General features: G+C 61.7%; 114 protein-coding genes, 2 tRNA genes and 3 pseudogenes (1 of these 119 running past the window's edge). 45 read left to right on the top strand and 74 right to left on the bottom strand.

Annotated elements, in window-relative coordinates:
* Positions 1-235, bottom strand: the 5' end (the start) of a protein-coding gene (locus tag NKH59_RS18080) for an amino acid synthesis family protein (protein WP_352815611.1). It extends 353 nt beyond the left edge of the window; only the first 235 of its 588 coding nucleotides appear in the window; its start codon is at positions 233-235; its stop codon lies beyond the left edge, outside the window.
* 140 nt (positions 236-375) lie between these two features.
* Here NKH59_RS18080 and NKH59_RS18075 point away from each other — a divergent pair, with 140 nt between their 5' ends.
* Both NKH59_RS18075 and dusA read left to right on the top strand, forming a co-directional pair.
* A complete protein-coding gene (locus NKH59_RS18075; protein WP_023674997.1) occupies positions 376-1,047 on the top strand; it encodes a GntR family transcriptional regulator in 672 nt (223 codons plus the stop codon).
* 165 nt (positions 1,048-1,212) lie between these two features.
* Complete coding sequence (dusA, locus tag NKH59_RS18070) at positions 1,213-2,205, top strand: tRNA dihydrouridine(20/20a) synthase DusA (RefSeq protein WP_352815609.1); 993 nt, start codon at positions 1,213-1,215, stop codon at positions 2,203-2,205.
* A gap of 8 nt (positions 2,206-2,213) precedes the next feature.
* On the opposite strand, the gene NKH59_RS18065 is transcribed toward dusA, so the two are convergent.
* Together NKH59_RS18065 and NKH59_RS18060 are read right to left on the bottom strand one after the other, a co-directional pair.
* Positions 2,214-2,918, bottom strand: coding sequence for a TIGR02281 family clan AA aspartic protease (locus tag NKH59_RS18065; RefSeq protein ID WP_352448873.1), 705 nt, complete (start codon positions 2,916-2,918; stop codon positions 2,214-2,216).
* A 13-nt stretch (positions 2,919-2,931) separates the two neighbouring features.
* Positions 2,932-3,165, bottom strand: coding sequence for a DUF1289 domain-containing protein (locus NKH59_RS18060; protein WP_352471906.1), 234 nt, complete (start codon positions 3,163-3,165; stop codon positions 2,932-2,934).
* Between the two features lie 197 nt (positions 3,166-3,362).
* On the opposite strand from NKH59_RS18060, the gene NKH59_RS18055 reads away from it, so the two are divergent.
* Positions 3,363-4,361, top strand: coding sequence for a nicotinate-nucleotide--dimethylbenzimidazole phosphoribosyltransferase (locus NKH59_RS18055; protein WP_352980125.1), 999 nt, complete (start codon positions 3,363-3,365; stop codon positions 4,359-4,361).
* 4 nt (positions 4,362-4,365) lie between these two features.
* On the opposite strand, the gene NKH59_RS18050 is transcribed toward NKH59_RS18055, so the two are convergent.
* Positions 4,366-5,880, bottom strand: a complete 1,515-nt coding sequence (locus NKH59_RS18050; protein ID WP_352774127.1) for a sensor histidine kinase — start codon at positions 5,878-5,880, stop codon at positions 4,366-4,368.
* 74 nt (positions 5,881-5,954) lie between these two features.
* Between NKH59_RS18050 and NKH59_RS18045 the strand changes: the two genes are divergently transcribed.
* The 4 genes and pseudogenes from NKH59_RS18045 (at position 5,955) to NKH59_RS18030 (ending at position 8,555) form a co-directional block, all read left to right on the top strand.
* A complete protein-coding gene (locus tag NKH59_RS18045) occupies positions 5,955-6,578 on the top strand; it encodes a thermonuclease family protein (protein WP_352834905.1) in 624 nt (207 codons plus the stop codon).
* Between the two features lie 41 nt (positions 6,579-6,619).
* Entirely contained in the window at positions 6,620-7,231 is a 612-nt protein-coding gene (locus NKH59_RS18040; protein WP_352540524.1) for a glutathione S-transferase, read from the top strand.
* 13 nt (positions 7,232-7,244) lie between these two features.
* Positions 7,245-7,862 (top strand): annotated as a pseudogene (locus NKH59_RS18035) (uracil-DNA glycosylase family protein); the annotation flags it as partial.
* 201 nt (positions 7,863-8,063) lie between these two features.
* Complete coding sequence (locus tag NKH59_RS18030) at positions 8,064-8,555, top strand: Lrp/AsnC family transcriptional regulator (protein ID WP_023675006.1); 492 nt, start codon at positions 8,064-8,066, stop codon at positions 8,553-8,555.
* 11 nt (positions 8,556-8,566) lie between these two features.
* Here NKH59_RS18030 and NKH59_RS18025 read toward each other — a convergent pair whose 3' ends face one another.
* The 11 genes and pseudogenes from NKH59_RS18025 to NKH59_RS17975 all read right to left on the bottom strand — a co-directional run bounded on the left by NKH59_RS18025 (position 8,567) and on the right by NKH59_RS17975 (position 16,635).
* On the bottom strand, positions 8,567-9,139 hold the full coding sequence (locus NKH59_RS18025; RefSeq protein ID WP_353022659.1) for a DUF3299 domain-containing protein: 573 nt from the start codon (positions 9,137-9,139) through the stop codon (positions 8,567-8,569).
* A gap of 62 nt (positions 9,140-9,201) precedes the next feature.
* Positions 9,202-9,783 carry a GNAT family N-acetyltransferase gene (locus NKH59_RS18020; protein ID WP_352980087.1) on the bottom strand — a complete coding sequence of 194 codons (582 nt, stop codon included), beginning with the start codon at positions 9,781-9,783 and terminating at the stop codon, positions 9,202-9,204.
* Positions 9,743-10,447, bottom strand: coding sequence for a DNA alkylation repair protein (locus tag NKH59_RS18015; RefSeq protein ID WP_352980089.1), 705 nt, complete (start codon positions 10,445-10,447; stop codon positions 9,743-9,745). The genes NKH59_RS18020 and NKH59_RS18015 overlap by 41 nt, the downstream gene beginning before the upstream one ends.
* A gap of 9 nt (positions 10,448-10,456) precedes the next feature.
* Positions 10,457-11,332: pseudogene (locus tag NKH59_RS18010) on the bottom strand (NAD(P)-dependent oxidoreductase); the annotation flags it as partial.
* 58 nt (positions 11,333-11,390) lie between these two features.
* Positions 11,391-12,218 (bottom strand): ABC transporter permease, encoded by an 828-nt coding sequence (locus NKH59_RS18005; protein WP_352471897.1) that lies wholly within the window; start codon positions 12,216-12,218, stop codon positions 11,391-11,393.
* Positions 12,215-12,928 (bottom strand): ABC transporter permease, encoded by a 714-nt coding sequence (locus NKH59_RS18000; protein ID WP_023675013.1) that lies wholly within the window; start codon positions 12,926-12,928, stop codon positions 12,215-12,217. The genes NKH59_RS18005 and NKH59_RS18000 overlap by 4 nt, the downstream gene beginning before the upstream one ends.
* A gap of 118 nt (positions 12,929-13,046) precedes the next feature.
* Complete coding sequence (locus tag NKH59_RS17995; protein WP_352471894.1) at positions 13,047-13,829, bottom strand: ABC transporter substrate-binding protein; 783 nt, start codon at positions 13,827-13,829, stop codon at positions 13,047-13,049.
* A 212-nt stretch (positions 13,830-14,041) separates the two neighbouring features.
* On the bottom strand, positions 14,042-14,551 hold the full coding sequence (mobB, locus tag NKH59_RS17990) for a molybdopterin-guanine dinucleotide biosynthesis protein B (RefSeq protein WP_353022657.1): 510 nt from the start codon (positions 14,549-14,551) through the stop codon (positions 14,042-14,044).
* A complete protein-coding gene (mobA, locus tag NKH59_RS17985; RefSeq protein WP_353022655.1) occupies positions 14,548-15,177 on the bottom strand; it encodes a molybdenum cofactor guanylyltransferase MobA in 630 nt (209 codons plus the stop codon). Before mobA ends, mobB begins: the two co-directional genes overlap by 4 nt.
* Positions 15,178-15,235: 58 nt before the next feature.
* The gene (locus tag NKH59_RS17980; RefSeq protein WP_352502424.1) at positions 15,236-16,156 is read right to left on the bottom strand and encodes a DMT family transporter; all 921 of its coding nucleotides are present in this window, start codon (positions 16,154-16,156) and stop codon (positions 15,236-15,238) included.
* A gap of 122 nt (positions 16,157-16,278) precedes the next feature.
* On the bottom strand, positions 16,279-16,635 hold the full coding sequence (locus NKH59_RS17975; protein WP_352448884.1) for a hypothetical protein: 357 nt from the start codon (positions 16,633-16,635) through the stop codon (positions 16,279-16,281).
* Between the two features lie 197 nt (positions 16,636-16,832).
* On the opposite strand from NKH59_RS17975, the gene NKH59_RS17970 reads away from it, so the two are divergent.
* Positions 16,833-17,561, top strand: coding sequence for a DUF1579 family protein (locus tag NKH59_RS17970; RefSeq protein ID WP_353022653.1), 729 nt, complete (start codon positions 16,833-16,835; stop codon positions 17,559-17,561).
* A 51-nt stretch (positions 17,562-17,612) separates the two neighbouring features.
* Here NKH59_RS17970 and NKH59_RS17965 read toward each other — a convergent pair whose 3' ends face one another.
* Both NKH59_RS17965 and moaA read right to left on the bottom strand, forming a co-directional pair.
* A complete protein-coding gene (locus NKH59_RS17965) occupies positions 17,613-18,086 on the bottom strand; it encodes a hypothetical protein (RefSeq protein WP_353022651.1) in 474 nt (157 codons plus the stop codon).
* A 56-nt stretch (positions 18,087-18,142) separates the two neighbouring features.
* A complete protein-coding gene (moaA, locus tag NKH59_RS17960; protein WP_352568644.1) occupies positions 18,143-19,138 on the bottom strand; it encodes a GTP 3',8-cyclase MoaA in 996 nt (331 codons plus the stop codon).
* Between the two features lie 198 nt (positions 19,139-19,336).
* On the opposite strand from moaA, the gene NKH59_RS17955 reads away from it, so the two are divergent.
* Positions 19,337-19,690: a gamma-butyrobetaine hydroxylase family protein gene (locus NKH59_RS17955; RefSeq protein ID WP_023717628.1), complete on the top strand. Its 354-nt coding sequence runs from the start codon at positions 19,337-19,339 to the stop codon at positions 19,688-19,690.
* 24 nt (positions 19,691-19,714) lie between these two features.
* On the opposite strand, the gene NKH59_RS17950 is transcribed toward NKH59_RS17955, so the two are convergent.
* Complete coding sequence (locus NKH59_RS17950) at positions 19,715-20,143, bottom strand: nuclear transport factor 2 family protein (RefSeq protein WP_353022650.1); 429 nt, start codon at positions 20,141-20,143, stop codon at positions 19,715-19,717.
* Between the two features lie 159 nt (positions 20,144-20,302).
* Here NKH59_RS17950 and NKH59_RS17945 point away from each other — a divergent pair, with 159 nt between their 5' ends.
* Positions 20,303-20,914 carry a pyridoxamine 5'-phosphate oxidase family protein gene (locus NKH59_RS17945; protein WP_352766587.1) on the top strand — a complete coding sequence of 204 codons (612 nt, stop codon included), beginning with the start codon at positions 20,303-20,305 and terminating at the stop codon, positions 20,912-20,914.
* A gap of 26 nt (positions 20,915-20,940) precedes the next feature.
* On the opposite strand, the gene NKH59_RS17940 is transcribed toward NKH59_RS17945, so the two are convergent.
* Positions 20,941-21,393: a MarR family winged helix-turn-helix transcriptional regulator gene (locus NKH59_RS17940; protein WP_254817243.1), complete on the bottom strand. Its 453-nt coding sequence runs from the start codon at positions 21,391-21,393 to the stop codon at positions 20,941-20,943.
* Between the two features lie 47 nt (positions 21,394-21,440).
* Here NKH59_RS17940 and NKH59_RS17935 point away from each other — a divergent pair, with 47 nt between their 5' ends.
* Positions 21,441-22,349 carry an alpha/beta hydrolase gene (locus NKH59_RS17935; RefSeq protein WP_353022648.1) on the top strand — a complete coding sequence of 303 codons (909 nt, stop codon included), beginning with the start codon at positions 21,441-21,443 and terminating at the stop codon, positions 22,347-22,349.
* Positions 22,350-22,382: 33 nt separating this feature from the next.
* Here the strand turns inward: NKH59_RS17935 and NKH59_RS17930 are convergent, their stop codons facing one another.
* Entirely contained in the window at positions 22,383-22,997 is a 615-nt protein-coding gene (locus NKH59_RS17930; RefSeq protein ID WP_353022646.1) for a TetR/AcrR family transcriptional regulator, read from the bottom strand.
* 98 nt (positions 22,998-23,095) lie between these two features.
* Between NKH59_RS17930 and NKH59_RS17925 the strand changes: the two genes are divergently transcribed.
* Both NKH59_RS17925 and NKH59_RS17920 read left to right on the top strand, forming a co-directional pair.
* Positions 23,096-23,842 carry a 3-oxoacyl-ACP reductase family protein gene (locus NKH59_RS17925; protein ID WP_352815580.1) on the top strand — a complete coding sequence of 249 codons (747 nt, stop codon included), beginning with the start codon at positions 23,096-23,098 and terminating at the stop codon, positions 23,840-23,842.
* Between the two features lie 220 nt (positions 23,843-24,062).
* On the top strand, positions 24,063-25,955 hold the full coding sequence (locus NKH59_RS17920; protein WP_353022645.1) for a L,D-transpeptidase family protein: 1,893 nt from the start codon (positions 24,063-24,065) through the stop codon (positions 25,953-25,955).
* Positions 25,956-25,966: 11 nt separating this feature from the next.
* On the opposite strand, the gene NKH59_RS17915 is transcribed toward NKH59_RS17920, so the two are convergent.
* The 6 genes from NKH59_RS17915 to NKH59_RS17890 all read right to left on the bottom strand — a co-directional run bounded on the left by NKH59_RS17915 (position 25,967) and on the right by NKH59_RS17890 (position 30,514).
* On the bottom strand, positions 25,967-26,443 hold the full coding sequence (locus NKH59_RS17915; protein WP_352448896.1) for a hypothetical protein: 477 nt from the start codon (positions 26,441-26,443) through the stop codon (positions 25,967-25,969).
* Between the two features lie 126 nt (positions 26,444-26,569).
* On the bottom strand, positions 26,570-26,821 hold the full coding sequence (locus NKH59_RS17910; protein ID WP_023675031.1) for a PepSY domain-containing protein: 252 nt from the start codon (positions 26,819-26,821) through the stop codon (positions 26,570-26,572).
* Between the two features lie 167 nt (positions 26,822-26,988).
* Positions 26,989-28,728, bottom strand: coding sequence for an adenylate/guanylate cyclase domain-containing protein (locus tag NKH59_RS17905; RefSeq protein WP_352766593.1), 1,740 nt, complete (start codon positions 28,726-28,728; stop codon positions 26,989-26,991).
* A gap of 532 nt (positions 28,729-29,260) precedes the next feature.
* Positions 29,261-29,587 (bottom strand): DUF6538 domain-containing protein, encoded by a 327-nt coding sequence (locus tag NKH59_RS17900; protein ID WP_353022643.1) that lies wholly within the window; start codon positions 29,585-29,587, stop codon positions 29,261-29,263.
* 66 nt (positions 29,588-29,653) lie between these two features.
* Positions 29,654-29,728, bottom strand: a tRNA-Val gene (locus NKH59_RS17895).
* Positions 29,729-29,830: 102 nt separating this feature from the next.
* A complete protein-coding gene (locus NKH59_RS17890) occupies positions 29,831-30,514 on the bottom strand; it encodes a phosphoglycolate phosphatase (RefSeq protein ID WP_353022642.1) in 684 nt (227 codons plus the stop codon).
* A gap of 144 nt (positions 30,515-30,658) precedes the next feature.
* On the opposite strand from NKH59_RS17890, the gene rpiA reads away from it, so the two are divergent.
* The 3 genes from rpiA (at position 30,659) to gor (ending at position 33,461) form a co-directional block, all read left to right on the top strand.
* Positions 30,659-31,390, top strand: coding sequence for a ribose-5-phosphate isomerase RpiA (gene rpiA / locus NKH59_RS17885; protein WP_023675034.1), 732 nt, complete (start codon positions 30,659-30,661; stop codon positions 31,388-31,390).
* A complete protein-coding gene (locus NKH59_RS17880; protein ID WP_352448901.1) occupies positions 31,377-31,955 on the top strand; it encodes a DUF2059 domain-containing protein in 579 nt (192 codons plus the stop codon). The genes rpiA and NKH59_RS17880 overlap by 14 nt, the downstream gene beginning before the upstream one ends.
* Before the next feature lie 117 nt (positions 31,956-32,072).
* Complete coding sequence (gor, locus tag NKH59_RS17875) at positions 32,073-33,461, top strand: glutathione-disulfide reductase (RefSeq protein WP_353022640.1); 1,389 nt, start codon at positions 32,073-32,075, stop codon at positions 33,459-33,461.
* A 58-nt stretch (positions 33,462-33,519) separates the two neighbouring features.
* On the opposite strand, the gene mgtE is transcribed toward gor, so the two are convergent.
* Entirely contained in the window at positions 33,520-34,884 is a 1,365-nt protein-coding gene (mgtE, locus tag NKH59_RS17870) for a magnesium transporter (RefSeq protein ID WP_352919733.1), read from the bottom strand.
* Between the two features lie 268 nt (positions 34,885-35,152).
* Entirely contained in the window at positions 35,153-37,042 is a 1,890-nt protein-coding gene (locus NKH59_RS17865; RefSeq protein WP_353022639.1) for an ABC transporter ATP-binding protein/permease, read from the bottom strand.
* A 628-nt stretch (positions 37,043-37,670) separates the two neighbouring features.
* On the opposite strand from NKH59_RS17865, the gene NKH59_RS17860 reads away from it, so the two are divergent.
* On the top strand, positions 37,671-38,105 hold the full coding sequence (locus tag NKH59_RS17860; protein ID WP_352815569.1) for a hypothetical protein: 435 nt from the start codon (positions 37,671-37,673) through the stop codon (positions 38,103-38,105).
* Between the two features lie 13 nt (positions 38,106-38,118).
* Here NKH59_RS17860 and NKH59_RS17855 read toward each other — a convergent pair whose 3' ends face one another.
* Positions 38,119-38,796 carry a DsbA family oxidoreductase gene (locus NKH59_RS17855; protein WP_352471875.1) on the bottom strand — a complete coding sequence of 226 codons (678 nt, stop codon included), beginning with the start codon at positions 38,794-38,796 and terminating at the stop codon, positions 38,119-38,121.
* A gap of 23 nt (positions 38,797-38,819) precedes the next feature.
* On the bottom strand, positions 38,820-40,640 hold the full coding sequence (locus tag NKH59_RS17850) for an extracellular solute-binding protein (protein WP_353022637.1): 1,821 nt from the start codon (positions 40,638-40,640) through the stop codon (positions 38,820-38,822).
* 231 nt (positions 40,641-40,871) lie between these two features.
* Here NKH59_RS17850 and NKH59_RS17845 point away from each other — a divergent pair, with 231 nt between their 5' ends.
* Positions 40,872-41,501 carry an invasion associated locus B family protein gene (locus tag NKH59_RS17845; RefSeq protein ID WP_352448908.1) on the top strand — a complete coding sequence of 210 codons (630 nt, stop codon included), beginning with the start codon at positions 40,872-40,874 and terminating at the stop codon, positions 41,499-41,501.
* A gap of 124 nt (positions 41,502-41,625) precedes the next feature.
* On the opposite strand, the gene hspQ is transcribed toward NKH59_RS17845, so the two are convergent.
* Together hspQ and NKH59_RS17835 are read right to left on the bottom strand one after the other, a co-directional pair.
* Positions 41,626-41,949 (bottom strand): heat shock protein HspQ, encoded by a 324-nt coding sequence (gene hspQ / locus NKH59_RS17840; RefSeq protein WP_023675043.1) that lies wholly within the window; start codon positions 41,947-41,949, stop codon positions 41,626-41,628.
* Positions 41,950-42,171: 222 nt separating this feature from the next.
* Positions 42,172-43,380: a UbiH/UbiF family hydroxylase gene (locus NKH59_RS17835; RefSeq protein WP_353022635.1), complete on the bottom strand. Its 1,209-nt coding sequence runs from the start codon at positions 43,378-43,380 to the stop codon at positions 42,172-42,174.
* Positions 43,381-43,483: 103 nt separating this feature from the next.
* On the opposite strand from NKH59_RS17835, the gene NKH59_RS17830 reads away from it, so the two are divergent.
* From NKH59_RS17830 to NKH59_RS17795, 8 genes are all read left to right on the top strand, one after another.
* Positions 43,484-44,380, top strand: a complete 897-nt coding sequence (locus NKH59_RS17830; RefSeq protein WP_353022633.1) for a DUF2182 domain-containing protein — start codon at positions 43,484-43,486, stop codon at positions 44,378-44,380.
* Between the two features lie 14 nt (positions 44,381-44,394).
* Positions 44,395-45,009: a DUF1326 domain-containing protein gene (locus NKH59_RS17825; protein ID WP_352471871.1), complete on the top strand. Its 615-nt coding sequence runs from the start codon at positions 44,395-44,397 to the stop codon at positions 45,007-45,009.
* A gap of 35 nt (positions 45,010-45,044) precedes the next feature.
* The gene (pcsA, locus tag NKH59_RS17820; RefSeq protein ID WP_502896505.1) at positions 45,045-45,821 is read left to right on the top strand and encodes a phosphatidylcholine synthase; all 777 of its coding nucleotides are present in this window, start codon (positions 45,045-45,047) and stop codon (positions 45,819-45,821) included.
* Positions 45,822-45,839: 18 nt separating this feature from the next.
* The gene (locus NKH59_RS17815) at positions 45,840-46,817 is read left to right on the top strand and encodes a quinone oxidoreductase family protein (RefSeq protein WP_353022631.1); all 978 of its coding nucleotides are present in this window, start codon (positions 45,840-45,842) and stop codon (positions 46,815-46,817) included.
* A 152-nt stretch (positions 46,818-46,969) separates the two neighbouring features.
* Positions 46,970-48,562, top strand: a complete 1,593-nt coding sequence (locus NKH59_RS17810) for an ABC transporter ATP-binding protein (protein ID WP_502908708.1) — start codon at positions 46,970-46,972, stop codon at positions 48,560-48,562.
* Positions 48,559-49,671: an ABC transporter permease gene (locus tag NKH59_RS17805; RefSeq protein ID WP_352448966.1), complete on the top strand. Its 1,113-nt coding sequence runs from the start codon at positions 48,559-48,561 to the stop codon at positions 49,669-49,671. Before NKH59_RS17810 ends, NKH59_RS17805 begins: the two co-directional genes overlap by 4 nt.
* Positions 49,671-50,645, top strand: coding sequence for an ABC transporter permease (locus NKH59_RS17800; protein WP_352448916.1), 975 nt, complete (start codon positions 49,671-49,673; stop codon positions 50,643-50,645). Before NKH59_RS17805 ends, NKH59_RS17800 begins: the two co-directional genes overlap by 1 nt.
* A 47-nt stretch (positions 50,646-50,692) precedes the next feature.
* Complete coding sequence (locus NKH59_RS17795) at positions 50,693-51,760, top strand: BMP family ABC transporter substrate-binding protein (RefSeq protein WP_352542018.1); 1,068 nt, start codon at positions 50,693-50,695, stop codon at positions 51,758-51,760.
* A gap of 64 nt (positions 51,761-51,824) precedes the next feature.
* On the opposite strand, the gene rimO is transcribed toward NKH59_RS17795, so the two are convergent.
* The 4 genes from rimO to NKH59_RS17775 all read right to left on the bottom strand — a co-directional run bounded on the left by rimO (position 51,825) and on the right by NKH59_RS17775 (position 54,912).
* Entirely contained in the window at positions 51,825-53,138 is a 1,314-nt protein-coding gene (gene rimO / locus NKH59_RS17790; protein ID WP_352448918.1) for a 30S ribosomal protein S12 methylthiotransferase RimO, read from the bottom strand.
* Between the two features lie 152 nt (positions 53,139-53,290).
* Positions 53,291-53,950, bottom strand: a complete 660-nt coding sequence (locus NKH59_RS17785; RefSeq protein WP_023675054.1) for a TerC family protein — start codon at positions 53,948-53,950, stop codon at positions 53,291-53,293.
* 190 nt (positions 53,951-54,140) lie between these two features.
* Positions 54,141-54,548, bottom strand: coding sequence for a DUF930 domain-containing protein (locus NKH59_RS17780; RefSeq protein WP_036238130.1), 408 nt, complete (start codon positions 54,546-54,548; stop codon positions 54,141-54,143).
* Between the two features lie 274 nt (positions 54,549-54,822).
* A tRNA-Ser gene (locus tag NKH59_RS17775) sits at positions 54,823-54,912 on the bottom strand.
* A 460-nt stretch (positions 54,913-55,372) separates the two neighbouring features.
* Here NKH59_RS17775 and NKH59_RS17770 point away from each other — a divergent pair.
* The 9 genes from NKH59_RS17770 to NKH59_RS17730 all read left to right on the top strand — a co-directional run bounded on the left by NKH59_RS17770 (position 55,373) and on the right by NKH59_RS17730 (position 64,773).
* Positions 55,373-56,104: a hypothetical protein gene (locus NKH59_RS17770; protein WP_352471863.1), complete on the top strand. Its 732-nt coding sequence runs from the start codon at positions 55,373-55,375 to the stop codon at positions 56,102-56,104.
* A 274-nt stretch (positions 56,105-56,378) separates the two neighbouring features.
* On the top strand, positions 56,379-57,602 hold the full coding sequence (locus NKH59_RS17765; protein ID WP_352815553.1) for a septal ring lytic transglycosylase RlpA family protein: 1,224 nt from the start codon (positions 56,379-56,381) through the stop codon (positions 57,600-57,602).
* 101 nt (positions 57,603-57,703) lie between these two features.
* Entirely contained in the window at positions 57,704-58,864 is a 1,161-nt protein-coding gene (locus NKH59_RS17760) for a D-alanyl-D-alanine carboxypeptidase family protein (RefSeq protein WP_353022627.1), read from the top strand.
* A gap of 64 nt (positions 58,865-58,928) precedes the next feature.
* Entirely contained in the window at positions 58,929-59,603 is a 675-nt protein-coding gene (gene tmk / locus NKH59_RS17755) for a dTMP kinase (RefSeq protein ID WP_352542016.1), read from the top strand.
* Positions 59,600-60,655: a DNA polymerase III subunit delta' gene (locus NKH59_RS17750; RefSeq protein ID WP_352750099.1), complete on the top strand. Its 1,056-nt coding sequence runs from the start codon at positions 59,600-59,602 to the stop codon at positions 60,653-60,655. Before tmk ends, NKH59_RS17750 begins: the two co-directional genes overlap by 4 nt.
* Positions 60,656-60,776: 121 nt before the next feature.
* Positions 60,777-62,363, top strand: a complete 1,587-nt coding sequence (gene metG / locus NKH59_RS17745; RefSeq protein WP_352542029.1) for a methionine--tRNA ligase — start codon at positions 60,777-60,779, stop codon at positions 62,361-62,363.
* On the top strand, positions 62,363-63,157 hold the full coding sequence (locus NKH59_RS17740) for a TatD family hydrolase (protein ID WP_352772834.1): 795 nt from the start codon (positions 62,363-62,365) through the stop codon (positions 63,155-63,157). Before metG ends, NKH59_RS17740 begins: the two co-directional genes overlap by 1 nt.
* Before the next feature lie 3 nt (positions 63,158-63,160).
* A complete protein-coding gene (locus NKH59_RS17735; RefSeq protein ID WP_352613605.1) occupies positions 63,161-63,979 on the top strand; it encodes an MBL fold metallo-hydrolase in 819 nt (272 codons plus the stop codon).
* Between the two features lie 203 nt (positions 63,980-64,182).
* Complete coding sequence (locus tag NKH59_RS17730; protein ID WP_352471855.1) at positions 64,183-64,773, top strand: hypothetical protein; 591 nt, start codon at positions 64,183-64,185, stop codon at positions 64,771-64,773.
* A 102-nt stretch (positions 64,774-64,875) separates the two neighbouring features.
* On the opposite strand, the gene NKH59_RS17725 is transcribed toward NKH59_RS17730, so the two are convergent.
* From NKH59_RS17725 to NKH59_RS17710, 4 genes are read right to left on the bottom strand one after another with little or no spacing between them, the layout of a single operon-like run.
* On the bottom strand, positions 64,876-65,430 hold the full coding sequence (locus NKH59_RS17725) for a DUF2076 domain-containing protein (protein ID WP_353022625.1): 555 nt from the start codon (positions 65,428-65,430) through the stop codon (positions 64,876-64,878).
* A gap of 32 nt (positions 65,431-65,462) precedes the next feature.
* On the bottom strand, positions 65,463-66,170 hold the full coding sequence (locus tag NKH59_RS17720; RefSeq protein WP_353022623.1) for a Bax inhibitor-1/YccA family protein: 708 nt from the start codon (positions 66,168-66,170) through the stop codon (positions 65,463-65,465).
* A 24-nt stretch (positions 66,171-66,194) separates the two neighbouring features.
* Positions 66,195-66,968: an anti-sigma factor family protein gene (locus tag NKH59_RS17715; RefSeq protein ID WP_352471852.1), complete on the bottom strand. Its 774-nt coding sequence runs from the start codon at positions 66,966-66,968 to the stop codon at positions 66,195-66,197.
* Positions 66,965-67,498 (bottom strand): sigma-70 family RNA polymerase sigma factor, encoded by a 534-nt coding sequence (locus NKH59_RS17710; RefSeq protein ID WP_502896504.1) that lies wholly within the window; start codon positions 67,496-67,498, stop codon positions 66,965-66,967. Before NKH59_RS17710 ends, NKH59_RS17715 begins: the two co-directional genes overlap by 4 nt.
* Before the next feature lie 218 nt (positions 67,499-67,716).
* Here NKH59_RS17710 and NKH59_RS17705 point away from each other — a divergent pair, with 218 nt between their 5' ends.
* Both NKH59_RS17705 and mazG read left to right on the top strand, forming a co-directional pair.
* Positions 67,717-68,901 (top strand): amino acid aminotransferase, encoded by a 1,185-nt coding sequence (locus NKH59_RS17705; protein ID WP_352928686.1) that lies wholly within the window; start codon positions 67,717-67,719, stop codon positions 68,899-68,901.
* 133 nt (positions 68,902-69,034) lie between these two features.
* Positions 69,035-69,859 (top strand): nucleoside triphosphate pyrophosphohydrolase, encoded by an 825-nt coding sequence (mazG, locus tag NKH59_RS17700; RefSeq protein WP_353022621.1) that lies wholly within the window; start codon positions 69,035-69,037, stop codon positions 69,857-69,859.
* A gap of 6 nt (positions 69,860-69,865) precedes the next feature.
* Here mazG and hflX read toward each other — a convergent pair whose 3' ends face one another.
* The 8 genes from hflX to dusB form a co-directional block, all read right to left on the bottom strand.
* Positions 69,866-71,257 (bottom strand): GTPase HflX, encoded by a 1,392-nt coding sequence (gene hflX / locus NKH59_RS17695; protein WP_353022620.1) that lies wholly within the window; start codon positions 71,255-71,257, stop codon positions 69,866-69,868.
* Complete coding sequence (hfq, locus tag NKH59_RS17690; protein WP_006202172.1) at positions 71,258-71,503, bottom strand: RNA chaperone Hfq; 246 nt, start codon at positions 71,501-71,503, stop codon at positions 71,258-71,260.
* Between the two features lie 145 nt (positions 71,504-71,648).
* Complete coding sequence (locus NKH59_RS17685; protein WP_352682711.1) at positions 71,649-72,512, bottom strand: D-amino-acid transaminase; 864 nt, start codon at positions 72,510-72,512, stop codon at positions 71,649-71,651.
* A gap of 88 nt (positions 72,513-72,600) precedes the next feature.
* Positions 72,601-73,962, bottom strand: a complete 1,362-nt coding sequence (gene ntrX / locus NKH59_RS17680) for a nitrogen assimilation response regulator NtrX (RefSeq protein WP_352471845.1) — start codon at positions 73,960-73,962, stop codon at positions 72,601-72,603.
* Positions 73,952-76,237 carry a sensor histidine kinase NtrY-like gene (locus NKH59_RS17675; protein ID WP_352471844.1) on the bottom strand — a complete coding sequence of 762 codons (2,286 nt, stop codon included), beginning with the start codon at positions 76,235-76,237 and terminating at the stop codon, positions 73,952-73,954. Before NKH59_RS17675 ends, ntrX begins: the two co-directional genes overlap by 11 nt.
* Positions 76,238-76,365: 128 nt before the next feature.
* Positions 76,366-77,826, bottom strand: a complete 1,461-nt coding sequence (gene ntrC, locus NKH59_RS17670) for a nitrogen regulation protein NR(I) (protein ID WP_023675074.1) — start codon at positions 77,824-77,826, stop codon at positions 76,366-76,368.
* Positions 77,823-78,965 (bottom strand): two-component system sensor histidine kinase NtrB, encoded by a 1,143-nt coding sequence (locus NKH59_RS17665; RefSeq protein WP_023675075.1) that lies wholly within the window; start codon positions 78,963-78,965, stop codon positions 77,823-77,825. The genes ntrC and NKH59_RS17665 overlap by 4 nt, the downstream gene beginning before the upstream one ends.
* On the bottom strand, positions 78,962-79,987 hold the full coding sequence (dusB, locus tag NKH59_RS17660) for a tRNA dihydrouridine synthase DusB (RefSeq protein WP_353022618.1): 1,026 nt from the start codon (positions 79,985-79,987) through the stop codon (positions 78,962-78,964). The genes NKH59_RS17665 and dusB overlap by 4 nt, the downstream gene beginning before the upstream one ends.
* Before the next feature lie 179 nt (positions 79,988-80,166).
* Between dusB and NKH59_RS17655 the strand changes: the two genes are divergently transcribed.
* Both NKH59_RS17655 and NKH59_RS17650 read left to right on the top strand, forming a co-directional pair.
* Positions 80,167-81,387, top strand: coding sequence for a bifunctional 2-C-methyl-D-erythritol 4-phosphate cytidylyltransferase/2-C-methyl-D-erythritol 2,4-cyclodiphosphate synthase (locus NKH59_RS17655; protein WP_353022616.1), 1,221 nt, complete (start codon positions 80,167-80,169; stop codon positions 81,385-81,387).
* On the top strand, positions 81,384-81,893 hold the full coding sequence (locus NKH59_RS17650) for a CinA family protein (protein ID WP_353022614.1): 510 nt from the start codon (positions 81,384-81,386) through the stop codon (positions 81,891-81,893). The genes NKH59_RS17655 and NKH59_RS17650 overlap by 4 nt, the downstream gene beginning before the upstream one ends.
* Here the strand turns inward: NKH59_RS17650 and NKH59_RS17645 are convergent.
* The 11 genes from NKH59_RS17645 to eno form a co-directional block, all read right to left on the bottom strand.
* The gene (locus NKH59_RS17645; protein WP_352471840.1) at positions 81,869-82,330 is read right to left on the bottom strand and encodes a type II toxin-antitoxin system RatA family toxin; all 462 of its coding nucleotides are present in this window, start codon (positions 82,328-82,330) and stop codon (positions 81,869-81,871) included. The genes NKH59_RS17650 and NKH59_RS17645 overlap by 25 nt on opposite strands.
* Before the next feature lie 10 nt (positions 82,331-82,340).
* Positions 82,341-83,306 (bottom strand): lipoyl synthase, encoded by a 966-nt coding sequence (lipA, locus tag NKH59_RS17640; RefSeq protein WP_352471839.1) that lies wholly within the window; start codon positions 83,304-83,306, stop codon positions 82,341-82,343.
* A 137-nt stretch (positions 83,307-83,443) separates the two neighbouring features.
* Entirely contained in the window at positions 83,444-83,701 is a 258-nt protein-coding gene (locus NKH59_RS17635; RefSeq protein ID WP_023675081.1) for a GlsB/YeaQ/YmgE family stress response membrane protein, read from the bottom strand.
* A 98-nt stretch (positions 83,702-83,799) separates the two neighbouring features.
* Positions 83,800-85,245 carry a dihydrolipoyl dehydrogenase gene (gene lpdA, locus NKH59_RS17630; protein ID WP_352471838.1) on the bottom strand — a complete coding sequence of 482 codons (1,446 nt, stop codon included), beginning with the start codon at positions 85,243-85,245 and terminating at the stop codon, positions 83,800-83,802.
* A gap of 11 nt (positions 85,246-85,256) precedes the next feature.
* Positions 85,257-85,895 carry an SGNH/GDSL hydrolase family protein gene (locus NKH59_RS17625; protein ID WP_023675083.1) on the bottom strand — a complete coding sequence of 213 codons (639 nt, stop codon included), beginning with the start codon at positions 85,893-85,895 and terminating at the stop codon, positions 85,257-85,259.
* Entirely contained in the window at positions 85,892-86,311 is a 420-nt protein-coding gene (locus NKH59_RS17620) for a hypothetical protein (protein WP_352705511.1), read from the bottom strand. The genes NKH59_RS17625 and NKH59_RS17620 overlap by 4 nt, the downstream gene beginning before the upstream one ends.
* A gap of 17 nt (positions 86,312-86,328) precedes the next feature.
* On the bottom strand, positions 86,329-87,705 hold the full coding sequence (locus NKH59_RS17615; RefSeq protein WP_353022612.1) for a pyruvate dehydrogenase complex dihydrolipoamide acetyltransferase: 1,377 nt from the start codon (positions 87,703-87,705) through the stop codon (positions 86,329-86,331).
* Positions 87,706-87,723: 18 nt separating this feature from the next.
* Positions 87,724-89,127, bottom strand: coding sequence for a pyruvate dehydrogenase complex E1 component subunit beta (locus NKH59_RS17610; protein WP_353022610.1), 1,404 nt, complete (start codon positions 89,125-89,127; stop codon positions 87,724-87,726).
* Positions 89,128-89,142: 15 nt separating this feature from the next.
* Complete coding sequence (gene pdhA, locus NKH59_RS17605; RefSeq protein WP_352502934.1) at positions 89,143-90,183, bottom strand: pyruvate dehydrogenase (acetyl-transferring) E1 component subunit alpha; 1,041 nt, start codon at positions 90,181-90,183, stop codon at positions 89,143-89,145.
* A 171-nt stretch (positions 90,184-90,354) separates the two neighbouring features.
* Positions 90,355-90,675 carry an FtsB family cell division protein gene (locus tag NKH59_RS17600; RefSeq protein WP_023675088.1) on the bottom strand — a complete coding sequence of 107 codons (321 nt, stop codon included), beginning with the start codon at positions 90,673-90,675 and terminating at the stop codon, positions 90,355-90,357.
* Between the two features lie 134 nt (positions 90,676-90,809).
* A complete protein-coding gene (gene eno, locus NKH59_RS17595; protein WP_352502935.1) occupies positions 90,810-92,084 on the bottom strand; it encodes a phosphopyruvate hydratase in 1,275 nt (424 codons plus the stop codon).
* Between the two features lie 202 nt (positions 92,085-92,286).
* On the opposite strand from eno, the gene NKH59_RS17590 reads away from it, so the two are divergent.
* Positions 92,287-92,409 carry a hypothetical protein gene (locus NKH59_RS17590; RefSeq protein WP_084642452.1) on the top strand — a complete coding sequence of 41 codons (123 nt, stop codon included), beginning with the start codon at positions 92,287-92,289 and terminating at the stop codon, positions 92,407-92,409.
* 77 nt (positions 92,410-92,486) lie between these two features.
* Here NKH59_RS17590 and NKH59_RS17585 read toward each other — a convergent pair whose 3' ends face one another.
* The 7 genes from NKH59_RS17585 to NKH59_RS17555 all read right to left on the bottom strand — a co-directional run bounded on the left by NKH59_RS17585 (position 92,487) and on the right by NKH59_RS17555 (position 99,289).
* Positions 92,487-92,852, bottom strand: coding sequence for a PRC-barrel domain-containing protein (locus NKH59_RS17585; protein ID WP_023675091.1), 366 nt, complete (start codon positions 92,850-92,852; stop codon positions 92,487-92,489).
* 122 nt (positions 92,853-92,974) lie between these two features.
* Positions 92,975-93,826, bottom strand: a complete 852-nt coding sequence (gene kdsA, locus NKH59_RS17580) for a 3-deoxy-8-phosphooctulonate synthase (RefSeq protein WP_352502936.1) — start codon at positions 93,824-93,826, stop codon at positions 92,975-92,977.
* Positions 93,823-94,710, bottom strand: a complete 888-nt coding sequence (locus tag NKH59_RS17575) for a VOC family protein (protein ID WP_353022608.1) — start codon at positions 94,708-94,710, stop codon at positions 93,823-93,825. Before NKH59_RS17575 ends, kdsA begins: the two co-directional genes overlap by 4 nt.
* 305 nt (positions 94,711-95,015) lie before the next feature.
* Positions 95,016-95,303: a Dabb family protein gene (locus NKH59_RS17570; protein ID WP_254817185.1), complete on the bottom strand. Its 288-nt coding sequence runs from the start codon at positions 95,301-95,303 to the stop codon at positions 95,016-95,018.
* A gap of 103 nt (positions 95,304-95,406) precedes the next feature.
* Positions 95,407-95,541, bottom strand: coding sequence for a hypothetical protein (locus NKH59_RS17565; protein WP_292655342.1), 135 nt, complete (start codon positions 95,539-95,541; stop codon positions 95,407-95,409).
* 371 nt (positions 95,542-95,912) lie between these two features.
* The gene (locus NKH59_RS17560; RefSeq protein WP_353022607.1) at positions 95,913-97,892 is read right to left on the bottom strand and encodes a bifunctional 2',3'-cyclic-nucleotide 2'-phosphodiesterase/3'-nucleotidase; all 1,980 of its coding nucleotides are present in this window, start codon (positions 97,890-97,892) and stop codon (positions 95,913-95,915) included.
* Positions 97,893-98,023: 131 nt separating this feature from the next.
* On the bottom strand, positions 98,024-99,289 hold the full coding sequence (locus NKH59_RS17555) for an NAD(P)/FAD-dependent oxidoreductase (protein ID WP_352502939.1): 1,266 nt from the start codon (positions 99,287-99,289) through the stop codon (positions 98,024-98,026).
* A 180-nt stretch (positions 99,290-99,469) separates the two neighbouring features.
* Here NKH59_RS17555 and NKH59_RS17550 point away from each other — a divergent pair, with 180 nt between their 5' ends.
* Positions 99,470-100,126, top strand: coding sequence for a 5-formyltetrahydrofolate cyclo-ligase (locus tag NKH59_RS17550; protein WP_353022605.1), 657 nt, complete (start codon positions 99,470-99,472; stop codon positions 100,124-100,126).
* Positions 100,127-100,139: 13 nt separating this feature from the next.
* Here the strand turns inward: NKH59_RS17550 and NKH59_RS17545 are convergent, their stop codons facing one another.
* Positions 100,140-100,613 carry an Lrp/AsnC family transcriptional regulator gene (locus tag NKH59_RS17545; RefSeq protein ID WP_023675099.1) on the bottom strand — a complete coding sequence of 158 codons (474 nt, stop codon included), beginning with the start codon at positions 100,611-100,613 and terminating at the stop codon, positions 100,140-100,142.
* Positions 100,614-100,770: 157 nt separating this feature from the next.
* Here NKH59_RS17545 and ald point away from each other — a divergent pair, with 157 nt between their 5' ends.
* Positions 100,771-101,886: an alanine dehydrogenase gene (ald, locus tag NKH59_RS17540; RefSeq protein ID WP_353022604.1), complete on the top strand. Its 1,116-nt coding sequence runs from the start codon at positions 100,771-100,773 to the stop codon at positions 101,884-101,886.
* 245 nt (positions 101,887-102,131) lie between these two features.
* Here ald and NKH59_RS17535 read toward each other — a convergent pair whose 3' ends face one another.
* From NKH59_RS17535 to NKH59_RS17510, 6 genes are all read right to left on the bottom strand, one after another.
* A complete protein-coding gene (locus NKH59_RS17535) occupies positions 102,132-102,599 on the bottom strand; it encodes a DUF1203 domain-containing protein (RefSeq protein WP_352471826.1) in 468 nt (155 codons plus the stop codon).
* 77 nt (positions 102,600-102,676) lie between these two features.
* Positions 102,677-103,483, bottom strand: coding sequence for a 4-hydroxy-tetrahydrodipicolinate reductase (dapB, locus tag NKH59_RS17530; RefSeq protein WP_352448952.1), 807 nt, complete (start codon positions 103,481-103,483; stop codon positions 102,677-102,679).
* A 151-nt stretch (positions 103,484-103,634) separates the two neighbouring features.
* Positions 103,635-104,198: a GNAT family N-acetyltransferase gene (locus NKH59_RS17525; RefSeq protein WP_352448953.1), complete on the bottom strand. Its 564-nt coding sequence runs from the start codon at positions 104,196-104,198 to the stop codon at positions 103,635-103,637.
* A 5-nt stretch (positions 104,199-104,203) separates the two neighbouring features.
* On the bottom strand, positions 104,204-105,055 hold the full coding sequence (sseA, locus tag NKH59_RS17520; protein WP_352613573.1) for a 3-mercaptopyruvate sulfurtransferase: 852 nt from the start codon (positions 105,053-105,055) through the stop codon (positions 104,204-104,206).
* A gap of 35 nt (positions 105,056-105,090) precedes the next feature.
* Positions 105,091-105,834 carry an alanyl-tRNA editing protein gene (locus tag NKH59_RS17515; RefSeq protein WP_023675105.1) on the bottom strand — a complete coding sequence of 248 codons (744 nt, stop codon included), beginning with the start codon at positions 105,832-105,834 and terminating at the stop codon, positions 105,091-105,093.
* A complete protein-coding gene (locus NKH59_RS17510) occupies positions 105,834-106,868 on the bottom strand; it encodes a cysteine synthase A (RefSeq protein ID WP_353022602.1) in 1,035 nt (344 codons plus the stop codon). Before NKH59_RS17510 ends, NKH59_RS17515 begins: the two co-directional genes overlap by 1 nt.
* 215 nt (positions 106,869-107,083) lie before the next feature.
* Between NKH59_RS17510 and NKH59_RS17505 the strand changes: the two genes are divergently transcribed.
* Both NKH59_RS17505 and NKH59_RS17500 read left to right on the top strand, forming a co-directional pair.
* Positions 107,084-107,905 carry an SDR family oxidoreductase gene (locus tag NKH59_RS17505; protein ID WP_352457508.1) on the top strand — a complete coding sequence of 274 codons (822 nt, stop codon included), beginning with the start codon at positions 107,084-107,086 and terminating at the stop codon, positions 107,903-107,905.
* 28 nt (positions 107,906-107,933) lie between these two features.
* A pseudogene (locus tag NKH59_RS17500) lies at positions 107,934-108,086 on the top strand (alpha/beta hydrolase); the annotation flags it as partial.
* Between the two features lie 101 nt (positions 108,087-108,187).
* On the opposite strand, the gene NKH59_RS17495 reads toward NKH59_RS17500, so the two are convergent.
* A complete protein-coding gene (locus tag NKH59_RS17495) occupies positions 108,188-109,606 on the bottom strand; it encodes a DEAD/DEAH box helicase (protein ID WP_353022600.1) in 1,419 nt (472 codons plus the stop codon).
* 387 nt (positions 109,607-109,993) lie between these two features.
* Here NKH59_RS17495 and NKH59_RS17490 point away from each other — a divergent pair.
* Positions 109,994-111,200 (top strand): acyl-CoA carboxylase subunit beta (locus tag NKH59_RS17490; RefSeq protein WP_353022599.1); only part of this gene is annotated, 1,207 nt, incomplete at its 3' end.

Below are 111,200 nucleotides of genomic sequence, written 5' to 3'. Positions count from 1 at the left end.
CTATCGCCTCGCCGGAACCGGCAACGGCGATAATCTCGCGGGTCAGCAGTTCACCGAGGACGGGAGCAATGGCGCGGATCTCCGGCGACAGGTCGTCGGTGAAACCGCGGCCGGCCCAAGGATTTGTCAGCACAGCGGCGACACCGATCAGACGCAGCGGTTTTGGGGCTTCCTTGCCGCCCTCGATTAGCGTGTTCTCGATGTAGGTGACGATCTTTCGAATGGCTGGTTTCATGAAAGTCCTCGGTCGCCGCGGCGCTGTGCAACGCCGAAATCTTTACATCATCTTATGGTATACCATACTATGGAGCACCAGAAGCCTTGTCAATCGGCTATGGAATCTGTTTTGTGGCCGGATCGGGGTAGGGAGAGAAAATGTCAGGCGATACGCTGCGGATCGACCGCTCTGCCAAGACGCTGAGGACGCTGGCGCTGGAGCGCATGCGTGAGGCGATCATGGGCTTCCATTTCCAGCCTGGCGAAAGGCTGGTCGAGCGGCCGCTATGCGATCAGCTCGGGGTAAGCCGTTCCGTCGTGCGCGAGGTGCTGCGGCAGCTGGAGGCGGAAGGCCTGGTGCAGATGATACCGGGCCACGGACCCGCCGTGGCCAAGCCGGATCTCGGCCGCACCGACGAAATCTATGAATTGCGGGCGCTGCTCGAGGGCATCGCGGCGCGGGCTTGCGCCCTGACAGCCACGGACGCGCAGATCGCCTCGCTCGATGCCGCCTTGACTAACCTGCTTGAGGCGTGGGCGTCCGGTGCGCCTGTCGAGGTGATGCGGGCAACGACCAAGTTCTACGAAACGCTGTTCGAGGCGGCGGACAAGCGCATTGCCTGGGAAATCGTGACGGGGCTGAATGTCCGCATCAACCAGCTCCGCTCAATGACGATCGCGTCGGAGAACCGCCGCGAGCCGGCGATCGCCGAAATGACCGAAATCATGGATGCAATCCGCTCGCGCAAGCCGGACGAGGCGGAGGAGGCGGCGCGGCGGCATGTCGAATCCGCGTGGCAGATCGCCCGCAACACGCTTCGCCTTGGCTGACTGGTATGCCGCCGGCGGTCCATCGTTCCACGGCAGGCATCTAACTGGTGCGTACAGTGACATGTGTGACATGCCAATTTGCTTTCAGTTGCGGCGGCAAAATCGTATATCGGGTCAGTTAGGTGTGCGCATCTTTCGAACGGACTGAGACAGAAAAGTAGTAAAATGAACATGTTACGCCACAAAGTTGCCGTGGCGCCGATGATGGATTGGACGGACCGGCACTGCCGGTTCTTCCATCGCCAGCTGACGCGCGAGGCGCTGCTCTATACCGAGATGGTGGTGGCCGATGCGGTCATCCACGGCGCACGCGAGCGGCTGCTTGGCTTCGACGACAACGAACATCCGTTGGCGCTGCAACTCGGCGGCGCCGATCCGGGAAAGCTGGCCGAGGCGGCGCGCATCGGCGAAGCCTTCGGCTATGATGAAATCAACCTCAATGTCGGCTGCCCGTCCGACCGCGTCCAGTCGGGCACCTTCGGCGCGTGCCTGATGAAGACGCCCGTGCTCGTCGCGGATTGCGTCGCCGCAATGAAGGCGGCGGTGAAAATACCGGTCACCGTCAAGTGCCGCATCGGCGTCGATGAGCAGGATCCGGAACCGGCACTCGATGCGTTGGCCGATGGTGTTTTCGCGGCCGGCGCCGACGCGCTGTGGGTGCACGCCCGCAAGGCCTGGCTGGAAGGACTGAGCCCAAAGGAAAATCGCGACATCCCGCCGCTCGACTATGGCCGCGTCTATCGGCTGAAAGCCAGAAAACAAAACAAATTCATCGGCATCAATGGCGGTATTCAATCTCTCGCAGAGGCGCTGACGCATCTCGACCATGTCGATGGCGCCATGCTCGGCCGCGCCGCCTATCACACGCCAGGGATACTCACCGGCATCGATGCCGCGTTTTACGGCAGCACAGCTGAGTCGTTCGATTTTGTCGCACTGATCGATGCCATGGCGGATTACGCGTCACGCCATATCGAGCAGGGCGGACGCCTCGGGCATGTCACCCGGCACATGGTCGGGCTGTTTCACGGCCTGCCCGGTGCACGCCGCTATCGGCAGATCCTGTCCACCGATGCGACAAGGCCGGGTGCCGGACCGCAGGTGCTCAAGGCGGCTTTTGCAGAGGTCGATTTCGGCCGGACCGCAGAGGCGGCCTGAGGAAAAACTCAATCCCGCAAAATCATGCGATCGCCACGTACGTCGAAGCCCGATAGCGAGCCGATGAAATTCATGCCGAGCAGGCTCTGGCCGAGCGTGCCGGGTGCGGCGATCATGATGGGCATGTCCTTGCGCACGATGCCGCCGATCGACAGTTCGTCGGTTCGCACCGCCGCCGCGCGTGTCATGCCGTTGGCGGTAGAGATTGGTATGGTGAAGCGGAGAGCCGCCGAATTGAACCCGACCGCCAGCGCGTCCTCGGCGGTCAGAACGGTGCTGGTCGCGCCGGTATCGACAACCGTCAGGATCGGCGTGCCGTTGATCGTGACGCGCGCTTCGAAATGGCCGCTGCCGGCCTTGTCCAGGGTGACGGTGGCATGGCCTTCTTCCACGCCCAGCGCCAGCGGACTGCCGGGAACAAGGCCGGCGGTGACGCGGCTGGCGAAATCCTGCAACTCATAGCGGTACTGATAGCCGGCAATCAGCGCCAGCACGATGGCACCCCAGGCGCCGAGGCTGCGGGCCATGGTGCCTAACGGTCTGCCCGATCTGAGCAGGCCGGCGCCGACGAGCGCCGCTAAAGCGCCAAGCCAGATCAGCTGGCTGAAATCGTAATTCTCAATGCCGAATGTACTGCCGGCGGAATCGTTGAGCATGAGCAGGAGTACACCTGCCCCGATCGCGACGATCAGAATCCACAATAGTCGGTTCATCTCTGCGGCCAGTTCACGAGAGGGCGTCGCGTTCGCGTGCCATGCGGCTGCGACGGGTTTCCCGGCGGGGGCGTCGCTCGACCGTTTCCAGCCTTGCCGGCAGCTCGGCCATGACGCTGCGGCGGGTTTGCGGGGTCATGTCGATCCAGGCGGCGATTTCCGCGCGCGTGCGCCCGCAACCGAAACAGAAGCCGGTTTTCATATCGATCGAGCAGACCAGGATGCACGGGGATTCAATGGCCGTCATAAGGATTTCCTTGGCTAGCCTCCACATGGTGCAACGACAAAGTCAATACAAGCCCTCCGGGAAGCGCCGCCAACGGGTGCTTTCGCGTCAATACCTCGAAGTTGTACCAGGCCTGGAGCTTGTGCCGGCTTGAGGTTGTGCCGGCTGGCCAAGGCGGCTATGCCGCTCACCAATTCACACGGACGATCGCCATCGACATGACCAGCGCGCTGCCTTTCGACGATTTTCGCGACCTCCTGGTGAGCCTGCCGCCGGGAGATATGGCGGCCAAGGCCCGCGTGCGCCAGTTGTTTGCCAAGGCAGACAAGCCCAAAGGCTCGCTTGGCCGCATCGAGGACATCGCCGCCTGGCTTGCCGGGTGGAGCGGCCGCGCGCCGCCGGCGGTGACGCGGCCATTGGTGGCGATCTTTGCCGGCAATCATGGCGTCACCCGCCACGGCATTTCACCGCGCCCGGCCGCCGCCACGGCAAATGCAGTCGAGCTCTGCGCCGCCGGCGGTGCAGCAATCAACCAGATCTGCATCGCCAACGATCTCGGCTTGAAGGTGTTCGATCTGGCTCTGCACATCCCGACAACCGACATTACCGAGGATGCGGCACTGGACGAGCGCGGTTGTGCCGCTACCATGGCCTTCGGCATGGAAGCGATTGCCGGCGGCACCGACCTGCTTTGCCTTGGCGACCTCGGCGTCGGCAATTCGACTGTCGCCGCGGCCCTTTGCACGGCACTGTTCGGCGGCACCGGCGCCGACTGGATCGGCCCTGGATCAGGGGCAGACGCGGCGATGCAGAGGCGCAAGGCGGAGGTGGTCGATGCCGCGGTCGCGTTTCACGGCGCGAGCCTCAAGGACCCGCTGGAAGCGCTGCGCCGGGTCGGCGGGCGGGAATTCGCCGCGATCTGCGGCGCCATTCTGGCGGCGCGGATGCAGAAGATCCCGGTGCTGCTCGATGGGTTTGCGGTGACTGCCGCCGCTGGTGTCCTACATGCCGCCAACCCCGCCGCGCTCGATCATTGTCTCCTCGCAAGCCTGTCGCCGGAGCCTGGTCATGCCAAGGCCGCCGAGCGCCTCGGCCTTCGCCCGCTGCTCGATCTGGGCGTCAGTCAAGGCGAGGCGGTAGGGGCGGCTCTTGCCGCCGGCCTGATCAAGGCGGCCGCGCTGACCAGCTCCGGCATGGCAGCGGCGGTCCGCGGTTGAGCATTCAGCGCCGGCGCGAGGCCACCGCCTTGGTCGGCAGCGCCGGCAGTTCCTCCATCACCCGGCTCAGCGGGAAGATGGCGATCGCCTCGGTGCCTTCGCGCAGCCTGGAATGGAGCTGGAATTCGCCGCCATGCATGGCCAGCAAGCCTTGCACGATCGGCAGGCCAAGCCCGGTGCCCTGTTCGGCGCTCTTGATGGCGATCGAGCCCTGGCCGAAGGCCGAAAGCACGATCGGAATCTCGTCTTCCGGTATGCCCGGCCCATTGTCCTTGACGGAGAGATATTGCCCGCCGCCCGCCGTCCAGCCGACGCGCACGCGGATTTCGCCGCCGGTGGCGGTGAACTTTATGGCATTGGACAACAGGTTGAGCGCAATCTGCCGCACCGCGCGTTCGTCGGCGAACAAGCGCGGCAAGGCGTTTTCGAAATCCTGGACGATGCGGATGTCCTTGTTGCGCGCCTTCAGCTCCATCATGTGGCAGCAATCCTCGACGACTGAGAGCAGCATCATCGGCTCCTCGTTGAGCTGGTAGCGGCCCGCTTCGATGCGCGACAAATCGAGAATTTCGTTGATCAGGTCGAGCAGATGCTGTCCGGAGTCGTGCACGTCACGGGCATAGTCGCGATAGGTCGGGTTGCTCATCGGGCCGAGCACCTCGTTGGCCATCACTTCGGAAAAGCCGAGAATGGCATTGAGCGGTGTGCGCAGTTCGTGGCTCATCGAGGCCAGGAAACGCGATTTCGCCAGATTGGCGTCTTCCGCCCGCCGCCGTGCCTCGTCCGACATCGATTTCGCCGTCTCCAGTTCGGCAATCAGCGCATCCTTTTCGGAGCGGAACGACAGCAGCATCAGCGAGGAACGGTTGAGCTGGCGCGCTACATAGGCGAAGAAAGGCAACGAGGAGATCAGCAAGCCTGCCATGATCGCCTCGACCGGCATCCATAATTTCGCACTGGCATAAGCATAGATGGCGACCGGGAGGGCGAAGGTCGCCAACAGCGCACCGCGCAGGGACGAGGCCAGGATCGCGGTTGCCGACATGGCGAGCAGCAGCACCACCGCCTTGGCGACCTGGAACTGATCCATTTGGCAAGCTTCGCAGCCGAGCCATGCGAACCAGGCCCAGCCAAGCCCGCACAGAAAATGGCCGATCAGGAAATCCCTATGCGTTTCCAGCGGGTTGAGCTCGGACGCTTGAGTGACGCGTCTGGCCATGAATGCAACGATGGTATAGCAGATGAATGTGAACAGCGCCCAGACGCCGATCTCCTTGCCGATGCCCGCGAACAAGCCTGCCGCGGCCGTTGCCAGGATGAGCAGCGGAATGACGATCACGCCGCCGGTCATCGAAAGCGCGTGGAGCTTCAACAGCTCGCGGTCGAAGTCGGGATTTCCGGCTTGCTGCGAAAGACGGTCGCGCGTCTTGCGCACCGCGCGCGCGACATCGCTGTTGCGATGGCGTTTCCTGCGGTCCACAATAAACTTGTCTGCCATGGTCGAGCGTTGCAGGGGCATGAAGTCTTCAATTTACGCGGGCAGCAATTTCAATCGTTAAGCTACGTTCGAATGATTAACCAACGGTTTGCCATATGAGCCGTTCGTGGTCGCAATGGCCTCGCCAGCGATACTATGCGCCACGTCCGCGAAGCCTGTGGCGCCGACTGATGGACTATGGGCTGACACTCATCGTGCTCGGCCTGGCGATCCTCCTGGCGGCGCGCCTCGACCGGATCGAGACGCGCAAGACGGAGGGCGCGGCCACCGTCAATGACGGCGATAGCATCACGCTCGGCGGCGAGCGTATCCGCATGCGTGGCATCGACGCGCCGGAATATTCGCAAATCTGCCGCAAGGACGGTGCCGACTATCCTTGCGGCAAGCTCGCGCGGCAGTCCCTGGTGCGGTTGATCGCCGGCAAAGCCGTCTCCTGCAGCGGCTGGCAGCGCGACCGCTACGGCAGGCTGCTCGGCGACTGCAAGGCCGGCGGCAAGGATCTCAACCGCGCGCAGGTCGAGGCCGGCTGGGCGGTCGCCTTTGGCGATTTCGAGACCGAGGAAGCTGCTGCGCGCGCGGGCAAAGCCGGCATCTGGGCCGGAACTTTCGACGAGCCGAAGAACTGGCGCGAGAGCCACGGCCATGAGCTGGTTGAAAGAAAGCACGGTACCTTGGCGTCGATCGGCGACGCCTTGCGCGAAATTTTTCGCTTCTGGTGAGCTGTGCCTATAGTTCGTCGAGACGGACGAGGAGGATAGAGATGAAGCTGTTCGACGGCGGGCGTGCGCCCAATCCACGCCGGGTTCGGATTTTTCTGGCCGAAAAGGGACTTCAGGTTCCGCTGGTGCCCGTCGACATGGGCGCGCTGGAGCACAAAGAGCAGCCGGTCAGCTCGCGCAATCCGCTGAAGCGTCTACCGGTGCTCGAGCTCGACGACGGCACTGTCATCACCGAATCCGTCGCAATCTGTCGTTACTTCGAGGAACTGCACCCCGAGCCGGCTTTGTTCGGGCGTGGCGCGCTCGGCAAGGCGATCGTCGAGATGTGGCAAAGACGTGTGGAGTTCAATCTGTTCGGCTGCGTCGCTGCGGCGTTCCGGCACATCCACCCCGCAATGAGGGAATGGGAGATCCCGCAAATCCCCGAATGGGGCGAGGCCAACAAGCCGAAGGCGATCGAATTCCTGAGATTTCTGGACACTGAGCTCGCCGGCAGGGAATTCGTCGCCGGCGATGCCTATTCGATCGCCGACATCACCGGGCTGGTCGCCATCGACTTCATGAAGCCGGCTCGCATCAAGGTACCCGAAGAGTGCACGAACGTGCTGCGCTGGCATCGGGAAATCTCCAGCCGGCCGAGTGCCGCCGCCTGACAACGAGTTCCGAATGAGCGAAGAGCTGGAAGCCTTGGCGGCGAGGGTACGCGCCTGCCGCACCTGCGTCGATAACCCGGCCGGCAGGCCGTTGCCGCACCAGCCGCGTCCGGTGCTCAGGCCATCGTCGAGTGCGCGTATCCTGATCGCCAGCCAGGCGCCGGGTACCAAGGTTCACATTACAGGGATGCCGTTCACCGACGCCTCCGGCGACCGGCTGCGAAGCTGGCTGGGCGTCGGCAGCGAGGAATTCTATGACACGGACAAGTTTGCCATCGTGCCGATGGGCTTTTGCTTTCCCGGTCAGGACGCCAGGGGCGCCGACCTGCCGCCGCGCCGCGAATGTGCGCCGGCCTGGCGCACATCGCTGATGGCGCTGATGCCGCAAGTCGATATGGTGCTGACGATCGGCATCTACGCGCAAAGCTGGCATATGGGCGCGGCGCGCCGTCCCTCGCTGACGGAAACGGTCATGGATTGGCGTGCCATCTGGGCGGCGGCAACCGACCCGAAAGTCCTGCCGCTGCCGCACCCGTCCTGGCGCAACACCGGCTGGCTGAAGCGCAATCCATGGTTTGAAATGGATTTGCTGCCCTTTCTGAGATCGGAAATCCGCTATCGCCTCGGCTAGGCATTCAGCAAGAAATCACTCGCTTTCGCACTATGCGGCAGAATTTCTTTCTTGTAATAGGCTCGAGCAAGAGGGATTATGGTAATCCATTCCTCGAAGCGCGTCGCGCATGAGGGGACGCGCGTTAAATTCTTGTTTTTATGCATGTCGTTGTGCCAAGGCCGCTGCGCACTTGGACGACTTGCATCAGGGGAGCACCCAATGGACCGCCTTGATAGAAAAATTCTCCGCCTCCTGCAGGAGGATGCGACGCTTGCAGTCGCCGACGTCGCCAAGAAGGTCGGCCTGTCGACGACGCCGTGCTGGCGGCGCATCCAGAAGCTCGAGGAAGAGGGCGTCATCAAGCGGCGCGTCGCCATCCTCGATCATGAAAAGGTCAACGTGCGGGTAACGGTGTTCGTCTCGATCCGCACCAATTCGCACAGCCATGAATGGCTGCGGCGCTTTTCGGAGGTCATCCAGGAATTCCCGGAAGTGGTCGAATTCTATCGCATGAGCGGCGACGTCGACTATCTCTTGCGCGTCGTGGTGCCCGATATCGCCGCCTACGACGCCTTCTACAAGCGGCTGATCGCCAAGATCGAGATCCGCGACGTGTCGTCTTCCTTCGCCATGGAGCAGATCAAATACACGACCGAGATGCCGCTGGATTACATGATGCTCGACAAGGAGTCCGGCGCCAACGCCGCCTGAGATTTTTCTGTTTAGTTCTTCTTTTTGTTGAGGAAACTCCAGGGCGAGTTGACCGGCAGCGTGATCGTGTCCGGCACGGCGTCGACGTTAACCACCTCGGCCTTGCGCACGGTGTAGCCCGACTGGATGACACTGACGCCGTCGAGGATGAAAAGCTGGCTCTTCTCCATGCCCGGCCATAATGCGCCGGTCACCGAAACCGGCTGGTAGGCCTCGGACATCCTGTAAGGCTGTGCAGGCGTGACGAGGACGATCTGGTTGGGCGGCGGCGTCGGCATGTGGCTGCAGGCTCCCGTCCACGGCACCAGCAGGAATTGGTAGACGAGATCACCATCGCGGTCGACCGGCAGCGCATAGCCTGCGAGTTGCACGGTCTTGTCCTGCAAGTCGAGTGAGAGCGTCTCGCCACGATCCGGCATTTTGGCCGCGATCATCGGCAGTCCGACGCTTTCGGCGGCTGCCTGGGTCGCCGGGCGCAGATCCTTCCAGAAAATGTGCATGGTCCCAGTGGAAGCGCTTGCCGCGATCGCGGACGCCAACAAGGCAGTTGCCATGATCGTGCCTGATTTAAAACGGTTGCTCATCGCTGCTCCGCCGTTGAGCCTTGATCTGCGGACATCAAGTAAAGCTGCCGCTGCCTCACAGGTCAACGCTCAAGCCGCATCACATGCCGGCGCGAGCCGGTCATGCCGATCTCGCGAAAGCCGCGGGCGACGAACATGTCGCGAAAACCCATGAAGCTGTAGCTCGGCGAAGCCTGGTCGACGGGATAGGCTTCGATCGTCCTGGCGCCTTTGGCAAAGGCGTGATCGATGACCGCGTCGAGCAATGCGCTTGCCAGCCCGCCGCCGCGCAACGCTCTCGGCACAAAGAAGCAGACGATCGACCAGATGCCCATCTCGCTATCGTCCTGCTGCCGTGACAGCTTGCGGTAGGTCTCGCGCGGCGCAATCGAGCACCAGCCGACGGTCCGGCCATCGATCTGGGCGACAATGCCGACCGGCGTGCCGGCGTCGATCAGCGTCATCATCGCGCGTTTCTTCTCGTCGTTCTCGACATGCTCGCGGCGGTCGAGATTGCGCCAAGCCATACACCAGCAGTATTTCGGCCCGCCGGGTTGCTCGAACAGGTTTTCGAAATCGGCGCGCGTCGATTGCTTCACCTCCGTGAAGCGCACTTCGCTCAGGTCAAGCTTTTCTGGCGGCGAGCCGCTCGAGCGTCTTGGCATCGGAAAGTTCCTTCACGGCGTCCTTGCCGATCCAGCGTGCGGTCCTGTCTGTCGAGGCCGCCAGTTTTAGCGCCACGGCAAGGGCAGGGCCGTGCAAATTCATCGATCGCTTGCCGATCGAACGAAGCGCCCAGTTCACGGCCTTCTTCACAAAATTGCGGGCGTCGGTCGCATGCGCTTCGATGATCGGCAAGAATTCGAGGAAGGTCGTCTCGGGTTCCTTCTTCCGGTGGACCACCGACCAGGCCATCATCGCAAAAGCCGTGCGTCGAACGAATTCCCGTTCGTCGACCGCGAATTCGGCGATCAATTCCTTCCAGCAATCCGTGTCGACAAAGAGATCGGAGACCCCGTCGACGATATCCCACGAGTCGAAAGTCGCCGCCCATCGTCTTGCATCCGCGGCGGAGAACCGCTCCGGATCGGCTGTCACGGAAGCGATGAACTGCGCCTCCATGATGCCTGTCTGCCAAAGCTCAAAGGCACGCTCGTGGTTGCGCTTGATTTTCTTGGCAATCTGCCGCTGCACGCCATGCGAGATACCGAGCGCACGTTCGATCTTGATGCCGTAGCGCAGCATGCCAAGCCGATTTTCCTCCGAGGCGATCGAGCGCAGATGAGCAACGATTTCATCGGCGCTGGATTGAGGCGAAAGCTCGGCCACGGTGAAGTCCTATTTCTCCAGCCGCGCCAGCAGCGAGGACGTGTCCCAGCGCTTGCCGCCCATCGCCTGCACGTCCTTGTAGAACTGGTCGACAAGTGCCGTCACCGGCAGTTTGGCGCCGTTGCGGTCGGCCTCGGCGAGGCAGATGCCAAGATCCTTGCGCATCCAGTCGACGGCGAAGCCGAAATCATATTTGCCGGCATTCATCGTCTTGTGCCGGTTCTCCATCTGCCAGGAACCGGCCGCACCCTTGGAAATCACCTCGATGACCTTTTCGATGTCGAGCCCTGCCTTCTTGCCGAAATGGATGCCCTCGGCCAGGCCCTGAACGAGGCCGGCGATGCAGATCTGGTTGATCATCTTGGTGAGCTGGCCAGCCCCGGCCGGTCCCATCAATCCGACCATGCGGGCATAAGCATCTATGACTGGCTTGGCCCTGTCGAAGGCGTCGGGCTCGCCGCCGACCATCACGGTCAGCATGCCGTTCTCGGCGCCTGCCTGGCCGCCGGAGACCGGGGCGTCGAGGAACGCAAATCCGAGCGCTTCCGACTGCTGCGCCAGTTCGCGCGCGACCTCCGCCGATGCGGTGGTATTGTCGATGAAGATGGCGCCTTTCCTCATGGAGCTGAACGCGCCTGCGGCGCCGGTCGTCACCGAACGCAGATCGTCGTCATTGCCGACGCAGGAAAAGACAAAGTCCTTTCCCTCGGACGCCTCTGCCGGCGTTGCAGCGAGGCTGCCGCCATGCTGGGCAACCCACTGCTCGGCCTTGGCGCTGGTGCGATTGTAGACGGTGACATCGTAACCGCCCTTGTTCTTGAGATGTCCGGCCATCGGATAACCCATGACGCCAAGACCAAGAAATGCCACCGAAGCCATGTTTTCGAATCCCTTAGAAGCCTGCTTTGCGGTCTTCTTACCGGATCAGGCAAGGCGATGGGAGTCAGCGGTGCAGGTGGATGGTGATGCGCCGTTCGATCCATTCGACCGCGTGACGCAGGATCTCGACAATGATCAGATAGATGATCGCCGCCCATATAAAGGACTGGAAGTCGAAAGTGCGCGCATAGGTGAGCTTCGTGATGCCCATCAGATCATAGACGGTGATGATGGCGACGATCGCCGAGCCCTTGATCATCAGGATGATCTCGTTGCCATACGGGCGGAGCGCCACGATCAGCGCCTGCGGCAGGATAATTTTCCGTAGGATTTGCACTTTGTGCAGGCCGAGCGAGGCGGCACCTTCCCATTGACCCCTCGGTACGCTCTCGATCGCGCCACGCAAAATCTCGGCCTGGTACGCGGCCGTATTCAGCGAAAAGGCGAAGATCGCGCAGTTGAACGCCTCGCGGAAGAAACCCCACAGGCCGACCATCTCGAGTTCCGGCCGGAAGGAGCCCAATCCGTAGTAGACCAGGAAGGTCTGCGCCAACAGCGGCGTGCCGCGAAAAAAATAGACATAGGCATAGGCAAACCCCGAGAGGATCGGGTTCTTCGACATACGTGCATAGGCGATCGGCACCGACAGGATCGCGCCAAGCACAATCGAGATGGCAACCAGCAACAGGGTGATGCCGAGGCCGGATATGTAGCCGGGTGCATATTTCTGGAAGAACTCCGGGTTCCACGCAGCGACCAGGTAGACGACCATGCCGATGCCGAGAGCGATCCACAGGCCGACCAGGACATGGCCGAGGATGCGTTGGCGCGACCAGCCGCGTGCGGGCGGCGGCGGCCGGTCGACCTTCAGCGTGTCGGTGGCCAGGCTCATCTTTTGACCTCGCTGCCGCCGACCGCTCGTTCGATCGCATTGATGCCGAAGGAGGAGACGATCGCCAGCAGGAGATAGATCAGGCCGGCAAAACCGTAAAACAGGAAGGCATGCTTGGTGACGCGAGCGGCAACCCCGCTCTGCCGGAGGATCTCGTTGAGCCCGACGGCCGAGACGAGCGCGGTGTCCTTGAGCAGGATAAGCCAGAGATTGGCAAGTCCGGGCAACGCGATGCGGATCAACTGCGGCAACACGATCAGCCGCATCGTCTGGCCGCTGGACAGGCCAACCGAATAGCCTCCCTCATATTGCCCTTTTGGAATGGCGCGGAATGCGGATAAAAACACCTCGCTGGAATAAGAGGAGAAAATGAAGCACAGCGCGATCATGCCGGCGACGAAGCTGTTGACGTCGGCGGAGGTGCCAGGGCTCACCAGCCGGACAATGTACTGCAGGATCAATGGGATGCCGAAGAAGATGAGAAATAGGGTGAGCAGCTCGGGTATTCCGCGAAAAATCGTGGTGTAGATGTTCCCGGCCAGTCTCAGCGACGGCTCTTCCGATTGTTTGGCCAGCGCCACGAAAAAGCCGAGCGTCAGCCCGAAAGGCAGAGTGGCCAGCGCAAGACATACCGTGACAAATACACCCGCGGCGATGTCGTCGAGCCAGCCTTCGGGTCCCCAACTGAGAAGCGTCAGTGCGCTCTGCATCCGCCTGCCTGTTCTCCTTGAGGCTCTTCGAGACCCGTACCGCATCACCCCTCGTGCGCGGCGTCCTTATAAGAACGGCGGGAATCTCCCGCCGTTCACGTCATCCTATGTCGGTCGATCAGGACTCGCCGCCATAAACGTCATATTTGAAGTATTTGTCGTTGATTTCCTTGTACTTTCCGTTTGCGCGGATGGCGTCGATCGCCGCATTGAACTGGTTGACCAGATCGGTCTCGCCCTTGCGCACGGCAATGCCGGCGCCCGGACCGTGGATTTCGATAACCGGCTTGATTGTGCCGACCAGCTTGCAGCAGGCGCCGTCCGGCGAATCCAGCCATTGCTGCAGCACAACGACGTCGTCGTTGGCGGCATCGAGCCGGCCATTGGCCAGATCGAGCTGGTATTCCTGTGCGGTCGGGTACGGCTTGACGGTGCTGTCGGTATAAGTCTTGGTCGAATAGTTGAAATGCGTGGTGGACGCCTGCACGCCGATCGTTTTGCCGGCCAAATCTTCCTTGGTGACACCCTTGATGTCGGTGTCCTTGGGCGCGGCGATCGCCGGCGGCGTATTGTAATATTTGTGGGTGAAGTCGACCTTCTCGGCGCGTTCCGGCGTGATCGACATCGACGCGACGATGGCGTCGAACTTGCCTGCCTGAAGGGCTGGAATGATGCCGTCCCAGTCCTGCGCGACGAAGGTGCACTTCACCTTCATCTCGTCGCAAAGCGCCTTGGCGATGTCGATATCGAAGCCCACGAGTTGGCCGTCGGCGGTGAGGTTGTTGAATGGCGGATACGCTCCCTCGGTGCCGATCCTCAAGGTTTTTTCCTGCGCCTGGGCAACGCCAAGCGTCAGCAGCGCAGCCGAAGCGGCGAGCGCGATACGCAGTGCAATACGCATAATGGTCCTCTCTGTTGGTCCCGGCCGTCGTTCCCGAACGGCTCTGTGGGCGGTGCTTTTGACCGCCCGCTGGCGCGATACTCCCATTCTTTCCCAAGAAAAAGCAACTGCAAAACCGTCGCTTGAGGGAAGGTCATGTTCAGAAAACGGTGACGCTGGGTCAAACGCCTGAATGGAGAGAAAGTGGCCGGAAGCCCCCTGCGGCCGCGATCTCAGCGCGTCAGGCCGGTGGCGCGCTCGATGAAGTCAGCTATCGAATTCGTGTCGTCGAGATCGAAGGCCGGCAGGTCTTCGCCGACAATGTGGAAGTCGGACGCGATGGCGACAATGTGTGGATCGCCTGCCGAGAGCGGTGTCCGGTCCTTGGCCTCGAGCCGTCGCGTCTCGATTTTCTTGTGCGCCTCGCGCTTGTAACCCTCGACCAGCACGATATCGGAGGGTGCCAGCCGTGACAGGATCGCGTCCAGCGTCGGCTCGTCCTCGCCGCGCAATTCGTGCATCAGCGCCCAGCGCCTGCCCGACACGACCGCGACCTCCACTGCTCCCGCCTGCCGGTGGCGAAAGCTGTCCGCTCCGGGTTTGTCGATGTCGAAATCATGATGGGCGTGTTTTATCGTCGACACTTTCCAGCCGCGCCGGACGAGCTCGGCCACCAGCTTTTCGGTCAATGTCGTCTTGCCGGAGTTCTTCCAGCCGGTGATGCCGAAGATACGTCTTTTCATGGTTCGATGCTCTGCAACAGATGCGCGGCCTGGGCAAGGTCGTCGGGAGTGTTGATGTTGAAGAACGGATCGACCTCGGCCCCGCCCGATTTCAGGATGGGAAATTCCACCTCGACAAAACCGTGCCGGTCGATGAACGCCGCAACGCGCCGGTTGTCTTCCTCGACGAGAAATTGTCGCAAGGCCTGATCTAACCCTAGCGGCCAGAGTGCAAAGGTCGGATGCCGTTTGCCGCCGGAACAAGCAACGGCGATCGAGCCGGAGCGCGCATAGGCTGCCGCGAGCAGCCGCTCGACCATATCCCTCGGCAGGAAAGGCGTATCGCCGGCAGCCGTGACCAGCGCCTGGCAGGTCGTGTCGGAAGCCCATTTGAGGCCGGTCAGGATCCCGGCAAGCGGCCCGGCATAACCTTTGACGGTGTCGGCAAGCACCGGAAGCCCCGTCGCGGCAAACCGTGTCGGATCGCCATTGGCGTTTAGCGCAAGCGGTCCGACCTGCGGGCCAAGGCGCGAAACGACACGGTCGAGCAGGGTACCGTCGCCCAGCGCAAGCAGCGTCTTGTCGCCGCCGCCCATCCGGCTCGACCGGCCGCCGGCCAGAATGATCCCTGCGATATGTCGGCCCATCGTTTGCTGCCTAGACCCAAAATCCAGTTTTCAAATCAGACAGTCGTCGACAGTCACTCTATATGCCGTCCGGCGCCATGTCCGGTCCAGTGCTTTCGGCGGCTGTCTTTCGCCGGCCGACGATCCGTTCGCGGTAGAGTGCATAGAGGCCCGACGCGATGATGATCGTGGCACCGACGATCATCGGCAGATCCGGGACATCGCCGAAGATCGTGAAGCCAAGCAGGATCGACCAGAGCAGGGCGGTGTAGCGGAACGGCGCGATGAAGGAGATATCGCCCACCCGCATCGCCGTGATGATGAAGTGGTAGCCGATGAGCACGAGCACCGCCGCCAGCGCCAGGAACGCCGTGCTTTGTCCCGTCATCGGTGTCCAGCCGCCCATCGGTGAAAGCAATGCCGCGCCCAGAAACGTCATGGCAAGGGCGGTGGCGCTCGACACCAGCAATGTCGGAATTGCCTGCGGTATCCGCTTGGTGGCGAGATCGCGCACCGCACAGCATGCCACGCTGGCCAGCGCCAGCAGAGAAAAGACGCTGAACCCTTCGAAGCCCGGCCGCACGATGATCAGCACGCCGGCAAAACCGACGGCAATAGCCAGCCAGCGCCGCCAGCCGACGCCCTCGTTGAACACAAGTGCTGCGCCCATCGTCACCGCCAGCGGCAGCGCCTGCAGTACGGCGGAGACATTGGCGATCGGAAGATGCGCCAGAGCAACCAGGAACGACACCGTGGCGCCGGCCTCGCCGGCGACGCGCAGCGCAACGGTCGGCTGCAGCATCGAACCTGGCCGGGCAAGCGCGCCGCGTTGCCACGCAAGCAGGCCAACGAAAAGCGAAGCGAAGGCGCCGCGGATCAGCATGACCTGCGCCATGTTCATCGATTCCGACGAGAATTTGGTGATAGCGTCGTTGAGGGTGAAACCAGCCATGGCCACCATCATGAACAACGCGCCGCGCAGGTTTGGCGAAAGAGGCAAGGCGATTACCGGGTGAGTCCTGCAGCAAGCGTCTAGCAGGCACCCGCAAAACAGCAACGTCAAAGGGCTGGACCACAGCCTTTCTATGGCCCGTAACATCTGTCGCGCAAGAGCGGCAGGGCTTATTTGGGCGTCAGTACCTCGGTGCCGTTGCCTTCCTTGCCGGCAATCGTCCACAGGCCACGCAGCGAGCCGTCGTCCTGCACCTTGTAGACGACAAGACCGACCGCCTTGCCCATAACATAACCGGCGGAGAAGGCATCATCGTTGCGCATGCAGATACCGTCCGAGGACGAGCCGCCTGTCTCCCAATGGATCGTGCAGGTCGTCTCGCTGGTCAACGTGATCGTCGCGTCGCCACCATAGGACGACCCATCGAAATTGGTGCCGGCCACGGCATAGGTGCCGCCGATCGACTGAGCCGCCGCAGGCAGGGCCGCGAGGCTGAGCAATGCAAGAGAAAGAATGAGTTTGCGCATATCGTATTCCCCCACTGGGCGAAGAACCGCTCCAGAGCAGAGGCTAGGCCCGAATGGGCTTGCGGTAAATCCGGTGACCGTTTGCGGACGAGACCTTTTCTGGGTGTGGCCCCAAAAAAGGTGCCGTTCTAAAGGATGGATTCGGAGGGCAAATTTATCACACTGCGGCTCGAGGAAAATTTTCGACGAGATCAAATTTGCTCGGCAAAATTCACCAAATTGGTCATTGTAAGCTTCTGATCGTGTTGGGGAGATGGTCCATGATGAATGCACGAGGCAATGCGGACTGGCTTGGAACAGGCAGCAGGCGGCATGTTTCGTCGGCTTTCCGGTTCTCTTCTGCCCTGGCGGGTATCCTCATGGCGATAGCGCCTGCGTTCGCCGAGAACGGCGCTTCGGCGTCGGCAATCGAACGGATGTCCACGCCGGGTCACGAAGCGGATGAGCTCGCTCGCCGCGTCGGGAAATGGTCCGTCGTCAACACGATCTGGCCAACGCCCGGCGCCCAGCCGATCGTGATGACGGGGCTGGTGGCCGAGCGCACGATGATCGGTCCCTTCATGCAGGAGGTGATGCGCCCGGCGCCCGGGTCGGAAATGCCGGACTTCCAGCGGATAGCCTATTTGAGCTATGACCGGGTGGAGGGCCGCTGGAAGTATGTCTCCATGGACACCCGTTTCCCGGCAGGGATCATGCCCGCCTGGAGTTTTGGTGGCGAGGAGGACGGCAAGATTTCACTGCTGTTCCAGCCGCTTGGTTTCGTCGGCTTCGGCCCGGAGGTCGAAGGGCGGTTCACGGCCTCGGATTTCGTCATTTCCAGGGACGGCGACAATCACGAAGTGGCCGAGCAACATTTCCTCCAGGCCAATGGCAGCGGCAAAAAATGGCTTGCCGTACGATATGACTACACGCGCCAACAACCGTGACTCGCTAGCAAAAACAATAGGCTGCCAATAAGTTCTGACATCGCCGGATGCTCACGGTCCCCTGAGGCTGCCGGCGATCGCATCGACGAGCGGGTCGTATTTCGATTTCAGGGCTGGCGGGTAGTCGATCCAGACCGTGCGGATGACACCGTCTTTTCCGAACAGGCGGCGTTCATAGAAGATGTTCCCGCCTTTGATGCCCGACAGCACCGCCCAGTCCTTGCCGGTCTTGCTGTAGGTGATCCTGTAGCCAGGTTCCTTGCCGGCCCTCTCGGCGGAGACGAAGGCTGTCGGGGTGTCATCATCGATGTTGAGGATACCCGAACAGATCAGGCTGGCGCCATCGGCAGTGAGCCATTGTTGTCCATCGCCATTGTCCGGCCCAGGCTGGCGAAGAGTGAAGATTTCATCCGGAAAGGTGCAGATGATACCGAAGCGCTCGTTCGTGTAGGTAAATGGCGCGGCAACTGCCGTGGTCCCCGCCATCACTCCGAAAAACGTCAGGACTGCAAAAAACCGCTGCACGCCTTGCCTCGAAGCCGGTGCCAAGGCGATTATTCTTGCACGAAATCGGCCAAAAATCAGCCGCCGGTGACGCTCATATGCCGCGACACCGACGGACGGTTGGTGCGGCGATCGATGATGAAGTCGTGGCCTTTGGGCTTGCGGCCGATTGCTTCGTCGATGGCATCGGCGACCAGCTCGTTGCCTTCCGACGCACGCAGCGGCGCGCGCAGGTCGGCCGCATCTTCCTGGCCGAGGCACATGTAAAGGGTGCCGGTGCAGGTCAGCCGGACCCGGTTGCAGCTTTCGCAGAAATTATGCGTCATCGGTGTGATGAAGCCCAGCCGCCCGCCGGTCTCGGCGACTTGGACATAGCGGGCCGGGCCACCGGTCTTGTAGGGAATGTCGCTTAGCGTGAACTGGCGTTCGAGAGCCGCGCGCAGCAGCGACAGCGGCAAATACTGGTCGGTGCGGTCGGCATCGATCTCGCCCATCGGCATGGTTTCGATGACCGTCAGATCCATGCCGCGGCCATGCGCCCAGCGCAGCATTTCAGGCAATTCGGCGTCATTGAAGTCCTTCAACGCCACGGCATTGAGCTTTACCTTTAGCCCGGCCGCCTGCGCGGCGTCGATGCCGTCCATGACCTTGTCCAGATTGCCCCAGCGGGTGATCTGGCGGAATTTGTCGGCATCGAGGGTATCGAGCGAGACGTTAATGCGCTTGACGCCGCAGTCGGCGAGCTCGGCGGCAAAGCGGGAAAGCTGCGATCCGTTGGTGGTCAGCGTCAGCTCTTCCAGTGCACCACTCTCGAGATGCCGCGAAAGCTGGCGCACCAGGTGCATGATGTTCTTGCGCACAAGCGGCTCACCGCCGGTGAGGCGGAGCTTGCGCACACCCTTTTCGATGAAGACCGTGCAGAGCCGGTCGAGCTCTTCCAGCGACAGCAGGTCCTTCTTGGGCAGGAACGTCATGTCCTCGGCCATGCAATAGGTGCAGCGGAAATCGCAGCGGTCGGTGACCGACACGCGCAGGTAGGTAATCGTGCGACCGAAAGGATCGATCATATCCATGCGCATGCGCTTTCCGTGGCCGTGAACGGCTTCGTTATATATGGCTATGTGATACGAGCCAACTTGCCATTCAAGATAGAAGCTCGCGATCATCGGTAACATTCCCCAGCCGACAGATCATGTCGGAACTTTCCATGCGGCCTTTTCCCTCGACGCGAAGCGGCGTAGGAAGGGCAGTTCTCCGCAGGATCCACCACCATGACAGCGCCAAAGGAACTCAGGGTCTCGAAGGACCGCAAGCTGCTTTCCGTCACCTTTCCGGGACATCAGCCGTTCGAGTTGCCGGCTGAGCTTCTGCGCGTCGCCTCGCCATCGGCCGAGGTGCAGGGCCATTCGCCCGAACAGCGCGTCACCGTTCCCGGCAAGCGCAATGTAGCGATTCTGAAGATCGAGCCAGTCGGCAATTATGCCGTGCGCATCACCTTCGATGATTTCCACGACACCGGTATCTTCACCTGGAATTACCTGCATACGCTGGGTCATGAGAAGGATGCACGCTGGGCCGCCTATCTCGCCGAACTGGAAGAGAAGGGGCTGAGCCGCGACCGTTGAATGGGATCCCGCAGGACTCTCAGGTCAACGCAGGATCGCCAGTATCTCGCTGGTGTCGTGATAAAACGGCGTGCCTTCGATCAGCCGGTCATCCTCGAAGCGCAAGACTTCGGCAAACGGCTGTTTGATGGTTGCACCATTGGCCCGCGATGTCAGCGAAAGCGAGCAGCTCATGAACACCGTGTCATCGTTTTGGGCGACCTGAAGGTCCTCCACCGCCACGTCGCTCCAGATTTCCCGCATTTTGCGGAAAAGGGCGCCAACGCCGTCGAGGCCGTTCCAGTCACCGGCATAGGGCAGGGAGCGCGGCTCATGCACGACAATCTCGGCATGAAATGCGCCGGCAAGCACATCGAGGCTCTCCGACCCTGATTGCAGGAAACGCATTTCAACATTGAACATGTTTTCAATAAGTTCCATGGCGGTGCGTCGCCGGTCGAGCGGTTTATCCATTTTTGACCTCCGTATCCGTTGGCACGATCATGCAGGTAAAGCGGTTTGCCCTTGTTTGCGTTGCCTCGACACCCGTTTCCTGATGACCGGCAAACGGGCACTTGTCGTGAAAACGTCATCCATCTGGAGTAGCGCCGGCAACGGTTTGGAGACGAAAACATGTCGATAATCACCAGCGTCGAACAACTCGAAGCGCTCTATGGCCTGCCTGGTGAAGCGTCAGTGGTCAAGGAACTCGACCAGCTGATTCGCGAATACGCAGCTATCATCGAGGCTTCGCCGTTTGCCGCGCTCGCAACCTGCGGGCCAGAAGGGCTGGACTGCTCGCCGCGCGGCGATCTCGCCGGCTTCGTCCGTATCCACGATCCGAAAACGCTGATGATGCCGGACCGGCGCGGCAACAACCGTGCCGATTCGCTAAGGAACATCCTTCGCGATCCGCGCGTCGCGCTCCTGTTCCTGGTGCCGGGTTCCGGCACGACGCTGCGCGTCAATGGCCGCGCCCACATCACCACCGATACCGGGCTCTGCGCCTCGTTCGCTGTCGAGGGCAAGCCGGCGCGCTCGGTGACGATCATCGAGATCGATGCGGTTTATTTCCAGTGCGCCCGCGCCATCCACCGATCGGAACTGTGGAATCCGGCAAGGCATGTCGACCCGAGATCGCTGCCGACTCCCGGCCAAATCCTGGAAATCACCAGCCGCAAGAACATTGACGGCGAGGTCTACGACAAGGAATGGCCAGAGCGCGCGAAAAAATCGATGTGGTGAAGCATTGGTGGTGGAGCACTGGGCTGTCAGGCGGTCTTCAAAACCTCGGCAACCCTACGCATCTGTTCGCCGATCATGTCGCATTGTTCCGGTGTCGACTGGCTCATCGCCTTCTCGATCAGCGCCATATGGACCTTCAGCGCCTGCATCAGCAGTGCCTCGCCGGCCTCGGTCAACGTCAGCCGCAGCACGCGCTTGTCCTTCTCATCGCCCTCGCGGCGCAGCAGGCCGCGCGTCTCCAGCTGCGGCAAAAGCATGGTGATGTTGGAGCGGCCGACCAGCAGCCGGCGAGCGAGGTCGTGCTGCGACATGCCGGGATGACGGTAGAGGTTCATCAGCACGTCGAGCTGCGCCGGCTTCAGGTCGAGCGGCGCAAGCTTCACCGCCAGGGTGCGTTCCAGCACATGGCAGGCGCGCGCCACCGCGACCCAGTTGCGAAAACGCGGGTTGTCCCAGGGCAGGTCTTGCTTAATGTTCATGTTTGAACTATTATGTTCATGCTTGAACCAATGAATGGATCGCCACTATGGCATCATTTGGACTGAAGGTCATCCGCGGCACGTTCGGCGTGGCTGAGCATGTGGCACCGCGACTCACCGGGCGTGCTGCATTCGAGCTGTTCTGCCGCACGCCGCACGAGAAAAGCCTGAGCGAAGGCGAGCGCCGCGCAATCGACCGCGCCGCCGATTTCATGACCCAGGCACGCCATCATCGGCTAAAGACCAGAACCGGCTGCGTCATGGTGCATGAGTTCCGGCCCGAGCCGGGCAGTGCGGCTGCCGGCACCGTGCTCGTCATCCATGGTTGGCGTTCGCGCACCGAATACATGCGCACGCTGATCGAAGCCTATCGCGATGCCGGCTACAAGGTGGTCTCGCTCGACCTGCCGGGCCACGGCCAGTCGCAGGGCCGCCGGCTTACCCTGGTCAGCGCGGTCGATGCGGCACGGGTTGCCGGCGAATGGTTCGGCCCGTTCGCGGCCATTGTCGGCCATTCCTTCGGTGGTGCCGTTGCCGCCAACGCCGTCGCCGGTTCGATCAGGAACATCCCGCGATTGGCGGCCGGGCGGCTGGTGCTTATCGCCGCGCCGAGCTCGCTGCCGGCGATCTTCGCTGATTTCAGCCGCATGCTGAATGTCGGCTCGCGCTCGCAGGCCGCCATGGCCGACCGGGTCGAGCGCATCGCCGGCCGGCCGTTGCACGAGTTCACCGGTGACCGCCAGCTCGCAAGCACGCCGCTGCCGACGCTGGTGATCCACGCGCCGGACGACCGCGAAGTGTCCGCCGAGCATGCAAGGCTCTACACGCGCGCCGGCGACCATGTGCGGCTCTGCTGGGCCGACGGGCTCGGCCACCGCCGCATTCTCGCCGACAGGGGTGTGGCGGAGCGTGCCGTTGGCTTCGTTGCCGGCAGGCTGGAGCCGTCTCTGCAGTGACCTGAATATCGTTCTTGTCAGCCGGGTTCGACGTCACGCTGCCCCGGTGCTGGCCATCGCTATCCAAGCTGCCATTGCCCCGGCCACCGTCGCCAGAAGAGCCGAGCGCGACGCGCCGTCGCGCGCCTGGATCGACATGCCGTGCTGCACGGTCGCGTAGAAGGTCGCGGCCGTACCGCAGTCGAAATCAGCCGGCAACTCCCCCTCGGCCACGCCACGCTCGAGCCGTCTCAGCAAGGCTTCGCGTTTTTCGGCGCGGCGACGGCGCAGATCATCGCAGATGGCGCCGCGGCTTGAATCCTGGTGCAATGCGCCGAGCGTGATAAGGCAGCCTTGCGGACGACCGCTCTGTGAATAGGCCCTGGCAGTCTGCCGCAGGAACCGTTCGACGGCCTCGCGCGCCGTCGGCGCCTTTTCCAGCGCGGACCAGATCTCGGTTCCCTCGACCCGCGTGTAAAGCTCGGTTGCCTCGAGAAACAGCGCTTCCTTGCTGGCGAAGGCGGCATAGAGGCTGGGTGAGTTGATGCCCATTGCAGCGGTCAGGTCACTTATCGACGCGCCCTCATAACCCTTGGCCCAAAACACTTCCATTGCGCGCCGCAAGGCGGCGGCTCGATCGAAGGTGCGGGGGCGGCCTCGTTCCGGCATGGCATCCTTTCTGTATTGATCGATACATAATTCGGTTGACGTGGTTCAGCAAGGCTGGCAGATATTTATGTATCAATCACTACAAAATGGAGAAGCAGATGTCATCCAGAAGCTTGAACGGCAAGGCCGCCCTCGTCACCGGCGGCAGCCGCGGCATTGGTGCGGCGATCGCAAGAAGGCTCGCGGCCGACGGGGCAGGCGTGGCGATCACCTATGTGAATGGCGAGGAAGGGGCGTGTGCGGTGGTCAGGGAAATCGAGGCGGCCGGCGGCCGGGCCTTTGCCATCAAGGCCGACAATCGCGATGCTGGGGCGATCGAGGCGGCAGTCGATGAGGCAGCAACAGCCTTCGGACGGCTCGACATCCTGGTCAATAGCGCCGGCATCTGGCGCGCTGCGCCGATCGATGCCCTGTCGCTTGCCGATTTCGACGAGACGATGGAGGTCAACCTCAGAGCCCCGTTCGTCGCCGCCAAGGCGGCAGCAGCGCATATGGGCGAGGGTGGCCGGATCATCTCGATCGGCAGCAATCTGGCCGAGCGTGCCACGGACGCCGGCCTGAGCGCCTATTCGGCCAGCAAGGCTGCCTTGGTTGGCCTGACCAAGGCCTTTGCACGCGATCTCGGTCCGCGCGGCATCACCGCCAATGTCGTCCATCCGGGGTCGACGGATACCGACATGAATCCGGCAGCCGGCCCGCACGCCGAGCATCAGCGTCAGAAGATGGCGATGCCTCGCTTCGGCACGGCCGACGAGATCGCCGGCATGGTCGCCTGGCTTGCCGGCCCCGAAGGGCGCTTCGTGACAGGCGCTGCATTGACCATCGACGGCGGCGCCAACGCTTGAGGTTTGGCTCACGGGCACTACCATTGGTCGGGAGCGACGGCGGATTCGCTCCCCCCGTCACGACGTTGTGAAACCGTTCTGCAACAGACGTTCCGAAATTTATGAAAGCTTAACGAAATCAGTATGAATCAGTGTAGTCACGCCTTACATCCGCCATGGGGTGGGCGAGACCGTGAAAGCGGTGCGGAACGGGATCCGGTTCAACCGGAGCGGGTGATCCATGAAAGTCCTTGGAAACAAAGCAACCGTGCTGCCGTTTGCGGTGGCCGCGGCAATGCTGGCCTTCGGGGCGCCGAAGGCTGAAGCGCAAGGGTTCTTCGACATGCTTTTCGGCGGCGGCGTCAAACACGCACCGCCGAAAAGTGACTTTCCGCCGCCACCGTCAAAATACAAGCCGAAGCCCAAGGCGCCGGCCGCTTCCGGTGGTGGTGCGCAAATCAGCAGCCCGTCCTATTATACCTACAAGAGCGATCCGCTGGTGCGCGTCGATTTTTCGGCACTGTCGGCAGCGCCTGAACCAGCAACGCCTCAGGACGCTGCTTTCGAGCCGGCGGCCACCGGGGCTGCATTCCGCGAAGCCATTGCCGGCCTCGACGGCTATGACCTCTACGCCGAGAAGGACATCGCCAAGGCGCTGATCGCCTATTACTCGGCCAATCCGGATTTCATCTGGGTGGCGGGAACCAGTCCCAGCAGCCGTGCCCAGGATGCCGTGCGGGTGCTGGGCGAGGCCGTGAGCTACGGCCTGACGCCCGCCGACTACACCGTCGAAGTTCCGGCAGCAGGCACATCGGCCGGCAATGTCGATGAACGTCTGAAAGAGCTGGTCCGCTTCGAGATGGCGCTGTCGGCGCGTGTCCTGCGCTACGCCCGTGACGCACAAAGCGGCCGCGTCGATCCCAACCGCATGACCGGCTACTACGATTTTCCGCCTAAGCCGCTCGACATGGAAGGGGTGCTGAAGACGCTGGCCCATACCCAGCAAGTGCGCACTTATCTCGAGTCACGGCATCCACAGAATTCCGAGTATCAGGCGCTGCGCGTCGAACTGGAAGCGCTCCAGGCCAGCGCCGAAGACGAAATCACCATCGATCCCGATCTGCTGTTGAAGCCGGGGCAGACCAGCCCCGAGCTGCCGAAGCTTTTGACAAAGATCGCGCGCAATCTCGATGACGAGATGGGCGGCGCCTATGGCGAGGTCCTGGCGAGGCTCGCTACCAGCGAGGTCTACGATCCGGAGCTGGTGCCGGTGATCAAGGCGGTGCAGAAACGGGCCGGCATGAAAGGCGACGGCGTCATCGGCCCGCGTACCGTTGCATCGTTGGCCGGAACGTCCAAGGCCGACAAAGTTCAGAAGGTTCGGGTTGCGCTCGAAGAGTTGCGCTGGTTGCCTTCCGACCTTGGCAGCCCGCGCGTCTTCATCAACCAGCCGGCTTTCACCGCGAGCTATATCGATGATGGCGAGGAGAAGCTGAAGACCCGCGCCGTGGTTGGCAGGCCCACCAACCAGACTGCTTTCTTCTATGACCAGATAGAGCAGGTCGACTTCCATCCCTATTGGGGCGTGCCGCAGTCGATCCTGGTCAACGAGATGCTGCCGCGGCTGCGCCGGGATCCTGGCTATCTCGACCGCGCCGGCTACGAGGTGGTCAATGCCCGCGGCAAGCGCATTCCCTCGTCCTCGGTCAATTGGGGCGCCTACGGCGCAAAGATACCCTACGGCGTGCGCCAGCTGCCGAGCGAGGCCAATGCGCTGGGCGAGCTGAAGATACTGTTCCCCAACAAGCATGCAATCTACATGCACGATACGCCGCAGAAGTCGTTTTTCCAGCGCGACATGCGTGCGCTCAGCCATGGCTGCGTTCGCTTGCAGGATCCGCGCGGCATGGCCGCTGCCGTGCTCGGCACCTCGGTCGACTACATCGAGGACAAACTGAAACACGGACATTCGACCGAGGACGTGACACGCAAGATCCCGGTCTATGTCGCCTATTTCACCGCATGGCCGGACCTGTCCGGGAAGGTCGAATACTTCAACGACGTCTACGGCCGCGATACAAGGCTGCAGCAGGCGCTCGACAGCACGGAAGCGGTGCGTTCGCCGGCAAGCTGACGAATGCGGTTCTAGCGCTGAAACAGTGGACGCCGGAAACCGGCATCGCGTCCGGCGATGAGCCAATAGACCAAGCCCGCGACAACGCCTGCGGCGGCAATGATGCCGATATCGGCCCAGCGCTCCGGGTTCGTGTCATCCGGTACACTGGGCCAGATCAAGGCGAAGCCGCCAACCGCGGCCGCCGCGCCGAAGACCATGTGTAGCCAAAAACTGCGCAGCGAGAAAAACTCGGCAATCAGTGCGAAGATCAGCGTCTGCAGGCCGGTCAGCACGATCGTCAGAAAATAGATGAACATACCGAGCGGCGGCAACAGAAGCACCGCAACGGGGGTGACACCCATGACGTCGAAATAATTTGGCGCATTTGGCAGCGAACTCAGCCCGCCATAGATCGCCGCCACCGCGATCAGCCCAACCAGTACCGCTATGAAATAACCCGCGAGCATCATCAGAAAGCGTTTCAATACGTGCTTTACCGTCGCCATGCCCACCCCCGCGCGCAATGATAGCACCCAGTCAGCCATCAAAGTCATATCTACGCAAGCGTCTGCCGAAGGCCGGGGGCCTTCGAGGCGCGCCATTATTAGAATCTGGACCGTTGGCGGCCAGCTTCATTTCGGCGCGGCTGTCACCGGATCATAGGTGATTTCAACTTTGGCCTTGTCGCTCGTGTAATAAATGACGGTGTAGCCATCGCTGTCCCAATCGATTTCCTTGATGTAGCGGAAGTCGTCGCGCTGCTCGACCTTGGCGATGATTTCCGACAGCTTCTTGGCATTCTGCGGCGGCACCGGATTTTCGTCCGCGGCAAAGGCCGATCCGCCGACAAGCAGCACGGCGGCCGCCAAAACAAGTCTGGACATGGCTTTCCCTCACATCTCGATGAGCAGAAACTCGTTTCCATGCAGGTTTGTTCCCGGAGCGCCGGGCGTTGCGCTACAAGGAGGCGCCGGCCATGCCTGATTTATGGCCGCCGAAAGAACAAGGCGACTGCTTAAAATCGGTGATTTACCTACGAATGCCCAGCGTTTCATTCCGGGAGGCCAGCGAGCCGCAACCCTTCGATGTATCGGGCAAGGAGAGCCTTATCCCGATATGGCGCGCGGGAGCTGTATCGCTCGATCGAGAATTCCGGATTGAGCTTGAGAAGTTCGCTAGCGGCGCGACGGGCGTCCTCCAAGCGACCAAGTTGGGCATATGTTGCCGCCAGCAAGCGGTAGGCGGAACCAATGTCTGCCATCTTTTCCAAAAGGGACAGGGCTTCGAGGTAGTTTCCGGAAAGGTATTTGCTGGCCGCAATGTTCCAAAGGTACCAGTCGGGTCGGCTGGGATTGAGCCGTAAAGCCAGTTCTCCGATTCTGGTCGCGTCCTCGAGACGCCCGAGATAGCCCAAGGCATCGCAATATTCGGCGAGGAGATCGCAATTGTTGGGCGCAAGCTCGCGGCCACGTTCGTAACAGCCTATTGCTCTTTCAGCTTCCCCCCGCCAGAGGTAAACGACGCCCAGCGCCCAGTGGACGTTGGCGTCGTAGGGACTGAGTTCAAGGGCTTTGCTCGCCGAAGCGAATGCACTTGCCAGCGTGGTTTCCAGATCGACGCGCTCATTCCATTTCAGCCTGTGTATCTCGAGCCAGGCGAGTCCCAGGTATCCGCGCGCGTAGCCCGGATCGTCGTTGATCGCGGCGACGAACATCTCTCTGGCAAGTCTGACGTCATCCGGATTCAAGCTCATCTCAAGATGCCTGCCGCGCAGGTAAAAGTCATATGCCCTCAGTGCGGTTAGCGGTTTGCCGAGAACACGGTGGCGCTCGGCCTCCTCGATCTTGATGTTAAGGGCGGCCGGAATGGATTGGGACAGCTCGTCTTGGATGTAGAACATATCGACAAGGTCGAAATCGTATTTCTCCGCCCAGATGTGTTCGTGTAACGCATTGGTCAGATTGGCATTGACCCGGACGCGATTGCCGAGCCGCCTCACGCTCCCCTCAAGAGTGTAATGCGTGGCCGGAGCATTCTGTTGCGGCTCTGAACGAGGCAAGCGAACGATCACGTTTAACCCGGAGAAGCGCGACAATGCGGCAGCGATATCCTCGGTTATGCCGGCGGCGAAATACTCATGGTCGGGATCGCCGCTCAAATTCACAAACCTCGAGACATAGAGAAGCGTTCTGTTCGACGCGATAGCAGGATTATCCTGAACGTTGAGCGACGGCGGTGCCATGAGGGCGGTGGGCGTGTGCTTGGATGGCGTGTCATCATCTATGATGACATTGAAAATCCGGAGCGGACGTTCAATGTTCTTCAACGCCTGCTCGCCCGCATCTTCGAAGCTGATATACAGGCGGTTGCCCACAGTATCGCGCACCGATGCCGAGACCGCGACGCCCCCAGGCCTGGCGATGCTCTCGATGCGCGCCGCCACGTTTACGCCGTCACCATAGACGTCTTCGTCTTCGAACAGGATGTCGCCGATATTAATGCCGATGCGAAATTCTATTTGCCGATCGCGATGGACGTTCGTGTTCCTCGTCCGCATCTCCCGTTGGATTTCGACCGCGCAGAGAACCGCTTCCTCGACGGCGCGGAACTCCACCAACATGCCATCGCCCATGAGCTTGATGATGCGGCCATGACGCAATGCGACCTTGACGTCCAATAGTTCCTGACGATGCTTCTTCAGGGCCGACAAAGTACCTTTCTCGTCAATTTCCATCAGCCGGCTGTAGCCGACTACGTCAGTGGCCATGATGACGGAGAGTTTCTGTTCCATCGGCGCTCCCCACTCCTACAAGCAACTAGATAACACATCCGCACCGCCGAAGCATCGAACTTGCGCGGACGGAAATGGGAAGATGATTACACGATAGGTTCCTGATGGCTGCGGAAATTTCGGCTGCCGGCATGGACAACTTATTGAAAGGCAATTCCGCTTCTGATTGTCGGCTTCGGGCTCAATCACGACCTTCCAGCAGAAGCATCTAAGGGCAGCACAGGGTCGGATCTTGCCGTTCATTGCGGATACCAAGCGTTAGGCTTTCACCACTAGCTCCGGTGGCTATGCGCTTGCACGGGGCAGGGAAGGCCGCTAAAGGCCTTCGAAGGACGGCAGGCTCCCTATCTCAGTCGAGCCGCCAGCGTCATTCAGAAGGCTGTAAAATCGAGCTTTCCTCCCGTGCCCGATCCCAGCACCGACCGGCCCCTCCTGAACTTCCCAGAGCCGACTCAATAGCCGCCTTTCAGGCTAGCTAGTACCGCGCCTGAGACTATCACTGAGCAGGCTGCCGCAACAAACAATGCACCGATCATAATGCCCCGCCATGGCTGTACACTTGGTAGTCGGGCCTTATGTCGGAAGAACCAGTACAAGCCGAATGCAAGCCATGCATGTGCTGGTGCAGGGTGTTTCTAATGTCTTGGTACTGCATTCCGTGCATTGTTCCATGGACAACGACACCATGGGCGGCATAACCGAGATAGCGGGCGAGGCGCAAGGCTTCCCTCGGGTCGCGGGTTCGGAGCGAAACCTTGATGGTGGACGGCTTCCGTGCGGGGTGAGTGTGTCTCGGGATCGGCCAACGGAAATAGAAAATTTGGTTTCGCGAAAGTGCGAGGTACGTAGGATTTAACACTGGGATGTACCCCTTGGATGTCCCACCAAAGGATCGTGCAGGCTAACCTAGTGACTTTAAACAGAATGGTGGGCGATGCAGGGATTGAACCTGCGACCCCACCCGTGTGAAGGGTGTGCTCTCCCGCTGAGCTAATCGCCCGCTCGTTGCCCGAAGGCCAAGCGCGCCGCGATATAAGGGAGGCCGGCCTGTGAAGTCAACCACTTGTCAGCCGTCATCTGGCGGTCTGAACTATGGCCGGCTTCAGCCCTCTGCCGCGGCCATCAGCCCTTGTACCAGATCGAGCGTCAGCGAATCGAAATGCGAGATCACCGCCGACGGTTCGAACTCTCGCACATGACGATCGGTGTAGCCGAAATCGACTGCCACCACCGGAATCCCGGCGGCTTTCGCCGTGTCGATGTCGGTCTGCGAATCACCGACCATCAGTGCACGGTGCGGATCGCCGCCGGCGCGCGCGATGGTCTGCGTGAGATGGCGCGGGTCGGGCTTGCGGTACGGAAAACTATCCTGACCGCAGATCGCCGCGAAATGCCTGGTCATACCGAGCGCCTCGATCAGCGCCACCGAATTGGCCTCGTATTTATTGGTGCAAATGGCCAGCAGGTAACCGGCTGCCTCGAACCGTGCGATCGCCTTGGGGACGCCAGGGTAGGGGCGCGATTTGCCGGGGATGTTAACGGTGTAATGGTCCAGAAACAGCTTGAGCAGGCGGTCGTGCTCCTCCACTGCCAGCGACCTGTGCTGCGCTGCGTGAGCGCGCTCGATCATCACCCGGCCGCCATGGCCGACGAAGCGCTTGAAGCCGGCTTCGTCGACGGCCGCGAGCTGGCTGGCGGCAAGGCTGTGGTTGAGACTGTCGAGCAGGTCCGGCGCCGTGTCGATCAGCGTCCCGTCGAGGTCGAACACGATGATCGGTCGGGTCATGGCCTGTCCTGTGACGATTTGATTGCCGGCAGGCGATAACCGCTGCGGCCCGTTCAGGCAAGACGGCTTATCCACCGCGGGCAAGGTCCTTTGACCAGCCCGGCAAAAATGCTACGAGCGCCGAAACAAATCTCGGGACCCGGCATGGATGCGAGGCAATTGAAGGTTGAGGCCGCGCGGGCAGCGCTTGCCCATGTCACGGATGGCATGCGGCTCGGCATCGGCACCGGCACGACGGCGGACGAGTTCGTGCGGCTGCTCGCAGACAAGGTCGCCACCGGCCTGACTGTCATCGGCGTGCCGACCTCGGAGCGCACCGCCGTCCTTTGCACCGAGCTTGGTGTGCCGCTGTCCACTCTCGAGCAAACCCCCGAGCTCGACCTCACCATCGACGGCGCCGACGAGATCGATCCGGCGCTGACGTTGGTCAAGGGCGGCGGCGGTGCGCTGCTGCGCGAAAAGATCGTCGCGGCGGCCTCCGCCCGCATGATCGTCATCGCCGACAGCTCCAAGATGGTCGAGATGATCGGCCGTTTTCCGCTGCCCATCGAAGTCAACCGGTTTGGCCTGCGCGCCACCGAAATTGCGGTCGGCGCGGCGGCTGCAAACCTTGGCCTTTCCGGCCCTGTTACATTGAGGATGACGGGGAGCCAGCCATTTGTTACAGACGGCGGCCATTTTATCCTCGATGCATCTTTTGGCCGCATTCCGGATACAAGAGCGCTTTCGAATGCTCTCCACGCCATTCCGGGCGTGGTCGAGCATGGTCTTTTCATCGGGCTGGCATCAACGGCCATCATAGCCGGCGGCGACGGCATCCAAACCGTCCATGCCGCCCGAAAATCAGGGAGTTTTACCGATCATGATGTTGCATAACCGGGTTGGCCGCTTTTTTGCCATTCTGGCGGCCTCGGCCGTTTTCGCGTTTTCGTCGCCGGCATTCTCGCAGGACGTCACCGACGCGCATTTGAAGGCGGCGCGCGCCGCCGTCGCGGCAATCCATGCGACGGATACGTTCGACAGCATCCTGCCGCAAGCGGCCGCGGCACTGGAGCAGCAACTGATCCAGAAGAACCCGGACATGCAGGAACTGATCGCCAAGACCATCAACGAGAAGGCGATGGCCTTGGCATCGCGCCGCGCCGACCTGGAAAAAGAAGCGGCGCTCGCCTATGCAAAGGTATTCTCGGAAAAGGAACTCAATGAAATCGCCGCGTTCTACAATTCCGATTCCGGCAAGAAGCTGCTCGACAACGGCCCGATCGTGACGCGCGAACTGGTGAAGGCTGCCGAGATCTGGCAGAACGGCCTGGCTCGCGATCTCGCCCAGCAGGTCGGCGAGACCCTGGGTGCAGCGGCGAATGCCAAGGCGCCGGCTGCACCTGCCGACGGTACCGCTCCGGCCGATGGCGCAGCTCCCGCGGACGCTACACCGAATTGATTGCGGACTTCCGAGCCGCCTGACCGCCACTGGACCAAAAGCCCGGCAAGTCCGGGCTTTTCTTTTGATAGTCGGCAGCCTACCTGTCTCGGGGTTTGAGGGGCAAGGAGTTCAGCCATGGCCGGTTACGACTACGATCTTTTCGTCATCGGCGGCGGCTCCGGCGGGGTGAGGGCGGCGCGCGTCGCGGCCGCACTCGGCAAGCGTGTCGGCATTGCCGAGGAATACCGCTATGGCGGCACATGCGTGATCCGTGGCTGCGTGCCGAAGAAGCTCTATGTCTACGCCTCGCAATTCCCCGAGCATTTCGCCGACGCCGCCGGTTATGGGTGGACGGTGCCTGAGGCGCGTTTCGACTGGCAGACGCTGGTCGCCAACAAGGACCGGGAAATCAGCCGGCTGGAGGCCATCTACAAGAAGAACGTGCAGAGCGCCGGCGGCGAGGTCTTTCATTCGCGCGCCACCCTGGTCGATCGGCATGTGGTGCATCTTCTTGGTGAGGATCGCACCGTTACCGCCGACCAGATCCTGATCGCTACCGGCGGGCGGCCGGCGCCGCATCCGGCATTGCCCGGCCATGAGTACTGCATCTTTTCCAACGAGGCCTTCGACCTCAAGGAACTGCCGAAGGCAATCATGATCGAGGGCGGCGGCTATATCGCCGTCGAATTCGCCAACATCTTTCACGGCCTCGGCGTCGATACGACGCTGGTCTACCGCGGCAAGGAGATCCTCAGCCGTTTCGACATGGACCTCAGACGCATGCTGCACGAGACGATGGAAAAGAAAGGGATAAAAATCCTCTGCCACGCCGTGTCCGAGTGGGTCAGGAAGCGGCCTGACGGCCGGCTCGACGCGCTTGTCACCGGCGGCACGGTGCTGACGGTCGATCAGGTCATGCTCGCCATCGGCCGCATTCCCAATACCGAGAACATGGGCCTGGAAGGCGTCGGCATCGAGATGACCAAAACCGGGGCAATCCACGTCGACGAATACTCCCGCACCAACATCGACAACATCTGGGCAATCGGTGACGTCACCCATCGCGTGCAATTGACGCCGGTGGCAATCCACGAGGCGATGTGCTTCGTCGAGACCGCCTTCAAGGACAAGCCGACGGCGCCCGACCATGACACGATCGCTACCGCAGTCTTTTCGCAGCCCGAGATCGGTACGGTCGGCCTGTCGGAGGATGAAGCGGCAAAGCGCTTTTCGAATGTTGAAATCTACCGCGCCACCTTCCGGCCGATGCGGCACACACTTTCCGGCCGCGACGAAAAAATGCTGATGAAGCTGGTCGTCGACGGCGCCTCGAAAAAGGTCCTCGGCGCCCACATCCTCGGGCCGGATGCCGGCGAAATGGCGCAGCTTCTCGGCATACCGCTGAAGGCCGGCCTGACCAAGGATGATTTCGATCGCACCATGGCGGTGCATCCGACCGCCGCGGAAGAACTCGTCACCATGTACAAGCCGGCTTACCGGGTGAGAGATGGTGAGCGCGTCTGACGCGACGACAACCCATCGCGGCAACGAAATTGCCGCGATTGGAAGTGCGTGAGTTTTCTTACAGCAACGTTCCGCGCAGGATCACCAGCGCCACAGAAAAATAGATCACCAGCCCGGCGACGTCGACCAGCGTGGCGACGAACGGGGCCGATGCGCTGGCCGGGTCGAAGCCCATGCGCTTCAGGGCGAACGGCAGCATCGATCCAGACAGCGAGCCGAAGGTGACGATGCCAACGAGCGTGGCGCCGATCGTCATTGCGATCAGCGGCCAGTGCGGGCCGTAGTCGTAGAAGCCGAGATACTGCCAGAGCGCGATGCGGCAGACGCCGACCACGCCAAGAATCGAGCCAAGCACCAGGCCGGTGGGCAGCTCGCGCAATGCCACCCGCCACCAGTCGCCAAGGCCGATCTCGCGCAGCGCCAGCGCCCGGATGACGAGCGAGGTCGCCTGCGAGCCGGAATTGCCGCCGGAGCTCATGATCAATGGAATGAACAGGGTCAGCACGATCGCCTTTTCCAACTCGCCCTCGTAGCTCTGCATCGCGTTGGCGGTCAGCATCTCGCTGATAAACAGCGCGCACAGCCAGCCGGCGCGTTTCTGGATCATCGTCAGAAAGCCCATCTTCATATAGGGCTCGTCGAGAGCCTCCATGCCGCCGAAACGATGCACATCCTCGGTCGTTTCCTCGATCATCGTGTCGATAATATCGTCGATGGTAACGATGCCGAGCAGTTTGCCGTTGTCCACGACCGGAACGGCGAGCAGATCATATTTCGAGATCAGCTGAGCAACCTTTTCACTATCGGTCAGCGGTGAAACGGTGATAGGCGCACGATCCGGCGCGATTGCCATGATCAGCTCGTCGGGCCCGCCAGCGATCAGCCGACGCAGGCTGGTCGAGCGCAACAGGACATGCGTTTGCGGATCGACGATGTAGATCGCGTAGACGGTTTCGCGAGTCCGCTCCACCTTGCGGATATAATCCAGCGTGCGGGCCACGCTCCAGTCCGGCGGCACGCTGACATATTCGGTCGTCATGAGCGAGGCGGCGCTGCCTTCGGGATAGCCGAGAATGGCAAGCAGCGTCGCGCGCAGCGGTGGCGCCAGGCCACCAAGCAGTTCGGAACGAGCCGGCTCGTTCAGATCGCGCAGTATGTCGGCGGCGCGGTCGACCGACATGGCGGCAAGCAGTCTGCCTGCCTTGATGCGGGGCAGCGCCTCGACCAGTTCGGATGCGCCGTCGAGTTCAGGCTGGTCGAAGATCTCGACCAGCCGCCCGAACGGCACTTCGCAAAGCAGCTCCGATGCCGTCTCGCGGGGCTCCTGGTTCAAGGCCTCGACGATGTCGGCGACGTGTTCGTTGGCAAGTACGCGAGCGATGGCGATGGCATCGCCGCCCGCGACAGGGGAAAACTCGTTCATGGCTCACTCCTTGCCATCCGGCAGGACGTGAGCCTGTCAGGTCACGTCAAGCGGACGGCGGTTGCGTTCGACTGTGACTGTCGCCAGGCATGGCGCGGTGACCTTTCTGCTCGCGGGTTCGAGTTGAGATTCTGCAAGCCGGCGCAACATAGGAGCGCGCCTTGCCGAGTCAATCGCGAGAGCGGGTTAAAACGGCGGCAAACCGGCGGATCGCGAGACTGTGATCGGGCTACGTGGCAGTGGCTGGATGCCGGCAGTGGTGCCGCGGCTATCTCTGCTTCAGCCGGCGGGGAAAGCGCAGCCACTTGTCCTCGGCCGGCCGTGTCGGCTGCGTGAGGATGGTGGTGAGCTCGACCGGCAAGCTCGGAACCAGCGGCTTCTTGGTGGCGACGCCGTCGGCGATCGCAACCACGCTGTGGTAGAATTCGGTGCCCGCGAGCGATCTCGGCGGCGTCGCCTCATGCATGATCGAGATCACAGTTGCATCAGGGCAATTGTCCTTGATCGCCTGGTGGAAGGCGATCCGTCCATCGGGGTCGAGCGCGCCGGTGGCTTCATCGAGGAACAGCAATCCCGGCTGCTGCAGCACGATGCGGGCGACAACCAGCTTCTGCTTCTGCCCACCCGAGAGAACCTGATCCCAGATCTTTCCTTCACGGCTCTCATCAGCCAGATGCTCGATGAAGTCGCCGAGACCGGCCTTGTGCAGGGCGGATGCGACCTGCACGTCGGCGCAATCATGCTCGGAACCGGGCAGGCAGACCAGTTGCTTCAGCGAGACCTGCTGCAGCTTCACCTCCTGGGCGGCGTAGAAACTCCTGACCCCTTCCGGGAAGACGATGGTGCCGCGGCCATAAGGCCACAGGCCGTTGATCGCCTTGACCAGCGAGGTCTTGCCGCAGCCGGATTCGCCCTTGAGGAACGTCCACTCGCCACGCCGGAAGCGCAAGTTCGCGGCACTCAGGAAGGGCGTTGCGTCCTCACCCTGATGCGCCAGTTCGAGCTTCTGGATGGTCAGGCCGAAGACCGGGTTTTGGCGGTCGTAGCGGAAGTCGGACCGGCCGGTCTGCTGATAGAATTCTTGCGGGTGCTGGACGTTTTCGATCGCGTTTGCGAGTTCGGTGACGCGCTGGCTGTTGGCCCGCAGCGCGGCGATGGCAGGCATGACGTGGATGAACCACGAGCATTGACTGATCAGCGAGTTGACCATCTCGGAGCCGGTTATGTAGCCCTTGAGATCGAAGCCGTTATGGATAAAGGGAACCAAGCCTGGCCCGTAGGCGACAATGCGGGCACCGATGAAATTGTAGATCAGCTCGAACGAATTGTAGCCTGTGTTGACGATGTTCAGCCGCGCCCAGGTGCGGTCGATGTCGACATAGCGCTGGGTGTGCACTGCCTTCTGCACGTTCTCGCCTTGCGATGCGGCGACATGAAAACTGCGGCGCAGGAATGTGATCAGCTCGCCGCGATAGCTGCCTTCGGCCTGCTGCATCCTGACATTGAGTCGTTCCAGCAGCCTGCCCAGCTTAACCGCGATCCAGGTGTTCAACGGCACGTAGGTGGCGACCGCCAGAAAGGCGAGGACGGCGCTGCCATAGCTGCCGAGGAACTCCAGCCCTTTGACCTCGGCCGAGTGTGCAAGCAGTTGCTGGCCAACGAAATACAATGAAGTAGCAACGGCCAGAACCCCCATCGCGAGGCCGATGGCTCCGCCCGTCATGTCCTTGATCGATTCCTGGATGCGCTGATCGATATTGTCGGGAGCGGCGGCACCTGACGAGCCATGCTGAGCGTGGAAATGCGTGTGATTGGCGTCAAGCAGGGCTTCGTTGAACTGGCTGTCCAGCCAGCCGCGCCACTTGCGATGCAACGTTGCGGATACCAGGCTGCGGATACCGGTAAAACCCGCATCCTTGAGCAAGACCAGGAGGACAAGTATCCCGGCATTGGTCAGCAGTGTCTGAAGCGGGGTGGTGTTTGCGGCATCGTGGAAAAAGGCGATCGAGTTGACCAGCTCTCCGGATGCCACGGCAAACCAGACGCCTGACTTGCTGGAGAGCGCGGTGAGCAGGGCGATCACCAGCGTCAAGGTCCAGGCTTCCACCCACTTGTCTGAGAACCAGTAGGCCCGCATCAGTCCCCAGAAGCTGCGCATCGACGATACGGGCGTCAGGGGCGACTGCCTTGCGGCACCGCGGAGCCATTTTTCCGATATTGAATGTCGCGTTGGTCTATCGACCCGAATCACTATCCCGCCCAAACGATTTTTCTTTTGTTACGGACAGTAACACCAATTGATCATTTTCCATTAGCTTTTCACCTGTCGCAGGTGGCTTAGCTTGCCGGCCGTTGCAGTGGAGCAACAGAATGAATGATCACGGCGCTATGTCGTCATGCTTCGAGGGGCTGAATACCGATGCAATTTCAGATAGTTACTTGCCTGCGCCCGAGCAAGTAGAGACCTTCCCCTGGGGAAGGTCTTCACACAGCTTTGTGAACATAGAAGCGCCGTCCAGCGGTCGATCTTCACAGCCTGAACCGCCTTCGAGGCCAGTCCAGCTTCGTCGGCGGCCAGAACGTGACCGTATGATTCGTGGTTGAAGCCGCCTTGTCAGGACCCCGTAGTCGGCCAAGCAATGACTTTGCCGACACAGTCCAGGATGAAGATCAATATCAATTGGCCCGTGCCTTTTTAAGAGCGCGCACAAACCGCGTTTGACAAACACGCGCTTCGGATCGAACCTGCCGGAGGCATCCAGGTTTGAACCGGGGGGAAGTTCGCCATGCTTGCACGGACATTGTTTGTGGCGATGCTCGCGATGTTTGCCTGGCTGCCGCAAACATATGCCGGCAGCCAGACCGTTCCCGCAAACGCCGAGGGACAGATCGAGTTCAACACGCCGTCCGGCAATATTGGCTGCATCTACACGCCGAACGGCGGCACCAGCACCTACGAGCCGCAGGATGGCGGACCGGAGTTGAGCTGTTCGCGCGTCGAGCCCAGCTACGTCACCGTCATCCTCGGCCCGAAAGGTCCGGCGACGCTGATCAAGAATCCGGGCGAGCAAGGCTGCTGCGGCGACGTCACCAGGCTGGCGTACGGCAACAGCTGGAGCAAGGGGCCGTTTTCCTGCCAGTCATCCACCAAGGGATTGACCTGCACCGGCAAGCATGGCCATGGCTTTTTCGTCAGCAAGGCCAAGGTGACGGTGAAATAGGAAATAGTCCGACTCAGTTCGCCGTCTCCAGTTCGCCGCGTGCCTTGGCCGCGGCGACCTGGCGGAGTGCATCGGCGAGCGTATCGGCGTCCTGGGCACCCATCACCGCATATTTGCCTTCAAGCAGAAAGCACGGCACACCCGATATGCCCATGCGCGAAGCGGTGGCGATTTCGGTGCGCACGGCCTCTACATCGGCGTCGGTCGGCAGAAGCGTTTCGACCACGGACGCATCCATGCCGGCCTCGCGGGCGGCTTCGATCAGCACGGCATGATCGCCGAGATTGGCGCCTTCCTCGAAATTCAGCTGGAACAGCCGGCGCACCAGCCGGTTCTGAATGGCCTCGCCGGCCGTGCCGGCCCAGCGAATGAGACGGTGCGCATCCAGCGTATTGGGCGCGACCTTGATGGCGTCGAATGCGAAGGAGATGCCTTCAGCCTCGCCCAGCGGTTCGATCCGGGCATGGATTTCGCGGATGCGTTGCTCGCTGCCGAATTTCGCCACCATATAGTCGCGGCGGTTCTTGCCTTCGGGCGGGATTGTCGGGTCGAGTTGGAAGGGCCGCCAGCGTATGTGAACGTCGATATCGACGGCGGCAATCGCCTTGTCGAGCCGTTTCTGGCCGATAAAGCACCAGGGGCACACGACGTCGGAGACCACATCGACGGTAATCGAGCTCTCGTCGTTCATCTTGATCTCCTGTTGTGAAGAGGTCACTTCGGTTTGCGCCACCAGGTCGGCAACTGATAACCGTATATGGGCGTCTTTTGCGGATGTTCCAGATAGTTCCAATAAGCGAGCCATTGCTGGTTGTTGTGCTGCGTCGGCACCATGTAATTGCCGGAGATCAGCAGCCGGTCGAGAACGCGGACGGCCGCTACATAGTCCTCCTTCGAACGAGCTCTCAGCATCGCCTCGATCGCCGCATCCACTGCGGGGTCGGCGACACCCGCCAGGTTGAACGAGCCTTCGGCCTTGGCGGCAGCGGATCCCCAGCGCCCGGTTTGCTCGATACCGGGCGACAGCGAGTTGTTGAAACCGGTCGAGCCGACCAGCACCTCGAAATCGAAACGCTGCTTGCGCGACTGGATCTGATCACCGTCGAGGCTGCGGATGCCGACATCGATGCCGAGCTTCTCAAGGGTGCGCTGATAGATAGTGGCAAGTCGCTCTTCGTCCTGCGAGGCGGTCAGGATCTCGAAACCGAACGGCTTTCCCTCGGGATCGAGCATCGCGCCGTCCTGCACCGTATAGCCCGCGCTCTTCAGCAGCTCGAATGCCGCCCTCAGCACCTTGCGGTCCTGGCCGGAGCCGTCGGTAGCGGGCGGCCTGTAGGTGCCGTCCATGACATCTGCGGGCACTCGGCCGGGGTAGGGGGCCAGCAGGGCCTTTTCCTTTTCGCTGGCCGGGTGGCCGAGCGCGGACAGCTCGGAATTCTGCCAAAAGCTCATCGTGCGCGTGTATTTGCCGCCGAACAGATTCTTGTTGGCCCATTCGAAATCGTAGAGCATGCCGAGCGCGCGCCGCACGACCGGATTGGAAAATTTCGGCAGCCGCGTGTTGAACAGGAAACCGTTGACCACCGGCGGAATGCCGGTATCGAAAGTTTCGGCGATGACCTCGCCCCTGTGGAAGGCCGGAAAATCGAGATCGCGCTCGCGTTTGACCGGGTCGCTGTCGTCGTCGATGGCGCAGATGCCTTTCTTGAACGCTTCCTGCTTGGCGTTGGCGTTGAGGAAATATTCGATGGTGATCTGGTCGTAATTGTCGAAGCCGCGCTTGGACGGCACGTCCTTGCCCCAATAGTCCGGATTGCGCTTGAACACGATGCGCTGGCCGGGCACGACTTGCGCCACCGTGTAAGGCCCGCTGCCGATCACCGGCTTTAGCGTCGTCCTGTCGAAGGTGTCCTTGTTGAAGGCGTGTTTCGGGATGATCGGCGTCAGCGCAATGATCAGCGGAAATTCGCGGTCGGCCTTGTCGTTGAAGGTGAAACGCACACTGCGGTCGCTGGTCTTTTCGAGCTTGGCAATCGCTTTCATTCGCAGGCTGTAAGGTGGGCGGCCCTTCTCGGTGAAGACGTCATAGGTAAACAACACGTCTTCCGGCGTCACCGGCTCGCCGTCCGACCATTTGGCCCTGGGATCGAGGTGGAATTCGATGCTCTTGCGCTCGGGATCCATGTCGGCGGTATCGGCGAGCAGGCCGTAGAGACTGAAGGCCTCGTCGTAGTTGCGCTGCATCAACGGCTCGAAGACAAGATTGCCAAAGGCTTGATCCATCATGCCGCGCGCGGTGGTGCGCAGGCTTCTCAGGATGAACGGATTGAGATTGTCGAAGCTGCCTAAGACGAAATAGGTTATGCTGCCGCCTTTCGGCGCGTCGGGATTGACGTAGTTGAAATGCTTGTAGTCGGATGGCAGCGCCGGCTCGCCCTGCATGGCAAGCGCGTGCACCGGTTCCGACAGGGCCGGCTGCAGGGAAAGGCCGACAAACAAGATTGCGGCGATCAGCCAAACGACAACGCGGCCCATGACCGTCTCCTTCCCGATTCGATGCGCAGCATACATGAGCCGGTCGTGCACCGGCCAACCCCTTGAGCCTATCCCTGGGCCAAGATTCGCGAGACCCGGGCTGGATTCGGCACCGCTTGCAGTGTAACACGCCGTCCGAAGTCATTCTGTTGCCTCATTTCGGCAACAGGTAGCTGGACCACACGGCATGAAAAAAGCCGGTTCCGGGATCATTTGAGAGGAATGCACGACATGACGAGCCTGAACAGCAACGCGTACCGCCTGTCGGTCATGGCCGCTGGCGTGGTCGGCATTCTGGGCGCCGGGATTCCCGCTGCTTCCGCGCAGCAGCAACAGCAGATTCCGCAAGGCTGGTTCAAGGCCTGCACCAAGCAGGAAGACGTCGACATCTGCAATGTCCAGAACATCACCACCGCCGGCAATGGCCAGCTCATCACCGGCGTCAGCCTGATCGAATTGAAGGGCAAGGTGAACCGCAAGGTGTTCCAGGTGACGGTTCCGACCGGCCGTCTCGTTCCTCCCGGCATCGGCCTCCAGATCGACGGCGGCAAGGCGCAGAAGCTCGACTATGTGATCTGTTTTCCGGATCGCTGCGTGGCGGAAGTGCCGCTGAGCGATCAGCTTGTCGCATCCTTCAAGAAGGGATCGGCGCTGACGCTCACCTCGGTCAATTTCCAGAACCAGCCGAACCCGATCAAGATTGCGCTGACCGGCTTCAGCGGCGCCTTCGACGGCCCGCCGCTGCAGCAGTCGGATATCGAGGACCGGCAGAAGAAGCTCCAGGAGTTCGTCGCCAAGAACAATCAGGACTTTGCCAAGAAGCTCAAGGAAGAACAGGAAAAGGCGAAGGCCGCCAACTGATCGACGGGTTTTCGAACCAACAAAAAAGCGGGGGCTCATACCCCGCTTTTTTCGTTTGGACCGGCCGTTTGTCGCGTTCAGCCAAGTCTCAAGCCAGTCCCAGCCCAGCCAGATCCCGGCTAAGTCAATGTCTCAATTGGTGCTTCGGCTCGTAGCGCCCGTCCGGCTTCTTGTCGAACATTTCACCAATCTGCGGATGCCGGACCGGTTCGCCCGACCGGTCCTCGAGTAAATTCTGCTCGGACACATAGGCGATGTATTCCGTTTCGGAATTCTCGGCGAGCAGATGATAGAAAGGCTGGTCCTTGCGCGGCCGCACGTCAGCGGGGATCGCCTCGTACCATTCGTCAGTATTGGCGAATTGCGGATCGACGTCGAAAATGACGCCGCGGAACGGAAACAGCCGGTGCCGAACCACCTGTCCGATCGAGAATTTGGCTGTCTTCATCGCACTCACCACTTGAGACTTCTTGAACGCCACGCATCCTGGAACACGCAAGGAACGCTCCAGGACTTTAGATTCTTACGCACCGGTCCGGCAAAGATTGGCCCAGACCTTAAGGTCGACATCGTCATTATTTGGCGCAGACGCGGCGTCAATTCAATCCCGATCCCCTTGATGCCGTGTTGAGCATCGCGAGATGCGGATCAAGGGCGGTGGCCAAGATCGCTATCGCTCAGCCGGTTTTCGCAATCCGCCAAAAAACGCCGCAAAACCGCTGCCGGGTCGAAGACCCTCGCGCATGAAAAACGCCCGTAACGGCGCAAACCCCTCAAGCGCGCCCAGGCCAGCGCTGCGCACCAGCTGGGCCGGCAGCATGTCGGAAAGCAGCGACATGTTGAGCAGGTTGACCGCGCTGCTGCGCGCCAGAATGTCCGGCCGCCGCTTGAAATCATAGGCTGCAAGCGCCTTGGCGGCGCCCGGGTCCGAGCGGTTTCTGCTTGCGGCACCAATCAGGTCGTCGATGTCCCGGATGCCGAGATTGAGGCCTTGCGCGCCAATTGGGGGAAACACGTGGGCGGCTTCACCGACAAGTGCCACGCGGCGCTGCGCAAACCGCCACGGGCTCACCGCTGAAAGTGGGTAGACCTGCCGGCCGGGCTCAACCGACACGCGGCCCAACATCGATTGCATCCGCTGTTCGACCCGCGTCGAAAGCTCGGCGTCGTCGAGTGCTGCAAGGTCCTTGGCGATATCGGGTTCGAGCACCCAGACAAGGCTGGACCGGTTGCCGGGCAGGGGAACCTGTGTGAACGGACCGGTCTCGGTGTGGAATTCGGTCGAGGTGAAGGCATGGTCGCTGCGGTGACCGAAATTGAGCACCAACGCCGCCTGCGGATAGGATCGGATCGAGGTCCGGATGCCGGCTGCCTCGCGGGCCGGCGACTGACGGCCATCGGCGGCAACTGCCAACGATGCCTCAACCTCGCTGCCGTCGGCGAGAACGGCATGGGCATGGTCGGCATCGAGGCGCCATGCCTCCACCATCGACTTTCGCCATTCGATGCCCGAATGCGCGACAGCCTCGGCTAGCATGCGGTTGAGAACGCTGTTGGGCAAGTTCAGCCCGAATTGCTCTTCGTTGATCTCGCTGGCGCGAAAGGTCACTGTCGGGCTGCGGATCAGCCGGTTGGTTGCGTCAACGATACGCATCACCTTGAGCGGCGCTGCGTGGGGCCTGATTCCGTCGAAGATCCCTAGCCGTTCGAACATCTTCAGGGCAGGGTTCATCAAGGCTGTCGTCCGGCCGTCGGGGCCGGCTGCATCGGGTCCGACGAGCGTCACGGGAAAGCCCGCCTCGGCAAAGCCAAGCGCCGCGATCAGCCCCGCAGGGCCGCTGCCGGCGACCAGTATCCGTGCTGTTTCCCGATGGTTCAAATTCGGCTTCCGGATTGCGAGGTGAGGCCCGTCCGACCTGCTGGTCCATATAGGTCAGGTGATGCGGCTTGATCAACGCGGCGATTCGGCCCATTCGGTTGCCATGACCGGCCAACAAGACGATTTCAGCCACCTCGACGGCACCGGCCGCGCGATGGCGAGCGTTGCATGCAGCCCTCGACTGACGGTGGGCGTCGTTGCCGGCATGGGCATCGCCGTTGCCTGGCTCCTTCTCGGCGCAATGGCAGTTCGGGGGGCGGTGAGCCGGCTCCCGGGCGCCGATGTACCCGGCGACGCCGTGCTGGAATACCTGCCGCAACTGCCGCTGCCGGATTTCCTTGCGCGTTTCTTCGCCCTTTGCCTTGCGCCGGCGCCGCTTCGCGCAAGCGTAGGCGCGCAAGGCGGGGCACTCACCGCGATGTGGCTGTTGATGGCCATCGCGACCATGCTGCCCTCCGCGGCGCCGATGATCCGCACCTATTGCGAGATCGCAGATACCGCCCGGATCAAGGGGGAACCCGTTGCCCATCCGCTGATCCTGGTCGCTGGATATTTGAGCGTCTGGCTTGCCGCCTCGGCAATATTCGCTGCCCTGACGCTCGCAGTCCATGCATTCGTGTCATCCGGGCAGATGCTCGATCCGCTGCTTGGAATTGCCGGAGCAGCCGCACTGTCGATCGCTGGTCTCTATCAGTTCAGCTGGCTGAAGGAAGCCTGTCTGGTGAAGTGCAGAAATCCGTTCTCGGTCCTGTTCGCCAACTGGAGCGCCAGGCCCATTCGCATTTTCCGGCTCGGTATGGAGCAGGGCCTGTGGTGCCTTGGATGCTGCTGGGCGCTGATGCTGGTAATGTTTGCCGTCGGTGTGATGAACGTGTTCTGGATGGCGCTGATCGGCTTGTTCAGCCTGGTCGAAAAACAGACGGCAGGCAATCTGCCGACGCGGTTGGGCGGTGCGATACTGCTTGTCTGGGCAGCCGCGCTACTAGTAGTCTCGGCATGAGGGGGGAGAATTCGATGACAGATCAAAACTGGGCAATGAAGGGAGAGCTCATCCTTTCCTGCAATTGCACGGTTTTTTGCCCTTGCGTTCTTTCGCTCGGCAATCATCCGCCTACGGAAGGCTATTGCCAAACCTGGGCGGGGTTCCGGATCGATGCCGGCCATTTCGGCGAGGTCGACCTGTCCGGCCTCAATCTTGGGCTGGTCATGGAAATCCCCGGTTATATGAGCCGCGGCAACTGGACGGCGGGCCTGTTCATCGACAAGCGCGCCTCGGTTTACGCTGTGAAGGGACTGACGAAGATATTCACCGGCAAGGCCGGTGGAACCACATCGCTGCTCTCCATCCTGGTCGGACAGTTCCTCGGTGCCGAGCAGGTGCCGATCACCTACGAGACGCGTGAGAAAACACGCATCTTTCAGATACCGAAGATCATCGATGGTGCGGTGACGCCAATTACCGGCAAGGATCGCGACAAGGATACGGTCATCAGCAATTCGGAATACTGGATTGCGCCGGAAATCATCGTCGCCAAATCCGACAAGAGCAAAATGCGGGCCTTTGGCCGCAACTGGAACTTTGCTGGCCGTTCGGCCGAAATCTGCAAGCTGGACTGGCGGGGCCCGTGAGCAAGAAGACGACGGCCAGGAAAATCGCCGACCGGATTCCGCGGCCGAAGAAGAAAGTCACGTGGCCTCAGGCGCGGGCGTTCTCGGTCCATCTCTTGACCGCGTCGGGCTCATTCCTGGCGTTTCTGTCGCTGGTGGCAGCAAGCGAGCAGCGCTGGACGGCGATGTTCTGGTGGCTGGGGCTGGCGCTTTTCGTCGACGGCATCGACGGGCCGATCGCCAGGAAGCTCGATGTCAAGGAAATCCTGCCGACTTGGTCGGGCGAACTGCTCGACAACATCATCGATTACGTGACCTACGTGTTGATTCCGGCCTTCGCGCTCTATCAGCGCGGTTTCATGGGCGAGCGCCTGTCGTTCCTGTCGGCGGCGATCATCGTGGTGTCGAGCGCAATCTACTATGCCGATACCGGCATGAAGACGAAGGAGAATTTCTTCAAGGGCTTTCCGGTCGTCTGGAACATGGTGGTGTTCACGCTGTTCGTCATCGAGCCCGGACAATGGGTTTCTTTCGCCGTGGTCGTGGTGGCCGGCATTCTCACCTTCGTGCCGATCAATTTCATCCATCCGGTGCGGGTGAAGCGGCTGCGGCCAATCAATCTCGGCATGACGCTGCTTTGGTGCGCTTTCGGCGCGCTGGCGCTGGCGCAGGCCGCACTTGCCTCCTTCTACGACCAGATCGGCGTGCTGGGCGAGCAGGTCAGCGATTTCATCAAGTTCGGGATTACGTTCACCGGGCTTTACCTCGCCTGCATCGGCGCTATCATGCAGTTCTTCCCAAATCTCGGCGCCAAGCCGGATAAGAAAGCCTGATCCCAAGAGAGCCAGAAGATGTCCAAAGCGATCCGCATCCATGCCCATGGCGGCCCGGAGGTCCTGACCTATGAGGATGCCGATCCCGGGCAGCCGGGCTCGGGACAGATCCTGGTCAAGCATACCGCGATCGGTCTCAATTTCATCGACGTCTATTATCGCTCTGGCCTTTATCCGCCGCAGGGCGGATTTCCGCTGATCCCTGGCGGCGAGGCGGCCGGCGTGGTCTTGGATGTCGGCTCGGATGTCGACTGGCTCAAACCCGGCGATCGCATCGCCTACGCCGTGACGACCGGCGCCTATGCCGGGCAGCGCGTGATCGCCGCCGACCGCGTGGTGAAGGTGCCGGACGGCATCAGCGACGAACAGGCCGCAGCCATGATGCTAAAGGGCATGACCGCCGAATATCTGTTGCGCCGTACATTCAAGGTGAAAGCCGGCGACACGATCCTGTTTCATGCGGCGGCCGGCGGTGTCGGGCTGATCCTCGGCCAATGGGCCAAGCATCTCGGCGCGACAGTGATCGGCACGGCGAGTTCCACCGACAAGATCGAGCTCGCCAAGGCGCATGGCTTCGACCACGTGATCAACTATCGCGAACAGGATTTCGTGGCCGGCGTTGCCGCTATCACCGGTGGCAAGAAATGCGACGTTGTCTACGATTCAGTCGGCAACGACACATTTCCAGCCTCGCTCGATTGCCTGCGGCCGCTCGGCACTTTCGTCAGCTTCGGTCAATCGTCTGGGCCGATCCCGCCCTTCAGCATCTCGTTGCTGGCGCAGAAGGGCTCGCTGTTCGCAACGCGGCCGACACTGTTCGTCTATAATGCCAAGCGCGAAGACCTCGAAGCTTCCGCCGCCGCCTTGTTCGGTGTGGTGCTCAGCGGCGCCGTCAAGATCAAGATCAACCAGCGTTACGCGCTCAGCGAGGCCGGCAAAGCGCATTCCGATCTCGAAGGGCGCCGGACCACCGGGACAACAATACTTATCCCTTAGGTGCCCGCCGTTTCGGGCCGCCGACGCCGGCGTTCTTGCGAACTGCTCTTTACCGCTTGAGTTTCCGCTGAAATTCTTGAAGCTCTTTCAAGTCGTGAGGCGCTTACCGTAGAGAGCAGCCCGCGCATACGATGCTTGCGGGAACACAGAACATGTCTGGCAAACCAGATGGAGGCACCGTGAGTGCAGATCAGGACGGCGCAAACCTGCTTGAGGTTCGCGGCCTCACAAAGATATTCGGCACGTTGACGGCGTGCGACCATGTCGATCTCAACATCGCCAAGGGCGAGATCCATGCGTTGCTTGGCGAGAACGGCGCTGGCAAGTCGACCCTGGTGAAAATGCTGTTTGGATCGCTGGAACCGAATTCCGGCGAGATTTTCTGGAACGGCCAGGTGGTCAGGATCACCAGCCCCGGCACCGCAAAAAAGCTCGGCATCGGCATGGTTTTCCAGCATTTTTCCCTGTTCGAAGCGCTGACGGCGGCGGAGAACATCGCGCTGTCGCTGGATGACGGCTCGCCGATCAGTACGATCGCGGCCAAGGCGAGGGCGCTCTCCTACAGTTACGGCCTGCCTCTCGATCCGCTATCGCTGGTCGGTGATCTGTCGGTCGGCGAGCGTCAGCGCATCGAAATCATCCGCTGCCTGCTGCAGACGCCGCAACTTATCATCCTCGACGAACCAACTTCGGTGCTGACGCCGCAGGAGGCCGATAAGTTGTTCGAGACGCTCGAACGGCTGCGTTCGGAAGGAAAGTCCATCCTCTACATTTCGCACCGGCTGGAAGAGGTCAAACGGATCTGCGACCGCGCCACCGTGCTGCGTCATGGCAAGGTGGTCGGCCATTGCAATCCGCGCCAGGAAACCGCGTCTTCGTTGGCGCGGATGATGGTCGGCAACGAGGTGCTGGCCGTGGTGCGGGCGCCGGCCGAGGGTATCGAGACCGCGCCGGTGCTGCTTCAAATCCGCGAACTCACCCGCAAGCCGGCGACCCCGTTCTCGATCCCGCTCAGGAACATCAATCTTGAAGTCCGCGCCGGCGAGGTGATCGGCATTGCCGGTGTGGCCGGCAACGGCCAGGGCGAATTCTTCGAATCCGTTTCCGGCGAGGTGCTGCAGCAGGATGCCGGCTCGGTCCGCATCCGCGGCAAGGATGCCGGTGGCCTCACCATCACCGGCAGGCGTCTGATGGGCGCTGCCTTCGTCCCGGAAGAGCGGCTCGGCCATGGCGCAGCACCGCGCATGAAGCTTTCGGAGAACCTGCTTCTGTCGCGCCACGCCACCGATGGCAAGATGTTTGTCGGCACCGGTGGAATGGTCAAAGGCGATGCGATCCATACCGCTGCCCAGCGCATCATAAAGGCAATGGACGTGCGCAAGAGCGCGCCGGATCCGGAGGCAGCGGCTCTTTCGGGCGGCAATCTGCAGAAATTCATCGTTGGCCGCGAACTCGACCGCCGGCCAAGCGTCTTGGTGGTCAATCAGCCGACCTGGGGGGTCGACGCGGGTGCGGCGGCCCACATCCGCCAGGCGCTGATCGAACTGGCGCGCAGCGGCTCGGCGGTGCTGGTGATCAGCCAGGACCTCGACGAGCTGTTCGAGATTTCCGATGCGATCACGGTAATGCACAATGGCGAATTGTCGAAGCCGCTGCCGATAGCTGAAGCGACATTCGAGAAAATCGGACTGCTGATGGGCGGCGCCGAACCCGGTCATGCCGAACATACGCTGGAGACGGCCTGATGCGCCTCGAACTTGTAAAACGCCCGCAGCGCTCGATGCTGTTTTCGGCACTCTCGCCTTTCATCGCTTTCGTTTTGACGATCATTGCCGGTGCCATCATGTTCGCGCTGCTCGGCGTCAACCCGTTGACCGCGTTCCGCATCTACTTCATCGAACCGATCAGCCAGGTCTGGCAGTTGCATGAGCTGGCGATCAAGGCCGCCCCCCTGATCCTGATCGCCGTCGGACTGTCGGTCTGCTACAAGGCCAACATCTGGAACATCGGCGCCGAAGGCCAGTTCATCCTGGGCGGCATTGTCGGCTCGATCATCCCCGTGCTGTTTCCGCAGTTCGAAGGCCCATTGGTGCTGCCGCTGATGCTTCTGCTCGGCATGGTCGGTGGGGCCGCCTATGCTGCAATCCCGGCACTGCTGAAGACGCGCTTCAACACCAACGAGATCCTGACCAGCCTGATGCTGGTCTATGTCGCCCAGCTCTTCCTCGATTGGCTCGTACGCGGGCCGTGGCGCGATCCGCAGGGCCATGGTTTCCCGCAGACCATCCAGTTCAACGACTCGGCGATACTGCCGGAACTCCTCCCGGAATCCGGCCGGGCAAACTGGGGATTTGTCTTCGCGCTGATCGCGGCGATACTGATCTGGATCCTGATGAGCCGTATGCTGAAAGGCTTCGAGGTCCGCGTGCTCGGCTCAAGCCCGAGGGCAGGGCGCTTCGCCGGGTTTGGCCTTAACCGCATGGTCTTCTTTGCCTTCCTGCTGTCGGGCGCACTGGCCGGACTTGCAGGGATTTCGGAGGTCTCGGGAGCCATCGGACAATTGCAGCCGGTGATCTCGCCCGGCTACGGATTTACCGCTATCATCGTGGCATTTCTCGGCCGGCTCAATCCGCTCGGCATCGTCGCCGCAGGCCTTGTGCTGGCGCTGACCTATCTGGGCGGCGAGGCAGTGCAAAGCGCGCTCGGCATCTCCGACAAGGTGGCGCGCGTGTTCCAGGGCATGCTTTTGTTCTTCGTGCTCGGCTGCGACACGCTCATCCATTACCGCATTCGCCTGACCGGCTTTTCCGCGCCGAAGCTCGAGGCAGGGCCGAAGCTGGAGGAAGCCCGCTGATGGACATCACCGTCAACATCCTCTTGACCATCGCGACGGCGGCGACGCCGCTGCTGATCGCGGCGATCGGCGAACTGGTGGTCGAACGTTCGGGTGTGCTCAATCTCGGCGTCGAAGGAATGATGATCATGGGTGCCGTCGGCGGTTTCGGCGCCGGCTATCTCACCGGCTCGCCTTGGATAGGGCTGTTGGCGGCAATCACCATGGGGGCAGTGTTCTCGCTGCTGTTCGCCGTCATGACGCTGTCGCTGGCCACCAATCAGGTGGCCACCGGCCTGTCGCTGACACTGCTCGGCCTCGGCCTTTCCGGCATGATGGGAACGAATTTTGTCGGCCAGCCCGGCGAAAGGCTGCCAAACCTCGATATTCCCGGCCTGACCGCAATCCCGGTCGTTGGCAGGCTGCTGTTCGGCCAGGATCCAATCTTCTACATCTCGATCGCGCTGACCGCCGCCGTCATGTGGTTCCTGTTCAAGACCCGCACCGGGCTCACGCTGCGCTCGATCGGCGACAGCCATGCATCCGCCCATGCGCTTGGCATCCATGTCATCCGCTACCGCTATCTCTCAGTGATTTTCGGCGGCGCTTGTGCCGGCCTCGCCGGCGGTCACCTATCGCTGGTCTACACACCGCAATGGGTGGAGAACATGACCGCCGGCCGCGGCTGGATCGCGCTGGCTCTGGTCGTCTTCGCCTCCTGGCGGCCATGGCGGGTGCTGGCCGGCGCCTATATTTTCGGCGCGATCTGGGTTGGCCAGCTTCACGTCCAAGCCATAAATCTGCAGGACTTCGTCGATGCGCCCTGGTTGCTCTACAAGTTAATTGCGTTCTTAAAATCGTTTCCCTCGCAACTGCTTTCTTCGCTGCCCTATCTGGCAACCGTCGTGGTTCTCGTTCTAATTTCGCGCAACAAGCGTTTGACGATGATGAACACGCCGGCCTCCTTGGGCCAGCCATTCGTTCCGGATCGTTGACAACAAAAAGACGGAAGCTCCAAGGCTTAACTCAGAGAGGTAACACAATGAAAAAACTGCTTATTGCCCTGATGGCGGCGACGGCCGCATTGTCGCTGGCGGCATCAGCCGAGGCGGCGGACAAGCTGAAGGCGTGCTGGGTCTACACCGGCCCGATCGGCGATTTCGGCTACTCCTACCAGCACGACCAAGGCCGCCTCGAGGTGGAAAAGGCACTCGGCGACAAAGTCGAGACCGCCTATCTCGAAAACGTCTCCGAAGGCCCCGATGCCGACCGCGCCTTCGAGCGCCTGGCGCGCGAGGGATGCAAGATCATTTTCGGCACGTCCTTCGGCTTCATGGACCCGGAAGTGAAGATCGCCAAGAAATTCCCCAAGGTGATGTTCGAGCACGCCACCGGCTACAAGACGGCCGAAAATCTCGGCATCTACAATGCGCGTTTCTACGAAGGCCGCTACGTGCTTGGCCAGATCGCCGCCAAGCAATCGAAGTCGGGCGTCGCCGGCTACATCGTTTCCTTCCCGATCCCGGAAGTGGTGATGGGCATAAATTCCTTTATGCTCGGCGCACAGTCGATCAACCCGAACTTCAAGGCGAAGATCGTGTGGGTGAACTCCTGGTTCGATCCGGGCAAGGAGGCCGATGCTGCCAAGGCATTGTTCGACCAGGGCGCCGATATCGTCGTCCAGCACACCGACTCGACCGCTGCCTTGCAGGTGGCGGAGGAGCGCAAGCTGCACGGCTTCGGGCAGTCCTCCGACATGATCAAGTTCGCGCCGCACGCGCAGCTGACCGCGCTGACCGACGAGTGGGGTCCCTACTACATCAGCCGGGTCCAGGCGGCGCTCGACGGCACCTGGAAGCCAGACAATGTCTGGCTCGGCATTAAGGACGGCGCCGTCAAGCTGGCGCCGTTCACCAACATGCCCGACGACGTCAAGGCGATGGCCGAAGCCACCACCAAGAAGATCGCCGACGGCTGGAACCCCTTCACCGGGCCGATCGCCAAGCAGGACGGCACACCTTGGCTGAAGGAGGGCGAGGTCGCCGACGACGCCACGTTGCTCGGCATGAATTTCTACGTGAAGGGCGTCGACGACAAGCTGCCGCAGTAGGCGGTCGGAAACATATCGAACGAAAGGGCGCCACGTGGCGCCCTTTTTCATTTTGGACGGAATATCAGACTGCTGAGCCGTAAAGGTCGTAAGCGTCGGCGCGCTCGATCTTGACCGTGACGATGTCGCCGGCGCGCAGTGGCCGCCGCGACTGGATATGGACCGAGCCGTCGATTTCGGGCGCGTCGTATTTGGTCCGGCCCTTGGCCGAATTGCCATGCGCCTCGTCGATCAGGACCGGCAGGCGCTTGCCAATTTTCTTGGTTAGCTGCGTTGCCGAAATCTTCTGTTGGCGCTGCATGAAGCGGTGCCAGCGGGCTTCCTTGATCTCCTGCGGCACTTGCTCGAGGCCGAGCTCGTTGGAGCGGGCGCCTCTGACCGGCTCGTATTTGAAACAGCCGGCGCGGTCGATCTTGGCCTCGTCCAGCCAGTCGAGCAGCATCTCGAAATCGTCGTCCGTCTCGCCGGGGAAGCCGACGATGAAGGTGGAGCGGATGGCAAGGTCCGGGCAGACGTCGCGCCAGCCGCGAATGCGCTCGAGCGTCTTTTCGCCATGAGCGGGCCGGCGCATGTTCTTCAGCACCTGCGGCGAGGCGTGCTGGAATGGGATATCGAGATAGGGAAGAATCTTGCCCTCGGCCATCAGTGGAATGACGTCCGCGACATGCGGGTAGGGATAGACATAGTGCATGCGCACCCAGACACCGAGCTTACCCAGTTCTTCCGATAGATCGAGGAATTTCGCCCGCACTTCGCGATCGCCGAACATGCTGGTCTGGTATTTGATGTCGATGCCGTAGGCGCTGGTATCCTGCGAGATGACGAGGATCTCCTTGACCCCGGCCTTGGCCAGCTTCTCGGCTTCGCGCAACACGTCGGCGGCCGGCCGCGATACCAGGTCGCCACGCAGCGCCGGGATGATGCAGAAGGTGCAGCGGTTGTTGCAGCCTTCCGAAATCTTGAGATACGCATAGTGGCGCGGCGTGAGCTTGACCCCTTGCGGCGGCAAAAGGTCGATGTGGGGATCATGGCTCGGGGGGGCAGCCTCATGCACCGCCGCCATCACGCTTTCATAAGCTTGTGGTCCGGTGATGGCGAGGACGTTCGGATGTCTTTCACGGATGACGTCCGGCTCGGCGCCGAGGCAGCCGGTGACGATAACTTTGCCATTCTCCGAAAGTGCGGAGCCGATGGCGTTGAGCGATTCGTCGCGAGCCGAATCGAGGAAGCCACAGGTGTTGACGACGACCAGGTCGGCGCCGTCGTGCTTGCGGGCGATCTCGTAGCCTTCGGCGCGCAGGCGGGTGATAATGCGCTCGGAATCCACAAGGGCTTTCGGGCATCCAAGGCTGACGAAACTGACGCGAGGGGCGGACATCTAAGCTTTTCCGGATTTTCAGGATTGGCGGCGCAGTATCACACTTGTCGCGGCATTGGTATGGGCAGCGGCTGCGGCGAAACGCAACCGCCAGCGTCGCCGAAGGCTCGCCGAAGCTGAAAGGCCGGCCGATGAGAATTCGAGTCGGCGTGTCAGCTCACCGCACTGCTGACATGCGGCAAGACTTCCACCGCGCCCCGGTAGATCATATCGAGTGCGACATAAAAGATGATCAAAAGGCCGATATAGGCGATCCAGCGATGGCGGTGCAGCAGCTTGGCGATGAAGCTCGCGGCAAGGCCCATCAGCGCGATCGACAGGACGAGGCCTATCACCAGCACCTGGAAGTGATCGCGCGCCGCGCCGGCGACCGCCAGTACGTTGTCGAGCGACATCGACACGTCGGCGATGACGATCTGCAATGCCGCCTGACCCAAGGTCTTCTTGCGCGCCTTGCCGGCCACCATATCATCGCTGTTGATATCGGAATTGGACAGCGCTTCGGTCGCCTCCACCTCGTCGGCATACGACGTGCGCAGCTCGCGATACATTTTCCAGCACACCCACAGCAGCAAGATGCCGCCGGCCAGCAGCAGGCCGACAATCTGTAACAGGGTGACGGTGATCGCAGCAAAACCGATACGCAGCACCGTCGCCGCCACCACGCCGATGAGAATCGCTCTCTTGCGCTGCTCGACCGGCAAGCCCGCCGCGGCCAAGCCGATGACGATGGCGTTATCGCCTGCAAGCACGAGGTCGATGGCGATGACCTGGAGCAGGGCAGAGAAGCCCGCGGCAGTGAAAATTTCCATCGACTGGAAGTCCCTTGCTGGTTGGCCGACCGTTCGCGTCGAATGCCTGGAGGGCCTAACGTGTATGGTTCCTGCGCGTCAAGGGACTGGTTGGAACAAGGTCGGCAAACCGCCCGTTATTGCGGCAATATACAGAGTTTGCGACGATCGGCCCGAACACCGGCAAAATGCGGCCACAGGTCGCGAATGCCTAGTTATAGAGATTGTATTTGGGCCAGTCGCTTTCCGGAATTTCATCACCGATCCGATAGCGGAGCTGCAGGACTTCCATATGGTCCGGCGCTGTTTCGCATTTGAATTTCAGCCGGTACCACTGTCCCTTGCTGCGAAACGCAGCACCCGGGCTCTTGATCGCATCGGCGCCCATTTCGGGCGTCGCAAAAGCGTAGGCGACGACACGATCGGCTTTGTATTTGTGGTCGTCGCGGGTAATCCGGTCGAGAATTTCGGCGTCGCATCGCTGCTCCAGCCGGGTTTGCGGATCGAGTTTCAGCAGGCCGGCGCGCAATGCGCTGTCCATTGCGCTGGCCGGCCAAGCCACTATCGTCCATGCGAGGACCGCAGAAAATAGTTTATTCATGGGCGGGAGAAGCATCATATTCGGGCGGAGAAATCAACCCGACGAAGCGCGGCTGCGCGGCGGGTGACAGTCTTCGCTTTGTGGCAGGTTGTTGATTACGCAATAGTATCACCGGTACTTTGGTATCGTTGCCACGATCAGCACCTGTTGCATTTCAGCGACGCGAGAGGTGGTGCGCTGCATGGGGCAAAGCGGCGGTCGCCCCGAAGCGGACCGGCCTGTTAAACCCAGGCAGTCGAGAATCCGACGAGCGGAAAACTCGACGTCATGCCTGCAGGATTGAAGACGGATATGGCGGAGGGAGTGGGATTCGAACCCACGGTGGGCTTGCACCCACGCCGGTTTTCAAGACCGGTGCCTTAAACCGCTCGGCCATCCCTCCAAGGTGATTTTTCAATCACTTAGGATATCGCGAGAGGAGCGGGTTCGAGTTGTCGGTACCGGATTGGCACCAGGACGTTCCCCGACCGGTTCGCGCTCCATTCCTGTAAAGCCGCATTCAGCGCCAAGTCAACCGTGGCGGCCGCACCTTTCGGCGCGATCCAGGGCGGTGAGCAGCGTCATGGCGAGCTGTGTTTGTGCTGAGTGTGGAAAATCGTTTTTAAAACCCGCACGGACTATTAATCGTTGAGCGCTGATATGTTGGGCGCGTTAGGCACATGTAAGTAAATCGTATTCTGGAGTTGATTTTGGCCGTACTTGGCGCTCTCCCGCCCGGTCTTCGCTGTAGACCAGTCCGCGAAACCGACTGGGAGGGAGTGGTTGATTGCCTGTGCAGGGGCTTTCCGGCGCGTAATCGGAGTTACTGGATACACGCTCTGACCCGCTTGTCGCAGCGGCCTGTGGTTGCCGAGTTCCCACAATATGGCTTTGCTTTGGAGCATGCCGGTCGGATCGTCGGCGTCGTGCTCACCCTTTATGCTCGCTATCACGGGTCGGAGAGCGAGGAAATTCGCTGCAATCTTTCAAGCTGGTCAGTCGATGCAGATTTCCGTCCCTATGGCGCCATGTTGGTTGCGGCGGTTCTCAAGCGGAAGGACGTGACCTACACGAACATTTCGCCTGCACAAGCGACATTGAAAGCCAACCGGGCGCTCGGCTTTCGGCTCTTCTCCAGCGGACAATTTACCTTCTTGCCGGCTTTAAGTTCGGCGCAGCGGTCATGTCGCGTGGTCGAAGTGCGTCCCGATCTCCCGGAATTGGCGATGCTGCCCGAGAGTGAGAGATACATACTGTCGGAACACGCCGCGCTGGGCTGCCTGTCGTTGATCTGCATTTGCGACGGAGCAGCGTTCCCCCTTGTGTTGATGCCGCGCCGAATGTTGCACGGTGTTATCCGATGCCACCAAGTCATCTATTGCCGCTCGCTTGCGGATTTGAGCCGCTGCGCCGGCGCGATGGGGCGCTTTCTCTTGCGAAGCGGAATCCTGGTTTGCTTTGTCGACGCCAAGGAACCGATTCCAGGCTTAGTGGGATGGTACCGCCCCAACAAGGGGCTGAAATACTTCAAAGGTCCCAGACCACCCGCACCTGGAGATCTGACGTTCACCGAACTTGTGATCTTCGGTCCCTGAATCTGCGCTCGCAGATACGCCAAGCCAGGGGCAAAGTGCGCCACCAACGAGCGTTTCTGATCGATAAGCGATGATTTTCATGCCGATCAGCGAGGCGGTCCATGCCACAATCTCGCCCGGTTCCGACCACAATCGGTTAATACGGTGATAAACAATTCCTGCGCACAAAAAGGATTGGGGTAGGACGTCGCCGGCGTTTCTGAAGTGGGTGCTTTGGCATCGCTGACGTTCATGCTGCGGTGCCTTCGTCGATGCTATAGGGGACAATCAAAATATGCAGACCACGGCGCGCCCGCGTCTTCGTCGCGCTTCTGCTTTCGCGCTGTTTGCCTTGTCGGCAGCCTTTCTTGCAGCATGTGCCGGGCCGCAGCAAAGGGCGATGGTCAACAAGAAACCTCGCTCCAAGGAATATTTTTCCGAAGCCGAATACGGCGTGAAAGCCAGCCCGCGCGTCATGTTCAAGACGTCTCGCGGACGCGACCAGCTCGGCAAGCCCTATCAGGTGCGCGGCAAGTGGTATTATCCGAAGGAAGACAAACGTTACGCCAAGGTTGGCCTCGCATCCTGGTATGGTGAGGCCTTCCACGGCCGGTTGACGGCCAACGGCGAAGTCTACGACATGGCAGATCTGACGGCGGCGCATCCGACCATGCCGCTGCCGAGCTATGCGCGGGTCACCAACATGAAGACCGGCAGCTCGGTGATCGTGCGCGTCAACGACCGCGGGCCCTATCATGATGGACGCATCATCGATGTTTCGAAGCGCGCTGCTGAAATGCTCGATTATGCCAATGTCGGTACGGCCGAGGTGAAGGTTGAATATGTCGGCCGTGCGCCGCTCGAAGGCAATGACGGGCAGTATCTGGTGGCTTCGTATCGTCCAGGCAACAGGGCGCCGGATCCGTCGGACGGTCTGCCCAGCGGCGTCATGGTCGCGATGAATGGGCCGTCGCCAAGCCTGCCGGTGAGCGCTGCTGCCGTGCCGTTCCCCGGTCAGCTGACGAATTCCGGGCAGGGATCCGATGCACGGCCTGTCATGGCGGTGCAAGCATCTGCTTCGGGAGACATTGTACTGCCCGATTTCGGCCCGATCGTGCCGGAGCGTCCGGAGATCAACCTGCCGGCGCAATCGCCGTTCACCATGGCGTCGCTGTCTTACGCCGACGAGCGCGTGCAGCGCGCCTCCAACGCGTTTGCCGGGCTGGATCGCACCGGCATGTCGTCCGCCGAGCTTCTTCAATCGTGGAAGCGGCAAGCCCCTCCAGCCGGGTCGCCCACCGCCTATGTCGCGGCGGGTTCATTCGAGAATGCCGCCGAAGCGGAGCGTGTGGCTGCCCAGCTTTCCAGCTTCGGCAAGACCGAAATCCAGCGCTCGGAACTTGAAGGCAAGGACTGGTACTCGGTCAACCTCTTTGCCGACGGTCGTGGCAGCCTGGACGAGATGCTGCAGGCAGCGTGGTCGCATGGTGCGCCGGATGCGCTTGCTGTACGCAACTGAGCTTGGGGCTGCCTGGTTTTTTCGCGCGCGATTGATCCGCCAGGCAAAAGCCTGATAGCTTCTGCCAACTTGCAAAAGCGCCGGCTCATTGGTCGAACCTGATGAAATCTTTTCACCCTTTCACCGGGCTTGTGGCGCTCGGCCTGCTGCTGCTCTCGCTTGCGCAGGCCTCAGCTCAGCTTTTCGAGACCAAGGCCGCCCAGGCCTTCATGATCGATGCCGAAACCGGAACCGTGCTGTTTTCCAAGGACGCCGACAGGTTGATCCCGCCGGCCTCGCTGGCCAAGCTGATGACGATGGAAGTGGCTTTCGACGCCATCAAATCAGGGCGCATGACGCTCGATGACACCTTCGTGGTGAGCGAGAACGCCTGGCGCAAAGGCGGCGCTCCTTCGGGGACATCGACCATGTTCGCCAAGCTCAAGTCGACGATCCGGCTGGAAGACCTGATCCAGGGCGTGACCGTGCAGGCGGCCAATGACGGCTGTATCGTCATCGCTGAAGGGATGGCCGGGTCCGAAGCAAACTTCGCGGCGCAGATGACCGGGCGTGCCCGCCAGATCGGCTTGCAGAAATCGACTTTCGTCAATTCCACCGGTCTGCCGGCCGATGGGCAGCAAACGAGCGTTCGCGAACTCGCGCTTCTGGCGCTGCATATCTGGCGCAACTACCCGGATCTCTACCGCTATTACGGCCAGAAGGATTTTACCTGGAACAAGATTTCCCAGAGGAACCGCAATCCGCTACTGGCCATGGACATAGGCGCCGACGGGCTCGCGGTCGGTGCCAGCGAGCAATCCGGGTTCGGCATTGTCGGCTCGGTCAGCCACAACGGCACAAGGGTGATCGCGGCGATGAGCGGTCTGGCAAACGACCGTGAGCGGGCTGAGGAAGCGCGAAAGCTGCTCGACTGGGGCGTTCGCTCCTTCGAGAAGACTGAAGTATTCGCCAAGGACGAAGTGGTTGGCGAAGCCCAGGTCTTTGGCGGCGCCAAGTCCGGTGTCGCGTTAAAGGCAAAAGGACCGGTGCAGATCTTCCGGCCGATCACCAACCGCGACAAGCTCACCGCCAGGATCGTCTATGACGGACCGGTGGCAGCGCCGGTGGAGGAGGGGCAGCCGGTGGGTACGCTGCGCGTCTGGATCGGCGATACGCTGAGCCAGGAGACGCCGCTGTTTGCCGCCGAGTCGATCGGTGTCGGTTCGCTGCCGCAGCGCGCGCTCGACGCCGCCAAGGAACTGGCCGTCGGCTGGCTGCGTTAGCACCGTCGCGGTGGACCTTTTTTCCCGCCGGGACTATACGGTCCCCGAAGTATGGACAAAGGCTTTGGCGCGCGGATTTTTCATCACTTTTGAAGGCGGCGAAGGAGCAGGCAAGTCGACGCAGATCGAGCGGCTGGCAAAGAAGATGCGCGCCAAGAAATACGATGTGCTGGTGACACGTGAGCCGGGTGGCTCGCCGGGCGCGGAGGCGGTCAGGCATGTCCTGCTTTCAGGCGCAGCCGAGCCGTTCGGCCCCAAGATGGAAGCTCTGCTTTTCGCCGCTGCGCGTTCCGACCATGTCGAACAGGTCATCCGGCCCGCAGTCGAGCGCGGTTCGGTCGTACTTTGCGATCGTTTCATGGATTCCTCGCGCGTCTACCAGGGCGTCACCGGCGGCCTCGACCCGGCATTCATGGACGCATTGGAGAAGGTCGCCATCAACGGCATGGTGCCGGACATGACACTGATCTTCGACATCGACCCCGCCGAGGGCCTAAGGCGCGCTACCGCCCGGCGGGGCAGCAGTGACGGACCGGACCGCTTCGAGAAAGAAACATTGGCCATCCACCAACGCCGGCGCGAGGCGTTTCTCGCGATCGCCTCAGCTGAACCCGAACGCTGCGTTGTCGTCGATGCCTCAGCCGACCTAGATGCGGTGGAGGATGTCGTTACCGCCGCGGTCTTCGCGGCTCTCGAGAGGATGATGCCGGCGCAAAGAAAGCAGGCGGCGCCAGCATGATTTTCGAACGCATCGCGCCCGAACAGCACGACACGCTGGACGGGGTGCCCGAGCCATCCGAGACGCCGCGTCTTGTCGGTCACCTGCAGGCGGCCAACATGCTCGCCACCGCTTACCGCTCGGGAAAGCTGCCGCACGCACTGATCTTTGCCGGACCGGTTGGCATCGGCAAGGCGACGCTGGCCTTTCACCTGGCGCATCATCTGTTGAAGCACCCGGCCTTCGAGCAGGCGCCGGAAAGCCTTGCCGTTCCAGATCCGGCTTCGTCGCTGTTTCGACAGATCGCCACCGGCGCGCATCCTTCGGTGCTGCATCTTACACGCCCGGTGAACGACAAGACCAAGAGCTTCAAGACAGTGGTCACGGTCGACGAAATCCGCAAGGTCAGCCGTTTTCTGTCGCTGACCTCGCACGACGGCAGCTACCGGGTGGTTATCGTCGATCCCGCCGACGACATGAACACCAATGCTGCCAATGCCTTGCTGAAGAATCTTGAAGAGCCACCCGCGCGCACCTTGTTCATCCTCATCGTCCATGCGCCGGGCAGTCTGCTGCCGACGATCCGGTCGCGCTGCCAGATGGTGCGGTTGGCGCCGCTCGATGCCGAGAGCTTGATGACGGTTCTGGAAGGCATCGAGCCGCCGCCGCCGGAGGATCCTGGGGCGCGCGCGGCGCTGGCGGAGCGGGCAGGGGGCAGCGCGCGCAATGCGATCCTGTTGACGCAGTATGGAGGGCTCGAAATCGCCGCCACCCTCGACGCCCTGGTAATGTCCAAGAAGATAGATGTCGCTGGCGCCTACCGTCTTGCCGAGGCGGTCGCCGGCCGCGACCAGGCAATCCCGTTCGAGATATTCAATCGCCGTGCGCTTGATCTGCTGTCGGCCGGCGCCAGCCAGGCCGCGCTCGCCGGCGATCTCGCGCGGGCCAAAACGCTGTCGGATACTTGGCACGAGGCTTTGAACGCTATATCTGAAACCGAGACCTACAATCTCGACAAAAAGCAGCACGCCTTGACCATGATCGACCGCCTGAATTCTGCAATGCGAATGTGACGGCCGCTGGCGTGGCTTTGAAGCCCCTGAGTGTTGATCCCAATCAATCGCAGGAACTTCGAAACCGACCACATTGGCGTCGGATGGCAATTGTCGTTTCGATGCGATATCTCACCGCGACATCTTTCATTCAGACATTCATGACGGCTCATCCATGGCACGCGAAAAATACTACGTCACGACGCCGATTTTCTATCCGAACGGCAAGCCGCATATCGGCCATGCCTACAATGTCATCGCCAGCGACACGCTGGCCCGCTTCCAGCGGCTCGATGGCAAGGACGTCTTCTTCGTCTCGGGAACCGACGAGCACGGTTTGAAGATGCAGCAGACGGCGGACGCCGAAGGCCTGACGCCGAAAGCGCTTGCCGATCGCAACTCGGCGATCTTCCGCTCGATGCTCGAAGCGACCGGTTGCTCGAACGACGTTTTCATCCGCACCACCGAAGAGCGTCATTACAAGGCCTGCCAGGCGATCTGGACGCGCATGGCTGAGAATGGCGACATCTACCTCGACCGCTACAGTGGCTGGTATTCGGTGCGGCAGGAAGCCTATTTCGACGAGGCCGAAACCAAGGTCGGTGACGACGGCGTGCGCCGCGAACCGCTCGGCTCGCCTGTCGAATGGACCGAGGAAGAGAGCTATTTCTTCCGCCTTTCCGCCTATCAGGACAGACTGCTCGCGCTCTATGAGAACAGCCCCGAGTTCGTCGGACCGGCGGAGCGGCGCAATGAAATCATCAGCTTTGTCAAATCCGGCCTGAAGGATCTGTCGATCTCGCGCACCACATTCAAATGGGGCGTGCCGGTGCCCGGCGATGAGAAGCATGTGATGTATGTCTGGGTCGATGCCCTAACCAATTACATCACCGCCGCCGGTTATCCGGATCCGACCAATGAGAGATGGTCTTTCTGGCCGGCGAACGTCCACGTCATCGGCAAGGATATCATCCGCTTCCACGCGGTCTACTGGCCGGCATTCCTGATGTCGGCCGGCATCGAATTGCCGAAGCGCGTGTTTGCGCATGGTTTTCTGTTCAACCGTGGCGAGAAGATGTCGAAGTCGGTCGGCAATGTCGTCGACCCGTTCGCGATGATCGAGCACTACGGCCTCGACCAAGTGCGCTATTTCTTCATGCGCGAAGTGCCGTTCGGCCAGGACGGCAGCTACAGCCATGATGCAATCGTCAACCGCACCAATGCCGACCTCGCCAACGATCTCGGCAATCTGGCGCAGCGCTCGCTGTCCATGATCGCCAAGAACTGCGGCGGCGTGGTGCCTAAGCGCGGCGAATTGAGCAATGCCGACAAAGCGATCCTCGATCAGGCAGATACCGCCCTTGTCACGGCGCGCAGGACGATGGCCGACCAGGGCATCCACTTTGCTCTGGCGGCGATCTTTGGCGTGGTGGCCGAAGCCAACCGCTATTTCGCCGGGCAGGAGCCATGGGCACTGAAGAAGACCGATCCGGCGCGCATGGAAACGGTACTGTGGACGACCGCTGAGGTGATCCGGCGTGTCGGGTTGCTGTGCCAGCCCTTCATTCCGCAGTCGGCGGCAAAGCTGCTAGACCTTTTGGCGGTGCCGGCCGGCAGCCGTAATTTCGAGCATGTCGCGGAAGGCCATTCGCTGGTATCCGGTACGCCGCTGCCGGCGCCGGAACCGGTATTTCCACGCTATGTCGAGCAAACGGGTACAAGCGCCTGATGCTGGTCGACAGTCACTGCCATCTCGACTTTCCGGATTTCGCCGAAGAGCGGGCGGCCATCGTCGCCCGCGCCCTAGCGGCCGGCATCGGCCGAATGGTGACGATCTCGACGAGGGTGAAGCGATTTAACCAAGTGCTTGAGATTGCAGAGACTTTCGATGATGTCTATTGCTCGGTCGGCACCCATCCGCATAATGCGGCCGAAGAGCTTGACGTCACTGTCGATGATCTGGTGCGGCTCTCTGCTCATCGCAAAGTGGTGGCGATCGGCGAGGCCGGGCTCGACTATTTCTACGACCATGCGCCGCGCGACGCACAGGCGCGGGGCTTTCGCACCCACATCGCCGCGGCGCGCGTGACCGGTCTGCCGCTGGTCATCCATTCGCGCGACGCCGACGATGACATGGCTGATATCCTCGAAGAAGAGACAGGGAAGGGCGCCTTCCCCTTCATCCTGCACTGTTTTTCGTCGGGGCGTCGGCTGGCCGAAATCGGCGTGGCGCTCGGCGGCTACGTCTCGTTTTCCGGCATCCTGACCTTCAAGAACTCCGCCGAGCTGCGCGCCGTCGCCGCCGATGTGCCGCGCGACCGTCTGCTGGTCGAAACCGACGCGCCATACCTGGCGCCGATCCCGTTTCGCGGCAAGCGCAATGAGCCCGCCTATGTCGCGCATACAGCCAAGGTGCTGGCCGAGACGATCGGCGTCAGCGATGCCGAGATCGCTGACATCACCACGGATAATTTCTTCCGGCTGTTCAGGAAAATGCCGCGCCCGAGCGCGCCGGGCGCCTGACGCATGAGCGACCGGTTACGTCTTACCGTCCTCGGCTGCGGCTCATCGCCGGGCACGCCACGCATCACAGGCGACTGGGGCAATTGCGATCCCGCGAACCCCCGGAACCGGCGCACGCGCACCGCAGCGCTCGTCGAGCGGATCGCGGCGAGTGGCGCCCGGACCACGGTCGTCATCGACACCGGCCCGGATTTCCGCGAGCAGATGCTGCTGGCATCGGTCAAGCGCATCGATGCGGTGGTCTATACACATCCGCATGCCGACCATATCCACGGCATCGACGATTTGCGCGGCTTCGTGCTCGAGCAGCGCCACCGGATCGACATCCATGCGGATCAGGCTACCATGCTGCGCCTACGCGAGGCGTTCCGCTACTGTTTCGAAACACCGAAAGGCAGTTCGTATCCGCCGATCGTCAACGCCCATATCATCGACCACCACAGGCCGGTGGTGATCGAAGGCGAGGGCGGCGCCCTCACCCTCGAACCGCTGCTGCAGCTCCATGGCGACATCACCTCGCTGGGTTTCCGCATCGGCGGGCTGGCTTATTGCCCTGACGTCAGCGACTTTCCGGAGGCGACCGCCAAGCGTTTGCGCGGGCTGGACATGCTGGTCATCGACGCGCTGCAATACACCGTCCATCCGAGCCATCTGTCGCTTGGCCAGGCGCTTGGCTGGATCGAAGGACTGGCGCCGAAGAACGCGGTGCTGACGCATATGCATGTTCCGCTCGACTACGCCACGGTAATGGCCGAGACGCCGGCCAACGTCGAGCCTGCTTATGACGGCATGACGATCGAAATCCCTTACGAATCAGCGTGAAGGGCGAGGTTTTTACGGCTGGGTTCCCGGGTTTGGATCTCGCGGAGTGCTATCTTCACGCACATCCAATCGGCTACGCCAGTTCCATAATCTATCTTATGCGACTAAAGGCTATAGCATCCGTTGGCGGCGAGATTAGACCGTTCACTCTTAGACATTCGCAACAGCGCTGTGGGGCAACGGGCATGCTAGGATTGCGAATCATGAAGACGCTTCCGCTGCTTGCAGGTCTTGCCCTCACCCTCGCCTGCGCGCTCACCGATGCGCGAGCTCAGGATGTCAGTCGTACGCCAGGCGAGAACGACCTGGCTTTCGCCAAACGTGTTGTTGGGTTCGCCGACAATGCTGATCCGCACACCACAGCCGTGAGCTGGAACGGCCTCCAGACACTCTTCGTCGATTACCAGACCGCCGAGGAATATCCGGAACGCCCGCTCGTCGCGCTGCAACGGCTAGCTGACAACAGATATCGCGCAATCCAGGTCACGCTCGGTGAACAAGAGGGCGACACACCGGACATCGCGCTCGGCCTCGCCAACGCCGACCACGACCCGGCAAAGGAACTGATCGTGATACTTTCCTGGGCTCAGATGCACTACGATGTCGAAGGGACGCTCTACGAAGTTCGCATCTTCGATGGCCCCAAGCCAGGCCAGAAGGCGCTGACTCAATTGAAAGCGAGCCGGAAGTTCGACGCCACATGCGACTGCCATTGGCGCGACGGCACAACGAAGCACTTCCGCTTCAAGACGATCGCAGCGGTCAAGGCTGAACTGAAGCGCCTGGGTTATTAGCCGCCGGCGAGGGCTCGCTTCCCGGATGTTGCCCTCGCCATCTCGCCTATGCTTACCCGCAATCGTCCCCAGCGCCGGTACAGGCACAGTCTGGGTCGCTCGTCAGAACTCCATATCACCGAAGTCACCGCCATTGTCGGAGCTGGCATCGCCTGCCTGATCGGCTTCGTCCGGCTGCGGCGTCGGCTGTTCACCTGCCTTCGCTTCGCTGCCGCCAAACACGCCGGCGATCGCGTTGCCGAGCAGCACGCCGCCCGCCACGCCCATCGCGGTCTGCGCGGCGCCGGCAAGAAAACCGCCGCCTGCCCGCTGTGGCGTGTCCTGCGGCCCTTCAGTTGCAACGGAGGCGGTGCGCCCTACCCGCGGCACCGAGCCTGAGCGCCTGCCGCCGCTGCGGCCGAAGAAGCCGCTGAGCGGTCCACCGCCGGCCGGCTGCCGCGCCTGCTCCTCCAGTTCTTCTATGCGCGCCTGAGCTGCGTTCAGGGCCTGCTCCTGCACCACGATCGTCTGGGCCATGTAATATGGCGCCCCAGGCTGCTGGGTGATCTGGTCCTGGATGAAGCGCTCTGCTTCGGCATCGCGCCGGGGCGCCTGGCGCTCGGCGCTTGCCAACTTCTCGAAGAGCTGTCCGATCGCTTGCTGATCGTTTCTGTCCATGATGTCCAACTCCGGTCTTGGTTCAACGCCGGCTATTCGCGCTCGCCGGTGAAGTTCAACAGCAGTTGGAAGATGTTGATGAAGTTCAGATAGAGCGAGAATGCACCGAAGACAGCGAGTTTCTGCTGTGATTCCGCGCCGAAGTTTTCCGCATACTGCTCTTTGATCGTCTGGGTATCCCAGGCGGTGAGGCCTGTGAAGACGGCGATGCCGATCACAGAGATCGCGAATTGGAGCGCGGTCGAGCCCAGGAAGATATTGACGATGCTGGCGATCACCACGCCGATCAGGCCCATGATCAGGAACGACGAAAACTGCGTCAGGTCGCGTTTGGTCGTGTACCCGTAAAGGCTGGTCGCGCCGAACATGGTGGCGGCGATGAAGAAGGTGCGTGCGATGCTGGTGCCGGTAAAGACCAGGAACACGGAAGCCAGCGACAGGCCCATGACCGCGCAGAATGCCCAGAACATCGCCTGGGCGCCGGCTGCCGACATCGCCTGCATCCGAAACGAGAACAAGAGCACAAAGGCCAGCGGGGCCAGCATCACCACCCATTTCAGCGGTGTGGAGAAGATCGGCACGTAAAGAGCGGGCGTGGAAGCCACCACGAACGCGATCACGCCCGTAACGACGAGGCCAAGGCCCATATAGTTATAGACGCGCAGCATGTGCCGGCGCAGGCCTTCATCGTAGACGGCTCCGGCTCGGGCTCCGGCCCCGATATATCCGAGATTGTTCATGTGGTTCTCCTTCTTGCAGGTCGATCAGTAAAGCGTTTTGGCGAGCGCTTCGGCCGTGCGATCGAGACCGCCGACATCGCTGCGTCCGACGACCGCGTAGGCGACCTCGCCGATCTGGAAATAAGCCGAGGAAACTTCGCCCGAGGGAACGACGGTCGGCTTGACGACGTCGAATGTTCCGGGCCTGATCGCGAACAACGAGACCAGCCCCATCTCTTTCGTCTCGACAGCCATCTCGACGCTCGGTCCGAATTGCGATGGATAGATCTGCACGTCACGGACCGTCCAGTCCGCCGGCAGCGATGGCATCACGATCGCCGTCGCGGCGCGGATTTCGTCGGCATTGTAGCCGGGTGCTTCGGGTTGCGACGACATCGCCTCGCGCACGAGCGTCGTGCGGTGCGCCCGGACCGCGTCCTCCACATAGGCCGGCGGATGGGTCGAAGCGACGACTTCCGTCACCGATATCGGTCCGATGAGCCCGTTCGCAAGCCAGCCGGCAGCGACGAAGACAGCAACTGCCGCAGCTCGCTGCAAAGCACCAAGGACGCGGCCGCGCGCCAATCCCCGCTCCAGCCGCCGTGCAGCATCGGCCGTCGCGGGCCGCGCCATGCCTTTCGATCCGGCAAGCGCCACGCGCAATTCGTCACGCATCCGTAAGTCGGACATCACCCGCGCGGCCGCGTCCGGGCGGGCCGAAAGGAACGCCTCGACCTCGATGCGACGAGCCACGTCCAGCTGATCGTCGACATAGGCGTCGAGATCAGTGTCGGTGACGGGATCGCGCAGTTGGTTCATGATCCACCTCCGACGATCTTCAGATGGCCTTTCGCGCGTGCCGGCACCGCGTCCTCCATCTCGCGCAGGGCCGCACGCGCCCTGCCGATGCGCGACATCAGCGTGCCAAGCGGCACGCCACTCACCTCAGCGGCCTGGCTGTAGCTAAGCCCCTCGATGGCGACGAGATGCAACGCCGAACGCTGCTCCTCCGGCAATTCGAAAAACGCTTCGCGCACCTGCGCCAGACGGACCGAATGTTCCTGCGGCGCCGGGACATTCGCCTCGGCGAGATAGCCGGCCTGTTCGATGCGCATTGCTTCGGATTTGCGGGACCGCAGACCGTCGATGAATGCATTATGGACGATCGACAGCAGCCATACGCGAAGATTTCCGCCGGAGCGGAAGCTGCCGCGTCGCTCATAGGCACGCACCAGCGCATCATGCACCAGATCCTCTGCATCGGCGCTGTCGCGCGTCAGCGAGCGTGCATAGCGGCGCAGCGAACCGAGCTGTCCCAGAATATCGAAGCGTGGCATCGGCCGTTTCATGTCCTGTTTACGGAGCAGGTCGGGATGTTAATCCCGCTCTCCCCGAAATTTTCTTACGGCTCGCCGCGTTCTCGTCCTGGGAGATATCGGGCCCGCTCTCGCCCGCCAGATAGTATCGGCCGCCTTCGAGGCAAACCGGCGCCGAGTTGGCGCATATGAAACTGCTGGCAAAGCACGGCCGGTTTGCGTATCACTCCGCCGCCAACGGAACCTTATCGATGTTCGAAAATCTCCAGCCCGCGCCTGCCGACAAGATCCTGGCCTTGATCGGCCTCTATCGCGCCGACCCGCGTCCCGACAAGGTCGATCTTGGGGTCGGCGTCTATAAGGATCGCGACGGCAAGACGCCGGTGATGCGCGCGGTGCGCGAAGCCGAAAAGCGGCTGTTGCAGGGCCAGGATACCAAGACCTATCTCGGCCTTGCCGGCGATACCGCCTTCAACGCGGCGATGGCCAGGTTGGTGTTCGGCCCAGCCGCCGACATGACGCGCATTCGTGCGGCGCAGGCGCCAGGCGGCTCCGGCGCGCTGCGGCTGGTAGCAGAGCTGCTGAAAAGGACCCGCACCGACGCGATGGTCTGGCTGTCGGATCCGACCTGGCCGAACCACATGCCGGTGATGCGCGCCGCTGGCCTGCAGACACGCGAATATCCCTATTTCGACGCTGCTTCTGGTGCGGTTCGCTTCGACGACATGCTGAATGCATTGAGAACCGCGAATCCTGGCGACGTCGTATTGTTGCATGGCTGCTGCCATAACCCGACAGGCGCCAATCTAGACATCTCGCAATGGGCTGCCATTGCCGATCTTGTCGTTGAGCGCGGCCTGCTGCCCTTTGTCGACATCGCCTATCAGGGCTTTGGCGAGGGACTTGATGCGGATGCCGCCGGCTTGCGTCTTCTGGCGGCAAAAGTTCCGGAAATGGTCGTTGCCTCCAGCTGCTCGAAGAACTTTGCCGTCTATCGCGACCGAGTCGGTGCAGCGCTGATCATGGCGAAAGGTGGCGCGCAGGCGGATTTGGCGATGGGCCAGATGCTGTCGGCGGCGCGCGCCATGTATTCGATGCCGCCGGACCACGGCGCGGCGGCGGTGCGCATCGTGCTTGAAGACCCCGCATTGCGTTCCGACTGGGAGGCAGAGCTTGAAGAGATGCGGCTGCGCATGCTGCGGCTGCGCGTCCAGTTCGCCGAGGCGCTGCGGCGGCAGTCCAACTCCGACCGTTTCGATTTCGTCGCCAGCCATCGCGGCATGTTTTCCCGGCTTGGCCTGTCGGAGGCGCAAGTCGAGCGGCTGCGCGCCGAGCATGCCATCTATATGGTCGGCGACAGCCGCATCAACGTTGCCGGCCTGCCCGAGGACGGCATGGATGCGCTCGCCAAGGCGATAGTCTCCGTGCTCGACTGATGCTTTTGCTAACTAGGATCTTCCGGAAACCGGCTTCCACTTTCGTATCATGGTCTGGCGGCCCGTCTGTGGACAAGGCGCCCTCACCGGCTGAAGCCGTTGGCACAGCCGTGTACAGGATAGCGTTTCCCAGATGAAACCCTCGAAAGACATTTCCCGACTGATCGAGATCATGGCAGCGCTGCGGGCGCCGGAAACCGGCTGCCCGTGGGATATCGAGCAGGACTTTTCGACAATCGCGCCGTACACGATCGAGGAAGCCTACGAAGTGGCGGACGCCATTGCGCGTGGCGATCTGGACGATCTGCGGGATGAACTCGGCGATCTCCTGCTGCAAGTGGTCTACCACGCGCAAATGGCCGAGGAGGCCGGCGAATTTTCATTCGGCGATGTGGTCCTGGCCATCACCACAAAAATGATCCGCCGCCACCCCCATGTCTTCGGCGACGACAAGGCGCGCAGCGCCAGCATGGCCAAGGGCATGTGGGAAAAGATCACGGCAGAGGAAAAGGCGGAGAAGCGCAGTGCGCGCCTCGCCCGTGGGCTCGACCCGGAAGACCATGGCAAGGGCTTTCTCGACAGCGTGCCAGTCGCCCTGCCCGCGCTGACCCGGGCGCTCAAGCTGCAGGAAAAGGCCGCCCGCGTCGGCTTCGACTGGAGCGAGGCGGCACCGATCCTCGATAAGATCGAGGAGGAGATTGGCGAATTGCGCGAAGCGCTGGCCAAAGGCGACAGCGCGCCGATCAAGGATGAGTTCGGCGACATGCTGTTTGCGGTCGTCAATCTCGGCCGGCACCTCAAAATTGATTCCGAAGCGGCACTCAGCGGCACCAACGAAAAATTTCGGTCGCGCTTCCACTATGTCGAGCGGACGCTGCAAGCGTCGGGAAACAGCCTCGAAGAGGCAACGCTGGACGAGATGGAAGCGCTCTGGCAGCAGGCAAAAAGCGCGAAGTAAACGCCCCTACCCGTTGTTTTGACGGCGCAATCGGCTTTCGATCTCCTGCCGGGCGCTGTGCGTGGCCTTGAGCGCGATGGTCACGCTGCCATCCTCATTGTCGTCGCGCGAGATGATGTCGCCGTTGCGGTAAAGCCAGTCGACGACGCCGAGTTGGTCGGGCTTGAGTGTGACGGTGAAGGTCTCCAGTTCGCCCGACATCATCGTCTCGATGATCGCCTTCAGCGCATCGATGCCCTCGCCGGTTACCGCCGATATGGCGATCGGCGGTGCCTTCTTGCCGTCAGCACCATCGGCAAGCAGCCGCGCCCGGTTGCCCTCGTCGAGCCGGTCGATCTTGTTCCATACTTCGATGACGCGCTTGCTATCGCGGGCATCGACGCCGAGATCGGCAAGGATGCGCTCGACATCTTCGGCCTGCGCGGCCGTATCGGGATCGGAGATGTCGCGCAGATGAATGACGAGGTCTGCCTCGACCACTTCCTCCAGCGTCGCCCTGAAGGCCGCGACCAGATGCGTTGGCAGGTCGGAAATGAAGCCGACCGTATCGGAAAGGATGATCGGCGTGCCGTGCGGCAGACGCACGCGGCGCAGCGTCGGGTCGAGCGTGGCAAACAGCATGTCTTCGGCCAGCACCCCTGCTCCGGTCAGCCGGTTGAACAGAGTCGACTTGCCGGCATTGGTGTAGCCGACGATCGCCACTACCGGAAATGGCACCTTCTTGCGCTTGGCGCGGTGCAGGTCGCGGGTGCGGCGCACAGTTTCGAGCTCGTGCTTCAGCTTGGTGATCTTGTCCTGCAGCACACGCCGATCCGACTCGATCTGGGTCTCGCCAGGGCCGCCGAGAAAGCCGGCGCCGCCACGCTGGCGCTCGAGGTGGGTCCAGCTCCGCACAAGGCGGCCTTTCTGGTAGTTGAGATGGGCAAGATCGACCTGCAGCGTGCCTTCCTTGGTGCGGGCGCGCTCGCCGAAAATCTCCAGGATCAGCCCGGTGCGGTCGAGCACCTTGGCGTTCAACTCTTTTTCGAGGTTGCGCTGCTGTACCGGGGTCAGCGGATGATCGACAATGACCACTTCCGCGTGGCCCTCTTTGACGATCTCAGCGAACTCCGCCACCTTGCCGCTGCCGAGCAAGGTCGCCGGGCGTGGATCGTTGACGGTCACCACCGCCGTGTGGACCAGGTCGAGGTCGATGGCGCTGGCGAGGCCGACGGCCTCGTCGCGACGAGCCTCGGCGGAACGGGTCAGGCGGGGGCGGTTGGTGTCGTCGTCGCCACGCGGCTGCCGGGTAAGCACCGGCACGATTACCACCGCCCGGGTCGGGCCGTTGGCCTCTGTCCCGGTCTGATGTGCTGGTTTTCCGCGAACGCGGCGGTCCGCGTCTTTCTCACGCGCCAATCAGGCGCCCTGGCTTTCCTCACCATCGAACATCTGAACCGGCTGGCTCGGCATGATCGTGGAAATAGCGTGCTTGTAGACAAGCTGGGAATGGCCGTCGCGACGCAGCAGAACGCAGAAATTGTCGAACGAAGTGACCACGCCGGTCAGCTTCACGCCGTTGATGAGAAAGATGGTGAGTGGATTTTTGCTCTTGCGAACTGAATTCAGGAACAGGTCCTGAAGATTTTGCGATCGTTCCGCCATTGTTCTTGTCTTTCGCCGATCCCCTTCGGTTTGCAGGCCAATGCGCCAAATTAGCCGGCACATGTCAAGCACGCAAACACCATCTTGCCGTCAGTAACGACAAGCAGAACGAGATATATTGATGTTCATTCCATCTGTGCGGTTATCAGGCTGGACTTTTTTCCGCAACGTCAAAAAAGGCCTGCCGTAATGAAACTGTTATCGAGCCCGGGTGGCCGTTGGCGACGGGAGCGCCATCGATCGCCACCACCGGCATGGCAATCGTGGTCGCGGAGCTGATGAAAACCTCGCGCGCGGCCTTGGCTTCGGCCACCGAAAAACCGCGCTCCTCGATCGTCAGGCCGAGCTTGGCGGCCACGTCGAACAGCGTCGTACGGGTGATGCCGCGCAGGATGCCGTGCTCGGCCGGCCGCGTCACCAGCACGCCATCCCCGGTGATGATCCAGGCGTTCGACGATCCACCTTCCTTGACGGTGCCGTCGACATCGACGAACCAGGCCTCCTGAGCGCCGGCTTCCTTGGCTTTCTGCTTGGCCAGCACGTTCGGCAGCAGGCCGACCGACTTGATATCGACCCGATCCCACCGGTTCTCCGGCACTGTGATAACCCGGATCCCGCTCTCGGCCCGCTTCGCGGCAGCTGCAGGATCGGCTTTTTTGGCAGTCACCACCAGCGACGGCTTCGTCTCCGCCGGCGGGAAGAAAAACTCGCGGCTGGCGACGCCGCGTGTCACCTGGACATAGACCAGGCCGTCGACGACATGGTTGCGGCGCACCACCTCGCGCATGACGAGCGGCAGCACGCCGCGCGTGATCGGCCAATCGATCGAGAGTTCGGCAAGTGAGCGGTTCAATCGGGCGAGATGGCGGGGCATGTCGACGATGAAGCCTCGTGCCACCTCGCAGACCTCGTAGACGCCGTCGGCGAATTGATAGCCACGGTCCTCGATATGCACGGAAGCTTCGGCGTGAGCGACGTAGCGCCCGTTCACATACGCAATGCGCGGCATGGCTAACCCCTGAAAGAAGTCCAGCTTTCTTATGCGATTCCAAGACCGCCGTAACCGATAATTGCGTGGGCCACGACTGGTTTGGCTGTCAGACGCCCAGCGACTTCAGCTTGCGGTGCAATGCAGAGCGTTCCATGCCGATAAACTCTGCCGTCTTCGAGATATTGCCGCCAAAACGGTTGATCTGGGCGATCAGATAGTCCTTCTCGAATTGTTCGCGCGCTTCCCGCAGCGGCAGCGCCATTATGTGCTGATCGGATTTGTTTGGAGTGCGCGGCATGACGTCGCCGATCTCGGCAGGCAGGAGATCGGCGGTGATCGGCGCATCGACATCGTCGCCGCGCGCCAGGATCATCAGCCGCTCGACATTGTTGCGCAACTGGCGAACGTTGCCCGGCCAGTTATGCGCCTGCAGCACCGCCAGCGCGTCGTCGCCGATGCGGCGCGGCTTGATGCCGGCCTGGCGGGCGATCTGCTTCATGAAATTGTCGACCAGATAAGGAATGTCCTCGCGACGCTCGGCCAGTCCCGGCACCATGACCGGAACCACGGCCAGGCGATGATAAAGGTCCTCACGGAAACGGCCGTCGGCGATCATGGCTTCCAGGTTCTGCGAGGTCGACGAGACGATGCGCACGTCGACCTTGACCCGCTTGGTGCCCCCTACCCGCTCGAACTGCTGTTCGACCAGCACGCGTAGGATCTTGTTTTGCGTCTCGCGCGGCATGTCGGCCACTTCATCGATGTAGAGAATGCCGCGATGGGCCTCCTCCAGCGCACCGACCTTGCGTTCGACGCCGTTCGATTCGGTGCCGAACAGCTCGATCTCCATACGCTCTGGGGTGATGTTGGCGGCGCTCAGCGTCACAAACGGTGCACTCTTGCGCGCTGAGAGCGCGTGGATGGCGCGCGCCGCCAGTTCTTTGCCCGAGCCGGAGGGGCCAATGATCATGACGCGGCTGTTGGTCGGCGCGACGCGCTCGATGGTCTGGCGCAATTGGCTCATTGCCGACGACATGCCGATAAGGTCGAAAGTCTCGCCGCTGCGCAGCTTGAGATCCGAAACCTCGCGTCTCAATTTGGACGTTTCAAGCGCCCGTTCGGCAATAAGGATCAGCCTGTCGGCCTTGAACGGCTTTTCGATAAAATCATAGGCGCCGCGGCGGATGGCCGAGACCGCCGTTTCGATATTGCCGTGGCCCGAGATCATCACGACCGGCAGGTTCGGGTGCATCGTCTTGATCTCGTCCAGCAAAGCCAGGCCATCGAGCCGCGAGCCCTGCAGCCAAATGTCGAGGAAGATCAGCCTGGGTGCCCGGTCGGCAACTGCCGCCAGCGCGCTGTCGGCGTCAAACGCCGTGCGTGTTTCGTGACCTTCGTCGCTCAGGATACCGGCGACGAGTTCGCGGATGTCTTCCTCGTCATCGACGATGAGAATATCAGACGCCATTACCGACCTTTTCAGTTTCTTTTTCGTGTTCCGTCTTGCCCTCGCCGCGCATCGGAACGGTGGCGGCAACCGGCAGGATGATGCTGATCATTGCGCCCCGCCCATCGTGGAAGTCCGCTGGTGCATCGTGCAATTCGAGTCGCCCGCCATGGTCCTCCACGATCTTCTTGACGATAGCGAGGCCAAGCCCGGTGCCTTTCTCGCGTGTCGTCATATAAGGCTCGAGCAAGCGCTGCCGGTTTTCGCGCGGCAAGCCCCTGCCGTTGTCGATGACGTCGATTCGAATCGCGCCATTCTGACGCCCGGCTTGAATCCGGATTATGCCGTGCGGACGATCCTCTGCATCAAGTCCGTCGATGGCTTCGGCAGCATTCTTGATGACGTTGCCGAAAGCCTGCGCCATCAGCCGGCTGTCGAACGTGCCTTTGAGCGGCTCATTGCCGAAGACGCGCTCGAAGGTGATGTCGGCGCGGCTCACTTCGACCAGGAACGAGGCCTCGCGCAACGAATCGCGCAGATCGATTGCCTTCATTTCCGGTTTCGGCATGCGGGCGAACGCCGAGAACTCGTCGACCATGCGGCCGATGTCCTCCACTTGCCGGATGATGGTGTCGGTGCATTGATCGAAAACCTCACGGTCCTCGGTGATGACCTTGCCGTAACGGCGCTTGATGCGCTCGGCCGAAAGCTGGATCGGCGTCAACGGGTTCTTGATCTCGTGGGCGATGCGCCGCGCCACGTCGGCCCATGCAGAGGAACGCTGTGCCTGGACCAGATCGGTAATGTCGTCGACTGTCACGACGTAGGATTTATCCTCCGAACCGTCGTCGCCGGCTTCAATCGTGATCTGCACGTTGAAGGTCCGTTCGGTGCCGGCACGATAGAAGGTGACCTGTTCGCGATAGACCGGCTTGCCCGATTTGCGGCCGATCTCGAAGACTCGGCCGACATGCGGCAGCACGGCGGAAAGGTTCTGCCCAAGCGCTGCCGTGGCGGATATGGCCAGCATCGTTTCGGCCGAACGGTTGACGATGGTGACGATGCCATATGGATCGACGCCGATGACCCCGGCGGTGACGCCGGCAAGCACCGCCTCCGAAAAGCGCCGCCGCTCGTCGATCAAATCCTTGGCCGACAGGATCTCGTTGCGCTGCGATTTCAGCTCCATCAGCATCTTGTTGAAGGTGTCGCCGAGCGAGGCGACGTCACCGTCGGAGGGGCGGACAGGCACGGCTACGTCGAGATTGCCGGTAGCGACCTCATCGGCCGCGCCGATGAGCTGACGAATCGGCCGCACCAGGCGGTCGGCCACCGCAATGCCGGTCCAGATGGCGGACAGGATGATGATCAGCGTCAGCGACAGATAGGGAAGCGCGAAAGCCACTTGCGAGGTGCGGCGATTGTCTTCGAGACCGCGATATTCGGCGGTGTTGGATTTGACGATCTGCCGCGCCTTGATCACCTCGGGATCGACGAGGCGGATGGTGTAGAGATAGAGGCCGTCGATCTCGCGCAGCTTGACGATGGCACCCATGATGTTGCGGGTGCGCGGTTCTATCAGCACCGGCTTGCCGTCGGCAGCGCTTGCCACGGCGCCCTCAGGCGGCTCCGGCATGGCAAAGTCCGCGTCGGTCTTGGCGCTCATAACGAAGGAACCATCGGGCTTGATGAGTGCGGCGTGCGCCAGCGAGCGTCCCACCGCCTCCTTGTTCATGAGGTCGAGAAAACCGGTACGATCGAGGCCGTAAAGCGTGCGCGAAGCGTCGAGGTCGTAAGCCATCGACAACGTCGTGCCCTGAAGATTTCGCGCGTTTTCCTGCACATAGGCGTCAGCGATAGACAACGACGAATTGACGATCGTCTTGGTGCGGATCTCGAACCAGCGGTCGAGGCCGATGTCGAGCGTGATCGACGCGATGATCGCCACCATGATCGCGGGGATGGCCGCGACTAGCGCAAACATCGCCACTATGCGCACATGCAGGCGCGACGCAGCCTTGCCATGCCGTCGTGCCATCAGGATGCGATGCACCTCGCGGCCGACCAGCAAGATCAGAAACAGCACGAACGCCGCATTAAGCGCAATCAGCGCCAGCGTCGTCCTTGCGTCGGGCGTGATCGGCGTGGCGCCAACGAGAATGGCGAAGGAGATCGCCGCCGTCACCAGCGCGCCGGCAATGGCGACCACGCCCGGCAGCGCAAGCAGCCGGCGACCGTCTCGCGCGCCCGTATTGCTGAAAAGCGATTTGCTCAGTGTCGGTGCGTGCAGGGCCATGTCGCCGTCTAGAGCCAGTGATTGCGTCGGATGTATGCAACGCATTGTGGCGATTATGCAACAAGTGTGGCCGAGACGGAAATCTTTCGGCAATCGATCCCCTGGAAAGCGCTCGTAAAGGGATTCGTCTAGACCTGCCTGGACGATTTGTAGACGTTGACGCCGAGTTCGCGAATCTTTTTGCGCAGCGTGTTGCGGTTGAGCCCCAGCAATTCCGCAGCCTTGATCTGGTTACCGCGCGTTGCGGTCATCGAGGCGAGGACCAGCGGGTATTCGACCTCGGAGAGGATTCGCTGATAGAGCCCGGCCGGGGGCAAGTCGCCGGCAAACGAGGCAAAATAGCGTTGCAGGAAATGCTCCACCGCCTGGCCGATGGAAAGGTCGTCGGGAATGAGGTTGCCGCCACCTGGAACGACAGGCCTTTCACCGGTCTTCAACTCCGCCTCGATGATCTCGGCGGAAATCTCGTCCTGCGAATACAGTGCGGCCAGCCTGCGGATGAGGTTTTCGAGTTCGCGCACGTTGCCCGGCCATGGGTAGCGCTTCATCAGCTCGATGCCGCCGGTGGAAATGCGCTTGGTCTGCAGGCCTTCACTGGCGCCGAGCTTGAAGAAGTGCCGGACGAGGTCCGGAATGTCCTCCGATCGCTCGCGCAGCGCCGGCAGCCTGAGCGGCACAACGTTCAAGCGGTAGAACAGGTCCTCGCGGAAAAGCCCCTGATTGATCAGCGTGCGCAGGTCCTTATTGGTGGCAGCGACGATGCGCACGTCGGTCTTGATCGGCGTGCGGCCGCCGACCGTGGTGTATTCGCCCTGCTGCAGCACACGCAGCAGCCGCGTCTGCGCTTCCATCGGCATGTCGCCGATCTCGTCGAGGAACAGCGTGCCGCCTTCGGCCTGCTCGAAACGGCCAGTGGAGCGGTTCTGTGCGCCGGTAAAGGCGCCCTTCTCGTGCCCGAATAGTTCCGATTCGATCAGGTCGCGTGGGATCGCCGCCATGTTGATGGCAACGAAGGGACCGCCTCGGCGGCGGCCATATTCATGCAGCGCGCGCGCCACCAGTTCCTTGCCGGTACCCGATTCGCCCGAGATCATCACCGTCAGGTCGGTCTGCATCATGCGCGCCAGCATGCGGTAGATGTCCTGCATGGCCGCCGAGCGGCCGACCAGCGGCATCGTTTCAGGCGGCTCGTCGGCACGCGTATCGATCTTCGGCCGCCGCGGTTCGGAAAGCGCGCGGTTGACGATGTTGAGCAGCTCGGTCAGGTCGAACGGTTTCGGCAGATATTCATAGGCTCCGGTTTCGGAGGCCCGGATCGCGGTCATGAACGTGTTCTGCGCACTCATGACGATGACCGGCAGTTCCGGTCGCGCCTTCTTGATGCGCGGCAGCATGTCGAAGGCGTTCTCGTCGGGCATGACAACGTCGGTGATGACCAGATCGCCCTCGCCCGCCGCCACCCAGCGCCACAGCGTCGAGGCATTGGAGGTGACGCGCACGTCGTGACCGACGCGCGAAAGCGCCTGGTTGAGGACTGTGCGGATGGCCGCATCGTCGTCAGCGACGAGAATATTGCCGCGAACGGTCATTTGCGGTCTCCTTCACCGTCGTCGTCGGTGCCAAACTGGGTTTCTTTCCATGCCGGCATCAGGATACGGAAGGTGGTCCCGCGCGGCGTCGATTCGCATTCAATGATGCCGCCATGCTCGCCGACGATCTTTGCGACCAGCGCCAGACCGAGACCGGAGCCGTTCGGCTTGGTGGTGATGAAGGGATCGAACAGGATCGGCAGGATATCTTCGGAGACACCCGAACCGTTGTCACGCACGCAGAATTCCAATGGCAGCGACACGCGGTCCTGCGTTCCGGGCACAGAAACGCGAATGCCCGGGCGGAAGGCGGTCGACAGCATGATCTCGCCCTGTGGATCGCTGCCGATCGCCTCGGCGGCATTTTTTACCAGATTGAGGAAGACCTGGATGAGCTGGTCGCGATTGGCAAAAACCGGAGGCAATGATGGATCATAATCCTCCAATATCTTGATCCGCTTGGCAAAACCGTTCTTGGCGATTGCCTTGACATGGTCGAGCACGACATGGATGTTGACGGGGTAGCGGTCGATCGGCCGCTCGTCCGAAAACACCTCCATGCGGTCGACCAGCGAGACAATGCGATCGGTCTCGTCGGTGATCAGCCTGGTCAGTGCGCGATCCTCGTCGGACGCCGACAGTTCAAGCAGCTGCGCGGCACCACGAATGCCGGACAGCGGGTTCTTGATCTCATGGGCAAGCATCGCGGCAAGGCCGGTGACCGAGCGCGCCGCACCGCGATGCGTCATCTGCCGGTCGATCTTGTCGGCCATTGAGCGTTCCTGGAACATTACCACGACGGAGCCTGGAAATTCCGTCACAGGCGCGACGTAGAGATCGACCACCTTCTCGATGCCGAGCCGCGGCGACGACACGTCCACCCGGTATTCGTTGACTGGCGCCCGGCGCTCGCGCACCTGGTCAACAAGCGTCAGCAGCGGGCTGCCGAAAGGAATGAGCTTGTGCAGCGTGTTGCGGGCGAGCATCGTGGCGCTCGAACGGAAAAAATCCTCGGCATCGGCATTGGCGAAGGTGATGAAGCCTTGCGGATCGACCATGATCACCGGCCGACGAATGGTGTTGAGCACAATATGCGCGGCGTCCGCCATATCCGTGCTCTGTGTGACGGTGGCGTTCATGCCGCACTCCGCAGGTTCGCCGCTTCGGGAGCGCTCGAAAATACGTCGCGCAGCAAGGCTATGACGCGCCCAGGCTCGAAAGACGTGAGTATGGCCTTGCGCCGGTCGTCGCTTGTGGCGGCGTGGCGGTCGAGATACCAGCCGAGATGCTTGCGCGCCTGGCGCAATCCGCTTTCCACGCCATAGAGCGTCAGCATGTCTTCGTAATGGGCAATGACGTAATCGGTCAGCGCTTGCGGGCTTTCCGGCATGCCGGATACCGGCTCGGCCAGCGCGGCCGCTACAATGCTGCCGGCGGTCCACGGCGCGCCATAGTGCGCACGGCCGATCATCACCGCGTCGGCGCCGGATTGGTCAAGGATCGACGCAGCCTCTGCCGGCGAGCCGACATCGCCATTGGCAACCACAGGGATCGAGACGGCCTGCTTGACGCGTGCGATGGCACGCCAGTCGGCCCTGCCCTGATAGAACTGGCAACGTGTGCGGCCATGCACCGTCACCATCATCACCCCGGCCTGCTCGGCGCGTCGCGCCAGCATTGGCGCGTTGAGCGCGCCTTCGTCCCAGCCGAGCCGCATTTTGACCGTGACCGGCACGTCGACCGCGCCGACTACCGCTTCGATCAGCGACAGCGCGTGGTCGAGATCTCGCATCAGTGCCGAACCGGCATAGCCGCCCGTCACCTTTTTGGCCGGACAGCCCATGTTGATGTCGACGATGTCGGCGCCTTCGCCGGCTGCGATTCGCGCGCCCTCGGCCATGTGCGCCGCCTCACGGCCGGCAAGCTGGACCATGTGGACAGGCAGCCCGGAATGACGGATGCGCAGGCCGGAACCAGCCCTGCCCTTTGCAAGCTCGCCGCTCGCCACCATTTCCGATACGACCAGCCCGGCGCCATGCGCATGGGCGCGTTGCCGGAACGGTTCGTCGGTGATGCCCGACATGGGCGCGAGAAATACGCGATTGCGGATTCTCACGCCACCCACATCCAGCGGCGAAGCCAATTTGGTCACATCAGGCATGCACAAAAACCAAGCACCTTCGGTTGCTGCACATTCTCTAGCCAGAACGGCGGCAATGTGCAACGCGCAATGTCGTGACATTAAGGCGCATTTGGGAAAAAAGGATCGCCGGATAGCATCAATCCTAGGTCTTCCGAAAGCGATACCACTTTTCGGGATCATGCGCTAAGCGTCTCGGCATGAGAGATGTGAGCGAAAAGCAAGCTGCGGACGACAAGGTCGCGGTGGTCATCGTTGCCGCCGGCCGCGGCGCGCGCGCCGGACAGGCCAATGGGCCGAAGCAGTACCAGCAGATTGGCGGCGGCGCCGTTATCGCACGCACGCTCGACGCCTTTCTGACGCATCCGAAAATTGGAGCTGTCGTCGTTGCTATACATGCCGAAGACGACGCGCTTTTCCGCCGCGCCGCCGGCGCGAACGCCGACCGTGTCGTCGCGGTGACTGGCGGTACGTCACGGCAGGAGTCCGTCCGCCTTGGACTGCTGGCGTTGAGAAGCAATGCGCCGGGCCGGGTCTTGATCCATGATGCGGCCCGGCCGTTTGTCGATGCGGAACTGATAGACCGCACGATCGCCGCCATTGGCGAGCGCCAGGGGGCACTGCCTGCCTTGCCGGTTGCCGATACGCTCAAGCGCGAAACGGCCGAAGGCATGATCGGCGAAACCGTGTCCAGGGCCGGGCTTCATGCCGCACAGACACCGCAAGGCTTTCCGTTCTGGCCGATCCTGGCTGCGCACGAAAAGGCTCATCATCTGGGCAAAGCGGATTTCACCGACGATGCGGCAATCGCCGAATGGGCGCATATTCCGGTGAAGATCGTTCCCGGCTCGCCGGATAATGTCAAACTGACCTGGGCACGGGATATTGCAATGGCGGATCAGCGGCTTTCCAGCGCCCCACGTTTTCCCGACATCCGAACCGGCAATGGCTATGACGTGCATGCGTTCGAGCCCGGCGACCATGTCACCCTGTGCGGCGTCGCCATTCCACACGACAGGAAGTTATCCGGCCATTCGGATGCCGATGTCGGTCTCCATGCCTTGACCGACGCCCTGCTGGCCACCTGCGGCGCCGGTGACATCGGCACGCATTTCCCGCCCTCCGACCCGCAGTGGAAGGGGGCCGCTTCACGCATCTTCGTCGAACACGCGGTGAAGCTGGTGCGCGCGCGCGGCGGGCGCATCGCCAACGCCGACATCACCCTGATCTGCGAGGCGCCGCGCGTCGGCCCACATCGCGAGGCGATGACCGAAGCGCTTTCGGCAATGCTGCGAATTTCGCGCAATCGCATCTCGATCAAGGCGACAACCAATGAGAAGCTCGGCTTCGTCGGCCGTGAGGAAGGCATAGCGGCCATCGCGACCGCCAGCGTTGTGTTTCCAGGGGATGTCCCCGAGTGAGCAATAGCGATCTCGCAGATGCCCTGCTTCAGGCCTGCCAGCAGCGCGGCATCATGCTGGCGACGGCGGAGAGCTGCACCGGCGGCATGATCATCGCCGCGCTGACCGACATCGCCGGCTCTTCCGCGGTGGTCGATCGCGGCTTCATCACCTATTCCAACCAGGCCAAGAGCGAGATGCTCGGCGTCTCGGCCGCTACACTCGAGGCGCACGGCGCGGTCTCGCGCGAGACTGCGGTGGAGATGGCGGCCGGAGCCTTGGCGCATTCGCCGGCCGGGCTCGCCCTGGCGGTGACCGGCATCGCCGGTCCGGACGGCGGCTCTGCGGAAAAACCTGTCGGCCTGGTCTGGTTCGGCGTTGCCGTGGCTGGCCGGCCGGTGGTCAGCGAATGCCAGCTGTTCGCCGACAAGGGCCGTGATTTCATCCGCCGGGAGACGGTCCGTCATGCGCTTGAACTGGGTCTGCGCGCGCTCGCTGCGGATCAGGCCGTCGATGGCGCGCCGTAGATGATTTCGGCCCGTTTCTCGAACGCCTCGGAGAACATGCGGAAGGCGCGGTCGAACATGGTTCCCATCAACGCACCCAAAATGCGGCTCTTGAACTCGTAGTCGATAAAGAAGCAGACGTTGCAACCAGCGCCGTCCGCCGGGTCGAAGCGCCAGACATTGCTCAGATATTTGAAAGGGCCGTCGATGTATTTGACATCTATGGCGTTCTCGTCCGGCTTCAGCAGCACCTGCGTGGTAAAGGTCTCGCGGATCGCCTTGTAGCCGATGCTCATGTCGGCGATGAGCAAGGTGCGCCCGTCGCGTTCCTTGCGTGAGCGAACCGTCAGTGCCTCGCAAAGCGGCAGGAATTGCGGATAGGATTCGACATCGGCGACCAGAGCGAACATCTGCTCCGGCGTATGCGCAACGCGGCGATGGGCTTCGAATTGTGGCATAAAACCAGTGTTAGGCGGACTTTTTGAGAAACGCTTCGCGCGCCGCGCGCAACCTGGCAAAGTCGTCCCCGGCATGGTGCGACGAGCGCGTCAGCGGGCTCGACGCTACCAGCAGGAAGCCCTTGGTCCTGCCGATCGTCTCAAAGGACTTGAATTCCTCCGGCGTGACGAAGCGGATCACCGGATGGTGCTTCTTCGACGGCTGCAGATATTGGCCGATGGTCATGAAGTCGACATTGGCCGAACGCAAATCGTCCATCAGCTGCAGAATTTCGTTCCGCTCCTCGCCAAGGCCGACCATGATGCCGGACTTGGTGAAGATCGAGGGGTCAAGCTCCTTGACCCGCTGCAAGAGCCTGATCGAGTGGAAATAGCGCGCGCCCGGCCGAACCGTCAGATAGTTAGACGGCACGGTCTCGAGATTATGGTTGAAAACATCCGGCCTGGCCGCCACCACGATCTCCAGCGCACCGTCCTTGCGCAGGAAATCGGGCGTCAGGATTTCGATCGTAGTCGATGGGGTCGCTGCCCTGATCGCACGGATGACATCGGCAAAATGCTGGGCCCCGCCGTCGGCGAGATCGTCGCGATCGACGGAAGTGATGACGACATGGCTCAAGCCCATCTGCTTGACCGCATGCGCGACACGCGCCGGCTCGTCGGGATCGAGTGCGGTAGGGATGCCAGTGGCGACATTGCAAAAGGCGCAGGCCCGCGTGCAGATCTCGCCCATGATCATGAAGGTGGCGTGCTTCTTCTCCCAGCACTCGCCGATATTGGGGCAGCCCGCCTCTTCGCAAACCGTCACCAGTTTGTGGGACTTCACGATTTCGCGCGTCTCGGCATAGCCTTTCGACATCGGCGCCTTGACGCGGATCCAGTCAGGCTTGCGCAGTACGTCCTGATCCGGCTTGTGCGCCTTTTCGGGATGCCGCAGGCGCGGCGCATTGGCAATCGTGTCGAGGACGGTGACCATGTGAAACCCGGCTCATTGGCAAGCGCTTGTCCAGCGCTCGCTCTACCCACGTCATCTAGGACTTTTCGGCGAAAAGAAAAAGGCCGCGATCACGCATGCCGCGGTGGCCTTTTTCGCATAGCAAGTGCCGACAGAGGTTAGCGGCGCACCAGTCGTCCGACCGCAATCAGAATGCAGGCACCGATGAAGCCGGTGATCAGATAGGCGATCCAGCCGACGCCGAAGATGCCGATGTTCAGGGCCTGCAAGATGGCATTCAACACTATTGCGCCGACAATGCCGAGAACGATGTTCATGAGGATGCCGGTATTGCTCTTCATGACCATCTCGGCGAGCCATCCCGCCAGGCCGCCGATGATGATGGCTGCAACCCAGCCCACGCCGTTCATTTCCATATGCCCTCTCCTTGTATGATGGATGATGCCTGCGAAACGAATTGCTCTGCCGTCGAGTTCCTCTGTGTCTTCCGTGTGAGACTCGCCCAACTAATTTATCATGCATTCAGTGCGCGGCCATAGGCGTCGAGTACACTCTCCTTCATCATCTCCGACAGCGTCGGGTGCGGGAAGATCGTGTGCATCAGCTCTTCCTCGGTGGTCTCCAGATTCATCGCCACGACGAAGCCCTGGATCAGTTCGGTTACTTCTGCGCCGACCATGTGGGCACCCAGCAACTGGCCGGTCTTCTTGTCGAAAATGGTCTTGACGAAACCTTGGTCTTCGCCCAGCGCAATCGCCTTACCGTTTGCGGCGAACTGGAAGCGGCCGACGCGGATGTCCTTGCCATCGGCTTTCGCTTTAGCTTCCGTCAGTCCAACCGAGGCGACTTGCGGATTGCAATAGGTGCAGCCCGGGATCTTCAGCTTGTCGATGGCATGCACGCCGGGGAAATTGGCGATCTTTTCCACACAGACCACGCCCTCATGCTCGGCCTTGTGGGCGAGCATCGGCGGTCCGGCAACGTCGCCGATGGCGTAGACGCCCGGCACATTTGTCTTGCCGTAGCCGTCGACGACGACGCAACCGCGGTCCGTCTTCACGCCGAGCGTCTCGAGGCCGAGGTTTTCGATGTTACCCTGTACGCCGACGGCCGAGATCATACGATCGGCGGTGATCTTCTCGACCTTGCCGTCCTTCATCTCGACATGCGCCGTGACCGAGTTAGTGCCCTGCTCGACCTTGGTCACCTTGGCTTCTAGAATGATCTTCATGCCCTGCTTCTCGAACTGCTTCTGCGCGAATTTCGAGACCTCGGCGTCCTCGACCGGCATCACAGCCGGCAGCAGTTCGACCACCGTCACCTCGGCGCCCATGGTGCGGTAGAACGAGGCGAACTCGATGCCGATGGCGCCCGAGCCCATCACCAGCAGCGATTTCGGCATCTCTTTCGGCACCATGGCCTCGAAATAGGTCCAGATCAACTTGCCGTCCGGCTCGATGCCGGGCAATGCGCGCGGCCTCGCTCCGGTCGCCAGAATGATGTGCTTGGCGCTGTAGGTGCCCTCGCCCTTGACGCCCTTGGGCGCCGGCGGCTGCGGCTCCATCGGCTTTTTCGACGATTTCGACACGACGATCTCGCCAGGTTTGGTCAGCTTGGCTTCGCCCCAGATGACGTCGACCTTGTTCTTCTTCATCAGGAAGCCGACGCCGCCGTTGAGCCGCAGCGAGACCTTTCGCGAGCGATCGACGACGGCGGCTGTGTCGACGCTGACCTTGCCATCGATCTTCAGGCCGTAGTCCTTCAGATGATCCGAATAGTGCATGATCTCGGCGGAGCGCAGCAGCGCTTTGGTCGGAATGCAGCCCCAGTTGAGGCAGATGCCGCCCAAGTGCTCGCGCTCGACGATCGCCGTCTTGAAGCCAAGCTGGGCCGAACGCACTGCAGTGACATAGCCGCCGGGGCCGGAGCCGATGATGATGACGTCGTAGTTCTCAGCCACGGCTTTCTCCTTCACAATTCCAACATGAGGCGCACGAGCGGCGCCAGCGCTTGCCCGACGTTCCGCGTGTTTTCTGCGTCCAGGTGGACGCCGTCGAGCGGCGTGGTTTTGGCTACCGTGCCGGCATCGAAGAAGCCGCAGCCGGCCTCGTCGGCAAGGGCGGAATATTGCGGCGCCAGCCGCTTTGACGCGTCATCGCCGCCGGCGAACATTTCCTTGAACTCGGCGTTTTCCGTGCGGCTGACTACGGGCGGCGCGACGATCAGGATCTGCGGCGCCGGCCAATCGAACGGGTAATCGTGACCGCGCACGATGTCGATCAGGCGTTGCATGCCTTGTTTGGCCGCGACCGGATTACCGTGAATCCACGGCTTCATATCGTTGGCTCCGAGCATGATGACGATCAAGTCGATCGGTGCGTGCGTCGTCAGGATGGTTGGCAACAGCCTTGCGCCATTGCGGTCCGCTCCGGCCAAGTGATCGTCAAAGGCGGTGGTTCGGCCATTCAGGCCTTCGGCGATGACCTCGACGCCGCTGCCCAATGCCGCCTGCAGCACGCTCGGCCAGCGATCTTCCAGCGGATGCCGGCCGAGGTTTGCCGCGTCATAGCCCCAGGTAAGCGAATCGCCGTAGCAGAGGACCGTCTTCATGTGCCTGCCCCGCCGAAACCCGGTTGCGAGCGCGCCAATCGCCAGCGCACGAAAAGCCACTGGACCAGCACCGTAGCGATGCCTGGCAGGACGAGACCTGCGACTACGGGAAGATCGCCCGACCACTGGCTCTTGCCTGGGGGCTGGGAGAAAGTCCAGCCGATCAGGGCAACTCCAACGAGCACAAAAAACGCTACCCCTATGGTCGCCGTCAGCTTTGTTGCCCGTCGTGGGTCCGACATGAATTGTGCGATGAAGAACGCGACCGTCACGAGGACGGTGACGAGAGCCGAGATCATGAATACAAGGATGTACTCTACGTCGGCATTGGTGGCGACGGCGAGCCACTGCGCCACCAATCCGCCCGCCAAACCGGAAAGAAAGAAGGCAAAAAGGCTGGTGAAGAATTTCCGCACCGCCCTGTTCCCCTCTCTTAAACCAGCATGCCCATCGGGTTTTCGACCATGCGTTTGAAGGCGACGAGCAGCTCGGCGCCGAGCGAACCGTCGACGGCGCGGTGATCGGTCGACAACGTCACCGACATGATCGTGGCGATCTTGATCTCGCCGTTCTTGACCACCGCGCGTTGCTCGCCGGCGCCGACCGCCAGGATCGTCGCATGCGGCGGGTTGATGACGGCAGAAAAATCCTTGATGCCGAACATGCCGAGATTGGACACCGCCGTGGTGCCGCCCTGATATTCTTCCGGCTTCAGCTTGCGGCTGCGGGCGCGGCCGGCAAGATCCTTCATCTCGTTGGAGATGACGGACAGCGTCTTTTCATCGGCACGCCGGATGATCGGGGTGATCAGGCCGCCGGGGATCGACACGGCAACGCCGACATCGGCATGCTTGTGCTTGACCATGGCGTTTTCTGTCCACGACACATTGGCATCCGGCACCGCCATCAGCGCCATGGCCAGAGCCTTGATAACCATGTCGTTGACCGAAAGCTTGTAGGCCGGCGTTTCGCCCTTCTCGGTCTTCTTCGCCGGGGCGGCCGCATTGATCTGCGTGCGCAGGGCCAGAAGCGCGTCGAGCTCGCAGTCGAGCGTCAGATAGAAATGCGGGATGGTGGTTTTGGCCTCGACCAGCCGCCGCGCAATGGTCTTGCGCATATTGTCGTGGGGGACCAGCTCGTAGGAGCCTTCGGCAAACAGTTTGAGCACCTGCTCGTCGGACATTGGTTTGGGTGCTGCGGCCGCAGGCGCCGGAGCGCCGGCGGGCGCCGCTTTTGCTGCTGGTGCCGCCTTGGCGCCGCCACTGGAAATTGCGGCATCGACATCGGCCTTTACCACGCGGCCGCGGGGGCCGGAGCCTGTCAGCGCCGCGACATCTATACCAGCTTCGCTGGCGATGCGCCGGGCCAGCGGCGAGGCGAAGATGCGCTCACCGTTTGCATGGCCGTTGGCGGCCGGCGGCGCTTCCGCCTTAGGTGCAGGTGCGGCAGGCTCCTGCTTCGGCACTTCGGGCTTTGGTGTTTCAGCTTTGGAGGCGTCGGCTTTCGGAGCCTCAGCCTTTGCCGGCGCAGCGCCGTCACCGCTTTTCGCGGCGGCCGCCGCATCCTCCCCCTCAGCCGCCAATACCGCGATCAGCGCATTGACCTTGACGCCTTCAGTGCCGGCCGGAACCACCAGCTTGGCAACCGTGCCTTCGTCGACGGCTTCGACTTCCATCGTTGCCTTGTCCGTCTCGATCTCGGCAATCACGTCGCCCGGCGAGACCTTGTCGCCTTCCTTGACCAGCCACTTGGAAAGGCTGCCCTCTTCCATTGTGGGCGACAGCGCCGGCATGGTGATGTTGATCGGCATTTTGTCCTCCCGCCCTGCTCAGCGATACGTGACGGCTTTGACCGCCTCGACGACCTCGCCGACGTTGGGCAGCGCCAGCTTTTCGAGGTTCGCCGCATAGGGCATCGGCACGTCCTTGCCGGCAATTGTAATGACCGGTGCATCGAGGAAATCGAAGGCGCGCTGCGAGACCTGATTGGCGATATGGTCGCCGACCGAGTTCTGCGGAAAGCCTTCCTCGACCACCACGAGGCGATTGGTCTTTTTGACCGAGGCGATGATCGTGTCGAAGTCGAGCGGGCGGATCGTGCGCAAGTCGATTATCTCGGCATCGATGCCCATGCCGCGCAACTCCGCCTCGGCCTTGATCGCGTAGGTCATCCCGATGCCGAACGAGACGATGGTCACGTCCTTGCCGGATTTGTGAATGCGCGCCTTGCCGATCGGCAGCACGAAATCGTCGATCTTCGGCACGTCGAAGGAGTGGCCGTAAAGGATTTCGTTCTCGAGGAAGATGACCGGGTTCGGGTCACGGATCGCCGCCTTGAGCAGACCCTTGGCGTCGGCGGCGGTATAGGGCATCACCACCTTCAACCCGGGAACATGGCTGTACCAGGCGGCATAGCATTGCGAATGCTGCGCGGCGACGCGGGCAGCCGCGCCGTTCGGGCCGCGAAAGACGATCGGGGCGCCCATCTGGCCGCCGGACATATAGAGCGTCTTGGCGGCTGAATTGATGATCTGGTCGATCGCCTGCATGGCGAAGTTGAAGGTCATGAATTCGACGATCGGCTTCAGGCCGGCCATCGCCGCGCCAACACCAACGCCGGCAAAGCCGTGCTCGGTGATCGGCGTGTCGACTACGCGCCGCGGACCGAATTCCTGCAACAGGCCTTGTGTGATCTTGTAGGCGCCCTGGTACTCGGCGACTTCCTCGCCCATGACGAAGACGTCGCCGTCGCGGCGCATTTCCTCAGCCATTGCGTCGCGCAACGCTTCACGCACCGTGGTCGAGACCATTTCGGTGCCGGCCGGGATGTCAGGATCGGCGGCAATTTCCAGCCTGGGTGCGGCGGCAACAGGTGCTGCCGCTTCGCTCTTGGCCGGAGCAGCAACGGGGGGCGGAGCAGCCGCGGGCGCTGCCGCTTGCGACACGACAGCCTCCTCGCCAATGCCTTCGCCTGCCTCGTCGATGTCTTCGCCATCGACGGCCAGCACAGCGATCAGTGTGTTGACCTTGACACCCTCGGTGCCGGCAGGAACCACGATCTTGGCAAGCGTGCCGTCGTCGACGGCTTCGACTTCCATCGTTGCCTTGTCGGTCTCGATTTCGGCAATGGCGTCACCCGCCGCGACCTTGTCGCCTTCTTTCTTCAACCACTTGGAAACATTACCCTCTTCCATGGTCGGCGAGAGGGCGGGCATGAGAATTTCGATCGGCATGTCCTTGCCCTCTCGTTAAAGTACGATGTCGGTCCAGAGCTCGGACGGATCCGGCTCCGCGTCGTTCTGGGCAAATTCTGCGGCGTCGGCGACAACGTCGCGGACTTCCTTGTCGATGGCCTTGAGTTCGTCCTCGCTCGCCCATTTCTTGTCCAGCAGCCGCGCCTTGACCTGCTCGATCGGGTCACGTTCGGAGCGCATTTTCTGCACTTCTTCCTTGGAGCGGTATTTTGCCGGATCCGACATCGAATGGCCGCGGTAACGATAGGTCTGCATTTCGAGAATGAGCGGCCCGTTGCCGGCGCGGCACCATTCGGCGGCGAGGTCGCCGGCTGCCTTTACGGCGCGCACATCCATGCCGTCGACCTGGATGCCTGGAATCTTGAAGGACGCGCCGCGGTGCGAGAAATCCGTCTCGGCCGACGAGCGCGAAACCGAGGTGCCCATGGCGTAGCGGTTGTTCTCGATGATGTAGATCACCGGAAGCTTCCACAGCGAGGCCATGTTGAAGCTTTCGTAGACTTGGCCTTGATTCGCCGCGCCATCGCCGAAATAGGTCAGCGTCACATTGTTGTTGCCGCGATAGCGGTTGGCGAACGCAATGCCGGTGCCGAGCGACACTTGCGCGCCGACGATGCCGTGGCCGCCGTAAAAATGCTTCTCCTTGGAGAACATGTGCATCGAGCCGCCCTTGCCTCTGGACAGGCCGCTACGGCGCCCGGTCAGTTCGGCCATGACGCCGCGCGGCGACAACTCCATGGCCAGCATATGACCATGGTCGCGATAGGCGGTGATCATCTGGTCGCCATCGATCAGCGCCATCTTCATGCCGGTAACGACCGCTTCCTGCCCGATGTAGAGGTGGCAGAAACCGCCGATGAAGCCCATGCCGTAAAGCTGGCCGGCCTTTTCCTCGAAGCGGCGGATGAGCAGCATGCGCCGGTAGGCGGCAAGCTCCTGGTCTTTGGTGAATTCAACAGGCTTTGGGGTGGAAAGGCCCGGCGTTTTGCCGTCCGATTTGGATTTGGCAGGCGCTTTTCTGGTGGCGGTGGCCATGCATCACTCCCTGTTGGCGTCTCTTGGCGGACAGCGAGGGAGATCAGTTCTCCCACCGATTTGAGGCAGGCTAACATGCAGGGAAGGCTTTCGCCATGCCGAAAACGCATGGCTGTCATGCATCTAAGCAATTAAAATCATTGCAAATATCACCGATTAACTGAAATCAGGTTATCTTGCAACCGGCAGCATGATGGTGATCTCGTCCGCGTGGGACAGATTAAGCGCCTTGCGCGCCTGCTCGTCCAGCATGTCCTTCTCCAGGGTGCCCTCATGCATCAGCTGAACGCGGCGCTCGAGATCGATCCGGCGCGCCCTGACGGCATCGAGCCTGCCCTGCAATTCGGCAGTCTCAGCTTCGAGCTGATACTTGGAATAGATGCCGAACTCGCCATGATAGGCATGGAAGCCGAAATAAGTCAGGAACACCACGCAGAGCGAGGGGATGATCAGCCGGCCGGTGTTTCTTTGCTTGTGCTGGCGTGTCCACATGGTCCGAATCCTCTACGCCGCCTTTGTCGCCCGATTGTGCTTAATGGACGGTTACAGCCTGTTGGATTCAGAGCCAGAAAGCAAAAAAGGGCGGGAATGTCCCCGCCCTCGCCGCCACGGATTTTCTCTCGAAATCAGCTTTTCACGATCGACTTGCCGGCATATCGCGCCTGCTTGCCGAGCTCCTCCTCAATGCGGATGAGCTGGTTGTACTTGGCCATGCGATCCGAGCGTGACAGCGAGCCCGTCTTGATCTGCCCGCAATTGGTGGCAACGGCGAGGTCGGCGATGGTCGAATCCTCGGTCTCGCCCGAGCGGTGCGACATCACCGCGGTATAGCCGGCCTTGTGCGCGGTCTCGACGGCGTCGAGCGTTTCGGTAAGCGAGCCGATCTGGTTGACCTTGACCAGGATCGAATTGGCGACACCCATGCGGATGCCGTCGCGCAGCCGCGCCGTGTTGGTGACGAACAGATCGTCGCCAACCAGCTGCGTTTGCTTGCCGATGAGATCGGTCAGTATTTTCCAACCGTCCCAGTCATCCTCCGCCAGGCCGTCCTCAATGGTGATGATCGGGTAGTCGGCAGCAAGTTTGGCCAGATATCTGGCCTGCACCTTCGGGTCGCGGGTTTTCCTCTCGCCTTCATAGACGTAGTTGCCACCCTTGAAGAATTCGGTCGCCGCGCAGTCGAGGCCCAGCGCAACCTCTTGGCCGGGCTTGAAGCCAGCCTGCTCGATCGATTCCATGATGAAGTCGAGCGCGGCCGGCGCGCTCTTCAGGTTGGGGGCAAAGCCGCCCTCGTCGCCGACATTGGTGTTATGGCCGGCGTCCTTCAGCTTCTTTCGCAGCGTATGAAAGATCTCCGAGCCCCAGCGCACGCCGTCGCGCAGCGTCGGCGCGCCGATCGGCAGGATCATGAATTCCTGGAAATCGATCGGGTTGTCGGCATGCGCGCCGCCATTGATGATGTTCATCATAGGCACCGGCAGCACATGGGCCTTGGTGCCGCCGACATAACGATAGAGCGGCAGGTCGGCGGCTTCGGCCGCAGCCTTGGCCACAGCCAGCGACACGCCGAGGATGGCATTGGCGCCGAGCCGGCTCTTATTGGGCGTACCATCGAGCTCGATCATGGTCTGGTCGATATGAATCTGATTCTCTGCCTCCATGCCGCCGATCGCCTCGAACAGCTCGCCGTTCACCGCCTCGACCGCAGTGAGCACGCCCTTGCCGAGATAGCGGGGGCCGCCATCGCGCAGTTCGACCGCCTCATGCGCGCCGGTCGAGGCGCCGGACGGCACCGCGGCGCGACCCATCGAGCCGTCTTCGAGCACGACGTCGACCTCGACGGTCGGATTTCCGCGGCTGTCCAGGATTTCACGCCCGACAATGTCGATGATGGCCGTCATTGCGATGTCCCCGATTGATCGATTGAAGCGTCGCGCACCTCTTAGCCAAAGCGCCGCAAAACGCAATCGGGGCACTTGCAAATATTGCCCGTGCGCTACGGATTCACGAAGCACGAAGCGCTGTCATCATTTGTCATACGCGGCATGCCGGTTTCTGGTTTATGGCTGTTGTCGCGCGGGGCGAAACAGGAGGAGTTTCGCCATGTCCCAGTTGAGCGGTATTGTGAGTTTGTTCCTGATCGCGGCTGCGTTCCTGACGTCGTGCGACAATCAGCAACCCCCGCAGGGATCGTCGCCTTTGCCGGCCCTGCAGATTGCGCAGTAGCATCCCGCCACATCGAAAGGCCCCCGATTTCCCGGGGGCCTTTTTGATTCCAGGAGACTTAGTCAGTGCCAGTAAGGTCAGTGCCAGTAAGGCTCGACCTTGTAGTAGTTGTATGAGGCATCACGCGCGGCCTCGCCGTCGGCGCCGGTCAACTCGTTGATCGAATAGGAAGGAGCGGCCATCAGCTGGTCTTTGGTGAACGGCACGACATAGCCGCCCTTGTTCTCGTCATAGTCAAGGCTCGCCCACGGAATGGCGTGGTATTTCTCGCCGATGCCGAGAAATCCACCAAAACCGATCACGGCAAACATGATTCCGTTCGACAGTTTGTCGAGCATGACGTCCTCGATGTCGCCGATATGCGTGCCTTCCGTATTGTAGACCGATGTGCCGATAACCCGCGAAGCGGCGATGGCTTCGGTGTGTCCCGTCTGGGTCGTCATGGTGTGCTCCTCGTCGTCGTTGACATTAGATTTTGACAATGATGGCCGCGGGCTAAGGTTCCAGGCAGGTTCGAAATTCTTCAAAGTTTTCCTGGCGGCGCTGCTGTGGCGCAACTGCTGGTTCAACCCACGCTTTTGGCAATGCGATCGAACGCCATCAGCCGTTCAAGCAATGCGGGAAGATCCTTTAGCGGCACCATGTTGGGACCGTCGGAAGGCGCGTTGTCGGGGTCCTGGTGCGTCTCGATGAAGACGCCGGCGACGCCAACCGCGACGGCCGCGCGCGCCAGCGTCTCGACAAAGCGCCGGTCGCCTCCAGACGAACCGCCCTGCCCACCCGGCTGCTGCACGGAATGGGTGGCATCGAAAATCACCGGCGCGCCGATCTCGGCCATGATCGGCAGCGCCCGCATGTCAGACACCAGGGTATTGTAACCAAAGGATGCGCCGCGCTCGGTGACCAAGACATTGGCATTGCCGGAGCCAATGATTTTGGCGACGACGTTCTTCATGTCCCACGGCGCGAGGAATTGCCCCTTCTTCACATTGACCACCTTGCCGGTTTTTGCCGCAGCAATCAGCAAATCGGTCTGGCGGCTGAGGAAGGCAGGAATCTGCAGGATATCGGCATGAAGCGCGACGATCGCGCATTGTTCCTCAGTGTGGACGTCGGTCAGGATCGGCAAGGCAAAATTCTTGCGCAAGTCGTCGAAGATCGGCATTGCCGCTTCAAGTCCCGCGCCGCGCGTGCCGCCAAGCGAGGTGCGATTGGCCTTGTCGTAGCTGGTCTTGTAGACGAGCCCAATGCCGAGCCTGTCGGTCAATTCCTTTAGCGCACCGGCCATGTCGAAAGCGTGCTGCCGCGATTCCAGCTGGCATGGACCAGTGATCAGCGATAGGGGCGCGCTGTTGCCGAAAATGACTTTGCCGACCGCAACGGAAGAGTTCGGCATCAGTGGATTGAGCTTGTTCATGCGATCTCCCGGAAAATGAAGGCTGCGCCCTGCCCTGGCGCCGGCGGCACGATGGTATCACCGCCGCGCATGTGGTGTTCCACAGAATTGGCTGCAAGCAGCTTGGCGACGGCATCGCCGTGCCTAATCGAAAAGACGATCCCAGCAAAGCGGAGTTCAGATGGTGCGCCGGCAGGAATGCCGAAGCGTGCCGAATAGGCTGCAGGATCCAGAACGGTCACGACGGCATTCGGCAGCTCATAGACAGTGCCGCCGCCCTGCGCCTCGATTCCGGCTGCGATCGAAATCAAACGGCTTTGTTCGAAAGGTTCGCCAGTGACTGCCACGACTTCGACAATGCCGGTTGCGCCATTAGCGTGGGCCTGCAACGCAGTGCGGTCGACGTTCGGCGCATTGATCCGCTCGCAGGCGAAGAGAAAAGCGTCCGCTGTCTTGCCTGTAGCCGCGAAGGCCAGTTTGAACGATGCGGTGTCGCTCTTTCCCGCCGCATCGGTGAAGGCGCGCGAAAAGCTTAGCGCGTCTCCCGCCGACAGACCGGCTTCCATGTAGCGCGCGTGGTCCGCGGCGGCGCTTTCGGTGCCCAGCGCCACGGCAGAAAATCCTTCATCGCCGTTTTCTTCGCGATACGTGCGATCACGCACGACAAAGACATTGCGGTTCGCGATCGCCGTTGCCACGGCCTGCCGGTCAGCGACCGCGAGCGGCTCGAGATAGGTGCCGTCGGTGAGAAAGACACAGCAGTTTTGCGTTCCGAAAGGGTGGATACCTGTCGGCGCAACGGTAAAGCCGAGCAGGGTCAAGCGCGCCCGCGCAACATCGAGGCTTGCTGTCGGCAGCACCAGGTGATCGAGCGGATGAGGCCTTGCGGGGGTGTTTTCGGTCATGTCCCGCGCGATGTGCCTCATTCCTGAAAATGGTTCAAGGGCTTAGCCGGTGCCTCAGCGGCGATCGCAGGCCTCGGCCGCGAGGAGCCGACTTGCCGCCCGCAAAAATCATCCTAGCTCATTGCCATGGGAAGAGACCTTTTCATCGCCCTAGCCGTTATTGCGATAGCAGTTATCGCCGTGCTGATCTGGAACGCGCCAAAGCGGCCGAGCGTCGATCCGACCGAAACCTCCGCGGCTCAGACGGAGTGAAGCGGGCTACGGCGCGGAGCCCCTCCGCGACGTCAAATCTGCCTTGAGGGCGGTCAACTTGCAACGATGTCGGCCGAATAACGCAATTCGCGTAGCGGTTTGACCCGGCTGGTCGTCTCTGCATAGAGCGGATGCGCCTTGTAGGCGGCGAGCGCCGCTTCGTCCTCGAACTCGGCGTAGACGACCACATCGATCTCATCCGAGAGCGGGTCGACCTTGGTGTTGAGCGTTACCTCGAAATGACGCGAATGAGGTATCTTGCCAAGCGCCAGGAGGCCCGTGCGCACTGCCTCGACATCCGCTTTATGCCGTGCGCTGAAGAAAACGATATGCCGGATCAACCCAGCCTCCTCGACCGTTGGACCGGCGTTCTTTTGTGTCAGCGGCAGCGTGCCGTCAATCGGCAGGTTTGTCGCGTCTGCGAACCATAGCTGCGAAGAGAAACTACACCATGCTCGTTACATAGTGCACGATGCGGGTCACCTCCCTGACCGTCCTGTCGAGGTAGCGGCCTTGGTTGTAAATGCCGTCCCAGATCAGGAAAAAGGTGACAGTCGTGATGACGATGACATAACGCATGACTAAAACTAGCGCATATGGACGGTTGCAACCATAGCGATTCCAACGCTGCTGGGGACCCTTCCCCGAATTTAATGGCCTTTGTGGTCTGTCTGCTGCGATGCTTGCTGGCCAGAATGGCGCTACCGCTGCAGGGCGCCTTGGAAAGATAACCCCGCTCGGCTTCGACGACCGCTTCCCGCCTCGATCGACCGACTGCCACACCATTATTCCGGCGGGATTTCGACGGACGCGCTGGATCCGGTCATGCCGCCGTCAAGCGCCGTTTCGCACCACCTGCTTGAAGAGGCCCCCTGTCTCAAACGGATTGGCCGTATCGGGGCAGTATCTTAACGCTGAGACAGTTTCGAGCCGACGTTCAAATCCTCGCCTCAAAGAGTGATGCGGTATTTTGCAAAGCCCGCTTCGCCCTCGCCCGCCGGCTCGATCTTCAGCGACTTCACTTGCGCAATAAACTCCTTCGCCTTGGCGCCGGTCTCGAATACGACGCGGGTTCCCGGCAGTGGCGCAAACGACCAGTTGGCGTCCGCCGACGGGTTGATGGTGCCTTTGCTGACGATATAGCGCACGATCACATCGCGGTTGGTGTCGGGCGCTTCGTAGATGATCTTCGAGGCATTGATCTCCGGGAAATTGCCCCCGCCGCCGGCTCGGTAGTTGTTGGTGGCGACGACGAATTTCCGCTTGGGGTCAATCGGTTTGCCGTCGAACATCAAGTCAATGATGCGGGTCGAGCCAGCATTCACCAGCCCGCCCTTCGAATCATATTTCGGTGGCTGCGACAGATCGATCTTGTATGTGACGCCGTCGATCACGTCGAAATTATAAGATGGGAAGTCAGTGTTGATGAGCGCCTGGTCGGCTTTGCCCGGTTCGATCCGGTTGAAGATGCCGGCCGACATTTCCAGCCATTCCTTCACCTCTGCCCCGGTGATTTCAACGGCGCGCACCGTGTTTGGATAGAGGTAGAGATCGGCGACGTTCTTGATGGCGATATCGCCCACCGCCACGTCGGTGTAATAGTCGGCGCCGTTGCGCCCGCCCGCCTTGAACGGTGCCGCCGCCGACAACAGCGGCATATCCTTCCACTCTGTGTTCTTCAGGATGTCCTTCAAATACCAGGTCTGCGCCTGGCTGACGATCTGCACCGATGGATCATCGGCGACCAGCGCAAAATAGGAATAGAGCGGCGCCGAGGTTTTGCCGACCGGCCGGCGCACATAGGCAAGCGTCGCCTCGTGGTCCTGTTTGAGCGCGTCGATGATGCGCTGGTCGTCCGCGACGGTCGGCTTGTTCGTTTTGTCGACCCGCTCAAAGATCGGCCTGGCCTCAGAGGTCGCCGAGACGATTTTCCACGTCGATCCGTCGCGCTCCAGCAACAGATCGATCAGCCCCATGTGCGAGCCCCAGAAGCCGGCCATGACGGCGGGCTTGCCTTGCAACGTGCCTTTCGCCGTATCGACGGCTTCCAGCGACTGAAAGTCCTTCTTGCCGGGGAAGACCAGATGCTGGTGACCGGTGAACACCGCATCGATACCTTCGACACCGGCAACGAAGAAGGAGGCGTTCTCCATCATGTCACTTTGCTTCACGTCGATGCCGGAATGGGAGAGCGCAATGACGATGTCGGCGCCTTCTTCCTTCATTTGCGGCACCCACGCCTTGGCCGCCTCGACGATGTCGCGTGTTTTGACGCTGCCCTCGAGATTTTTCAGGTCCCAGACCATGATCTGCGGCGGCACGAAGCCGATGATGCCGATCTTGATCGGTTGCTCGGCGCCCGACCCGTCTTTGATCTTCCTGTCGAGGATGACGTAAGGCTTGAGATAAAGCCTGTCGTCGCGCGGGTTCGCGGCGAGCTCCGTGCCGCGGATCAAATTCGCGCAGACAAACGGGAAGTTGGCACCGGCCAGCACCTTGTCCATGAACGACAGGCCGTAGTTGAACTCGTGGTTGCCGAGGGTCGAGCATTCGTAGCCGAGCAGGTTCATGCCCTTCATGACCGGATGCAGATCGCCATCCTTCATCCCCCTCTCGTAGGCGATGTAGTCGCCCATCGGGTTGCCTTGCAGAAGGTCGCCATTATCGATCAGCATCGCGTTGGTTGCTTCCTTGCGCACGGCTTCAATCAACGATGCCGTTCGCGACAGCCCCATCGTGTCGTTAGCTTTGTCGGCGTAGTAGTCGTAAGGCAGCACATTCACGTGGATGTCGGTCGTCTCCATAATCCTCAGATGCGCCTGATTGGCTTGAGCCCGGGCGGAGAACGGGTGCAGCATGATCAGCGCTCCGCTGGCGGCGACGCCGGCGAGGAAATCGCGGCGTGAGACGAGGTGGCGCAATTGGGACATTCGTTTTCTCTTTCTTCCACGACGTGACAAGTCCTGCCCGAAGCAAAGCTTCGCGCCGAAATCCAGTCGAGTCCAGAAGCCGATTCCATCAAGAGGAGGTGACGCGCCGATGAATGTCCGGCAGCGAACAATCAGCCCTTGTCGTCGTCGCCCTGCGTGATCAGCCGCGCGCTGCGCTGACCGGTGAAGTAGATCCATAGCCAACTCAGGGAAACCGCAAGCCGGTTACGAAAGCCGATCAGGAAGTAGATATGCGCCAAGCCCCATAGCCACCAGGCAAGCCGGCCGGTAAGCTTGATCCAGCCGAAATCGATGGCCGCGGCGCGCTTGCCGATCGTCGCCAAATCGCCGTCATGCCTGTAGCTGAAAGGACGCGGTGTCGTGTCACCGGTAAGCCTTGCCTTGATCGTCGCGGCGACATGCCGTCCCTGCTGCTTGGCGGCGGGCGCGACGCCCGGCACCAGCCGGCCATCCGGCCGCAGGACGTGCGCTGCGTCACCGATGACGAAAATCTCCGGGTTTCCCGGCACACTCAAGTCGGGCTCGACAAGCACCCTGCCCGCGCGGTCCGCTGCCGCGCCGAGCCATTCGGCGGCCGGCGAAGCGGCGACGCCCGCCGCCCACAGGATTGTCCTGGCCGGCAAATGTGTGTCGCCGAAGACGACACCCTCGGCATCGCAGCGCGTAACCGCCCGGCCGAGTTCGACGGTCACGCCGAGCCGTTCGAGCGCCTTCGTTGCATAATCGGAGAGTTCGGGAGCGAAATTGGAGAGGATGCGGTCACCGGCCTCAATCAGCACCACACGCGTCTGCCGCGTGTCGATGTTGCGGAACTCGCCGCGCAGCGTGTCGTGCGCCAGCTCGGCAATGGTGCCGGCCAGTTCCACGCCGGTCGGCCCGCCGCCGACGATCGCCAGGGTCAGCAATGCCTGGCGCTGGGCGGGATCGGTTTCCCGCTCGGCCTGCTCGAAAGCCAAAAGAATACGCCGTCGAATGGTGGTGGCGTCCTCCAGCGTCTTCAGGCCAGGGGCGAACGGTTCCCATTCGTCATGGCCGAAATAGGCGTGCCGCGCGCCGGTGGCCAGCACCAGCGTGTCGTAAGCGACCGTGCCGCCGTCCTGCAGCAGCACGCGCTTGCCGGTGCGGTCGATGCCGGTAACGGTGGCGAGCAGCGTCGTCACGTCCTTGCGCCTGCGCAGAAGATGGCGGATCGGCCAGGCGACTTCGGAGGTGGCCAGCGCCGTCGTCGCCACCTGGTAGAGCAGCGGCTGAAAAAGGTGATGATTGCGCCTGTCGATCATCGTGATGCGCACCGGCGAGCCGGCTAGTGCGCGGGTGAACTCGAGGCCGCCGAAACCGGCACCTACGACGACGACGTGATGGTTGGCTGTGTTCATCTCACTCATCCCTCTCGCCAAGGCTGATGTAAGTATCGTTGTGCAGTGCAGCAATGCCTGCGCTGCAACTACCTGGGAGTCGTCGCTTGATGTCGTGAATACGCATGCTGCGGACTCGTTCCCGGATATAGCCTGCGTCCAGGATACTACTTGGCTGGAACTGTATATTGCAGGTGAAGCATGGCTAGCGATGAAGACGAAGGCTCAGCGCAGTACGCCTCGCCGCCTTGTTTTATGCACGAGTTCGATCCGGAGTTCCAAGCGCCGCTATCCGACTGGACCGACGTAAGGCGCTGGCGCAAGGCCGAGCGCGAGCGGTTGATCGCATCCCGCCTTGCCGTTTCAGCCGACACGCGCGCAGCTATGTCGCAGCGTATTGCCGAAGGGCTCGACGCGGTGATCGGCGACATCGCCGGCCGTTTGGTCAGCCTCTACTGGCCGTTTCGCGGCGAGCCGGACCTGCGCCCTTGGATGGAAACCGTTAACGCGCGAGGCGGGCGCACGGCGTTGCCCGTCGTCGTCGAGAAAGACCGGCCGCTTGTCTTTCGCGCCTATGCCCACGGAGACCGGCTGGAGAAGGGCGTCTGGAATATCCCGATACCGGCTGACGGTGATCCGGTGTTGCCCGACGTCGTCATTTCGCCGATCGTCGGCATCGATCCCGGGCAGTTCCGCTTGGGTTATGGCGGCGGCTTCTTCGATCGCACGCTTGCCGCGATGCCGTTCAAGCCGCTGGTCATCGGCGTCGGCTACGAGTTGCAGCGCATCACCACCATCTACCCGCAGCCGCACGATATTCCGATGGACCGTGTGGTGACTGAGGCATCCAAGGCCTAGGCGAGTTCGGGGCCTAGGCGAGTTCAGGCTTCATTCCCACGGCTGTGCGATCGACGATTTCGCGCAAGGCAAAGGACGAATTGATCTTCGTCACATGCGGCATTGCCGACAGCCACTCCTTGTGGATACGTTCGTAGTCGACGAGATCCTTTGCCGCTATGCGCAGGATGTAGTCATATTCGCCCGACATCAAATGGCAGGACAAGACGTTCGGGCAGCGCTTTATCGCTGCCTCGAAATCCGACAACGTCTTCTCGAATTGCCCGGACAGCGATATATGCACGATCGCCGTCATCTGGTGCCCAAGTGCAGCGTTGGACAGCCGGGCGTGATAGCCGCGGATGGTTCCGGATTTCTCCAGATTGTCCAGCCGCCGCGAGCAGGCCGACTGGGACAGGCCGACCTTCTCGGCGAGCGCTGCGTTGGGTATCCGCCCATCCTTCTGCAACGTCTCGAGAATGGCGATATCAATCCTGTCGAGCGGCATTTTTGCGGGTTCCTGCGACAATTCTAATGTTTCGCGCAACGATTATCGAACAGTGGCTTCTCAGGCAAGCGCATTCGCAAACACTTACCGAACGATTCGTGGTTCACTATCTCTAGACAGGGAACGAGCCCCAAAGGGCCGGATCAGGAGAAGAACGATGCGCATCGGCTGCCCCCGGGAAATCAAGAATCACGAATATCGCGTCGGCCTGACGCCGGGTTCGGTCCGCGAATATGTCGCGCATGGCCATGAAGTGCTGATCGAGACCGGCGCCGGCGCCGGCATCGGCGCCGACGACAACGCGTATCGTGCCGCCGGCGCCACGATCGCCAAGACGGCAGCCGACGTTTTTGCCAAGTCCGACATGATCGTGAAGGTCAAGGAGCCGCAGCCCAACGAATGGGTTCAGCTCCGCGACGGCCAGATCCTCTATACCTATCTGCATCTTGCCCCGGATCCGGAGCAGACCAAGGGCCTGCTGGCCTCCGGCGTGACCGCGATAGCCTACGAGACCGTCACCGACGAGCGCGGCGGTCTGCCGCTCTTGGCGCCGATGTCGGAAGTTGCCGGCCGCCTGTCGATCCAGGCGGGTGCAACGGCGCTGCAAAAGGCCAATGGCGGCCGCGGCGTGCTGATTGGCGGCGTGCCCGGCGTGCTCCCCGGCAAGGTAACCGTGCTCGGCGGCGGCGTCGTCGGCCTGCATGCTGCACGGATGGCCGCCGGCCTTGGCGCCGACGTCACCATCATTGACCGCTCGATCCCGCGCCTGCGTCAGCTCGACGACATCTTTGGCGGCCGCGTCCACACCCGCTACTCGACCGTCGAGGCGCTGGAAGAAGAATGTTTTTCGGCTGACATCGTCGTCGGCGCCGTGCTGATCCCGGGGGCAGCAGCGCCCAAGCTGGTGACGCGCGAGATGCTGTCGGGCATGAAGAAAGGCGCCGTGCTGGTCGACGTCGCCATCGACCAGGGCGGCTGCTTCGAGACCTCGCACGCCACCACCCATGCCGAGCCGACCTATGAGGTCGACGGCGTCATCCACTATTGCGTCGCCAACATGCCGGGTGCGGTGCCGGTCACCTCGGCCCACGCGCTCAATAATGCGACGCTGCATTATGGCCTGCAGCTCGCCGACAAGGGCCTCAAGGCGCTGGTAGACGACCACCATCTGCGCAACGGGCTGAACGTCCACAAGGGCAAGATCACGAATCGCGCGGTGGCCGAAGCGCTCGGTTACGAGCTGGTCGAACCGAAGGCCGTTCTCGCCGCCTGAGCTGTCCGAATCTGCCTCTCCAGTGCCCATCGGAGTCGTCCGACGGGTTTTTCTTATGTCGAAAAACTGAAAAGTGTCGGGCGCGCGGAATAACCGGACAACAAAAAAGCGGAGCCAAAGCCCCGCTTCCTCGGTAGTCGAAAATTCCCGCCGGTTCATCCGCGGTCGGCAAATCGATCGACGGTGTCTTTCTACCGCTTGTATGCGACGGGAGTACGACAGCCAAGCCGGTGCAGCCTGTCCGGTTACGCGCGGTCGATCCGGCACTGATAGCAATTGTTGCGCGCCGAGCGGATGTGGACGTAAGCGATGTCGTCGCGTTCGAACAACGTCTCTGCCCGTGCGGCAATGGCGTCGGTCGGAATGACGCCGCCGCTGCCGTAAACGATGCGGTCGTCCTTGCCATAACCGCGCACAATGTAATCGCTGCTTTCGAGCATTTCGGGAAGCATTTTCCCCTCGGCGGCGCGTTCGCATTCTTTCGCATGCAGAAAGATCGGCCCCGTTTCCGCATAAGGCTGCAGCTCCGGAAAAGGTCGATAGGCCAAAACAAGATAGGCTTCTCCCAAAGCAATATTTTTCAAGCAATGACGGCAAGGCACGCCGTCGCCATCCGAAATTTGCCGCTCTGGCTTCAAGCCATAAGCATCCGGCCCGCCGCGCTGAAGTGCCCGGACAGCATTGGTTGGCAAGGCTTTGAATTTTAGCGTCATGGCAAAATCTCCGGTGTCGTCGACCGGAAATTATGCTCGCAAGACAGCGTTTCCCACCCGATTCCTGCCGAAATGGATCAATCCATCAGCGCGTCGAGACCACGAACCAGACCTTTGATCTGCTGTACCCGTCTGATGGCGAGCAGCGTGCCCGCCACGTAAGGCGCCGCGGACGAGCCGGCGTCGTGGCGTATGGTCAGCCGCTCGTCTGGCAGACCGAACAGCGCCTCGCAGGACAGGATGTAGGACGGCAGGCGAAGCGCGTGCACTTGCACCCCCTCGCCTGCGCCGACCGCACCACCGCGTGTGGCCGGCACGCCGGAGACCTCGGAGACCGGCTTTGCCGTTGAGGCCTTGCGGATGTCGGCCAGCGCTTCAGCAAGCTCTCGTGCGGTTCCGGAGGGCGCGTCGGGCTTCTTTGCACTAGCATAATCGATGACCTCGACATCCGGCACGTATTTTGCCGCCATAAGTGCAAACCGCTTCATCAGCGTGGCGGTGATGGAAAAGTTGCCGGCGGCAACGACGCCGACGCCATTAGCGCGCGCCGCGGCGTCGATCTCGGCATAATCGGCAGCTCCCAGTCCCGACGTGCCGATCACCGTATGCCGTCCGTTGTCGATGGCGAGCAGCACATGGTCTTTCACGACATGCGGCTTGGTGAAGTCGACCAGCACGTCCGACGGCGCCTCCAGCGCCTCGGCCAGCGAGGCCGAAACGGCAATACCATTAGCCGGCATACCAACCAGCAGACCGGAATCCTGCCCCGCGCCGCTGCGTGATACAGCCCCGGCCAGCGCCATGTCGCCCTGCGCCCCGATCGCCGGAACCAGCGCTTTGCCGACCCAGCCGGTCGCGCCGGCCATTACCACGCGTATTGCCATCGTGCGATCCTCCATCACCCATCGGGTTTTTAGACGATAGCGATATGGAAAGAGCCAAGCTCATTCAAGTCGAGCTCGCCTTTGAGTGTTGATCCAGAGACTCTGGGACATTGCAAAGACAAGCTGAAGCGCGGATGAACGGGCCTGAAAATCAGGGCCGCATGACGCTGGCCGCGCGCTCGGCAAAAGACATCGGATGTACGACCTCCTTTTTTTGCGCCACTGGCGTAAAGCCGAGTTTTTGATAGAGCGGCAGTGCTGCTGGGTGATCGAGGGTGCAGGTCTGCACCGTCACCCGCTTTGGCCCGTGCGACCATGCCGCGGCGATTGCCGCACCGAGGAACCAGCGGCCGATGCCTTGCCCGGTCGCGTGCTCCATCATTCCGAAATAAGCGAGTTCCACTTCCTCCGGCAAATGCGGCTTGAGGTCGAAGAAGCCGGCCGGCGCACCATCCAGATAAAGCACCCTGATGTCGCGGTCCTCGCGGTGGATGCCCGCCGCAAGCTCCTCGTCGCTCAGCCTCAGCACATTGACCCAGTGCCATTTGCGGCCCACCCGATCCATCAAATAGCGGTAGAAATGCAGCGGAATGTCTTTGGTCTTGAGCAGCGCGATCTGGCGGTTGTACGGCAGCGGCGGCGAATACGCAGGCGGCACATGCATTTCGAGAAACGTCACGGTGACGTCGATGTCTTCCAGCGATCCGTCTTCCATCCCCGTCAGTCCTTGCCCGTCACGACGGGCGTGTCGGAAAGCCCGCCCCATTCGGTCCATGAACCGTCATAAAGCCTGTTGTCGGCATGGCCAAGCGTCTCCAAAGCCAGCGTGACAGCTGCCGCGGTGACGCCCGACCCGCAGGAGGTGACGACCGGCTTCGACAGGTCGATGCCGGCTCCTTCGATCACTTTGCGCAGCCTGTCCTTCGGCAACAATTCGCCGTTTTCCGAAAGCGCCGAAAATGGCACGTTGTGCGCGCCCGGCATATGGCCGGAGCGTATGCCGGGGCGCGGCTCCGGCTCGGTGCCGGCAAAACGGCCAGGCGAGCGCGCGTCGGCGATCTGGCTCTCCCCCGTCTCGACGATCCGGCGCATGTCGGCAAGGCTGGCGACGCGGGCGGCATCGAAGTTGGCATAAAACACGCAAGGCGCGATCTTCGTCGGCTCCGCCGTCACCGGCCGTCCGGCGGCTTTCCAACGATCGAACCCGCCGTCGAGTATATAGACCTGGAACACGCCCATGACGCGAAACAACCACCAGGCGCGCGGTGCAGAAAAGAACCCTGGCCCGTCATAGACAACAATCGTGTCATCGGCCGAAATACCCATCGCGCCGACATATTGCGCGAAATGCTGCGGCGACGGCAGCGTGTGCGGCAGAGCCGCGTCGGGGTCCGAAACCGCATCCTGGTCGAGGAAGCGGGCGCCTGGAATATGCGCTGCGTCGTACTCGGCGCGCGCGTCACGCTTTTGCGCCGGCAGATACCAGGACGCGTCGACAATCGTCAGGCCGGGTTCGCCGAGCCGCTTCTGTAACCAATCGGCATCGATGGTGAAAGGACTGTCGTCGGCCATCTTTTCTCTCCTGTCCCGCCCGTCGCAGTCCTATATCAGGCTGGCGGCATAGGACCAAAGCGAATGCGGAAGCGCCGGTTCTCGCGGCCCTTCTTCTCGATCTTGCCGATATGGATCTCGCCGATTTCGCTGGTGCTCTTTACATGGGTGCCGCCGCAAGGCTGGCTGTCGATCGAAGCGTTCTCGCCGATGCAGACCAATCGGATCCTTCCCGTGCCGGCCGGGGGCCGCACATTCTTGGATTTCACCAAGCCCGGATTGGATGCCAGTTCCTCGTCGGAAATGAGCCGGGTGAAGATCGGGTGGTCGGCTCGCACCAGTTCCATCAGTCTGGCCGTCACGTCTTCCTTGGTAAAGCCGGCATCCGGGATGTCGAAATCGATACGGCTGTCGTCCTCGGAAACCGCGGCGCCGGTGATCGGGAACGGACAGACGACGGTAAGCAGGTGGCAGGCAGAATGCATGCGCATCAGCAACTGCCGCCGCGGCCAGTCGATGGCGAGCCTCATGCGCTCGCCCACCTTTGGAACTGCCTGCTCCGGCGCCGGCACATGGATGATCTCGTCCTTGGTTTCGCCGGTGATCGTAGCGGCAATCGCTATGCCGGTGCCGTCGGCGCGTTCGAGGCTGCCGGTGTCGCCCGGCTGCCCGCCCGATGTGGCGTAAAACACCGTCCGGTCCAGAATGATGCCGCCGCGATCATTGACTGCGACGACGGTGGCGTCGGCCGTCCCCAGATAGGCGTCGTCACGAAACAGCGCTTCGGTCTTGTGCGCCATCACGCAACCCTTTCGAACGGTACTGAAATCGTGCTCTGTTGCTCCATCCACCCCGGCACCGGCAGCTTCTTTTCGCGCAGGAATTCAGGATTGAACAGCTTCGACTGGTAGCGCGTGCCGTAGTCGCAAAGCATGGTCACGATAGTGTGGCCGGGGCCTAGCTCGCGCGCCAGGCGAATGGCGCCGGCAATGTTGATGCCCGTCGAACCGCCAACGCAAAGCCCCTCCTCCTGGATCAGGTCGAATACGATCGGCAGCGCGTCCTCGTCGGGGATCTGGAAGGCAAAATCGGGTGTAAAGCCTTGGAGGTTGGCGGTGATCCGCCCCTGCCCGATGCCTTCGGTGATCGAACTGCCCTCGGATTTCAGCTCGCCGCTGGTGTAGAAGGAATAGAGCGCTGCCCCCAGCGGATCGGCCAGCGCGATCTTGACCTGGTTGTTTTTGGCCTTCAGCCCGAAACCGACGCCTGCCAGAGTGCCGCCGGAACCGACCGCCGACACGAAACCATCCACCTTGCCGTCGGTCTGGTTCCAGATTTCTTCGGCCGTGGTGCGGATATGGCCGTCACGGTTGGCGACATTGTCGAACTGGTTGGCCCAGATCGCGCCGTTCGGCTCGCTCTTGGCCATCTGCTCGGCCAGCCGGCCCGACAGCCTCACGTAGTTGTTCGGGTTCTTGTAAGGCACGGCGGGCACTTCGATCAACTCGGCGCCGAGCAGTTTGATCGTATCCTTCTTCTCCTGGCTCTGGGTGTCGGGAATGACGATCACCGTGCGGTAGCCGAGCGCCTTGGCAACCAGTGTCAATCCGATGCCGGTGTTGCCAGCCGTCCCCTCGACGATGACGCCGCCGGGCCGCAGCAGCCCGCGCTGTTCCGCATCGCGGATGATAAACAGGCCGGCGCGGTCCTTTACCGACTGCCCGGGATTCATGAATTCGGCCTTGCCCAGGATCTCGCAGCCGGTTGCTTCCGAGGCCTTGTTGAGGCGGATCAGGGGCGTGTTGCCGATCACGTCGATCACAGAACGGGGCATGGAGATTCCTTTGTGGGTGCGGCGAAACCCTAGAAACCCGAAGCTTCGGTTTCAAGGCAAGAATTTGCCTGGTCCAGTCGCATTTCGCACACTGCAATTGCTGCAGCCAGGAGCGCCCGACCGGTATTCATTTCAACCATGTACCGAAAAGCACTCTTTTCATTCGATTTCTTCACCGGTAGAGCACAGGCTAAGAAGAGCCGGCGGGGCGCAACATGACACTCTATCGGGCCAATCCGAAGCATGGCGTCGCCTGGATTACGGGCGGCAGCAGCGGTATCGGCCGTTCGCTGGCCAAGGATCTTGCCGCTCGGGGCTATGTCGTCGCGGTGACTGCGCCAGATGACCATCCGATCGATACGCTCATCGTCGAAACGGCGCAGATGGCGGGCCGTGTCGCAGCCTATCCTTGCGACGTGACCGACGAAAAACGCATGGCGAAGACGGTTGCGGCGATCGAGAAAGATCTCGGTCCGATCGTGTTGGCAGTGTTCAACGCGGGAAGCTATATCGCAACGCCGGGCGAGGATCTTGTGGCGCGCAATTTTCGTCGGTCTTTCGAAGTCAATTATTTCGGCATCATCAACGGCCTGCTGCCGGTCATCGAACGCATGCGCGTGCGCTCGCGCGGCCACGTCGTGCTGATCGGTTCGGTCACCGCCTATTTCGGCTGGCCCACCACCGCCGCCTATGGCGGCACCAAGGCGGCCGTCAATATCCTGGCCGAGTCGCTGAAATACGATTTTGACAAGATGAACGTCCGCATCCAGGTGATTAATCCGGGCTTTGTCGACACGCGGCTGACCGAAAAGAACTTCCTGCCGATGCCGGGCTTGATGCCTGTCAATCTGGCCTCGCGCCGCATCGCGCAAGGCATCGAATACGGCGGCTTCGAAGTCACTTTCCCACGCCGCCTGAGTTGGACGCTGAAGCTGCTCAGGATGCTGCCGAGGCCGTTCTGCCGATGGGTGATCAGCACGGTCACCCGCTGGAATGCGCGGCCGCTGAATTTCGACCGCAAGCCGCCAGTCGAGTAGGATCGGTGATGGGCGAGCGATCGTGTTTGCGGGTCGCTGGGGCGCTGGACATGAATTGGTGCCGGTCGACGATACCGGCGACCCGGACAACCACGTCATTGCCGGCGACGCGCTGTCGCCATCGACCACGGCTTTCCTCGCGCAGCGGATCGTCGTGTGGGTCGAGGCGGTGGTAAAGTGAACCAAAGGCCCCAAGCAAGAGGGCGACCGAAGCATCGCTCCGGTCGCCCTCTTCAATCGTGTGTGACCAAGCCAGGCTTGGCCGACCGCAACACGGTCAGATTATGCGGCCCGCGCTGCTGGCCGCTTGCCGCCGAAGCGGCGCTTGTTATTGCCCTTGAAGGGCTTGGCGCCTTCCGGCTTGCGCTCGCCCGCAAAGGCCGGCTTGTCGCCGAACCGCTTCTTGCCGAAGCCGTTGTTTGCGCCGCCGGGCCGCCTGCCGTCGCGACGGCCATTGTGGTCGTTGCGATCATTGGCCGGTTCGAAGCTGCGCTCGTTCTTCTCGGCGGGATTGCGCTGCGGATCGGGGCTGCCGAGATGGTCGGCAACGATCGGCAGCTTGGTGCGGATGATGCGCTCGACCTGACGCAGCTTGCTGTTTTCAGACGGGTCGCAGAGCGTGATGGCGATGCCGTCCATGCCGTTGCGGCCGGTGCGGCCGATCCGGTGGACATAGCTCTCCGCCTCGTCCGGCAGGTCGAAATTCACCACATGGCTGATGCCGGGCACGTCGATGCCGCGTGCCGCAATGTCGGTCGCCACGAGAATGCGCACCGAACCCTCACGGAAATCGTTGAGTGCCTTCTGACGGGCATTCTGCGACTTGTTGCCGTGGATGACAGCGGCCTTGAAGCCGTCGCGCTCGAGATCCTTGGTCACCCTGTCGGCGCCATGCTTGGTGCGCGAGAAGATGATGACGGACTTCATCGCCTCACCGGCAAGCATGTTGGCCAGCACCTGGCGCTTCTGCTTGGTGCGGGCAAAGACGACACCCTGCACGATTTCGGCGGCCGCGGTGCTGTGAGGAGCGACTTCGACGCGAATCGGGTTCTTCAGCAGGCCTTTCGCCAGTTCGGCGATTTCGGCCGGCATGGTCGCCGAGAACAGCACCGTCTGACGGTCCGGCGCCGTCGCCCTGGCGATACGCTTGACGTCGTTGATGAAGCCCATGTCGAGCATGCGGTCGCCTTCATCGAGCACCAGCCATTTGGTGTCGGCAAGCACGAGGTCGCCTTCACGCACAAGGTCGGTCAGCCGACCGGGCGTTGCGATCAGGATGTCGACGCCGGGCGCGACCTTCTTCACCTGGCTGAAGCGCGAGACGCCGCCCAGCACGAGCGCGGTCGATACATGCGCGCCCTTGGCGAGCAGCTTGATCATCTCCTCGATCTGCACCGCGAGTTCACGTGTCGGCGCCAGGATCAGCGCGCGGGCCGTCTTCGGCCGGCGCTTGGTGCCAAGTGCGATGATCTTCGACAGGATCGGCAGCGCGAACGCCGCCGTCTTGCCCGAGCCGGTCTGGGCGATGCCGAAAATGTCGCGGCCTTCGAGCTGCGGCGGAATCGCCTGGGCCTGGATCGGCTTCGGATCGGTAAAACCGGCGGCATTGGTGGCCTTGAGCAGTGCGCCGGTAATTCCAAGTGCGGCGAAACCGTTCAGTTCCGCAGTGTCCTTACCGATCAAAGTGTTTTCATTGGTCAAAATATTCTTCTTTCATGCGGCTTCTGGCCGCAAACATCGATGGCGGCAGGGCGCAACCTGCCGTCGAAAATTGTCATGAAACGACAAGGCGGGCGGACGTCATCGTCCGCACGGCTGCGCTGTCGTGCCCGCAGGCTTCATGCCACGGGGCTTTTTCGCCACCTTGCCGATCTGTCGGGAAGAGGGAAAACAGACGCAACCAGTCTCATTCGTCGAGAAGGCCGGACTATCCCGGCCCAAGCGCCTATGCCGCCGCATATGGCCCAGTTCCCATCGAAATGCAAGGGGCCCGATGCTGCAGCGCAGCAAAAGCCATAAGGAAGCGGCGCTTGCGCTCTCTCGCGGGCATGATTACCACAATGCAGCTTTCCGTTTCGGGGACCGGTCATGAAGGACGTGCTGAAGGAACTCGAGCGCCGCCGCGAGATCGCCCGCATGGGCGGCGGCCAGGCCCGCATCGACGCCCAGCACAAGAAGGGCAAGCTGACCGCCCGCGAACGCATAGACGTCTTTCTCGACGAGGGCTCGTTCGAGGAGTTCGACATGTATGTCGAGCACCGCTCGACCGATTTCGGCATGGAGAAAACCAAGATCGCCGGCGACGGCGTCGTTACCGGCTGGGGCACCGTCAACGGTCGCCCGGTCTATCTTTTCGCCAAGGATTTCACCGTGTTCGGCGGCTCGCTGTCCGAGGCCCATGCCGAAAAGGTGGTCAAGGTCCAAGAGATGGCACTGCGCAATCGCGCGCCGATCATCGGTCTCTACGACGCCGGCGGCGCCCGTATCCAGGAAGGCGTGGCGGCGCTCGGTGGCTATGCCGAGATCTTCCAGCGCAATGTGCTGGCCTCCGGCGTCATCCCGCAGATCTCGGTGATCATGGGGCCTTGCGCCGGCGGCGACGTCTATTCGCCGGCGATGACCGACTTCATCTTCATGGTCCGCGATACCTCTTACATGTTCGTCACCGGGCCGGATGTAGTGAAGACCGTTACCAACGAGACGGTCACCGCCGAAAGCCTCGGCGGCGCTTCCGTCCACACGACGAAGTCCTCAATCGCCGACGGAGCCTACGACAATGACGTCGAGGCGCTGCTGCAGATGCGCCGGCTGGTCGATCTGCTGCCCGCTTCCAACACGGCGGAAATTCCCGAGATCGAATGCTACCAGTCGGTCACCGATCACGATCTGTCGCTCGACAGGCTGATCCCCGACAATGCCAACAAACCCTACGACATCAAAGAGTTGATCCTTAAAGTTGCCGACGAGGGGGACTTCTTCGAGATCCAGCAGAATTTTGCGAAAAACATCGTCACCGGCTTCGGCCGTGTCGAGGGCCGCACCGTCGGCTTCGTCGCCAACCAGCCGATGGTGCTGGCCGGCGTGCTCGATTCGGATGCCAGCCGCAAGGCGGCTCGTTTCGTGCGCTTCTGCGACTGCTTCGCGATCCCGATCGTCACCTTCGTCGACGTGGCGGGGGTGCGGGCCGGGGCCGCGGGGGGGTATTGGGGGGGGGTGAGGGCCGGGGGGCGGGGGGGGGTGGGGGAGGGCGGGGGGGGCGGGGGGCAGGTAGCCGGGGGGGGCGGGCAGGGGGGGG

This window comes from Mesorhizobium sp. M0998 (assembly GCF_040318885.1).
Classification (GTDB): domain Bacteria; phylum Pseudomonadota; class Alphaproteobacteria; order Rhizobiales; family Rhizobiaceae; genus Mesorhizobium.
Note: the sequence above shows the minus strand (reverse complement) of the source record. Positions and strands in the feature narration are given on the sequence as shown.

What these genes read in the sequence shown, in the direction of transcription:
- NKH59_RS18075 (WP_023674997.1), top strand. Translation starts at nt 376, where the DNA reads ATGTCAGGCGATACGCTGCGGATCGACCGCTCTGCCAAGACGCTGAGG.
- dusA (WP_352815609.1), top strand. Translation starts at nt 1,213, where the DNA reads ATGAACATGTTACGCCACAAAGTTGCCGTGGCGCCGATGATGGATTGG.
- NKH59_RS18065 (WP_352448873.1), bottom strand. Translation starts at nt 2,918, where the DNA reads ATGAACCGACTATTGTGGATTCTGATCGTCGCGATCGGGGCAGGTGTA.
- NKH59_RS18060 (WP_352471906.1), bottom strand. Translation starts at nt 3,165, where the DNA reads ATGACGGCCATTGAATCCCCGTGCATCCTGGTCTGCTCGATCGATATG.
- NKH59_RS18055 (WP_352980125.1), top strand. Translation starts at nt 3,363, where the DNA reads ATGACCAGCGCGCTGCCTTTCGACGATTTTCGCGACCTCCTGGTGAGC.
- NKH59_RS18050 (WP_352774127.1), bottom strand. Translation starts at nt 5,880, where the DNA reads ATGCCCCTGCAACGCTCGACCATGGCAGACAAGTTTATTGTGGACCGC.
- NKH59_RS18045 (WP_352834905.1), top strand. Translation starts at nt 5,955, where the DNA reads ATGAGCCGTTCGTGGTCGCAATGGCCTCGCCAGCGATACTATGCGCCA.
- NKH59_RS18040 (WP_352540524.1), top strand. Translation starts at nt 6,620, where the DNA reads ATGAAGCTGTTCGACGGCGGGCGTGCGCCCAATCCACGCCGGGTTCGG.
- NKH59_RS18030 (WP_023675006.1), top strand. Translation starts at nt 8,064, where the DNA reads ATGGACCGCCTTGATAGAAAAATTCTCCGCCTCCTGCAGGAGGATGCG.
- NKH59_RS18025 (WP_353022659.1), bottom strand. Translation starts at nt 9,139, where the DNA reads ATGAGCAACCGTTTTAAATCAGGCACGATCATGGCAACTGCCTTGTTG.
- NKH59_RS18020 (WP_352980087.1), bottom strand. Translation starts at nt 9,783, where the DNA reads ATGCCAAGACGCTCGAGCGGCTCGCCGCCAGAAAAGCTTGACCTGAGC.
- NKH59_RS18005 (WP_352471897.1), bottom strand. Translation starts at nt 12,218, where the DNA reads ATGAGCCTGGCCACCGACACGCTGAAGGTCGACCGGCCGCCGCCGCCC.
- NKH59_RS18000 (WP_023675013.1), bottom strand. Translation starts at nt 12,928, where the DNA reads ATGCAGAGCGCACTGACGCTTCTCAGTTGGGGACCCGAAGGCTGGCTC.
- NKH59_RS17995 (WP_352471894.1), bottom strand. Translation starts at nt 13,829, where the DNA reads ATGCGTATTGCACTGCGTATCGCGCTCGCCGCTTCGGCTGCGCTGCTG.
- mobB (WP_353022657.1), bottom strand. Translation starts at nt 14,551, where the DNA reads ATGAAAAGACGTATCTTCGGCATCACCGGCTGGAAGAACTCCGGCAAG.
- mobA (WP_353022655.1), bottom strand. Translation starts at nt 15,177, where the DNA reads ATGGGCCGACATATCGCAGGGATCATTCTGGCCGGCGGCCGGTCGAGC.
- NKH59_RS17975 (WP_352448884.1), bottom strand. Translation starts at nt 16,635, where the DNA reads ATGCGCAAACTCATTCTTTCTCTTGCATTGCTCAGCCTCGCGGCCCTG.
- moaA (WP_352568644.1), bottom strand. Translation starts at nt 19,138, where the DNA reads ATGGATATGATCGATCCTTTCGGTCGCACGATTACCTACCTGCGCGTG.
- NKH59_RS17955 (WP_023717628.1), top strand. Translation starts at nt 19,337, where the DNA reads ATGACAGCGCCAAAGGAACTCAGGGTCTCGAAGGACCGCAAGCTGCTT.
- NKH59_RS17950 (WP_353022650.1), bottom strand. Translation starts at nt 20,143, where the DNA reads ATGGATAAACCGCTCGACCGGCGACGCACCGCCATGGAACTTATTGAA.
- NKH59_RS17945 (WP_352766587.1), top strand. Translation starts at nt 20,303, where the DNA reads ATGTCGATAATCACCAGCGTCGAACAACTCGAAGCGCTCTATGGCCTG.
- NKH59_RS17940 (WP_254817243.1), bottom strand. Translation starts at nt 21,393, where the DNA reads ATGAACATTAAGCAAGACCTGCCCTGGGACAACCCGCGTTTTCGCAAC.
- NKH59_RS17935 (WP_353022648.1), top strand. Translation starts at nt 21,441, where the DNA reads ATGGCATCATTTGGACTGAAGGTCATCCGCGGCACGTTCGGCGTGGCT.
- NKH59_RS17930 (WP_353022646.1), bottom strand. Translation starts at nt 22,997, where the DNA reads ATGCCGGAACGAGGCCGCCCCCGCACCTTCGATCGAGCCGCCGCCTTG.
- NKH59_RS17925 (WP_352815580.1), top strand. Translation starts at nt 23,096, where the DNA reads ATGTCATCCAGAAGCTTGAACGGCAAGGCCGCCCTCGTCACCGGCGGC.
- NKH59_RS17920 (WP_353022645.1), top strand. Translation starts at nt 24,063, where the DNA reads ATGAAAGTCCTTGGAAACAAAGCAACCGTGCTGCCGTTTGCGGTGGCC.
- NKH59_RS17915 (WP_352448896.1), bottom strand. Translation starts at nt 26,443, where the DNA reads ATGGCGACGGTAAAGCACGTATTGAAACGCTTTCTGATGATGCTCGCG.
- NKH59_RS17910 (WP_023675031.1), bottom strand. Translation starts at nt 26,821, where the DNA reads ATGTCCAGACTTGTTTTGGCGGCCGCCGTGCTGCTTGTCGGCGGATCG.
- NKH59_RS17905 (WP_352766593.1), bottom strand. Translation starts at nt 28,728, where the DNA reads ATGGAACAGAAACTCTCCGTCATCATGGCCACTGACGTAGTCGGCTAC.
- NKH59_RS17890 (WP_353022642.1), bottom strand. Translation starts at nt 30,514, where the DNA reads ATGACCCGACCGATCATCGTGTTCGACCTCGACGGGACGCTGATCGAC.
- rpiA (WP_023675034.1), top strand. Translation starts at nt 30,659, where the DNA reads ATGGATGCGAGGCAATTGAAGGTTGAGGCCGCGCGGGCAGCGCTTGCC.
- NKH59_RS17880 (WP_352448901.1), top strand. Translation starts at nt 31,377, where the DNA reads ATGATGTTGCATAACCGGGTTGGCCGCTTTTTTGCCATTCTGGCGGCC.
- gor (WP_353022640.1), top strand. Translation starts at nt 32,073, where the DNA reads ATGGCCGGTTACGACTACGATCTTTTCGTCATCGGCGGCGGCTCCGGC.
- mgtE (WP_352919733.1), bottom strand. Translation starts at nt 34,884, where the DNA reads ATGAACGAGTTTTCCCCTGTCGCGGGCGGCGATGCCATCGCCATCGCT.
- NKH59_RS17865 (WP_353022639.1), bottom strand. Translation starts at nt 37,042, where the DNA reads ATGCGCAGCTTCTGGGGACTGATGCGGGCCTACTGGTTCTCAGACAAG.
- NKH59_RS17860 (WP_352815569.1), top strand. Translation starts at nt 37,671, where the DNA reads ATGCTTGCACGGACATTGTTTGTGGCGATGCTCGCGATGTTTGCCTGG.
- NKH59_RS17855 (WP_352471875.1), bottom strand. Translation starts at nt 38,796, where the DNA reads ATGAACGACGAGAGCTCGATTACCGTCGATGTGGTCTCCGACGTCGTG.
- NKH59_RS17850 (WP_353022637.1), bottom strand. Translation starts at nt 40,640, where the DNA reads ATGGGCCGCGTTGTCGTTTGGCTGATCGCCGCAATCTTGTTTGTCGGC.
- NKH59_RS17845 (WP_352448908.1), top strand. Translation starts at nt 40,872, where the DNA reads ATGACGAGCCTGAACAGCAACGCGTACCGCCTGTCGGTCATGGCCGCT.
- hspQ (WP_023675043.1), bottom strand. Translation starts at nt 41,949, where the DNA reads ATGAAGACAGCCAAATTCTCGATCGGACAGGTGGTTCGGCACCGGCTG.
- NKH59_RS17830 (WP_353022633.1), top strand. Translation starts at nt 43,484, where the DNA reads ATGACCGGCCAACAAGACGATTTCAGCCACCTCGACGGCACCGGCCGC.
- NKH59_RS17825 (WP_352471871.1), top strand. Translation starts at nt 44,395, where the DNA reads ATGACAGATCAAAACTGGGCAATGAAGGGAGAGCTCATCCTTTCCTGC.
- NKH59_RS17815 (WP_353022631.1), top strand. Translation starts at nt 45,840, where the DNA reads ATGTCCAAAGCGATCCGCATCCATGCCCATGGCGGCCCGGAGGTCCTG.
- NKH59_RS17810 (WP_502908708.1), top strand. Translation starts at nt 46,970, where the DNA reads ATGTCTGGCAAACCAGATGGAGGCACCGTGAGTGCAGATCAGGACGGC.
- NKH59_RS17800 (WP_352448916.1), top strand. Translation starts at nt 49,671, where the DNA reads ATGGACATCACCGTCAACATCCTCTTGACCATCGCGACGGCGGCGACG.
- NKH59_RS17795 (WP_352542018.1), top strand. Translation starts at nt 50,693, where the DNA reads ATGAAAAAACTGCTTATTGCCCTGATGGCGGCGACGGCCGCATTGTCG.
- rimO (WP_352448918.1), bottom strand. Translation starts at nt 53,138, where the DNA reads ATGTCCGCCCCTCGCGTCAGTTTCGTCAGCCTTGGATGCCCGAAAGCC.
- NKH59_RS17785 (WP_023675054.1), bottom strand. Translation starts at nt 53,950, where the DNA reads ATGGAAATTTTCACTGCCGCGGGCTTCTCTGCCCTGCTCCAGGTCATC.
- NKH59_RS17780 (WP_036238130.1), bottom strand. Translation starts at nt 54,548, where the DNA reads ATGATGCTTCTCCCGCCCATGAATAAACTATTTTCTGCGGTCCTCGCA.
- NKH59_RS17765 (WP_352815553.1), top strand. Translation starts at nt 56,379, where the DNA reads ATGCAGACCACGGCGCGCCCGCGTCTTCGTCGCGCTTCTGCTTTCGCG.
- NKH59_RS17760 (WP_353022627.1), top strand. Translation starts at nt 57,704, where the DNA reads ATGAAATCTTTTCACCCTTTCACCGGGCTTGTGGCGCTCGGCCTGCTG.
- NKH59_RS17750 (WP_352750099.1), top strand. Translation starts at nt 59,600, where the DNA reads ATGATTTTCGAACGCATCGCGCCCGAACAGCACGACACGCTGGACGGG.
- NKH59_RS17740 (WP_352772834.1), top strand. Translation starts at nt 62,363, where the DNA reads ATGCTGGTCGACAGTCACTGCCATCTCGACTTTCCGGATTTCGCCGAA.
- NKH59_RS17735 (WP_352613605.1), top strand. Translation starts at nt 63,161, where the DNA reads ATGAGCGACCGGTTACGTCTTACCGTCCTCGGCTGCGGCTCATCGCCG.
- NKH59_RS17730 (WP_352471855.1), top strand. Translation starts at nt 64,183, where the DNA reads ATGAAGACGCTTCCGCTGCTTGCAGGTCTTGCCCTCACCCTCGCCTGC.
- NKH59_RS17725 (WP_353022625.1), bottom strand. Translation starts at nt 65,430, where the DNA reads ATGGACAGAAACGATCAGCAAGCGATCGGACAGCTCTTCGAGAAGTTG.
- NKH59_RS17720 (WP_353022623.1), bottom strand. Translation starts at nt 66,170, where the DNA reads ATGAACAATCTCGGATATATCGGGGCCGGAGCCCGAGCCGGAGCCGTC.
- NKH59_RS17715 (WP_352471852.1), bottom strand. Translation starts at nt 66,968, where the DNA reads ATGAACCAACTGCGCGATCCCGTCACCGACACTGATCTCGACGCCTAT.
- NKH59_RS17710 (WP_502896504.1), bottom strand. Translation starts at nt 67,498, where the DNA reads ATGAAACGGCCGATGCCACGCTTCGATATTCTGGGACAGCTCGGTTCG.
- NKH59_RS17705 (WP_352928686.1), top strand. Translation starts at nt 67,717, where the DNA reads ATGTTCGAAAATCTCCAGCCCGCGCCTGCCGACAAGATCCTGGCCTTG.
- mazG (WP_353022621.1), top strand. Translation starts at nt 69,035, where the DNA reads ATGAAACCCTCGAAAGACATTTCCCGACTGATCGAGATCATGGCAGCG.
- hfq (WP_006202172.1), bottom strand. Translation starts at nt 71,503, where the DNA reads ATGGCGGAACGATCGCAAAATCTTCAGGACCTGTTCCTGAATTCAGTT.
- NKH59_RS17685 (WP_352682711.1), bottom strand. Translation starts at nt 72,512, where the DNA reads ATGCCGCGCATTGCGTATGTGAACGGGCGCTACGTCGCTCACGCCGAA.
- ntrX (WP_352471845.1), bottom strand. Translation starts at nt 73,962, where the DNA reads ATGGCGTCTGATATTCTCATCGTCGATGACGAGGAAGACATCCGCGAA.
- NKH59_RS17675 (WP_352471844.1), bottom strand. Translation starts at nt 76,237, where the DNA reads ATGGCCCTGCACGCACCGACACTGAGCAAATCGCTTTTCAGCAATACG.
- ntrC (WP_023675074.1), bottom strand. Translation starts at nt 77,826, where the DNA reads ATGACCGTTCGCGGCAATATTCTCGTCGCTGACGACGATGCGGCCATC.
- NKH59_RS17665 (WP_023675075.1), bottom strand. Translation starts at nt 78,965, where the DNA reads ATGAACGCCACCGTCACACAGAGCACGGATATGGCGGACGCCGCGCAT.
- dusB (WP_353022618.1), bottom strand. Translation starts at nt 79,987, where the DNA reads ATGCCTGATGTGACCAAATTGGCTTCGCCGCTGGATGTGGGTGGCGTG.
- NKH59_RS17655 (WP_353022616.1), top strand. Translation starts at nt 80,167, where the DNA reads ATGAGAGATGTGAGCGAAAAGCAAGCTGCGGACGACAAGGTCGCGGTG.
- NKH59_RS17645 (WP_352471840.1), bottom strand. Translation starts at nt 82,330, where the DNA reads ATGCCACAATTCGAAGCCCATCGCCGCGTTGCGCATACGCCGGAGCAG.
- lipA (WP_352471839.1), bottom strand. Translation starts at nt 83,306, where the DNA reads ATGGTCACCGTCCTCGACACGATTGCCAATGCGCCGCGCCTGCGGCAT.
- NKH59_RS17635 (WP_023675081.1), bottom strand. Translation starts at nt 83,701, where the DNA reads ATGGAAATGAACGGCGTGGGCTGGGTTGCAGCCATCATCATCGGCGGC.
- NKH59_RS17625 (WP_023675083.1), bottom strand. Translation starts at nt 85,895, where the DNA reads ATGAAGACGGTCCTCTGCTACGGCGATTCGCTTACCTGGGGCTATGAC.
- NKH59_RS17615 (WP_353022612.1), bottom strand. Translation starts at nt 87,705, where the DNA reads ATGCCGATCAACATCACCATGCCGGCGCTGTCGCCCACAATGGAAGAG.
- NKH59_RS17610 (WP_353022610.1), bottom strand. Translation starts at nt 89,127, where the DNA reads ATGCCGATCGAAATTCTCATGCCCGCCCTCTCGCCGACCATGGAAGAG.
- pdhA (WP_352502934.1), bottom strand. Translation starts at nt 90,183, where the DNA reads ATGGCCACCGCCACCAGAAAAGCGCCTGCCAAATCCAAATCGGACGGC.
- NKH59_RS17600 (WP_023675088.1), bottom strand. Translation starts at nt 90,675, where the DNA reads ATGTGGACACGCCAGCACAAGCAAAGAAACACCGGCCGGCTGATCATC.
- eno (WP_352502935.1), bottom strand. Translation starts at nt 92,084, where the DNA reads ATGACGGCCATCATCGACATTGTCGGGCGTGAAATCCTGGACAGCCGC.
- NKH59_RS17590 (WP_084642452.1), top strand. Translation starts at nt 92,287, where the DNA reads ATGTCCCAGTTGAGCGGTATTGTGAGTTTGTTCCTGATCGCGGCTGCG.
- NKH59_RS17585 (WP_023675091.1), bottom strand. Translation starts at nt 92,852, where the DNA reads ATGACGACCCAGACGGGACACACCGAAGCCATCGCCGCTTCGCGGGTT.
- kdsA (WP_352502936.1), bottom strand. Translation starts at nt 93,826, where the DNA reads ATGAACAAGCTCAATCCACTGATGCCGAACTCTTCCGTTGCGGTCGGC.
- NKH59_RS17575 (WP_353022608.1), bottom strand. Translation starts at nt 94,710, where the DNA reads ATGACCGAAAACACCCCCGCAAGGCCTCATCCGCTCGATCACCTGGTG.
- NKH59_RS17565 (WP_292655342.1), bottom strand. Translation starts at nt 95,541, where the DNA reads ATGCGTTATGTCATCGTCATCACGACTGTCACCTTTTTCCTGATCTGG.
- NKH59_RS17560 (WP_353022607.1), bottom strand. Translation starts at nt 97,892, where the DNA reads ATGTCCCAATTGCGCCACCTCGTCTCACGCCGCGATTTCCTCGCCGGC.
- NKH59_RS17555 (WP_352502939.1), bottom strand. Translation starts at nt 99,289, where the DNA reads ATGAACACAGCCAACCATCACGTCGTCGTCGTAGGTGCCGGTTTCGGC.
- NKH59_RS17550 (WP_353022605.1), top strand. Translation starts at nt 99,470, where the DNA reads ATGGCTAGCGATGAAGACGAAGGCTCAGCGCAGTACGCCTCGCCGCCT.
- NKH59_RS17545 (WP_023675099.1), bottom strand. Translation starts at nt 100,613, where the DNA reads ATGCCGCTCGACAGGATTGATATCGCCATTCTCGAGACGTTGCAGAAG.
- ald (WP_353022604.1), top strand. Translation starts at nt 100,771, where the DNA reads ATGCGCATCGGCTGCCCCCGGGAAATCAAGAATCACGAATATCGCGTC.
- NKH59_RS17535 (WP_352471826.1), bottom strand. Translation starts at nt 102,599, where the DNA reads ATGACGCTAAAATTCAAAGCCTTGCCAACCAATGCTGTCCGGGCACTT.
- dapB (WP_352448952.1), bottom strand. Translation starts at nt 103,483, where the DNA reads ATGGCAATACGCGTGGTAATGGCCGGCGCGACCGGCTGGGTCGGCAAA.
- NKH59_RS17525 (WP_352448953.1), bottom strand. Translation starts at nt 104,198, where the DNA reads ATGGAAGACGGATCGCTGGAAGACATCGACGTCACCGTGACGTTTCTC.
- sseA (WP_352613573.1), bottom strand. Translation starts at nt 105,055, where the DNA reads ATGGCCGACGACAGTCCTTTCACCATCGATGCCGATTGGTTACAGAAG.
- NKH59_RS17515 (WP_023675105.1), bottom strand. Translation starts at nt 105,834, where the DNA reads ATGGCGCACAAGACCGAAGCGCTGTTTCGTGACGACGCCTATCTGGGG.
- NKH59_RS17510 (WP_353022602.1), bottom strand. Translation starts at nt 106,868, where the DNA reads ATGCCCCGTTCTGTGATCGACGTGATCGGCAACACGCCCCTGATCCGC.
- NKH59_RS17505 (WP_352457508.1), top strand. Translation starts at nt 107,084, where the DNA reads ATGACACTCTATCGGGCCAATCCGAAGCATGGCGTCGCCTGGATTACG.